Consider the following 115343-nt stretch of genomic DNA (forward strand, 5'->3'; position numbering starts at 1 on the left):
GCTGAATCTGATTGAAATCGTCTGGAAACAAGCCAAATACCACTGGCGACGTTTTATCACCTGGACTCAAGATACAATGGAGTATGAGCTAAATACGCTATTGGAAGGTTATGGTGAGCAATTTGCAATTAATTTTTCTTGATAACTTAACATCACTTATGAGCATCGTCAGGCGAACTTTATGGACTCAGAAGCTAGGCAAGGTATTTAACCTGATAACCACACAGTTTAAAGAGGCGTTCAAGTTCATTCTTAGCTTGTTTGGGCTGAATGAGAAGAGTATAAGCAAGTTTGTTGGTGACATCGGCAAGTGATTCTCTAAGATGAAGGAACGAATTAAACAACCATTTCAAGCAGCATTTAATTGGGTGATGGAGTATTACAATAAAACTATCGGGCAAGTAGTTAAGTGGATAAATAATTTGCGAGACGTCAAAGATGAAGCTGTTCAGTTAGAACAGATTACTGCTACTGTTAATGCTGGGAATGGTTCCATGATTGGTTAGTTTATTGCAAATTCTACTAAAAATAGCAGTAATAGATGATGATTAGATAAGGAGATATAAAAATTAAACAACATATTACAGCTCCTTCACCAGAAAATGCGGGGTAATATTCTGCTGATGGCATTGCTCAAGAACTTGAATGCACAAATTATGCATTAGTGAATAACTAATCCCATTAGTGATTAATTGCATGTTTTTTTTGACAAAAATCAAATAAGAAAATATCATTCTTGTTGGTGTCAGAACCGCTACCACAAATAAATCGCTTAAATAAAGCGAATGCAAGTAAAAATTAAATTTAACAATGCCGAGATGGTGGTGAATATAATACCCTTATGGGGAATTAACCCAGCCTTTCATGTGGTAGGCTTCTGAACATCTTGGCGCCTTAATTAGGGATGTTTAAGAATGAAAGCATTAGCTATTATTGCTCTTATATTTTCTGCTCTGTCTATTTTTATTCCTGTTGGTGGCATATTCATCGCTATGTTCTGTAGTGTTTTTGCGCTTATCGCATTTTACAAGAGTCCAACATTATCCAGTGTGACATTTGGTATTAATGTCATTTCTACGGCCTTTTTATCGCCAAGTATTATGGCTACCGCTGCCACAATGCACAGTAATGGTGAAGATGGCGTAGGGCTTTATTGGTTCTATGTTGGCTTCCATATCGTTCTTTTTGTATTGGCACTTATCATTTCAATGATTTTAAAGAAAAGAGCAAGTAAAAAACAAACCGCAATAGCGAGTTAATTGTAAGATAAGCCCCTTATGGGGCTTTATAATCGCACGATAACTGTATAGAAAAACACCAACAAAACTTGACGTTAGGTGCTTAAATATGCAATTAAAATAATTATCTAACTTAATAAAAATAGGTATCTAAATGAAAAAAGTATTGAAATGGGTAGGGATAGTGTTTGTTGCCCTGTTCGTAATTGGACTTATTGTTGGTAAGGATAAAGATAAACCAGAGGGGGATGCTTCTCCTGCAATAACATCATCCAATAATGCAATTAAGTTTACTGAAAATGAATCAAAAGCCATTAATAACATGATTCACGATGAAGTGGAGACTGCTTTTAATGGAGGAGATACACAGCTGGATACGGAATACTTAGTTGTATCAGCTAGAGAAATGGAAAAAGTTTATGCTGCTAATGAAGCTAAAGGTGATAAGACCTACAAAAGTAAGAAAATTATTATCTCTGGTATTGTTGATTCTATAGATTCTAGCTTTGGCGATATTCCAGTTGTTACCTTAAAAACAGGTGATATATTTAATAAGGTTCATGTCAATTTCGACAGAAAATATAGAGATCTTGCTGCTGAATTAAGTAAAAATCAGAAGGTTAAATATGCTTGCGTTGGTGGGAGTGTCATTATAGGTTCTCCGTCAGTCAGAGATTGCACTCCAATTTCAGTTGCGATCGATGAGCTGATTGATAAACTTGCTTCATCTGTGAGTAAAGCTTTAAAAAATCCAAGCAAAGCAAACGAATATGATAAAAAAATAATTCTTTTCGTTAAGCTTGCTTCTGTGGTGACGAATGATTTTAAAACGTGCAGCATCACCGACCAAAAATGTTTTTCTTCAAATCTCTCTAAGTACGGCAAAGATAACTTGAAAAACAATGAAGAACTTAAAGCGGTAATAGAAAAATTAGGGGTAAGCCCTGAACAACTGAAATAATATAAAAAGCCCCATCACGGGGCTATTTTTTATCCATTAAAGTTGAATTTAGAGCTTACATAGATCTCACCAAGAGTATTACTTCAAGCGAAAAAGTTTATTTTGTTCACCAAGGATAACACCTCTTTCTGATGACAAAATTCACTCATTGATTTTAAAATACTTAGCTTCGATAATCTTTACCATTTAGTTTATTAAATTGATAATACCCCGTATTATAATCGCAAAAATATCGTACCTCTGCTTTTTTTAAGGTTAGTTTATTGCATATTCTTCTATTTAGGTCTACTTTAAATTATGTGTATTAAAAATTACACTTGCTTAGTACGCCCTCATTTGCTTCTTATTTTTATTTCGCTCTTTCCCTCCCTGAACTCAGGGAGGGATTTTTATTATTAAAAATCTATAAAATAGGATTTTTCCTATCATCCATAATCATGCCAAAGCCAGTGACAACCATATTTCTCACTATTGTCTTTCTGGCATACCCCTATCATAAATTAAGTATTTATAATTAACTAATTTTGTTATAAATATTTCTGTGCATTACCGTAAGAAATAAATTAAATTTCACAAACTAATTAACATATCAATAAAAATTCAATTCCCTTATTTTACAGTCAAGTATGGAAAAAATAGGAAATTCACCATGAACATTAAAAAGTCATTACTTTTGGTGGGATTGACGGCTTTTAGTGCGATCCCACTTTCTAGTATTGCCAAACCAAATTCGAATCATGGATATATTGATACACCACCAAGCAGAGCACTTTTATGTCAAAAAGACATCAATAAAAACTGTGGGCCTATCATGTATGAACCACAGTCAGTTGAAGGCCCCAAAGGCTTCCCTCAAGGAGGACCACCAGATGGACAAATTGCCAGCGGTGGTGTTGGTCAATTTAAACAACTCAATGAACAAAGTGCAGACCGCTGGCATCATGTTATTATCAATAAAGGAAGCAACGCCTTTAAATGGACAATAACAGCCCGTCATAGTACTACCTCGTGGCAATTCTTTATTACTAAACCCGACTGGGATCCAAATAAACCCCTAACACGCGCTCAATTTGATTTAAAACCCTTCTGCGAGCGTTTTGATCATGGGAAAAGCCCAGCCCAAAATGTTACGTTAAACTGTGATGTTCCTGACCGCTCAGGATATAATGTTATTCTCGGCGTATGGACAATTTCTGATACTGGTAATGCCTTCTATCAAGTTATTGATGTTGACATTAAATAATATTTTTTAATGAGGATAACATTTTATTTATAAGTATCATGTAAATATAAAAAGTGCTGACTATTTATCAGCACTTTTCCCTAAAAAAACAAATTATTTTCAGATAAGATATATTCCTCCATCCAATTCTACATATAGAAAAAATATGAAAAAATCAACTATTCTTAGAATTGCCAGACCAACAGATAACCTTACTAAAATTGCAGAAATGTATTGTCGTGGTTTGAATTTCACCATACTAGGCGAATTCAAAGATCACGATAGTTTTGATGGTATTATGTTAGGACATCCCAACCACTCCTGGCATCTTGAATTCACTCATCATCACAATACACTTGTTGGTAAAGCTCCAACCGAAGATAATTTATTAGTATTTTATATAGAAAATGAACTTGAATGGCAGGAACAGATAAAATTAATGTTAGGTGCCGGATTTATCCCGGTTCCTTCTTATAATCCTTATTGGGATAAGAGTGGAAAAACTTTCGAAGATATTGATGGTTATCGTGTTGTATTGCAACATGGAGCCTTAGAAATTTAGTTATTTATTTTATGATTGATGGGCTACTCAAAAAATTACTCTTTATCATATTGAGCATTTATTCAATTAATCTATTAGTGACAGCTTGGTCATGTATAGCGCCATCAAATCCAAGCTTTATATCCATCATCTTTCAAGTTGCAGTGTTACAGGCGGCACTGCACCTTGAAATCTAATGAATATTTTATAATAAAAATGTTTGCTGCTCAGATTCTCTTCGCACACGTAAATCTGCTAACTCATGCCCATCGGCGTGATCCCATTTCAAAAACTCCCCTGCTGCACCTTGGTAATCACCTACATTCAATTTTTTCAACAATGTTGAATGAGTAAAATTACCAATTCCCAAATTGAAAATAAACGAACACAAAGCATCAAATTGCCCTTGTGTTAGAGGTACTTTAACCAACCGCTGAATAGCTCCATAAATAGGAACAAGATCTTGATACAGAAACGCGTCAGCTTGCTGCGCAGTAATCACTTGTTCAGGCTTTACTCCCCTTGTATGACCATATCCGATTGTCCATGGCTCCGCTCCAGTAGCAGGATCTGAATATGCTCTCAATCTCAATCCTTCGTAATTCTTGAGCTTATTAATGCCGCTTTCACTGATTTCCATTCATTTTCTCCACAATTAGATCGAGTATCAGGGTTGCTTTTTGTCTAGAAAACAATCCATATATCAAGTATAGATGAAGAAAAAATCACTGGAGTTACAATTGCAACGGGCTAACAGAAAAACAAAATAAAAATAAATCATTAAATTTCAGTCGATTAGCCAGTATTGCAAATTTTTTTAATTTTTAAAAAAATATTTTAATAAATATCTTGACTCTTTTTGTTTTGAGCATAAAATTCTCCTCAGAATTTAGGTTTTCGTGAAGTAAATCACAATTTATAACCCTCAAAGGAAATCATCATGAAATCTGTAAAATCTTTCCTCTCAAACGTACACAGCGTTGTTATCCGGTTGTCAGCAACTCGCTTTATGTAAGCTCTGTCACAGTACAGAGATAAGCCAGTTCAAAAAAGAACTGGTTTTTTATCGTTGATACAGCTCTTCCTTCCTATTTCGTTATTTACGCACTACTCATTGAACTACCATTCTGAAAAATCTGGCTTATATATCCAATAAATTTTAAATCACATGAATATATATTATATCAATAATAAAAAGCCCAAATCTTATCACTAAGAATTCGGGCAAAAATGAGCATCTAAAAATTTCTCATTAAAAGTCAAGTAAATTTCAAAATGAAGTTTATAACTAAAGAAAAAATAACAGTATAAGTAAAGATAACTTAGAAACGATAACCAACACCCAATACCCAAGTACCAAGCTTAGCGTATTTTAAGTTGGTATATGAATATGAAGCATCTATAGCCCAATTTGAGGCAGGATTAAATTGTAATCCTGCGCCATAAGATAGTGATGTTTTCGTCTGAATATGCTTATCTTTTACTTCAGAAAACCCTGTTTTATTATGGGTCGCACCAATCAACCCATATGCACTAATATAATCATTAAAGCGATATGTTGGACCAGCCATCAAAGAAGTATTTTTCCATTCGAATTTTGAGGATGACCCAAAATAGTCATACTTATGTATATATTGAGTATAAGTTAATGAGCCGATAACACCAAAATGTTCATTAAATTCATAGCGATATTTCAAGTTTAACCCATGCTGCTTTGTATCCATCTTCTTATCATTATGATAGATTTCAAGATTATTTTTTAACGATCCATTGCTCTGAGCATAACCCAAAGAAATAGTATTTTTATTACTATGGCTGGCGTTGGCATTAAAAGCAAGTATAGATATTCCCGCAGTAATAGCGGCTGTCAATAGTATTTTTTTTATAAGTAAAGATTCTCTTTCATTTATGCGATGTATTCGCTCTATCAGAATAAAGCTTGCATAATATACAAGCCCTATATTCATAATTCAACTTTCTATAATAAAAACCAATCATATACACAAAGACTACATTTGTTATAAATTTAATTAAAATTCAATTTGTTACAAAAAAATCAGTTTTTATCAAAAAGTGAATAAATTATCTTTACATCTCATGTAAAACAAGAGGCTTAACTTAAAAAATATATAATTATAAAATAATTGAGTTAATTTTAAATTTTAAGATATATCTTAATAGTCACATAAATTTAATTAGATTATATTTAGACATTAAATAAGTAATCTATATACATAGACACTTCTTCATATTAAATTAAAATAAATCAATGTACTTTAATCGAATCAGAGTTTACATAATCCTTTATTAATGAAACTAGCTCAGTCGCATTTTTTTGCAAAATTTGATCTGAGAAATTCGCAGTTGGAATCTGATAATCAAACCGATCTGTCACGAAGAACGCATGATATAATCCTTATCTTATATTTTTAAAAATCACCATACCCAAACTTGTAATAATAGCTTTAAAACTCCAGCTTTGTGATCAGAAAATAAATTTCATTTCAATCTAAACATTTCGATAATTAGATTAAACAAGAACTGATAAATAGTAAATTAAAAGATAGATGGTAAATTACCAAATTCAATAACATCTTATCGGATAATATCAGATGCCTAATAAAAAATCATGCTTTCAATTATTTCATTAAGAAACAAAAAACCATTTTATATCACATTGTTATATAGATATATAATTTCAACCATGCCAAACTTAGTGATATAAAATAATTTAATTTAACTTCGTGTTTTATTCCTAATAAATTTTAATTTTTCATCAAGGGTAAAAATCACAAGGCTTCATAAACATCTTAAAAAACCAGAGTGTTACTTTGACTTCTGGTTACCTGATAGTGGAATAAATAACAGTAATAAAACGATCATCTGGATGATAATATGTATATTCAGGTTACTCTTAACTTTTCATAAGAAACCATAACATGCTCTCTGAATACAGGATTTTCAATTAATAGATTATAATAACTGATAAAGGAAGGATACATTGGACAATTAATTTTTATATCAAAATACCGATGAAAACAGTGACAAATAAAACAATTTCTCTATCCCTCTTCTTTCAAGTTGCAGTTCAATTAGTGAACTGCAACTTGCAATCTATAAAGCCTATTTCATCAGAACTTATGATTTATTATCAAAGTATTTTTCAACCAAGGCATATAAAATGGCAATGGTTTCTATATCTATTACACCATCATAAAGTGACGGACGAAAGTGCATTTGAAACACTTTGATTAGAGATTGAAAATTTTCTTCTTCTTCTGTTCCGGTAATATCATAACCATAGCGTTTGAATTTTTCTAAAACCTCAATAACATCAGGTAAACCAAGCTCAAATTGCTCAATATATTTTTGCTTTTTTTCTTCATCATACCATGCTCCGACTCCCGCATCATATAACTCTTTCCACGGGAAAGATGGGCCTGGATCCGTTTTTCTTTGCCATGAAATATCTGAATGTCCGACAACATGAGTCGGCTTAATATCCGGATAACGTTGTAAGATATTTATGGCCAACTCTTTAATCGCAACGATTTGATCAGGATGATAAGGTGGGAAAGTGAAAACACCAGAACTATTTCTAGCTTCATTCACAATCTCAATACCAATGGATGTATCATTCAACCCTTCTCGTCCTGCCCAAGAACTTATTCCAGCATGCCAAGCTCTTTCAAGTTCATCGACCAAATTGAATATGTGAATTTTATCAAACCCGGCCGCTTGATAAGTCGGATCACCTGGATTTGGAATTAAGTAATGGGCGCTGACTAGCTTCCCTGTCAATGCCTGGACAGATTTTTCAAAGTTCAAGGCTGTATAGTGCATAACTAAAAAACGGGAACGTCTGTTAAAACTTTTGGTTGAACGATATGAATTACAATCAATTTTATACATCATTGTTCTCCTTGATTATTGTAGTTCTTCATTAAGGTTCTCCTTCATTGTTTTGCTGTATAATACGGTAAATATTAAATCATTTCCTACAATACTGCGACTGCGATGAGATTCGCTGACTCACGGTCTTACCTGATCATTTTCATCACAACGGTTGCCCTCACAACCTTGTAGCATTCACTCTTTGTTAAACGATACTGACGGTTTTGGCGTGGCCTTTTTTATTTTCTGGTGGAACCAACAGAGAGGGGGGGGAGCAGTGAAATACATGGGGAGTAAATCACGTATTGCGAAACAGAGAACGCATTGCCACCGCAGAGCAAATGATGCTGGGGTTGCAGGAGAATGTCAGGACGCAGTGTGGGTGAGTGATGAGAGGACGGCAAAAATGAACCGTCCTACTCGATTTTATTAGTATGTTTAATTTGGTTAATTTGTCGGTGGAATATAGGGGGAATTGGAATTATGGGTTGTGGAGGAAAGGGTATTACGCAATGTTCCCCTGTGGGTGTTAGAACGCATACAGGGCCAATCGATGGTGCGCTGGGAGAATGAGCATAAGTCTGCATTGAAGCTAAAAGAGCAGCACCTGTCAATAGACAAGGAAGAAGATATTTTTTCATTTTACTCTCCACGTGTAACGTTATTATCGAAGATTAATAAGCCTAATAATATTAGCTCCACCTAACAATAAACCAATAATACTTAACAATTAGTCAACGTATAAAATGAAAGTCAATATTTCTTTGCCCATTCTCAGAGTGATTAAAGGAATGTTGATAACCCATGCTACCACCCCGTTCCTATTGCGTACCCAACGCACATGGGCCGGTGGCATTTTTATTTCAACTGTAGAGATACCTCCACTCACTGTTCTGCTCAAGAAAAATCGGACACTTTTTTGAAGGCCATTTCATATTCCACGGGCGTTAAATAATTATTGGCTGTGTGCAATCGGGTTAAATCGTAATCATGCCGATAATCCAGGACATCTTTTTTCATTTCCGTCTGGTTTTCGTGGTGGGTTTTGAATAACCAATCCCGTTTCAACTGCCAAAGAAACGTTCAACAACAGCATTATCCCAACACGCCCCAACATCCTCCTGACCCGCTCTCATAACATCGCTGCGGAGTAAGTCCCGGTATTGCTGACTCGTGTATTGGCTCCCGCTGATGCCCTTCTAAGTATCAAGTCATTATTTGTATGCTATTGATCTGACGGTTACGATTACGCAATAAAGTAAAGACCTCCCTCGATATATAGCGTTTTAAGCAACGTATTGCCTCAAGTTTTGAATGGCCTTCCCCGACCCGCTTTGCATTTGAGCAGTTCCGGTGCAAGATCATCAACGATGGCGGCTATCATGACGTCCAGCTCACTAATCTCATCCTGTCATTCCAGGTAGCGTAGGGCCAGTGTGCAGATAAACTGCATCGCTTTTCCCCCGTTTCCGGCGTTCCATTCTATCGGGAGCGGTGACCGTCAGGACTTCAATCCCCGCGGCTTGGAGATATCGCAGTAAACCCGCGCCATAAGATCCTGTACATTCAATTCCCAGCCTGATTAATGGCCCAAAGGATTTCATCCCGGATAACATTTGGCGGCATCCTTGCCGGGTTGCCGGGAAAAATTCATACCCTAAAAGTAATACTGCCAGCTTTGGATGCTTTCGCACTCAAGCCTGCCCCATCGGCGAAATCGGGAGTCATGATTGCTCAAAATAATACTCAAGGTACTAAATATATAAATACTTTTAGTATTTATCATTTCAATAGCATTGGTATTAAAATGAACTCATGAAAAAGAAACTCACAACAGAACAACTTGCAGATGCAGCACGCTTAAAAGAGCTATTTGAGGCCAAGAAAAAGCAGCTCGGCATCTCTCAGGAAATACTTGCAGAAGAAATTGACAAGACACAAAGTGCAATTTCACACTATCTCAACGGGATAAACGCCCTCAACTTGGAGATGGCAACCTATTTTGCCCAAAAATTGGAAGTTCAGATTGCAGATTTCAGCCCATCGCTGGATAAACAAGCAAGGAAACTCGTCACTGTTCTCTATGGTGATAATGCTGCATTTGCTAGTCAGATACCCTATCGCAAGCAATACCCGCTACTCGACTGGATAAATGCAGGTAATTGGTGCGAAGATCTCACACCAAAATACCAGACAAACCGCATCGCAAAGGTATATGAAACTTCTATTGAATGCTCACAACGTGCTTTTTGGCTGGAAGTAAAAGGTGATTCAATGGTGTCGCCAAATGGGCTAAGCATACCGCAGGGTATGATCATTTTAGTTGATCCAGAAGTTAAACCAGTCCCCAACAACTTAGTCGTAGCAAAACTCGATAGAGAGAAAGAACTGACTTTCAAGCAACTGATTACAGAAGGATATGATACGTTTTTAAAACCATTAAATCCTCAATACAACATGATTTCCCTTAGTAATCATCATGTGAATATTGTCGGGGTGGTTGTGGAAGCTAGGATTAGAAAATTACCTTAAACTAGGCCATGAAATGACTTAACTACCTATAATTTTATCATTAAGATTGCCATTTCTTAGCTGTTTTTATTGCCCCAGTCACTATAGTAAACTATATTTCTGGGGACTTGTTTATCTACCACCACTATATTGCTTGAAATCTATGGTCAAGATCACAAAAAGTATTCGGTTATATTCACATAATATTATATGAATATAATTACATAATAACGTAATAAAAAGGGGTTTCACCTATCTGCTTTAATTGAATATGTTTATTTCTACTTTTAGTTTGATAAACATCATCATATAAATATTGTTCTACAAGGCTATCTAATTTAGTAGAACTTATCCCTTTAGTCACACCAACAGCCCAAATACTTCTTAGTTTAACCTCAGATTTTCTAATTTTGCTTATCTTATCCAAATCAGAAACCATATTTTTGACACATACAGTTGGATTCGTATTTTGTTTAAACTCAACGGCCATATATGTATCCAAAGTCCATCCCTTTTTTCTTAAAATGAAGTCAGGTTTTAGGTGATTTTGATCCTTTATTTTTCTATTATCGCATTTAAATGCGTATTCCCTCCACCATTCATGCTCTGTTTGAGAAAGCATATAAGAAAATTCAACTTGAAGCCATACTTCCCAACCTGTGATATTTCCTTGTTCAAGGAGGCGAAACTTATTGCAAATCTCATCATCAGAAAAAAAATCATCAAGCAATGAACTCAAATGTTTAAAATCCCGATCTATCATAATAAACTCCCTTATTTCAACCAAATATTTATAATTTTTCTTTATCACTACTGATGATAGGTAAAATATAATACATAATATTAATGTTTTGTTTTACTTTTTTATTCCAATTTATTTTTCTGAAAAGAAAGATGGGTTACGTATTCAATCCGTTGATTAGTATTAAATATAGCATTCACGCTCAATGAACGTGCCAATGACCTTATCGTGTATTTCGGGTGATTTAGAATAATACTGATATGTAATGCACGGGCAGTATCACGGATACCTGCATTGTTCATAGCAAGATCAACGACTTGTTCTTTTATACCCGCTTGCCACGCTCGATAGGCGTAACCAAGTTGAAAGGTTCGTTTGCAGGAGAAACCGCGATAGCGTTGGTGCCCTGCATCGCCTTTGCCATGCTTTTTAACACATTCAATTTGCTGACAAAATCGACATTTTACCTCAACCGTCGCCATTTAATTTCTCCGAAAAATGGCGATTATACATAACCATCAACGAATTGAATACGTGACCGATTTTTTTGCTTCAATAGGATAAACAATATAGTCACCTACACCAGGGTATCCTTTTAACCTTTGCAATTGTCTCAGCTCATGTTGCCATACACTTTCAAGAATATCATCGTCACTTTCTATTACTCTAAGCCAATATTTTATTAAAAAACACTCTCCATCTTTTTGTGCAAGCATCAAATATGGCATACCATGTGATGCATTGGATTTTAATAGATTTCCATTAAGTATTTCATATTTATTAAATATCACTTCATCATCCATATATAAAATCCCAATAATTATTTCCATAAAATATAAAACAATAACAACATATAAATTTAAAAAACAAAAAATCAACCAATCAGTTTTTCCTTCAAAAGTTGCCAATCTTTTTTAAGATACTTCCGTAAAAAACGTTGCCTAATCTTTTCTTTTATTTTTCCCATCTTACCTCCTGTTATTTGTTTTTTCCGCACATCCTGAATATCTTCCCAAAGTTGCTCGCAGTCAAAGGACATGGGAAAGGAAACGGAGGCCATCCCCGTTATCGCTGCTATGCCTGCTGCAAGGTCTTTCAGCTGGAATACACCTACCGAGCTTGCAAACCCGGTGTTAAAGAACAAACTGTCGATATGGCAATGAATAACACCGGTGTCCGCGATACTGCCCGTGTGCTGAAAGTCGCGACGGCAACGGTCATGAAAACCCTTAAAAACTCAACCCCCGAAACGTGACAACGCTTCCTCTTGATGGACGTGATATTCAGCTCATTTGTGAAATCGATGAGCAAGGGTCCTTTGTCGGTAGCAAGGAAAACCCGCGCTGGCTCTGGTATGCTTGGGATCCCGGCTAAAGCGGGTAGTCGCCCATGTTTTTGGTGACCGTATCAGAAGCCCATTAGACAAACTTCTCGCACTTTTAACCCCTTTTAATATCCAGTGTTACTGTACAGATAATTATTCCACTTATGGTTCCCTTCCTGAAGAAAAACATCTTACTGGGAAGACGTTCACCCAACGTTTAGAAAAAAACAATTTAACTCATCGTACCCGGTTAAAGAGACTGAATAGAAAAACGATAGGGTATTCTAAATCGGAGGAAATAATGGGATGGACGCCCCATTCAAGCGGCATCAGTGTGCCAAAATGGCAGTGTATTAAACACAGCCATTTAATAACGGGAGCGTCCACCATGAAGATTACAACGGTTGGTATCGATCTGGCAAAAAATGTCTTTCAGGTCCATGACGTTGATGCACAGGATGAAACGGGGCTTAAAAAACAGCTACCACGCGCGAAAATGCTGACGTTTTTCATCAACCTTCCACCTTGCCTTATTAGTATGGAAGCCTGTAGTGGGGCGCATTATTGGGCACGCAAGCTGCGAAGTTTTGGCCATAAGATAAAATTAATGGCTCTACAGTTTGTTAAATCCTATGTCAAAACCAATAAAAACGATGCAGCAGATGCGGAAGCGATTTGTGAAGCGGTGACACGACCGAATATGCGTTTTGTATCGGTAAAAACAGAAGAGCAGCAAAGCATCTTATCGGCGCATCGCGCACGAGAGGGGAACACCCGTTAATATCAGCATACGCAAAGCTGTTCTGACAATTTGACTACCTATATTTATCAATAGTTACCCCTATATATCCCCCTGACTGGGGTACATTGCAATAGATGCCAGTAGACGTTAATGGAGCGTTATTTTGGAGTTTTCGTTGGGAGGAGAGCGCAATACTGGCATGTTAACATATTAATATTTAATAAATTAATTTTATTAAAAAACTTACATACCCCCAGTTGTACCCCCACATTATTTTGTTACATCAAATTTGGTCGATTGTACGTGGAAATAGGTTTATAACTGTTTAATCATCACTTTAAAGCAAAAAAGCCATGAGATTTGGAAATGGTCAAATTTGGCTACTATTTCACGCTCAAGGCTTCATATAAACATTTATCATTTTTATGAACTAGATCACAAATTAAAACGGGTTACTCCTGAGATTTATCGCGAACCTTACGCTCAATTAACTGACCATACATATCAAAGTAACGGCTAGGCCAGATTTCAGAGGGATGTATACCGAGATAATCCGCGATTATCCATTCACCTTTAGGCCAGGGACGACTGAGAGTATTTGCCAGTGTAGATGAACTGAGTCCCGACTCACGAGAAACAGCCGCTAAAGTTGTACCACGTTTACGCAATGCAGCAATAATATCGGCCTGATGCCAATCATTTTTAATATTGTTATTCATTCCTGCTACCCCTTCCATTAATTAATATTGATGGTGGCGATTCAGACAGGGTTCGCAGTACCGGGAACTATCAACCGGCGAGGCCGAAGCCTCCCCCACCTGAACCGCCATTGAAAAGGCGATAGCAGACACACTGGTAGAAACTTCCTACCAGTGGATAGTTCATTACAAGGCTGCGAAACCTTACCACTGGATTGTGCCAATGGCGGGGAAACTTTAACTGATTGTTTTATCTGAATCAATAACCGAACGGCTAAGTTTAACGACTATAAACCCACTCAACATAACGGACAGCGATCCAAATGCTTAATTTCCCAATCAACCAGTTCATTAATTTTCTTACTTATACCTGACAACATGCAATCTCTGGCGCGCGACAGTTCGGACAAAACAAAAAATACCTGCTTTGCCCTTGATCGATATCTGTGCGCCAAAGTGAACGCAAGTTGAGGTATTGCGGGGTATCGGTTGAGTACACGGTACTTCCGCCTGTATAAACAGGTCATCCCCACCGACTAAAGGCCAGCCTCGATATCGTCAATTTCTCCTTTTGATACTTTTTCAATCTATAAAATACAGTGTCAGATTCACTGTGTGGTTAACTAAGCCAGAGCTTATCAGGGGTGTGTTGTCCTTTTGCTGCGGCGTCACTTTCAGCGATAAACCAGCCAAAAGTGACGCCTTGAGTTCTGTAAACAGTCAGCAAAAATCGTGCGAACGTTGAAGTGCCATCAGGCATAGCAAAACGCCGTAAGGTTAAGTGCCACATGGTAGTCATGTTAATGGATTAGCTGTAGAAAAATTGTCGGTTGAATAATTCAAATAGGGATAGATAAAAGTATGAACGGATGCGCAAAAGCTATACTGCTGTTCATAGAAGATAAAGGAAAATAGGGTTTATGTTGATTTGAAAAGCCAGTGTATGAACTTACGTTCAATACACTTCGGTAACAAGATAAAGATATCCTTTTGGGTTATCTATTAGTTTAAGAGACCTTCATTACCAGACAAGGGGTTTATGTCTGACAATACCTGCTTCCAAAGGTGCGCAAATGTACCGCAATTCTTGCTCTCTCTTTCAGGCTACGAGAGTTTTGTTTCGCCACCCGAAGGCGATCCTGGCAGGCGATGGATCATTAGTGTAAGTGGAATATTAGCGGCGGTGGTCAGTAGGGTCAACAGCTTATGTTATGAGTTAATTGGAATTTAATTTATCAAATATAATTTCATTATGTGACTAATTTTGGCGGTTTGTGTAGTTGCCCCACTAAAACGGACAATTCATCTTTAATTCCTTATGTTACTTATGTAATATAGATAACCAATATTACATAAGTTAAGTGACTTACTCATGGCAAAAGGTGAATCAGGTCGTATCGTTCTTGAAGTCGATCCTGAGCTAAAGAAATCGCTTTATTCGATACTTGCACTTGATCAACAAACACTTAAAGACTGGTTTGTAGATAAAGCTCAACAACATATCGAAGAAAAAAAGACTGAATTGATTAAAATTTTTTCAAAGGCAGACAATGAAATTTAAAGCAGATCAAACAACACAAAAACTTCGAGGGGGATACTACACCCCTCAACACTTGGCTGATTACGTAGCTAAATGGGCATTAGGAAAGCAGCCAGAAGCAGTTTTAGAACCAAGTTGCGGTGATGGTGTGTTTGTTCAAGCGTTACATAATAATGACTGTGATAAAGCCTTAACCCTTTCATGTTTCGAACTTTTTGATATCGAAGCGCAAAAAGCTTTAGAACGTTGTGAATCGCTTAAATTTCAGAATGCAACTGTTGCCGAAGGGGATTTTCTTGTTTGGGCTAATAAGCAAATCAAAGAAGGGAAAGTTCAATTTGATGCTGTAATTGGTAACCCTCCGTTTATCAGATATCAATTTTTAGAAAAATCTTTTCAAGAACAAGCAGAACTTGTTTTTAAACAGTTGGAGCAGAAATTTACTAAGCACACTAACGCATGGGTTCCGTTCCTACTTTCATCACTTGCCATGCTCAAAGCAGGTGGACGGATGGCTATGGTCATTCCGTCAGAAATAATTCATGTGATGCACGCTCAGTCTTTGCGTGGCTACATGGGAAGAATTTGTTCAAAAATTGTCATTATCGATCCCAAAGAAATTTGGTTCGAAGATACACTTCAAGGTGCGGTAATTATATTAGCTGAAAAAAAAGAAGATCCGTCAACACCATCAGAAGGTGTAGGAATCGTAGGTGTAAATGGTCTCGATTTTCTTGAAGATAGTCCAGAAGAGCTATTTATAAATACATTAGGCATTAATGGCGAAACTGTAAAAGGCAAGTGGACACGAGCGGCTTTACAAAAAAGCGAGTTAGCACTTATCCAAAAGCTGATTAGCCATGATGCTGTTCACAAGTTCAAAGACATTGCAGAGGTCGATGTTGGTATAGTAACGGGAGCCAACAAGTTCTTCTTAGTTGATAATGAAACGGTTAATCATTTCAAGTTAGAGAAATACTCTCACCCTATGTTTGGGCGTAGCCAGCACTGCCCTGGTATTTTGTATGACATTCAGCAACACCAAACGAATCAAGAACAAGGTTTGCCAACAAACTTCTTGTACATAGCAGATGAATTTGAACAGCTATCAACAACGGTAAAAGACTATATCCAATTGGGAGAAGCTGAAAAGTATCATGAGCGTTATAAGTGCCGTATTCGTAAGCCATGGTATAAAGTTCCTTCTGTTTATAGCACTGAAATAGGTATGCTAAAACGCTGCCATGAAGCTCCACGCCTGATTTTAAATGAAATTGAAGCTTATACTACTGACACAGCTTACCGTGTCAGATCGGCCTTTACGAGCGCAGAAAACCTTGTTTGTAGTTTCTTGAATCCACTGACTGCAATAACTGCTGAGTTAGAAGGACGCTATTATGGTGGTGGGGTATTAGAACTTGTCCCATCTGAAATCGAAAAAATCTACATCCCTGTGATTGAAGGATATGAGCACGATCTAGCAACCCTTAACCAACTTGTAAAAGATGGAAAAGTTGAAGAAGCTATGAAATTGCAAGGCGTTTCAATTTTTTCAAAATTGGGACTAACTGAACAAGATACAGATGATCTAATGAGTATTTGGCGTAAATTAAGAGATAGGCGTTTACGTAAGTAACCCGAATTCTGGATAAGAAATTGACGAGAAGCCTGTTCCGGGAGCAAAGTTTTGGTGTACGCCGAAAACAGCTCCGGGGAGGAACAGGCTATGAATAACTTAGTTGAAATTTTCTGCGATGTAGACGATTTTTGCCGTTTTTTCATCCCTCAGTGGACGCAGTTTTGCCTTGATAACGGATACCGTCTACGTCGCCGACAAGGTCGCATGTATCCCAGTGAAATCATGACCATTTTGATCCTCTTTCATCTGTCACATTACCGTGATTTTAAACATTTTTATCTGGCGCAGATTTGGAAATATCATCACAACGATTTTCCCGCTTTGCTCAGTTATCCCCGTTTTATCCGTGTTGCCCCTTTGGTTTTGATGCCACTATGCAGTTATCTGACTCAATTAAAAGGAACACCCACAGGCATTGCTTTTATTGATTCCACGCGTTTGCGCGTTTGTCATAACCTCCGTATTCCCCGCCATAAAGTCTTTGAAGGGATAGCGCAACGAGGAAAAACCTCAATGGGTTGGTTTTACGGGTTCAAATTGCACCTGGTTATAAACCATCAGGGGGAAATTCTGGCACTTAAAGTGACGGCGGGTAATGTGGGTGCTCGAGAACCTGTTCGCAAATTAACAAAAGAATTAACGGGTTCTCTTTATGGTGATAAAGGTTATCTCAGCCAGGAGCTGGCTGACGATTTAGCTAAAACGGGGATCACTTTCATCACCCAAAAGCGCAGAAATATGAAAGCGCGTGTGCTGGCTGAGTGGGATAAAATAATGTTATCAAGGCGTTTTATCATTGAGACAATTAATGGACAATTAAAAATCATTTCTCAAATAGAACACTCGCGCCACCGAAGTATAAAAGGATTTCTGTTAACTGTTTTAGGGGGTGTGATTGCTTACTGCCTTAAATTGAAAAAGCCATCACTTAAAAATTTCTACTCAGAAGACGATTTTCCAGTGATGGCTTAAGCGGAATTCGGGTTAAGTAGTTATCTGAATGTATCGAACTATTTTGTGGGTCGAAAGTAGGTGGAGGGTTAAAATCTCCACCTTTTTATCATAGAGATTTATATAAATCTTCAACCGAAGGGATCTTACAGTCCAAGTCACCAAGCCCGAACAAGTCTTTAATCAGTCCATCCATTTTCTTAAAATCATTACCAAATTTTCGCTCCAAAATTATTTTTGAACGTGCATCAGCTTTTGAAATATCAGCATAGAGCTTGTTCAAGTTCTTCTGAAGATCAGTAATCGCTTTGTGCTTTTTAACCTCTTCTGATTTAGAGAAATCGATAGTAGGAATTGGCATTCGTTTCTGGATCTTAGTCCCGCGAGCAATAAAACCACCTCTAAACACTTCACCATATACAGAGGCGAACCATTCCAAATGTCTTGAAGTTAGAATTGCTTGTATGTAATAAATGGAATACATACATTTATCAGGCACGTTTATGATGCTATAACCGGCCGTTCCTCCAGATGAAACAAAAGTCCTATGATTATCTATTGAATACTTAAAGCCATTAGATAAAACACCAACAATTATTTTCTGTGCCACATCGCAATTTTCCAGTGCTTGCGCTCGACCGTATCTATACCATTCATTAGGTGTAGTAGGAACAGGCATGATAGAACGCTTTTCGTTGTTTAAGTGCTCTTTTACAATCTGTAAGAACTCAAACATTTTAGGGAAATCTTGCTGCAACTCCTCATATTCAATGAAAAAAACTTTTTCCCCTACCTTCTTGTATGGATAGATAACAAAAGCGTTTGGTTCAACGTCTTTGTATGTGTAGAAGTGATCTTCACCGTTGCGAACAGTTTCAAAGTAAGGACGTGTAAGCTCTTTCTCCACCTGATACTGATTGCCATCATATTCAAAGAATATATAACCGTTCTCAGTCTTTATCTCATTATGAATGTAATGAGCGTTTGCACTTGTCTGAATACCATTCTCAATGGTCTTTTTACCTAAAATCTCTTCTAATGTCTTAGATCTACTATACATTTTAGTCAAAATGTCATTTGTTTCTTTTTCAAGAATCCAAGTGTCCGAATCAAGCTTATCAACTTCATAGGTGTTTGAAAGTAATGACTTGTCTTCACGAGTTAACCACTTTTTGAAATCCTTAACTTCGTAAAATGAAAATTCATCTTGCTGTGATTTAGTTAAAAATAACAGGCAGGTATAGGTTGTCTTGTCTTTGAAAACTTGATTTGAACCGAATGAGATCAGCTTACAAAGATACTTATTATCTGCTAGAAATTTTCTAAGGTTCTGACCAGCTCCAACCTTGATGAATTTTGAAGGTAGTATGTAGCCAAGATGACCACCTTCTTTCAGTAGCTGCATAGAACGTTCAACAAACAAGAAATATTTATCAAATTGCTTATATGCTGATTTGAATTTCTTCTTGTAGATTATCAGTTCTACTGGGGTGAGCTGTTTCATATGCTCAGTAGCCATATAAGGTGGATTTCCAACAATCACATCAAATCTATGGTCTATATCAAACGGATTCACTTTTAACAAATCGGTTTGCTTAATGTTGTCAGATAGATCAATCAGACTATTACCAAAAAGAATATTTCTATCCGTTCTTGGTAAGATAGGTTTCTTGATTCCGATTGTGCCTTTTGATTCACCTTCAAGAAGCTTAAGGAGAAGCCCGAAAGAACACGCATTAACCGCATTAAAATCCTTATCTACACCATAGATACAACGGGTTAATATTTCCTTTTTAGTTTCTAAAGTTAGCTTATAGCTATGCGGCGCAAGCTGCTGCAACTTAGACTGATCATTTTCAATATAGTAATCTATTAGAATATCTTGAATCGTTTGAAATACTTCTAGAAGAAATGCTCCAGAGCCACAAGCTATATCAGCAAATTTGGAATTTAAGATCTGTTCATCAGTCTTGCCTTTGCAATACTCAACAACAGTATTTCGAACAATTTCTTTTACAATGTGGTTCGGTGTGGTAACTACATCTCTATTGAGATGCTCTTCTTTTGGTTGAATATCTACTTCACCATCAGAGTTTATTTTGATTCGTTCACTCAGAAATATCTCATAGATGTTGCCTAAGATATCAGATGAAAAAACAGAGAATGAATAGGTGCTCTGTGGGAAGTATAGCTGTTCAATAATCGCCCAAATACAAGATTCTTCATTATGAATCAGTTCATCAATATGGCTCAAATAGAATAAGCCAGAGTTATACTTTTTGTCTGATTGTTTCAGCTTTGTGATTAATGATTGAAAGTCTTTTTCTTCTGCATAATGGTAAAGAGTTTCATACTCTTCTAAATCACGGTCTTCACAAACTCTTAGAAACACAATACTGTTTATGTAGCTCTGAGTAAGGTCGTTAAGCTCTTCCTCATTTAACTTTGGCTTTATCTTCAAAAATTCATCAGCCAGCACCAAACGCCACTGGTTAATTTGTCCCAAGAACAGATCATCAATACTAAATCGTGAAATTTTGCTTTCAATCTCAGACCACTCATCATCAAATTGCCCCGTATATACACTTTCCCGACCGATAAGGAAAAGAATCTCTTCTAAGTTGTCTACAAGCTCAGTGTAGTGATAAAGCTTAATCCGTGAATTTGTGGCAGTGTCAGCCTCTTTCACTTGATTTGAACAGTCATAGATAGCGGTATATTCAAAGTTAGATAATACGGAAATTTTCAACTTAGCGGTAAAGCCATAACGCCTTACTTGCTTCGCTGGTTCTGGATCTGCTTCTACATGAACACTTGGTTTTTTAGCTTCTACAAAGAATTTTCGCTCAGAGAAAAGACGGAAAGTGTAATCAGGTTTTTTAGTGTTTTCACCTGCTTTTATTTTTAGTCCTTCTTCTACCAAAACTTCCCGTTCATTCGTAGGTTTGCCACTGGAGTTTGTAATGTCCCAACCAAGAATGATGAATAACTGATCGAGAAAATCAGTTCTAAGTTGAGTTTCATTGTAAGTTGGAGAGCGATATAGAGCTAGGTCTCCTTCGTAACGGTCAACCAACCGCTGTAACTGTTCAATTTTTGTCATTTTTTCATCTCATAGCCAGCCTGATTAGACATTAGTAAATCTAAAGATGAAAAGTGTCGCACAACAACAGATACTTATCTACGAATAACTAATTGACTCAACAACCACCTACTAAAGTAGGTGGGTTAGTGATTAACGGACTGAAAGTCCGGATACGCATCGGCTGAACGATGCGTCAATTGGTCAGCCTAAAGTTATCATCTGGGTTTGGTTTAAAATGACGAACTAATTCATACCCTATATAATTACTCCAGCTATCAGTTTCTTTTTATTACCCATACCAATCTGAAAAACCGTGTGACTGCCATTTCTGTTCCATATTTCACTCTCGTGTCACACAATATTGCAGCTAAAGCTGACCGACTAAAGTCGGTGGTTTAAACCTTTCATATGGAAAAATTAAAAGGTCAGCGCTCAAAGAGGTAAGCCCTGTTTCCCATTGATTAACTCTAGGATGTGAATGACTATATTTGGCACAAAGCCGCCTATCTGGTTAGGTTTCATTTAGATCATAAATAGTGTCAGCTTGAGTCTTATTTGGTAATCACATTGGTACAACTAACTCTTCTTGTCCAGAATCAGGCAAAGGTAATTTCCAATGATTTAGATGTAGTAGTTCAACCCCACACTGACGCGCTGCGCTTGTCTTCTCCAAGTTACCGAGCTAATAAATTACCCCAGTAACTTCGGAGAGCTGAAAGATCACCTGCCAGAGAAAACATTTTACCTCCCCCTTATTAAAGAATTAGTAATAAAACTGTTCACCTTTGAATAATATTATTTAAATTCATATTGTTAAATGGTGATGACTTGAAATCAAACTCATCACCACTCTTCACCCAACCGTTCACCTCCAACCAGAAAAAAGGTGAACAGTGATGAATAGTTGTGAACAGTTTTAAAATAACTATTCACCCTATAATACATTGATATATCTGGTTTAAATTATAGGGTGAACAGTGGTGAACACTTTTTTATATTTCTTTGAAAAATACCTGAAATCAGAAAGAAATTATTCTTCTGGCTGGCTATTCCTTGTCAGTTTTGGCATCCATTCGATAGCAGTATCAAGGTTCAAGCTCAGATTGCTACGAATGCCCTGTTTGCTTTTCTTGCGTAAATATTGCTGGCTGTACTCTGCCAGTGCGCCCGGCATATCCATGCCAAAACGAGTCACGGAAACAGGTTTATTCAGGTTATTGCCTTTCATATAAGCAAGATAGGAGTGATAAAGGTATTTGCGGGGATTGAACGGCATAATTTCCGCATTACCGATTAATAGGCCATCAACTTCATGGGAAACAATGAGATAACCGCAAAAATCGACCAGTGGATCTGTACCACGTTTGATATCCAGTGCTTCTTCTGATTTCTGTTGCTCTGCCAGTAAACACCTTGCAGTTTGCGGATTAAGGAATCTGTGAAGCAAATGTCGGATAATCACGGGCAACTCTGCCGCTATTTTATCCCGCAGGAGTGGATCACGTTCATTTTCCGGTACAACTTCGGAAAAGTTGAAAATCACCCGACGCCGCGATACTCCGCCACTGCGATCACTGAAACTCATGGCATTATTATTTACTGCCAACACCACCGCAGGAATGCGGGTTGAATAAGGTTGTTTATGCTTCGGATCGATGGCAACTTCATCGCCGCCTGTAATTGCCTTGATGCCTGAGCCATCGCCCGCATAGCGAGTTTGGTCTGGCAAGATGATCAGCGAATAGCCGACAATCAACGCCCGTTCCCGTGGATTTTCCAGTGCTGCCATACTTGCGGAAACGGTATTACCTTTACCTGCCAGCATGGAACAAATTTCAGCAAAGATACTTTTACCACTGCCTCCGGCTCCGGTGATTTCCAGAAAAAATTGCCAGTCATAACGGTTCGCCAACACCATAAACAGCGCCGCTAGCACTCTATATGCTTTGTTTTCACAGTTGGCAGTTGCCTGATTGAGCCAGCGCCAGAATTGTGGCGCATGATCTTGCAGGGTTTCCTCCGAAAAAGGAGAAGTGAATTCAACGTCATTGGCAAGTAATAGCCAGTCATTTTTGCGGTGAGGCCGGAACTGGCAGGCTTTCAGGTCAAATACACCATTACTAAACCCAATTAAGTGGCGTTCTGGTGGTTGCATCATGGGAAGTTGTAATTTCAGGGCATCTACGGCTGAACTAATACCATGTGGCGAGTATGGTAGTTTCTCTTCCATAAAAGCAGCCACCATTTCCCGTCTTAAATCGCGGTCACTGACTGGACGCCAGATAATACCGTCATAGTGATGAACGGTTTCCGAAGCACCATCCAGTGCCAGTTCACCGTTATAACATGCCAACAATACTTCCCCGCGTTGGCTGGCTCCCATCTGGCATAATGTCAGTTTTGAAGATTCGGTATCATTATTAAGCTGAATGGCTGCTTTTTTCTTTATTGATGTCGGTTGATAAAGCCCCTGAGCAAAGGCTTGTTTTGCCGTGTCCACACCATATTGTTGTCGATAATCATCCCAATCAGCTTTTAATTCCGTAGGCGGTAGCGTTACCCATCCATTAATCGCTATGGCGGTTTTCTCTGCTGCAACCTTGCCGATATTCTTTTTCAGTCTGCCGTTTTTGTCTTGTTCTTCCGGTTCGTGCCAGTCGTTATCCGCAGCAATGATGATTCTGGAGCTTGGATACTGCGCTCTAACCTGCTCGGCAACAATCAATAAGTTACTTTCATCAATCGCTGCCAGTACCACGCTTTTATATAGTTGACTGACAGTTAAAGCTGTAGCGTAACCTTCGGTAATGATGATTGTGTCCGGCGTTCCGGTAATCTCAGTGATCGGAATAAAACTGCCTTTTTTCTGTGAACCGGAAACAAGACGTTTTTCGCCGTTCGGCTTGATGGTCTGTGCGCCCGTGATTGTGCCATCCAGCATTTGAGTGACCAGCAATAAAGAACCGTCTTTTAACAACCGCTGATTGGAGCATTGCAGCCCCTTTTTCACCAGATATTGAGATTTACCCGTAACAGCAGTGGCAACCAGTGCCGCGATACGTTCAGCAATTGGCTTAGCGTTCCTAGTCAGCGCTTTGGCTGATTTGGGTTCTGGCAAAGGCAATGCCAACGCATCTGCAACAATTTTTGCAGCCTCAAAAATCGAGATCCGGTTGGTTTTCGCCATTTAGGGTGAGTTTGGGTATGCTGTATATCAGCCATCATCGTTACCTCATTTAACGGTTATTGGTCAGACGCCTCAGATGTGTTACAGCACACTGGGGCGTTGCTTTTTATGTTATTTTTCTTAAAAAATCTCTATCTTTATGCCCTTTTGCCAAATTTCCCGATCAGCACATTTTCGCCTTGTTCCAGCATCTCCATATAGTCAGCGTACCATTGCAGCATTTCTCGGCGACCATCCAGATATTGAGCGTGGTTGTACGTGCCTCGAATGCTGTTTTTATCGACGTGCGCAAGCTGTTTTTCAACCCATGCAGTGTTGAAGTCTTGATCATGCAGAATGGTACTCATGGTGTGTCGGAAGCCGTGGCCTGTTGCTCGTCCTGAATATCCCATACGGCGGATCATGGTATTGATTGCCATATCAGATATATGCTTTCTGTAATCTGTTCGGCTTGGGAAAACGTACTGATAACTGCCGCTGATAGGCTGAATCTGCTTCAATAAATCGATAACTTGATAACTTGCTCTGATAATGGCACTACATGAGTACGGCGCATTTTCATTTTTTCGGCTGGGATTGTCCAAACAGCTTTATCTAAATCAATTTCTGACCATTCAGCTTTGCGAAGTTCTCCCGGACGAACGCCCATTAATATCAACATACGCAAAGCCGTCCTGACTATCTGGCTTCCCATATATTTATCGATAGAACGGAGAAATTCAGGTAATTCATCTACTGAAAGGTGAGCATAGTGTTCGCGTTGATGAGGGATAAAAGCACTCGCTAAATCTGGTGCTGGATTGTATTCTGCCCTGCCAGTAATAATTGCATATGTCCAAACTTCACCACAGCGTTGGCGGACTTTCTTTAATTTATCGGTGACACCTCTCTTTTCCATAATAGAAAGGAGGTCTAATAATTCGAGGGGTTTTATTTCAGCAATCGGGCGATGACCAATATAAGGAAAAACGTCTTTTTCGAAAGCGTCCATCATATCTTCACGATAACCAACAGACCACCGGTCTTTTCTTCCCTCGTACCATTCACGCGCAATGCTTTCAAAGGTGTTACTGATTTCTCCCTGAGCCACCAGTTTCTTTTGTTTTTTATCTTGGTTGGGATCAATACCTTCGGCTATCAGTTTTTTGGCTTCATCACGTTTTCTTCTGGCCTCTGCCAACGTAATAAGCGGAAAAGTACCAATAGCGAGTAACTTTTCTTTTCCTGCAATGCGGTATTTCAGTCTCCAGTATTTAGAACCGGTTGTCTTTACCAGCAGATATAAACCGCCGCCATCCGATAGCTTAAAATCTTTATCTTGGGGTTTTACTGTTTCAACTTGTCGGGCTGTTAGTTTCATATTTCCAGCATCCTTGCCCCCTCACAGTAATGGGGGTATTTTTTTAGGGGGTACAGAAAGTTACCCCTATATATACCCCCTGACTGGGGTACATTGCAATAGATGCCAGTAGACGTTAATGGAGCGTTATTTTGGAGTTTTCGTTGATTTTACAGGGGAAAGTAGACTTTAAGAGATGCTGCTAGAAGTGTAAGTGGCGGAGGAGGAGAGATTCGAACTCTCGGATGGTTTCCCATCGGCGGTTTTCAAGACCGCTGCCTTCAGCCGCTCGGCCACCCCTCCGCGATGTCGAGCACTATAAACATCACGATTCCCAATGTAAAGCATTTATCTGTTCAACTGCCGTTAATTTATTCATGACTCTGTCTGTTGGTCTATTTATTCAGCATTTTTGGTAATCTTTCTTGGGAATAGAGGTGATTTTTGCTAAATTGCAGCCATCGTTATTGGATGGTAAAAAAGTTATGTTGGTATTTGAAGGTCGTGAGATCGAAACCGATGCACAGGGTTATCTAAAAAATTACAGTGATTGGCAAGAAGCCATAGCTCCTATCATTGCTAAGCAGGAAGCGATTACTTTAACCGAACAGCATTGGGAAGTTATACGTTTTGTACGTGAATTCTATGAAGAATTTAATACTTCACCCGCTATTCGTATGTTAGTCAAAGCGATCTCTCAAAAATATGGTGAGGAGAAAGGAAATAGCCGTTACCTCTATCGCCTATTTCCTAAAGGGCCTGCAAAGCAGGCAACAAAAATTGCAGGCCTTCCTAAGCCCGTCAAATGTATTTGATTTATTTCATCCGTCGCTAATGGCGGATGCTAAAATCACTCATCTCTTCTGCTTCACAAAACTGAGATTGGAAATGTTCTATTTTGGCACTCGGTGGCCCTCCCTGCTCCAGCCAAAGTATTAACATTTTGATTTGTGCATCATTGCCGCAAGCAACAATTTTGACGCTTCCATCATTCATATTGCGGACATATCCCACCAGCTGGTTCTTCTTTGCCCAACGGTAAGTATGATAACGGAATCCAACGCCCTGCACCCTTCCGTAAACATAAATAGTAATGCTATATTCAGTCATTGTTGCATTCCTCCCAGTAAATGGTAAGAACTTTGAAATGTTAAACCCACTTTTGGTATTGTATTTTATATACGCAACAGCTAACCTAAAAATATGAGGTGGCGATCACACGCCATCTTAGTTTCAAAAATCATGCAGAAATTCCGGTTGCCGGGTGTGCGCTTGAAATTTACCTTACTGTCCTTATATAAGAGTCATTACAAGGTTTCTTTGGAGGTGACTATGATGATCGCCAGCAAATTCGGGATCGGCCAGCAAGTACGACATAGGTTGCTGGGTTATTTGGGTGTTATTGTAGATATTGATGCTGAATATTCTTCAGAACAGCCGCAGGAAAATGATATTGCATCTAATGCTACTTTACGTTCAGCACCGTGGTACCATGTTGTGATGGAAGGTGACGATGGGCAACCCGTTCAGACCTATTTAGCAGAAGCTCAATTGACTTACGAAACATCAGATGACCATCCAGAACAATCTTCTCTGGACGAGTTGGCTGAAGCGATCCGCAGTCAATTTCAAGCTCCGCGGCGGCGAAATTAAATGCTTTTATTCTAATCATAACCGTGAGGTGGTGAATAAAAAATCGCCGCCTTGTTTACTTTTCCATTCCCAAACGCGGGATTTCAATTTTGGGACAACAATCCATCACAACATCTAGCCCTGCTTTTTCTGCCAGTAATTTGGCTTCTTCATTGATAATGCCTTTTTGTAACCAAAGTACTTTAGCGCCAATGGCAATAGCTTCCTCTGCAACACCATAAGCAGCTTCTACATTGCGAAATACATCAACCATATCAACTGGCTGTTTAATATCAGATAATTGGCCTACAACGGACTGGTTCAATAAAGTTTGCCCTGACAGTTTAGGGCTGACAGGAATAACTTTGTATCCCTGATTCAGTAAGTATTCCATTACCTTATAACTTGGACGATCTGTTTTCTCACTCGCTCCGACTAACGCTATGGTTTTAACCTTTTCCAGTATATCCGCTATATATTGATCACTCATTTAACCTCCTTATATCACCCTGTGCCATTTGTCTTTTAACTTGTGTTTTTCACGGCCTGCACTGCAATCTGCGGTCTATTGGGAATAATCCATTACTCAATAAGAGATTAGGGTGATTCCATCGACAATCATCAAGGAGAAATTAACTCTCCCTATTTTAGCAGGCGTTACGCTTAAGGTTTACGCTGAACCGATACTCCCAATTGCACCAATTGATGAATGAAAATCGATGGTTTTTTCGGCTCCTGCATTAACCAAACCTGCTTTTTCGCTCGCGTCAATGCGACATATAGAAGACGACGTTCTTCCGCATCAGGGAAATCTTCAGGTTGTGGCAACAAAACCTGCTCCATCACGGATTCCCTCTCTGGTGCTGGAAAACCGTCTTTCCCCTGCTGCAACCCCAAAATAATGACATAATCCGCTTGTTGCCCTTTAGATGCATGAATTGTCATAAATTCAATTTTCAAATTCGGCCAGCGCGTAGACGCTTTTTTCAATAATTCTGGTTTGAGATGATGATAGCGTGCCAATAATAAGATGGTTTCCTGTTTGGTAACATAGCCACTCATTTTATTCAGCAATGCTTCCAACTGTTCTTCCGATAAAATCACAACCGATTTTTTATTGCCTTTTGTCAGGCTATTGAGTGGCTTGGTTAATTGATGAGGATTTTGCTGTACAAATCGGTTAGCGATTTCCCCAATACGTTCATTGAAACGATAAGTCGTATCCAACGCACATTCAGCGCCTTTCCCAAAATAGGTTGCAAATGCTGTCGTTAATGTTAATTCAGCGCCACTAAAACAATAAATCGCCTGCCAATCATCTCCCACAGCAAATAAATGGCTTCGCTTATTTTGTATTTTCAATGTTGTTAATAACTTCGCTCTCAATGGTGAAATATCTTGAAATTCATCCACCAAAATATGTTTCCACGGACTGATAAATCGACCTTTCTGTAAAATATTCACTGCCTGATGGATTAAACCAGAAAAATCAATTGCGCCTTCAGACTTCAATGCGGATTTCCAGGCTTTCAACAAAGGTGCCATAAGCCGTAGACGTTTCTGAAATACATCGATATAGATAGCAGGAGCCTGTTCAATCATCTCTTTTTGGCTACCGCCATGCATACGAATTAACTCTAGCCAACGCTCCAAACGAACTGATAAACGAGTCGTCAATGACTTATCATGCCAATATTCACCTTCCGGCAGTTGCCAATCCAATTCTTCATTCAACCATTCCCGCCAACCTTTAGCCTGTGCTTTTTTCTCTCCACACTGTTTTTGCCATTCTTGAATGAGAAAATCCCGGCGTTTTTGAGCATCAGTTTCCAACTCGCTAATTTTCGGTGACTTATTGCTGCCTTGTTGAATAATATGCAATGCCAAAGCATGAAATGTTTTTGCTTTTATTTCTTTTGTTCCCAAACGTGCCTGAATACGTTCATTCATTTCATCAGCAGCCTGACGACCAAAAGCCAGCAGCAAAATTTGCTCAGGAAGGGCTTGTTGACGTAACAATAACCATCCAGCACGAGCAACCAAAACAGAGGTTTTTCCGCTACCCGCACCAGCCAATACCAGAATATTCTGTTCACCATTAATAACCGTCTGACACTGAGAACGATTAAGTGGTGATGTTTCTATTGTCTGGAAAAATTGCCCATATTGCACCAATATGTGATCAATCCATTGCTGGTTCAGCGTTTGAATTGTTTTTTCACCATTATCCAACCAATCCAGACAGGTCTTATAATTGTCACGACAATTTTCAAATTGTGCAATTCGTTGTAATGGTAAAGGTAAAGCCTGAAATGTTTCTTGGATTTGCTGCTGCACAGAAGCTAAATCGGTGGTTTTCAGCCAGCGATTTTGTTGTTTGATTTTAACTATTTCATTCACTTGAGCCGCCAAGGCATCAGCACTGACATCACTCATGTCAAGGCTCCACGTTTGCCATTCCTTTAATAAGTAATGATAAAAACGTTGTGTTTGCTGCCATTCAGTACCATGCAGACGAACCACTTTTCCTTCTGGTAATTCAAATTCCAGTTCCCCCCAGACAATCCCTCGCTTACACTGAATACCAATTAATTGATTAAATGGAATAAGGTACTGGTGTCTGTCACCACTGACTTCAATGCCAGCATTAAGTAGACGTACCCGATTATAAGGGTGCTGAGCGAGGCGTTGGCCGATTTGCGTTGATTTTAGTTCCATTGTCGTGGCACCGTACCTGAAAATTGTTGAACTACTTCATCACGTAAATGTTGTTAGGGGTATTTTGTGCTAACGGTTTTATCCAGCTCCCGCCATTTCCTGTATAACAGTCACACCCTCTATTATATCCGTATATTCATTGCACTAACAGGAACCACACTTATCCCTTGGTTATTAGGGGAAGAACTTAAAATAACAATTCCACTGCTATTAGGTGTCGTTGCCGCAGCATTAACAGATTTAGATGACCGTTTGGTCGGGCGTCTGCGCAATCTCACCATTACCTTAATCTCTTTCTTTATCGCTTCCGCTTCTATTACCCTATTGTTTCCTTATCCATGGCTTTTTATGCTTGGTTTGGCGGTATCTACTTGTGGCTTTATCTTGCTTGGTGCATTGGGACAACGTTACGCTACCATCGCCTTTGGTGCTTTGTTGATTGCTATTTATACCATGCTCGGTTCGTCAATATTTCCTATCTGGTACCAACAGCCTTTATTACTGCTCACCGGGGCAATCTGGTACAACTTGCTGACATTAACAGGCCATTTACTATTTCCTATTCGCCCCTTGCAAGAAAATTTAGCACGCTGTTATCAGCAGCTTTCAGCGTATCTCTATGCCAAAACAAGCCTGTTTGATCCCGACTCTGAGGCCGAGGAATATAAACAATCTGTGTTTGATGTTGCCATGGCAAACAGTGCGTTAGTCGCAACGCTCAATCAGGCCAAGAGTTCTTTACTAAGTCGTTTGAAAGGAGATAGAGGGCAGCGAGGTACTCGCCATACATTGCATTATTATTTTGTCGCTCAAGATATCCATGAACGTGCCAGTTCATCCCATGTTCGGTATCAAAAACTAAGAGAAGTATTTCGCCACAGTGATATTATGTTCCGCGTTCAGCGGCTGCTTTCCATGCAAGCCAGAGCATGTGAACAGGTTTCACAATCTATTATCCTGCGTAAGCAATATCAACATAACCCACGTTTTGAAAACGCATTCAGCTACCTTGAAAGCTCTATTGAGCGTTTGAAAAATCAGCAAGGCACTGATGCTAAGATTATGGCATTTGACAATTTATTGAAAAATTTACGGGCCATTGATGCCCAATTAGCAGGGCTAGGTTCAGATCAATATCTTCTTCCCCAAAACGCCTCTTCAAAAGATAAACAAGAAGAAACACAGTTATCCGAGGAAGCTTTAACTGGCTGGCGTGATATAGGGTTTAGGATTCGAAGTAACTTGACACCAAAATCTGCCCTCTTCCGCCATGCTATTCGCATGTCTGCCTTGTTATGTACTGGTTATGCCATTATTCAGCTATTTGATTTGCAACGCGGGTATTGGATCTTGCTAACCAGTCTATTTGTCTGCCAGCCAAATTATAGTGCCACACGTCGCCGTCTGGCTTTGCGTGTTATTGGTACACTGGCGGGGATTCTAATTGGCCTGCCAATTCTCTATTTTGTCCCTTCCATTGAAGGTCAATTAGTGTTGATTGTTATTTCTGGCATGCTGTTCTTCGTCTTTCGCAATAGCCAATATGCACATGCAACGCTATTTATCACTTTGCTGGTATTACTGAGTTTTAATTTATTAGGCGAAGGATTTGAAGTGGCGCTACCAAGAATCATTGATACGTTAATAGGCTGTGGTATTGCTTTACTTGCTGTTAGTTTCATCTGGCCTGATTGGAAATTCCGTCAATTACCTCAGGTGATTACCCGAACAATGGGAGCCAATTGCCGCTATCTCAGTGCGATTGTAACGCAATACCATCAGGGCAAGAGCAATAGCCTGAATTATCGGATCGCCCGTCGTCAAGCCCATAATTGTGATGCTGAATTGGCATCAGTAATTTCAAATATGGCATCGGAGCCAAAAAACTATCGCATTTCTCAAGAAGCCGCTTTTCGCTTACTGTGCCTCAATCACACCATGTTAAGCTACATTTCCGCATTGGGTGCCCATCGCGATAAACTCAATGATCCAGCAATATTGGATATTCTTAATGATGCAATCTGTTACGTTGAATCCACCTTAAAACAGTCCACCTTAAAACAAGGCGAAATGAATAGTGATGCACTGCAATTTGCAGTGAACCATTTGGTGGAAAAAATCAATCTGGCACCTTCTGAAAGTAACAGTAAAATTCAACTTGTGTTACAGCAAATAGGATTGCTCATCGAATTACTACCTGAATTTGTTAGTTTAACTAAGCAAATTAGTGAACAAGAACCTCGCTAAAAAGTCATTTCGCAGGGGCAATGATGCCCCTAATGACATGACGAAATCACTTTCCCAATTAATGTAATAAATACTGTTATAAAACCACTACAAAATAAACAACACGAATAAATATTCTCTTATTTTTCAAGATAAAGTGATATTTACAAATATTAACACTACAAGTGTTTATTTTTGATATTGATTACATGCAAAACTCCTGTAGAGTCGCAAATCTAAAAAATAAAAAATCACTACATTAATTTGTTCTATTTTTTATTAATAACAAGACCTATCACATTCAGGTTTATCAATACATGGAAAACAATATGGAAGAAACAATCGCCATTGCGAAATACCCTATCGGTCTTGATCCGGAAAATCTTTTTGTTGCGCCTAAACTTAATTATGCCTTTATACGTATGAATAATATTTGTAATGCAAGTTGCGAATTTTGCGATGTATGGCAAACCGCCCAAGTTGATGCACACAAAAAAATAGATATGATTAAACTTTGGCAAGAATTAGAAACACTTTCACCGCAGGAAGTCAACATTCATGGTGGAGAAGCTTTCTTATCAAAAGATTTTCTGGCAATTTTAGATTGTAATAAAAACACCCCGATTTCCATCACAACAAATGGAACTGCTTTATCAAAAAAGATCTTCAATCGTGTACAAAGCAAGAGCCATCTCGTCAGAAAGTTTTACATTTCAATCGATCATGTGGAGCCTGAAAAAAATGGTGATTCACGTGGTATTCGTTGGTTAACCAATAATCTTTATGATGCAATGCAATATATTAAGCAGGAGATACCAGGTTCTGTTATTGTTGTCAATCATGTCGTTACTTCATTGAATTACGATACCATTGATAAATTTCTACTTAAAATGGCCGAACTGAATGTTGATGGCGTTAATCTTATTCCGATCAAAGATTATCCTCTATTGTTCTTGAATACTGTTCAAATTAATTTATTTATGCAGAAGATTAACTCCCTACTGGAAAGCAAACAAATTCCACGCCATTTATTCATGGATGCCAATTACGAAATTTTCGGTCGTAATGAGGAGGACTATCAGCGCGCGGAAATGGGCCATTATAATGCTTCCAGCAAAAAAGCATGTGCCATTCCGCTGACAACGTTATTTATTGATGCTGTAACGGGCAATGTTTATCCTTGCGATACTACAATGTATCGACCAAACCCCGAACAATATATTATGGGCAATGTTTTGGAAAATTCACTGCACGATATTTGGCATGGCGAAAAATTCTCTCTGTTCCGTAAAAAAATGTATCCTGTAATTACCTGCGATTGTATTAAAGGCTGTGATCCTGCCAATAGATTAAGGTAAAACTATGTCTCTAGAAATACATATCAATAATCAGGTTAGTTTTCATCGCGGGAAGCCGACTATTTTTTGTATGCCGGATATCAAAGACAGTGAACGTTTTATTCGTCTCTGTTATCAACATAATTTAAATATTATTTTGCTGATCAAGAAAAAATGGCTGGATTCAACGGATTGCTCTTTAGCATTGGCATATTTGGTGATTGATGATCCGCTGGCTGACAATGGCTGTAAAAGAATCATATCAGCACTGAAACAGGTCAAAGACACACTGGCAATTATCACAGATCCTATTCAAATTAACTATTTTATGGCGTTTTCTGAGCTTCATGTTGAATTGATGGCGACTATCGCAGCTTATATTAACCAAGATCCTCACATAATTGATGTAGCGCAATCATTTAGAGATAAATGGATAATGCGTAAGGTTGCCAATGAACATGGGCTTGCTTGCCCTCAATTTACTCTGGCTTCAGAAATGCTCACTTCTAGCGAACATTTTCAAACTTTTACCGCATCAGTCGAGCAATCTGCCAGATATAAAGGCAATAAAGTCGGTTTTATTGTAAAACCACGCTCATTCTGGGGTTCTATGGGAGTGACAGAATATTCTGACTGTACCTCTTTGCTCTGCGCATTACAGAAACTTGATACACCTGAAGAGTATCTGGTTGAAGAGAAAATCCAAGGTAAGCTACTGCATGTTGATACGGCTGTATTACAGCATAAAATTATCTATCAAAGTATTGGAGCTTACGCCTGTTCACTACTCTCTTCCAATCAAACAGAACCCGGTCATTTTATGTGGCATACTATGCTGCCAGACTCTCCAGACAGCCATAGACTGTTTGAGTTTAACCAGCAAGTATTACAGGCATTCAACCTTGAATACGGTTTCACTCATACTGAAATTTTTATTGAAGAAAATACCAATAATCTCATACTTTGCGAGACAGCATCACGTCCACCAGGGCTGAGATTATTCGACCTTCATGCACTCGCTTATAATAAACATGCCTTTGATACCTTTATCGATGCCTTGATCTCACCCTCATCTGCTTGTGCATCTTCTATTGGCAAAGAATCTTCTTTTTCCATAGAACACTCAGATGCCAATTGCATTGGCATGATCATTTTTAACCCACCAATTGGCAAAGTAGAATCTCTGACTCCCATAGAAGAAATTATTGATGAACATGTCATTGAATGGGAACAGTATGCAAAAACGGGTAGTTATTTTACCAACACTCATTACACTGAAAAAATGGGATATATTATTTGCTCAGCTAAAAATGAACATGAATGTATGAAGCATTTAAAAAATTACAATACTAAATTTCATTATATAACCATAAAGCAAGATTAAAATGATGATAAGATATTTGTTTCTTATTTCTTTATTTATTAATGGTGTTGGTTCAAGTATTCTTGCGGTTGGATACCCCTATATATTATTATCTGAAAACACACCAATGACATACTATTATGCCAACATGGGTGTCATATTTCTATTTACATCCATTGGTGCTTTGTTGTGGGGATATAAGATAGATTATTCAGCAGACATTTGGAAGTTTCGTATCGTTATATTACTGATTGAAATTTTCAGCACTTTGTCACTGTTGATATTGTTACTGATTAAAATAGAGTTTTCTCCTATTATGCTGCTTTTATTTATTTCATTATTGGAGTTTCTTTTTGCCTATGAGATTCCTTGGTCACGTGTTGCCTGGCATGAACTTAATGACTGGACAGAGCAACAGGGTGGTAAACACTTGAATGTATCTCTCTATATTGTTATTGCCACTTCGCTTATTTCAGCCCTTGGCCCTGGATTTGGTGCTTTACTGGGAATTACTCAAGGGATCGATACGATTGTAACTATCAAATTAATTTCTCTGCTTCCTTATTTTTATGTCTGCTATCTTATGATGAAAATGAAGGTAAAACGTACAGCGGAGCAAAAATCTCAGTTAACTGTTGGGATACGTTCTGTATTTCAGCAGAGCTATTATAAAACATTTGCCATGGCTGTCGTCTTCACTATTTTTTCCAATGCGTTTTTGATGGTTGCACTCCCCGTTATTGTTATGGGAAGTTTGGCAGATAAAAGCTATGGGTTGGTTACTCTGTTCTATTTATTCAGTGCCTTGATACCTATTTTCTGCACAACATTACTCAGTAAAACAAGCGTTGATAATCGTATCCAACGTTATCCCATATCAATATTTATTGGTATGTTTATATTTGGCATTTTGTTTTTTCAACTACAACCTTTTTATGCAAAATCCTTTTTTTATTTGCTCTATAACGTTGCAATAATTTATTTCAATGTATTAATTACTAATATTATTTATCAAAAAGGATTAGAGATGCAACAAGGCCGTCTGTTTTCTTTATTTCAGGTAACAATGAATTTTTCATTCCCAATAGCTGCAATCACGGTATCCATTGCTCCTGATTCCACACAATATTTTTTACCCGTGATTGGTTTCTCGATACTTTTACTCATTGCAATAGCTGTTTTTTTAATAATTCAAATGAATAAAGTGCCTGCTCCGGTACATGATTGGCACAAGTGATTTTAATAAAAAACATTCATTATTAGGATAATAATATGTCATATCTTAGACCTTATCTCGGTAACACCAAGATTGCTGATAATGTAGGGCTTCGCTTGCAAACTGCCCTTGAGAATAAAGCAGTATTCAGATATGCCACAGAGAGCCAATATTGTTGTCAGGCAGAAAAGCTATTACAAAATATCCTGCATACCCGGCATGCTATTCTACTCACAAATGGTACAGTTGCTCTCAAAGCTGCTTTACTTGGACTCAGGCCACAAATAGGGCAATGGGTTCTCATTCCTTCTATCTCATTTATCGCTACTGCCAATGCTGTACTCAGTTGCGGGTTAATTCCTGTTCTCGTTGATGTTGATGACAATGGCATGATGTGCCCAGAAGCATTAAACAAAATTTTAAATCAAATGGATACCAAACCTCTGGCGGTAATTATCGTTCACTTGGAAGGTACTCCGGCTTCAATTACTGAAATCTCCCAGATTTGCCAACAAAATAATATGCATCTGATTGAAGATTGTGCACAAGCTATGGGCGTGAAATATCAAAATCAGCCTGTAGGCACGTTTGGCGAGTATGGCTGTTTCAGTTTTCAGGCCAATAAATTAATCAGCAGTGGTGAGGGAGGCTTGCTTATTGCCAAAAATAGTTCACTGTTCATAAATGCCTGTATGATGACCGACCACGGTGCTGAACGTACAGAAGAGGGCTATCCGGATTGGAGCAACAGTATTGGTTTTGGTGACAACAGTAAATTCAATGAAATACAAGCTGCATTGCTGATTTATCAATTGGAAAATATCGAACAGTTTCGCACTTTATTAATAGAACGTTACCAAGAAATACTGAAACATCTTCCCACTGATTGGGTCACTCCACGCCCAGAAGGTACGATACCGGTATCTGTCTGGTTAAAACGCAACAAATTGCCCAAAGATCGTGTTAACTCAATACTGTTATATGATTGGAAAGCATGGGATTTGGCTAATCATCCGATTATAAAAAATCAGCTTTCTCCCTATTCTGATCGCTTCCCTTGGAGTCTGCAAAAAAATCCATTCCCTGTATCTGAATTGGAGAAACACAATGCAATTGTGAGTGACCGAATTTGTCTGCCAGTGCCGATTGATAATGCGATTTATGGAGATGTTTTACAGTGGGTTATGGAAGGAAATCGGTCATGAGATTAGACAATCCTTTTTTCACCCAATTCAACTATAACAACCTACCTGTCCAATATGTTCTGGGAGGTTCTTGTATCTGTTACGCAAAAGGTGTTCCTGCCCGACTTTCACTACAAGATTTGATTGATTCTGTAATACCAACAATCATCGCTTCACAACACAATGCGCCTGTTTATCTCTATTTTCAGTCCCATGAAGCGATCATGATGGCGGATTTATTGCATTTTGATCCTCAACACGCGAACCACAAGACAATGAGGGAATGGTTGGAAGCCGGCATTATTTATACTTTGGAACAGCTTAACATTCCTTTACCGCCAATTTATTGGGTGGATACATCCGAAGATAAGTTTCGCCAACATATTGATCGGTTGGTTCCCCATTTCAAGGCTGTTTTACCGACATCAATGCTATATGGTCTCTATGCCAAAACACCGGATGCAATTTATCCGCAGGGAACAGATGAAGAATCAATGATATTGGATGTGTATTACCGCAATATTACCCTTTATACCCCTGAATTTCTCAGCGCGGCACTTGAAATTCCGCCAGAACAAGTGCTGTTTGTGGAAAATACTACGCAACAAAAAGCAATCCAGATTTACTATCGTGCGATTGGGCAGAATTGCAATATATTGCTTTACGCTCCAACACCAAATACACAAGGTAAGGAAATGTGTTTGGGCAATAGCAATCATAAAATTGAGTTACGTCATACCGCAAAACAGATCATGCACCGTGCCGCTAAAATTGGTCATGACGATTATTATAAGGCTGTCTTTGCCCTGCATTCTATTGTAGATATCATGCAAGGCTGGCAATCAAGGGTACTGGGTAATGAAGCATAAGACCATTGTTGTTGTTAGAGGAACACCAGCAAGTGGCAAGTCCACAGCGTGTAACCAATTAAAAGATGCCATGCTGGCGCAAGGGTTAACTGTTTCCTATTTACCGTGGGATACCTTTCATCATTTTGTCGAACCAAGATCACATCTTACGCAAAAAATTATCATGGAAGATACTTTGCGATTATTAAAGGTTGCTGATGATTGCCTTGATGCAGGTAGTGATTTGATCATTCTGGATGGCGTATTTATTTATCCTGAAGAAATTGATGCTATCCATTCCCTATTTACACAAAAAAATATCCGAATTTTGCATTATCGGCTCGTCGCGCAGGAGCCAACGCTTATTACTCGTAATCAGGAACGAGCTATAGAAGATCGTTTGCCTGTATCTCGTATCAGAGAAGTCGCTCAAGATAATTTGTGGAATGACAATTTACCCCATGAAACTTTGCTGGATAGCTCGAAATATTCACCAGACAGTATTGCGGCACTGATAAGCCAAGCAATTATGCAACAACCTTTATCCGTGAACTCTTTTGCCAATCCAACCACTTCACATTTATGGCGTCTGGGAACAGTACTACGTTACCCAGAGTTCAAACATTTTGAACATGTTGATCTGGTCTGGCAAAAAAACCACCAACAATGGCAAAGCAATACTTTCTTCGATTTCACTTTTACAGCTAGAGAAGAAAAAGTGCTATTGTCTTTTTTAAAGCAGCAACCTGTTTCCTTTAAGTATCTGAATACTGAATCCCATGCCTATTTCTATCTACATAATTTAGCGCAACAGCACGGTTTACAATGTCATGAAGAAAGTAAATGGCAAGCACCCATTATTAATATGCCTTCCAAGACAAATGTGGTTGATTTTTTGAACCAACATTCCACACGATTAAAACGCAGCCTTAAGAAGGCTCGCACCTACCATACCACCACCCGTTATAGCACTTCAGGTCAAACGGAACAGCTATGGCAAGATGCGCTATATATCGATGCCCAAGGCTGGAAAGTCACTCAACAGAGCGATATGCGTAGCCTGAGCCGTGAAGATCTCCAGTATCTTCCTGGTTTGTTATCCAAAAGTAGCCAATATCATCTGGCGGTCACTTATGACGACAAGGGCACTCCTGGTGCTTGGTCCTTGATGATAAATAATGGTTCAGATCAATGGTATGCTGCTAAATGGGGTTGCAGTAATCAAGGCAGAGAAATGTCAATGGGGATTAATTGCCTGATTAGTCATCTGGAAAGGCTTTATTGCCCTTACACTGGTCTTCAGGTTGATCTATGGGGCAGAGAAAATGAATTCTATGACCAATTAGCCAATGAGTATATTGAGCGACTTCATCTCAGGATCACGCCATGATATCCCATCGCAATATACTGCATTCGGACAATATAATAAGCTATGACTGTTCTGTGCGGTTTTTTTTCCGTGAAGATCTAAAAGCCGTGGCTCCTCAGGGTTACTGCCTGTTGCCAGAATGGATATGCCAAAGTATGGTTGAATCCATTTACGCCGCCAATTGGCAGCCACTTTTCTACCCTGTTCTGCCACCTGCGCAGGCCAGCATGATTTTACAAGCAGATATTCAAGCCATGGTTGAAATGCTAAACCGCCTTCCACAACCATGTGCTGTACTTCTCGCTCATCCTTTAGGTTATATTGACCCAGGATGTATGGAATTTCTGCAAAAAACGCAAAATACCCACAATGTCCATGTATTTTTGGATCTTTCTCAAGGCTATGGAAGGCAGGATTGCTTACCAGAAATCCAGCATGTTCATGCCGCTTATTATTCTTTCAATGGCAACAAACTTATCCGTACAGGTGGGGCATTACGCCTTTGCCTAACTGGTAGGGAGAATATTCCCCTTTCTGTCAGAAATATTTTCACTGATTTTTATGTCACTGCTGAAGAAAAATTTACAGCATTGAGGGACTATCTAAAATCCCATCTCATTGAAGATGAGATACGCGATATTTCACTATATGCTTCCCACCAATCAAGCCCCTATCGCACTGTATTAAATTGGGAAAAATGTTCTTCTTCTCTGCAAACATTACTTAAACGTCAGGGATTAGTGCAACCATTACTCGCTGAACCCAGACAAGAAAAAGGGCGCTCAAGCTCAAGTAGTTATCATCAGTGGTGTGAGAAAGTTATGTTGATGTTCAGTTCACCAAGAGTTGAATGGAGTTTGTAAAATGTTAGAACTCAAACAAGTTACCCCTCAATCCCCCTTGTGGAATTCATTTCTTCATCTTTATGGCGAATATTTTCAACGCCATTGGCCGGAAGTCTTTAGGGATCAATCAGAAGAGGCTATAGCAAAAGAAAATCACGCAGTCCTTGAACAACGTATTCAGCAAGGTGACAGAGGATTGTTTTTGTTGCTGAATGCCGGGCAATTGGCAGGTTTAGCCAATGTATACCTTGAGCGGGAAGAAAAAGTAACCCTGAATATTGCTGAATTTTATATCAGGGATGAATACCAACGACAGAAACTAGGTTATGGATTATGGCATGCCATGCTGCAATGGGGACGTCACCATGGTGCAACACACGTTCATCTGGAGACAGATGTAGGCAAAAATGCTAACTGTTTTTGGCAATTTCATGGACTTTCAAGCCATCAAATAGACGGGCGCATACACTACAATGGCTCCATCCCTCCCCTGAAAATACTTTGGATCAGGCATGGAAAAGTTATCCCACTTGATCACCTAGATTATTGCCCTGAAGATAACCTGATCGCCCTTGATGCCACTGCAATCAAACAGGCTGAAGAAATCGGTACACGAATACTGGGGAATCTTCCGTGGCAAAATATTTATACCTCACCTCAACGCCGGGCACTTGAAACCGCCAAAGCACTCAGTTCGGCACATAAATATTGTTCAATACAAGAAACTGATGCGCTGTGTGAATTCTTTCCAGAAGAGCTTATTGGCATGAAGTTAGAGGATATTCCGCATCGTTATGGTGAAGATTATGCTTATCGGTTACTGCATACCCCCCTTGATTCACCATTTAAAAATTCAGAACAGGTGATGGAAGCGGCCGATAGAATCCATCGTTTTGTCATGCAAATGGGCGACGAACTCTTAATGTCCTCTATGCGGATCATTATCTCCCATCAAAATCTGCACAATATTTTCTTGGCTAATTTGATGACAAACAATCTCAATCTTTCTGGACGATTGCACCTCCATAACCTTCATGGCAGTACTTTTTTATACTGTCCTTATACTAAACAATTCGATATAGAAAATGTAAATATCCCTTTATGAGATAATAATATGTTGAAAAATATTCCATATATTATTTTTGACGCAGATCCATTCTGTTTTGGTCCAATATCCACCACATTAAATGTGGCGGAACAGTTAAAGCGTCGAAATAAGTTAATATCGGGCACTAAGTTTATTTTGTTAGGTACACTCACCTCGTCTCAATTAGGTCAAAAATCCAGTTTATTTGACGCTATTTATGAATGTGATACTACCTCGGTTACCGAGCTTTCACGCTATTCTGAACTTATTTCAGGAGCAAACCTTTACATTAGCAACACGAACCCTAACTCGATCAATTTTGTTGCAGAACTGGGTACACCCATTATCTATATCGATACTCTATTTTGGATGTGGGATAACCTCCATGTTGATCTGCACCAAACCGAAAAAACCTTCATTCAGAACTTTCATGGAATAGAACGAAATATTGAAAAATTCCGTGACAAGCTAGGTGATTATCAAGTTGTACCCCCGATTCTTCCTGACTCTCTGCAACAATGCATGATGGATGAGCATCCACCAGAAGGTGTATTAATCACTCTTGGTGGCATTGATACGGTCTACGCTGATACAACAGACTTTTACTACCATTTCCTTCAGGAATTGTTGTCTATTCCCAATCTGAAAAATGAAACCAACATTACTATTGCAGGTGGCGGCAAAACAATCGTAAATCTGGCAAATATGCTTGCCAAAACACATCCTCATATTCATGTTGGCTGTTTTGCAAGACATGATTTTCTGCAAAAATTACTTCGTGCCCGTAAGGTTCTATCTAATCCGGGACTTACAACATTTTATGAATGTGCCGCACTCAATAAAGATGTTTTTTTCTTACCACCACAAAATTATAGTCAGCAATTACAGCTAGAAGTTTATCTTCAACATTATTATACCTCCGAATACGGTTTTTTATGGCAATCTGAATATGGCTATCCTGAGATTCTCTCATACTTGCCAGAGAAAAAGGGTTTAGAGTTAATTAAAAAATGCAACGAGTTATTCATGAATAATCCTATAGAAAGAAAGCGTGCTATGGAGATGATTAACAAATTCCTCTCAAAAGAGAAAAATAATTCTAATTTTTTCCATGATATTTTTAATCATAATTCAAATGACATTATTGTTAATTATATTGAAAATAGAATATCCAATCAAAAATTGACATAATAAAACAACCATATGAATATAGTTAACTATTAACATAGCTAACTTATGAATATAGATAATTAAAATGATGATCCTATGATATTCGCATAACAAAATACATTATTATCATCTATTAATAAAAATCATATCTTATTTCTATAAGAGGCAATCCTATGTCCATAATATTTTCTGATCTTAAAGTATTTATCGGTGGCCCTATTCAACACGCCTTAAAACTCAAGACATTAGATAATAATTTACAAACTCACCTAAAATCTGCCATTCATCAATTAGAATCACTCGGTGCAGAAGTTTTTTCAGCCCATCGTACAGAGCAATTTGGAGGAACAACACATCTATTTACACCAGAGGAAGTTTCTCAACGAGATCGCCAATGGATGGAACAGTGTGATATTTTCGTTGCTATTTTGCCAGTTTGTCCACAACAGAAAAAACTAATACGAACCGATGGTACTCATATCGAATTGGGCTGGGCTTCCGCCTTAAAACGTCCAATTATACTGGTAACCGAAAAACCTTTTGATGACTCTGCCAGCCATTTACTAAAAGGTCTGTCAGCTATTGCTCAGGTTTATCATATCCCTTTGAATGATTTTGAATACGACCCAGCCATATTAAGCCATACGATCCAATCCATAGTAGTAAAACAAGTTGTTCAAAAATCTTCAGCTGTTGCATAAAATGCGGCAATAGGGGCCCACGCCCCTATTCACCAAACTTCACTCATTATGAATGAGTATCTGAATTTTGGTGAACCAGCTCGCTGTGCCAGCTAATTAATTCGTTACGTATCTTTTCTGGTAATACCGCCACATGACACCCTTCTATTGCACCTGCCAATGCAAGCAACAAACTGACATTTGTTTTTTTCCTATGCTGCTGGAGTTTGAGGTAAGTTGCTTTTGCTCCTAACATTCGTAATTCTTCTACTTTAGAGATACCCACTTTCCATAATTGCCTTTCTAAAGCGATCCCTAAATTAGGAAGATCTTTAAGCCTAAGAGGCATTTTCTGTCTATCAATTATTTCTTTCATTGTGTATTGATAGGCTAAATTTACATATTCAAATAACTGTTTTTGATCCTGCCAAAGTGATTCATTAACACGGTAATACCGCAAAGTCACAGGTATTCCTCTTTTTGAATAAATAAATTTCTCCATTCCCCTAGCCTTAAATAATACTTCAGCGTGACTATTTCCTCGCAAATAAAGTTCCCCATCAGAACTAATGGCGAATAAAATACCATCAATTAACAACCCAATGCCCCCAAATTGAGATTTTTTCTTAAGCTTTCCCAGTGAAGATACACCTTGTTGCAATTGGGCCAAACGAGCTCCGGATAAAAACATTTTTTATCACTCCATGAATCACATTCCAACGTAATGCTTGATTATGTCTGCTATCTATAAAATAGATAACAAGAACAATTAATTAAAACCATACGCAATCTATTTCCAACTGCCAATCGTTAAGTCAGAAAAATTCTAATTTCTGTAAATTTTTGCGAAGCGCTTTGAAAAAAAGAGACTTGCTTTTAATCAAATAGCGTTATACTGTATAAATATACAGCTTATTATGGCGAGGAACATTATGAGCATCCGATCAGCGTGGGAATATCTCACTGAGAAAAAAACAACAGCTGCTGGCACAACAGTAAACGAACATAAAACAGACAAAACAATGGTTGGGATGACCGTGAAAAAGCTGTCTTTTGTGGAACCACCTCAATATATTTCACACACAATAAAAGGTACGATCAGTGAGCTGATCTACAGTGAACACCAACCTGCCATTCATCAGATTCTTCTTCCTTTATTACGTCAGTCTGGAAAAGAAGATCGATGGTTGCTTTGGGTAAACCCCAATAAGAAGTTGAGCCGTCAGTGGCTAATAAATGCAGGGCTTCCTCTAAATAAAATCATTCAATTAAATCAAGTCTGTCCTACAGATTCGATTAGTGCCATGGAAAAAGCTTTGGCAAGTGGAAATTACAGCATTGTATTAGGTTGGTTACCCGAATTATCGGAATATCAATTAAATACGCTACAACTGGCCGCACAAAAAGGAACTACTCTTGGTTTTATTATGCGTCCACAAAATTTATCACATCAATTTATTTCGCAATCTAATGGATTACAAATTCACTCTAATTACTATCATTGATTTAAATTAGGATTAATCTTAATAATTTTTATAAAAAACAAGCTACCAATTGATATTTATTATTGTTTGCAATAAAAATCAATGTATTAATACCGTAAATATTGTAAACATTCGTCAATAATGCTTAGGGTTTGTCTGTCGGTAATTAAATATTTTGTGTCATGAGTCACAGTGTACTTGTAACTTTTTAACTTCGTTGTAGACTTTACACAGTTTAGGGAGTTGTGCTTACTGCTCTTATATTTCAGAACACATCTTCTGATTAAAGCACAATTACCTAACAGAACATTTTAACCAATGGCTAACAATAAGGCTTTTAAGGCCAATTGCCTATTTGGATGATAACGAGGCGTAAAATGAAGAAAACAGCTATCGCAGTAGCAGTGGCAGTGGCAGCTTTCGCAACTGCTGCTCAAGCAGCTCCAAAGGACAACACTTGGTATACCGGTGCTAAGCTGGGTTGGTCTCAATACCATGATGTAAATTTCTATGGAAATGGTTACGATAACCTGATTGGTAACGGCCCTACCCGCAAAAACCAACCTGGCGCAGGTGCCTATGTCGGTTATCAGGCAAACCCATATTTAGGCTTTGAATTGGGTTATGACTGGTTGGGACGCATGGCCTATAAGGGTAGTATTAATAACGGCTCTTTCCGCGCTCAAGGTGTTCAGCTAACGACCAAACTGAGCTACCCGGTTCTGAATAATCTGGATGTTTATACTCGTCTTGGCGGTATGATATGGCGTGCAGACTCGTCTGCAACCCACAATGCCAATACAGCAGATCAGAGCAGACTGAAAAACCACGATACAGGTGTTTCTCCTCTGGCTGCGGTTGGTGTTGAATACGCACTGACCAAAAATCTAGCAACCCGTCTGGATTACCAGTGGGTTAACAACATCGGTGACGCTAACAGTGTTGGTGCCCGTCCAGATAACGGTCTGCTGAGTGTTGGTGTTTCTTACCGTTTTGGTCAAGGTGAAGCTGCACCAATCGTTGTCCCAGTTGCTCCTCCAGTTGTAGCAGCGCCAACCCCTATTGTTGAAAACAAAAGCTTTACTCTGCGCTCTGACGTTCTGTTCAATTTCAACAAATCAACGTTGAAAGCAGAAGGTAAACAGGAACTGGATAACCTGTACAACCAACTGACCAGAATCGACCCAGATCAAGGCAAGGTTCTGGTACTCGGTTATACTGACCGCATCGGCAGCCAAAATTACAACCTGCCACTGTCTCATAAACGTGCTCAATCCGTTGTAGATTACTTGATTGCTAAAGGCATTCCAGCAGATTCAATCCAAGCAGAAGGCCGTGGTAAGGAAAATCCTGTCACTGGCTCTACCTGTGACAAAATTAAAGTCCGCTCTAAGCTTATCAACTGCTTGGCTCCGGATCGCCGTGTAATTATCAACATTCAGGGCGTTACTAAAGTGGTTACTCAGCCACAAGCAGCTAAGTAATATAGCCTCTCTCTATTCATTAAAAACCCCATTTTAAATGGGGTTTTATGTTTTGATACATTTTCCTATTGATTACTGGTTATTACCGGGGTTATTTCCCCAATATTGCTTCCAAATCCTGCTTCAAACTCGATATTTGATGAGTATACTTTTCCCGATATTCAGCATCTTCCAATAATTGAATGATCGTTTCTGACAAAGTATTACCGCGACGTCGGGAAAGCGCTGAAAGCCGCTGCCAAACACGAAAATCCAGATCAATTGATTTCTTACGTGAGTGTTGGTGTTCAGCATTAAAATGACGTTTACGCCGTGCCCGAATCGTTTGCTTCATTCGGTTGGATAAATCCGGATTCATGTGCAGAGAAATCCATTTCAATACTTTGACTGGTTCTCGTTCTAAACTCATTAGTTCATTGACCGCATCCTGTGCAGCGCTTTTTTCAATGTATTTAGTAATCGGCTCACCTTCACGATGCTTTTTTGCCAAATATGCCCATTTCCAGCCACATTCCAGATTTTCCAATTGTTGATATTTCATTTCATCTCTCAGTGACAGCGTAACTTAAATTAAGCATAGCAACTATTTCTTTGAATTGCTCATAACAACACAGAACACTGGCATATTTTACAAGCAACGAAAGCACAGGCTCAAATGTCATTTCTTTCAAAATTCAGGCATGTTGGTTCATTGCTTAATCTTGTATAATAAATGTTTCTTTTTTACTATATGTAGCTAACACTTTGACGAATATAAAATTAGACTGGCAGGCATTACAGCCAAACAATGCGCCTTATCAAGCACTCTTTAATTCTGTCGCTGAATTGCCCCCCATCACAATAGATGAGGTTCAACCCAGGCTGCACAGTGGGTTATCCCTTTTTTGTCAGGCCTCTCTGCGCCAACCTTTTATGCTGCTGAAGGCGGAAGAGAGTAATGCTTATCTGTCTCTTTTATCCGATACTATTTCCTCTTTGTTGCCGGAAAACCGTCCAAGTATCGGCGGCTATTATCAGATAGAGCACCAAACCATTACTTGGCACTCTACAGGGGAAGGCTTTTTTGCACCAACTGAACAAGTGGCTTACCGTGAGTGGATTGAACCAGAGCAATTATTTGGCAATATCTATACACATCAAGGGGTACTACAACTGCAACCCGGCCTTATCCATCAGGTAAACGGTGGTATCTTGATTCTGTCTCTGCGCACCCTGCTTTCTCAACCATTGATGTGGGTTCGTCTCAAGCAGATGATTATTCAACGCCGTTTTGATTGGCTATCACATGATGAAAAGCACCCTCTCCCACTGCCGATACCGTCAATGGAACTGGATCTGCGTCTGCTTTTAGTCGGAGACAGACTCAGCCTTGAAGAGCTACAATCCATCGAGCCTGAGCTGACGAACAATGCATTGTATGGTGAATTTGAACTGGATATGCCCTTTCATGAAGAAGATGATCTGACAGTATGGTGTCGATACGTTAATGGGATCATCCAGCAACAAAACTTGCCTCCATTAAGTGCTGATGCCTGGCCAGAATTGATTAAACTCGCTACTCGTTACACAGAAGATCAATTCCAGTTACCTCTGGATATTCAATGGGTGCAACAAAAACTAGAAACCGCAACTATTTATCATCAGGAAAATCAGATCACCAAAGATTCTCTACAACAAGCGGAAGATAATCGTATTTGGCGTCATGGCTATTTGTCCGAACGCAGTATGGACGAAATTCTGAAAGGTCAGGTATTGATTCGTACACAAGGCTCAGTTATCGGCCAAATCAATGGGCTATCCGTGCTCGAATATCCTGGGCATCCTGATCCAATGGGGGAACCCTCTCGTATCAGTTGTGTTGCACACTTAGGAGATGGCGAATTTATTGATGTGGAACGCAAGGTTGAGTTAGGTGGCAATATTCATGCTAAGGGTATGATGATCATGCAGGCTTATTTAATTTCTGAATTGAAATTAGATCAACCACAGCCTTTCTCTGCTTCTATTGTTTTCGAACAATCCTATGGTGAAGTGGACGGGGATAGCGCTTCACTCGCCGAACTGTGTGCCCTTATCAGCGCTCTGTCACAACAGCCTATTGACCAGCAAATTGCTGTTACTGGTGCCGTGGACCAATTTGGTTATGTACAACCCATTGGTGGAGTTAATGAAAAAATTGAAGGCTTTTTCCGTCTATGTCACTACTGCGGGCTAACCGGCCATCAAGGTGTCATTATTCCAACCACAAATGTTCAACATTTATGCTTGAATCAAGATGTTGTTAATGCGGTAAAAAATGGGCAATTTCATATTTGGGCAGTCGGGCATGTCTCTGAAGCTGCATCATTGTTACTCGGCATTCCCTATTATGACCCACAAAAAGAACATCTGTTAGCTATCATACACGAACGCATAACACAGGCTAATATTCAAGAAAGACCTCGATTTCCTTGGTTTCTCCGCTGGTTGGGTTAATTCCATTATTATCTGATCGGAGTTGTTGAGCGTACAAGTGTACGCTATTCTCTAGCCTTACACGATGATAAGGCAATCTGAGAATATGTTTAAAAAACAAGAGTCCTACACGAAAGAAGAACTTCAAGCCTCTGGACAAGGTAAATTGTTTGGTGAAAATGGACCACCGCTGCCTTCTGGCAATATGCTGATGATGGATCGCATCACGAAAATGACAGAAATCGGTGGTACTTACAATAAAGGGTATGTCGAGGCTGAATTCGACATCAATCCTGAGTTGTGGTTTTTCGATTGCCATTTTGTCAATGATCCTGTTATGCCCGGCTGCCTCGGTCTTGATGCCATGTGGCAGCTCGTCGGTTTCTTCTTAGGCTGGATCGGTGGAGAAGGTAAAGGCCGCGCACTCGGTGTTGGGGAAGTCAAATTTACTGGACAGATATTACCAACGGCAAAAAAAGTGACCTATCGTATTAATTTCAAGCGTGTCATTAATCGCAAATTAATTATGGGACTGGCCGATGGCGAAGTTCTGGTGGATGGCAAACTGATTTATACTGCGGCTGATTTGAAAGTAGGCTTATTCAAAGATACCAGTGCTTTTTGATGAACGAACAAATGAACTGACATTGGCGACTAACAAATTGATTAACCTCTGTCTCCGATGCTGAAAACCTCCGCAAATGGCGGAGGTATTTCTCTTACTTGTTACCATGAAGATGAATAAACGATCGTTTTTTGCCTGATTTTTCCTAGTCATATCCTTGTATAAAATGAATATCAAGCAAAGGTAGACATAAAATAGTTATGATAAACATTTACTCGGTTAAGGTTGCAAAGAAAGTTGTTTGGCAATTGATTTAGCTAACTGATTGTAACCCTTTGATAAAGTAAGCACTAATTCAGCATAGCCATTTTTTTCCTGTTTCAACTTAAAGTTGAAAGGCCGCTTAACCACCTTATCTGAGTTAGACAGTATCCAATAGCCTCCAATCAACACTTGACCATCATATCGCCCGTGAAAAGCAGTTATTGTGACATCCAACGTATCTGCATCTTTTTCTAATTCCTGATCAGAAACCAAACGATTTGGAAATGCTGCGCTCAGTTCAGAACTCAATGCTTGTTGTAATTGCTGCTGCAACGGGCTAGCCCATAAATGGTTTGATGCATTGACATAGCTTACATCTCCTGTTTGATACACTATTCCAGGAGCCGCAAGGTAGTCAGAAAGGTGAACGCTTTTTATCCACAACTGCGGTTCATGTTTCGCCCCCAGTTTGATCTCCTGTGATGCAGACTTTTCCGCTACCACATTAGCCAAAACAGGCAATTGATAATACGTTTTTTGTAGCTGACCACTGCTGCATCCTGAAGTAAATAGACTCCCAACCACAACAACACTAACGGGAATAAAAAATGCCAATCTTGAAATCAACTTTTTCATTATTTAAGTGCCTTTTTAGGTTCTGGATCTTTTGTTGCTTCAGCTTCGAATACTAATGCATTACTTTTATTATTAAGCGTTTTTAAAACAGGTTGTAATTCACGTAATACTTGATCCAACCGCTGCATATTATCCATCAGTTTACGATAAGCGGGTGAGCCTGGTTGAATTCCCTGCATACTGCGGTTCAACTCACGCAATGTATTTTGTATATCTTTAGGAAGTGCCTGCGCTTCTTGACTCGCGAGAATACGATTTAATTCACCTATTGTTTTATGTGCTTCTTTCATCGTCTTCTGGCTTTCTTCGAGTGTCCGTTTTGCCTGATTGAATACTGGTTCAATCGGCATGTTATTGATTTTATCCAATGCCGTTATAATCTTCTGCTGGATTTGCGCCAAACCACCACTGATTGTGGGTAGAGTTTCATAACCTGCAATTTCATATGGATCTTTCCAGACTTTCTCATTAGGGTAAAAATCCAGATCAATAAACAATGCGCCAGTCAGTAAATTTCCCGATTTCAAGGAGGCTCTTAGCCCTCGCGCAATAATCAACTTTAATTCTTTATCTGTATCGAACCCATTTCCCAATTCTTTCTTAAAACGCTCAGGCTCTATATGAATCAATACAGGAATGCGAAAATCATTGTCGAGCCGTTGCTTAACCCCTTCAGGATAAAAAGGTACTGCGGCTACAGTACCCAATCGGATACCCCGGAATTCTACGGGCGCTCCTGTCTGCAATCCACGCACTGAATCAGAGAAAAATAATAAAAAGTCTTTATGCTCGGTATAAAGTGAGCTTTGGATGCTTCTTTCACTATCATAAAGTTTAAAAACTTCTTTTTCTTTAACGGGATTACCCAGAATCCAACCTTTCGGTACATCAAAACTCACTCCACTCGCAAACAAGGTTGATAATGAAGCTACATCAACCCGTAAACCTTGCGATGACATATCGAAAGATACGCCACTGTCTTTCCAAAATCTGACATTGGTTGTCAATAAACCATCGTAAGGATCATTAACGAAAATTTGGTATTGGACTTGTCGAGATTTTGGATCAAAGGAAGCAGTTTCAACCGAGCCTACACGATAACCCCGGAATAATACGGGATCACCAGGTGTTAATCGTCCTGCTTCTTCACTGGTCAGGATAATACGAATGCCTTTTGCATCAGGGGAAGCAAGTGGGGGTGAAGCAAGCAATGAAAAGGTTTGTTCTTCCTCTCCTTGTGTGCCGGGCTGTAATTCAATAAATGCACCTGACAGTAATGTACTCAGGCCGGAAACCCCTTCACGCCCAATCTGAGGTTTTACAACCCAAAATGTGGTATCTTTGCGCAAAAGACGCTCCATACCATAGATCAGGCGAGCTGTGATAATAACCTTGTTCAAGTTATCGCTCAGTGATACGGTTTCGACGACACCAACGTCTACACTGCGGCTTTTGATTTTAGTTTTTCCTGCTTCAATCCCCTCAGCACCCGTTGTTGTCAAAGTCACTTCCGGCCCTTGGTGACTGAAATGATAAAACAATATCCACGCCCCAATAAGCACAGTGATAACTGGTACGATCCATATAGGTGACCAACTCTTCAGTTTACTGATTCGGGCTTGAGTCAGATCTTCTTCTTTATCCGTCACCTTATGATTCCTCATTTTTATGTAACACAAATTTACTGTTGGATTTATCCCAAGTTAAACGCGGATCAAATGTCATTGATGCAAACATTGTCAAGATCACTACCAAAGCAAACAGTACCGCCCCCATAGCCGGATAGATACTCATTAACTGCCCCATCTGAACCAACGACGATAATACAGCAATAACAAACACATCAATCATTGACCAACGGCCAACAAACTCCACGACTTCATAAATAAAATGCATCGTTTCTGAGTCATGTTTGCCTTGGCTTTTCGCATCCCAGCACAACCAACTGATAGCCAGCATTTTCAATAAAGGCACCATAATACTGGCAATAAAAATAACCATCGCAACCGGGTAAGAACCAGAACTCCAAAGTAGAATAATGCCCTCTAGAATAGTCGAGTTAATGTGACTTCCTAATGATTGGGTTATCATTATCGGTAAAATATTCGCCGGAATATAAAGTATGACGGATGTTATCAGTAGTGCCATTGTGTATTGGAGACTATGGCGACGACGAGCATATCCCCTTGTGTGACAACGGGGGCATTGAAACTGATGGGCTGGTAAAATGGCTGCACAACATTGACACAACCTGACTCCTTGCACCAATCCGGGAACTCCTGCTTGTAATTTGTGACAAATTTCAGGGGCTGGTTCTATTTCATTCCAAAACCAATGTCTATCAAGGCACTGAAATGCCCTGATCTGAAATAAGCAAAATAGACAATAAGGCAAGAAACTCAAACCAATGCTGATTTCACCGTATGCCATGAGCTTAACAAAGCTCACCAATACTCCCGCAAGGAAGATTTCTGCCATACACCACATTTTCATCTTAAACAGAATGCGCGCCAACTCTATTTTCAAGCGGCGCGCCATTTTGACGTTTTGACATAAAAAGATGATGGCAACCATACAAAATGCTGGCACAAGCTGAACAAAGATCAGGAAAAACACAGCCATGCTGGAATAGTCTTCACTGAACATCATTTCGGGGATCTGAGTCAACGTTATTTGACTCTCAATCCCCGCAACACTCATGCTAACAAAAGGAAACAGGCAAGCGAGAAACAGCATCATTAATGCGCTTAATGCATAGCCTGTTGGTTGGTTACGCGGCTCTTTCCACTTTGCGGTCAGTAAAGTATTACACCGTGGACAAACCGCCTTTTTCCCTTGTTCCAAATCAGGCACAGCCACCAGCATGTCACATTGGGGACAAAGAACCAGCTTATTGTGCTGGTGGTTATTGGAACACAAAGTGTTTCTCCTTTAGCAAAACCCACAAGTTTCTTTTATGCAGCAGCTATCATCCGTTTTTCATCATTTCCAATTCTTGCCAACGATCAAAAGCTTTTTCCAATTCTTGTTCTTTATTCGCTAATTCATTCAGAACATTTTGTGTAATTTCATGTGATTGATTGAAGAAATCTGGGTCACTGACCTGAGATTGTAATTTATCTATCTCTTCTTCTAGCTTTTCTAATAATGATGGTAGTTGCTCTAATTCACGCAGTAAATGGTAACTTATCTTATTGTTTGTCCGTTTAGGTAATTCTTTCGGTTTTACTACCTTGTTCTCAACATTCACCTTTTTCTCTGAAGCTTGACGCAGAGAAATAGTTTGCATCCGTTGCTGCTGAGCATCGTAATATCCCCCTACATAATTGTTGATTTCACCATTGCCTTCAAAAATCCAGCATTCAGTAACTGAATTATCAACAAATTGACGATCGTGGCTCACCAAGATCACGGTTCCGGTATAACCATCAACCAATTCTTCCAGTAGTTCCAATGTTTCAACGTCAAGGTCATTGGTCGGTTCATCAAGAATAAGCAGGTTGCTTGGTTTCAAGAATAGTCTAGCCAATAACAGACGATTGCGCTCACCACCAGAAAGTGCTCGTACAGGCGTCATCGCTCGTTTGGGATGGAAAAGGAAATCCTGCAAGTAACCCAGTACATGGCGGGAGCGTCCATTGACCATGACTTCTTGTTTACCTTCAGCCAGATTATCCATGACGGTTTTATCCGGGTCCAATGCAGTACGGTGCTGATCAAAGTAGGCCACTTCAAGTTTTGTCCCACAATGAATACGCCCATTGTCTGCTGACAACCCACCCAGCATGAGCTTCAATAACGTCGTTTTACCGCAGCCATTTGGCCCCACCAACGCAATTTTGTCGCCACGCTGGACTTGAGCCGAGAAATTTTTGACTAATGTTTTATCACCAATCTGGTAATTTACATTTTCCATTTCAAATACGATCTTACCGGAACGAGTCGCTTCCTCGACCTGCATTTTCGCCGCTCCCATAACATTGCGACGTTCAGAGCGTTCTACACGCAGGGCTTTCAGTGCCCTTACCCGGCCTTCATTACGGGTACGCCGTGCTTTAATACCCTGACGGATCCAAACTTCTTCCTGAGCCAGCTTTTTATCAAATTCGGCATTTTGTAAATCTTCAACCCGCAGGGCTTCTTCTTTTCCTTCAAGATACTTATCGTAATTTCCCGGCCATGAGGTCAGTTTCCCGCGATCCAAATCAACAATGCGTGTCGCCATGTTGCGAATGAATGAGCGGTCATGGGAAATGAACACAAGACTGCCATTAAAGTTTCTCAGGAAATTCTCCAACCATTCGATGGTATCGATATCAAGGTGGTTGGTCGGTTCATCAAGAAACAACACTCTTGGAGAGCAAACCAGCGCCCTGCCTAAAGCCGCCTTACGCAACCAACCACCAGATAGTGAAGATAGTTTCGCTTCTGCTGGCAAGGAGAGTTGTTTCAGCACGTCGCTAATACGGCTATCCAATGACCAGAGGCCGCGGATATCCAGTATTTCCTGTAATTCTGCCAGATGGTTAAGGTTCTTTTCGCTGGGGTCTGTTTCCACCAAACGCGAAGCATTATGGAACGCTTTAATGCACTCCGCCTGCTCTTTTACCCCTTCTGCAACAAAATCAAACACCGTACCTTCTACATCACGGGGAGGATCTTGCTGTAAACGCGCAACAATCAGGTCTTGCTCATAAATAACTAAGCCATCATCCAGTGGTTGCTCTTTTGCCAATACGCGTAATAATGTGGATTTTCCCGCACCATTTCGCCCAACCAAACACACCCTTTCGTTTTCTTCGATATGCAGCTCGGCATTATCCAACAACGGCGCATCACTGAATGATAACCAAGCACCGGATAAACTAATCAATGACATAATGTTATTTTTCCTCGCCAGCGTGATGCAGCAGCCAGCAGTTATGGATCTGACGGTTACGGGCAAAATCCTGAGATAAAGTTTTTTCTGTTATTTCGTTTGCAACCAGTCCCAACTTATTCAATTCAGCAAAATCCATTTTAAAACCCCGTTTATTATTGGAGAACATTAAGGTTCCACCAGAACGTAGCAGGCATTTTAATTGTTTCATTAATGTAATGTGATCACGCTGAATATCAAAAGTGTCTTCCATTCGTTTGGAGTTAGAGAATGTTGGGGGATCAATAAAGATTACATCGAACTGTTCACGGGTCTGAGCCAACCATCCCAAGCAATCAGCCTGAATCAAACGATGCTGGCGTCCAGTTAAGCCATTCACCTGTAAGTTTTTCTCCGCCCACTCAAGATAAGTGCGAGACATATCTACTGTAGTCGTCGAACGCGCACCACCCAATCCTGCATGGACTGTCGCCGAACCGGTATAAGCAAACAAATTGAGGAAATCTTTGCCTCGGCTCATTTCACCCAATTTTTTACGGGCAATACGGTGATCAAGGAATAATCCGGTATCCAAATAATCGGTCAGGTTAACCCAGAATTTCGCACCATATTCGTTTACCAAAAAGAATTCTTTCTTCTCGGCCATTTTTTCATACTGATTTTTGCCTTTCTGACGTTGGCGAGTTTTCAAGATCAGTTGGCTGGATGATAAGCCAAGTACATTCATTGTTGCACTGATGACATCAAACAGACGTTGGCGAGCTTTATTGGCATCCACTGTTTTCGGTGGTGCATATTCTTGCACAATGATTTTATCAGCATAGCGATCAACAGCAACATTGTATTCTGGTAAATCCGCATCATATAAACGATAGCAATCAATACCTTGCTGTTTGGCCCATTTACTGAGTTTTTTCTCGTTTTTACGCAGACGGTTAGCATAATCCTCAGCGATACCTACATCCAATGACTGAGTTTTATCCGATAGTTGCTCGCTCTTTTGGATAAGGTAATTCTTTTGGATGCAATCCAGGGGGCCATTTTTGGCCTTAAACTCACGCTCTGCTCGTAATTGCAGGCAGCTCAATAGTTCTGGGGAAGCACTGAACAAGGATAAACGCCAGCCAGGGAAGCGAGCTTTAATCACACGACCAAATATGCTATGCAGTGCAATCAATGCGGGTTCACTTTCAAGGCGCTCACCATAAGGCGGGTTACTTAATACCGTACCCACAGGCCCTTCCGGCAATGGGTTTTCCAGTTTGCTTGCATCTTCCTGCTGGAACTGGATTAATTGAGCCACCCCTGCCCTGCGCGCATTTGAACGTGCCATGTCCATAACACGGCGATCAATATCCGTTCCGAAAAAGCGAGAAGTGGTTTCCTGTAATCCCTTACGGAAACGTACCTGTGCTTCTGTAGTAATTTCACGCCAGATTGTTTCATTGAATTTCAACCATGATGTGAATCCCCAATGCTTACGATGCAAGCCGGGTGCGCAATCTGCCGCCATCATGGCCGCTTCTATTAGCAGCGTTCCTGAACCACACATTGGATCAACCATTGGTGTTCCTGGATTCCAACCAGAACGAGAAATAATCGCTGCGGCAAGATTCTCTTTCAGTGGTGCTTGTCCGGCCAGATCACGGTAGCCGCGGATATGCAGGCTATCCCCACTCAAATCGAGTGATACTATTGCTTTCTCTTTATGCAGGAAGACATGAACACGAACATCAGGTTGTTGTTTAGCAACATCAGGACGTTGCTTTATTTTGCGCATAAAACTATCAACAATGGCATCTTTTACTTTCAATGCGCCATATTGCGTATTTCTGATCTCCTCATTCGTACCACTGAAATGCACAGAAAACGTGCTATCAACTGAAAAGATCTCACTCCAGTCAATGGACTGGACACCAAGGTACAGATCCAAATCACTATAAACTTTGAATTCATTGAGCGGCATCATGATACGGGATGCCAGTCTGCTCCACAGCAGACTTTTATACATCACCCGATCGTCGGCCTGAAAGTGAACTCCACCTTGGGCAATCTTACAGGATTGCGCTCCCAGTATTTCTAATTCGTTCTTTAACAGTTCTTCCAGTCCACGTGCCGTGCTGGCAAAAAGAGAATTCATATTATTAATCACCACAAAAAGTTTACCACCAAAAAAATTGCTGCACATTATAGCCAATACCAACAACATGTCATAAAGTTGCTGATACGATCAAAAATAAAAATACTCTGGAAATATTGGATGATAACTCTGTCTCGTCTCTACACCTACCCCGTCAAATCCATGCGCGGATTGCAACTCTCTCACTCCCTCGTCAATGAAAGTGGCCTGATATTTGATCGCAGCTTTATGATAACCACAACAGACGGTACTTTTATTACGGCTCGCCAATACCCACAGATGCTACTGTTTACCCCAACTATGCTCCATAACGGTCTGTATTTACAGGCTCCAAACGGGGAGAGCGCAACTATACTTTACAATGATTTTAAAGAGGAGCGTTTCCCGACTGAAGTTTGGGGAAATCATTTTACTGCTTTGGTCGCCCCTGAGCTGGTGAACAGTTGGCTAAGTGGCTTTTTGGATACCCCTGTACAACTGCGTTGGCTCAGTGAGGAACTCACACGACGGGTCAAAAAATTCCCCGATATTTCTTTATCATTCGCAGATGGTTTCCCCTATTTAATTATCAATGAAGCCTCTTTTCATGCTCTGCAACAACGTTGCCCTGCCAGCATTAAAATGGAGCAGTTCCGTGCCAACATCATTGTCACAGGTGCAGCACCTTTTGAAGAGGATAGCTGGCAGGTCATTCAAATCGGAGATATTGTTTTCGATCTACCAAAACCATGCAGCCGCTGTATTTTGACAACAGTCAGCCCGGAAAAAGGCCGTAAAAATCCAAAGGGTGAGCCGCTGGCTACACTACAGTCTTTCAGAACGGCCAAAGAAAATGGCGCGGTTGATTTTGGGCAGAATGCAATTGCCCGTAATAGTGGCATTATCCGAGTTGGTGATCGTGTCACCATTTTGGAAAAGAAAATACCACGCGAATATGGCTGTGGTGAGAAATCGACTGATTTGACTATAGAAGAAGTTACTCAGCAAGCAATTTCTATTGAATTCAATGGACAGCATTTTGTCGGAAATAATCAGCAAATTATTTTAGAACAGCTCGAAAATCAAGGCATTCAGATCCCCTATTCATGTCGTGCCGGAATTTGTGGCTCCTGTAAGATATCCTTGCTTAAAGGGGAGGTATTGCCATTAAAATCAACTTCCATCAAGAATAATGGAAAAATTCTGGCATGTAGCTGTATACCTAAAAATGATTTAGTCATTGAATTAAGCTAAACATTAATAATATGTGATGATGGCATTTGCATCAGGCAGTGTAAGTAAAACCATCTGTCTGATGTTTATATTCACATTTATCTTCTTAATTTTAATTGGATTTTTATTGTTCGGTTTTTAGGCAGGCAAGATATTATGAAAAAAAGTTATTCCGCTAATTGATCTTATAAAGATATCTAATCGTATATGTTCAAACGCAATCAGGCACTAAATTACCCTATCATATATCGATAATTGAGCTGGCTCGATATAAGGCATCATCCGATCATTCATGACTTTGATGGGATCACAAAAATTCAATACTCGATCATTCAACTCTAAATTTTGCTGTGCCAGCAGGCATAAACTGGCATTATCGCCCACTTCTGCAACCATAAACAACGCTTCAGTGCCACTATCCTGTAATTGAAGCTGAACAATTTCACCGGATTCTGGTTTTTTTATTAAAGAAAAATGGGAAAAATACCAGCTTTTAGGCATTTGTGGTTTCGTAAAGCGTAACGCAACCACCCCATTCAAAGCTAATTCAGCTCTAAGCGCCGGTGCGATATTAATAAGACGTGAATGTTCTTCAAAAGCGTAAAAAAGCGCAGCATCATCAACTGAGAATGACATTTCTTTCATTGTAACGGCATAATCAGTCAACATTTTGGCAGGAAAGCGAGAACGAAAAACCATGCCATTAGCGAGATCTAGCATGACACGGCTATGCTCAGTATCAAAATACCAGCGCCACTGGTCATCAGGTCTAATTTTCATTGATTACCCTTTTATGCTTAAAATAGCTTTTTTGGTTAAAAATAAGCATTATCGCCGAAATAAAAAGTCAAAAATAAATAATGAAATTTAATCTATAAAACAAAATATAGACGAATTGAGGGCAGAAATAAACCACCACCCTCAAATTTCAATAAATATTCAGATATGATTAACAATGTCTTTGATGAGTTTTGGCCCTTTATAGATAAAACCGGAATATATCTGTATTAATGAAGAACCTGCTTCCATTTTTTCTCTGGCCGCAACCAATGAATCAATTCCACCGACACCAATAATTGGTATTTCACCTTTTAATTCTTGGGAAAGGCGACGGATAATTTCTGTGCTGCGCAATTGGACAGGACGTCCACTTAATCCTCCGGCTTGCTGGCAGTGATTCAACCCCTCAATAATCTTTCTATCCAATGTGGTATTTGTTGCGATCACACCATCAATATGATGGCGTATTAAACTATCAGCAATTTTTATTAATTCTTCTTCTGAAAGATCAGGAGAGATTTTAACAGCAACAGGAACATACTTTTGGAACTTTTGCTGAAGTTCATTTTGCTTATTTTTAATCGCGGATAAGAGATCATCCAGTGCATCACCATACTGTAATGTTCTCAAACCAGGCGTATTAGGAGAAGAAATATTGATAGTGATATAGCCTGCATGAGGATAAACTTTATCCATGCAAATTAAATAATCATCTTTTCCATTTTCGACCGGAGTATCTTTATTCTTACCAATATTGATTCCGATAATCCCATCGTATTTTGCCCGTTTAACATTCTCAACCAGATTATCTACCCCAAGGTTATTAAACCCCATCCGGTTGATGATTCCCTCCGCTTCAACCACACGGAATAATCTTGGCTTATCATTTCCATCTTGTGGGCGCGGTGTTACCGTTCCTATTTCAACAAACCCAAAGCCCATCGCACCAAACGCATCAATGCAATCACCGTTTTTATCAAGACCAGCGGCTAAGCCGAGTGGATTTTTAAAAGACAGCCCCATGCAAGTAACGGGTTTAGTGGCAACAGACTGGCGGATGAGAAATTCGAAAGGAGTATCGGCGACACGTTTGAGCTGGCGGAAAGTAATCTCATGTGCCTGTTCAGGATCAAGCTGGAACAATGCCTTCCGTACTAGAGAATAATACATTTAAATTAACCTATTGTTTTTTATAACTTTTTACGTTGGAATTGTCAGTTATACTTTTTAAATTATGCACAATCCCATACATATATAATTGCTGCATTGCGTAACTGGAAGAGAGGGCTAATTTACCATTATATGAGTAAACAAAAAAGCCCTTCCACGAGCAGACAAAAAGAATATCATTCAAGTTCTTTTATCTAAATTGGCTATCCTCGTGATTTATTAACAGTCGGCTCTGGTCGGAGGACAAAAGGATAGTGTTCAACACAATAATATCATTGCTATTAATTTCACTCAGTAGACTGGATTGAATATTCATTCCGTATTCCCAACGCATATATATTTTATTTTTTCCAGCCTAAAGTATATCTGCCGGATATGGCGTGTAAACACTGTCTGAACAAGGAAATGATAGGATTATGAAAAAACAAACTCCATTATTTTAAATGGAGTTTGTCAGTAATCTGATATCCTCCGGCAATAACCAAAGGATGTATTACATATTAACTTTCAAGTGCCTTGGTAATTTTTTCGAACAAATCACCAGACAAGTTTTCCAATCCTTTCAACTGTTCCAATGCAGCACGCATTAAGACCTGACGTTTCTCATCGTAACGTTTCAGACGAATCAAGGGATTAATCAAACTTGATGCGACTTGAGGGTTTCGGCTGTTCAGATCCGTTAGCACTTCCACCAAAAATTGATAACCACTGCCATCTTCAGCATGGAAAGCCACAGCATTGCTGGTAAAGAATGTTCTTAATAGCGAATAAACGCGGTTTGGATTACTCAAGCTGAAAGCGCGATGTTTCAGCAAGCCACGTACTTTACCAAGCGCATCGAAGGCCGGATTGGTTGCTTGCAACCTGAACCATTTATCCATGACCAAACCATCCTGGTGCCAGCGCTGATCAAACTCATCCATTAATTGATAACTACAAGGCAATTCAGCAGACACCGCCGCAAATAAAGCAGCGATACTGTCAGTCATGTTATCAGCCTGATAATATTGTGCCGCCACTAATTTATCAGCCAGCGCTTTGTTATCCATAAGGGCCAGATAATAGAGGCAGGTATTACGCAAATCGCGTTTCGCTATATCCTGATGATCCACACGGTATGCACCTGTATGGAGGCTGTGATAAACCGCAGCAAATTCATCAGCCATCTCATTAGCCAGCGCCTTTGCCATTGCACAAATAACATCGTGAATAGCGTTAGGATCTACGACCGTAAACAACTCTGCCATTTCATTTTCAGATGGCAGAGTCAGGATCAATGCAGCCAAGGCCGGATCGATATCTTTATCCAGCAATACAGCACGGAAAGCATCAACAACATGCATTGGCAATTCCAGTGGCTGGGATTTTTGGCTGCGAGCAACATTCAGCTTCACATAATTGGTTAGCAATGTTTGCGCAGCATCCCAACGAGAGAACTCATTGCGAGCATGTTTCATCAAGAATGAAAGTTGCTCATCGCTGTATGGATAATCCAATTTCACTGGTGCAGAAAATTCACGCAATAAAGAAGGAACAGGCCGTGATGAAACATCATCAAATACAAATGATTGTTCTGCATTAATGACATTCAAAACATGGTGTACAGGCTGACCATCACGACGTAGCGGGATTACCTTTCCTTGTTCATCATAAAGCTCAATGTCCAGAGGAATATGTAATGGTTGTTTCTCTTTCTGATCTGCCGTTGGTGGTGTCATTTGACTAACGTGCAAAGTATATTGCTGTTTTTCAGCATCGTATTCGTCACGAACAGTCAGTACAGGCGTCCCAGACTGGCTGTACCAGCGACGGAAGAGTGTCAAATCAACATTTGAAGCATCTTCCATTGCCTGAACAAAATCATCACAAGTTGCAGCGCTACCATCATGGCGGTGGATATAAAGCTGTATACCCGCCTGAAATTGCTCTTCACCCAATAAAGTATAAATCATCCGGATAACTTCCGAGCCTTTTTCATAGACAGTCAATGTATAGAAGTTATTCATTTCCATCACTTGATCGGGACGGATAGGATGAGCCATAGGGCTGGCGTCTTCCGCGAACTGTGCAGCACGCATGACACGCACGTTATTGATGCGGTTAACAGAACGTGAACCTAAATCAGAACTGAACTCTTGATCACGGAATACGGTCAGACCTTCTTTCAGGCTTAATTGGAACCAATCGCGGCAAGTAATGCGATTTCCTGTCCAGTTATGGAAATACTCATGACCAATCACTGCTTCAATAGCGAGATAGTCTTTATCTGTTGCGGTTTCAGTTTTTGCCAATACATATTTGGAATTAAAGACATTCAGCCCCTTGTTCTCCATCGCGCCCATATTGAAGAAATCAACGGCGACGATCATATAGATATCAAGGTCATATTCCAAACCAAAGCGAGTTTCATCCCATTTCATCGAATTTTTCAATGATGTCATGGCCCAATCAGCACGATCCAAGTTGCCTCGGTCAACAAACAGTTCCAGTGCAACCTCACGGCCGCTGCGGGTTACAAACGTATCACGCAGAACATCAAAATCACCCGCAACCAATGCGAATAAGTAAGCAGGTTTCGGGAATGGATCCTGCCATTTCACCCAATGGCGCCCATTTTCCAGCTCTCCTTGCTCAATACGGTTACCATTGGAAAGCAGGAACGGATATTTGGATTTATCCGCAGTAATGCGAGTAGTAAAACAAGCCAGAACATCTGGACGATCCAAATAATAAGTGATGTGACGAAACCCTTCGGCCTCACACTGGGTACACAAGGCATCTCCAGACACATACAGCCCCTCAAGTGCTGTATTTGCTGATGGATTAATTTCATTCACAATTTTCAGGGTGAACTGGGCTGGAAGTTGTTCAATCAGTAGTTTTCCATCCTGTTCCTGATAATACTCCCATGCTTTATCATCTATATAGATACTTTTTAACGTGAGGTTTTCTCCATCCAGAAGCAGTGGAGTAATGTCATTAGCCAGACGTTTTACCTGACTGATTGCCGTCACTGTTGTTTTTTCAGCACCCAGATCAAAATCGAGATCAATATCGGTAATTGTGTAATCTGGTGCTTTATAATCCAGACGGTGTTTAACGAGTCGCTGTTGTGTCATAGGGAACCTTTTCCATTACTTTTAACAGGCATATTTTTAACAGGTATGTTTTAGTAGACATGTTTTTAGCAGACATGCTTTTAGTAGGCATAGTTGTAACATCTATATAACCTTATATATGACCTTAGCTACAAAGCGCCTGACATATTGCGTTTCCATAGAAACAGACCAAGCGCTAACGCTGCCATAGAGAAACCATTCTTTCAATCAATAAGTCTCTTTTTTCATATGTTAATAACTTATTAAATAAAGGTATAAATGATGTGGTCAGCATATTAGTACTTTCGTGCTAATTGTCATCTCATATCTCATTTAACATGATATTATCTATAAATGGATTAACCTTAATCTTTAGATTCGGGAAAATATATGTACCTATATGGCTTCAATAACCGAATAATCACGGTATACTCTCCCGACTTTATCGATTTAGCTGACACGAATACGCTCCGCGAGGATGCCTGACGCGCCATGACTTTAGACGCTACCCCGATTATTAAATCGCTGCTTGATACTGATGCCTATAAGTTTCACATGCAGCAAGCAGTTTACCACCATTACAACAATATTCCTGTTGTTGCAGAATTTCGTTGCCGTGGCGATGAGCTGCTCGGAGAATACGCCGAAACATTACGTCATCAGATTGACATGATGGCAGACTTAGCATTGACAGAACGCGAAATCGATTATCTTTCTCGCCTCCCGTTCTTTAAAGAAGATTACCTGAACTGGTGCAAAACATTCCGCTTTAATCCCAAACAAGTGGAAGTTTCTGTTACCCATAAAGGACAATTAGCCATCCGTATTTCTGGCTTATGGCGCGAAGTGATCTTGTGGGAAGTGCCTCTGCTTGCCCTGATCAGCGAATTGGTTCATCGCCATCGCTCACCTGAAATAACACCAGAAGATGCCGTTATTCAGCTGAAAAAACTGATTGAATTGTTTTATAAAGACGCAGCAGCAGAGAATATCGATCTGTCTGGCTTTAAATTAATGGATTTTGGTACGCGCCGTCGTTTTTCACACGAAGTGCAATATGCCATTATCAATGAGCTGAAAAATAGCTTCCCCTATTTGATCGGAACCAGTAATTATCAACTGGCAGAGCAGCTTGATCTCCCTCCTCTCGGTACACAAGCCCATGAGTGGTTTCAGGCTCATCAACAGATTAGTCCTGAGCTGGCCAACAGTCAGCGAGCCGCTCTACAAACATGGCTGAATGAGTATCCAAACCAGTTAGGCATCGCCCTGACTGATTGCATCACCATGGATGCTTTCCTGCGAGATTTTGACAAATCATTGGCAACCGCTTATCAGGGTCTGCGTCATGATTCTGGCGATCCTATTGAGTGGGGTGAAAAAGCCATAGCACACTATCAATCGCTGGGTATTAATCCAATGACGAAAACATTGGTGTTTTCTGACAGTTTGGATCTGCAAAAAGCACTGGCGTTGTATCGTCATTTCCACAAGAGAATTAACGTTATTTTCGGTATTGGCACACGGCTAACCTGTAATATCCCGGGTATAAAACCACTGAATATCGTTATCAAGCTCGTCGAATGCAATGGCAAACCGGTAGCGAAACTTTCAGATAGTCCCGGAAAAACTATCTGTGAAGATGATGAGTTTGTCGATAGGTTACGTCGAGCGTTTGATATTCCCTATGTAGAGAAAGCGGTATAATCCAACCAATTGTCCTTTGCGTAACCAGCATAAAGTTGGTTACGCAAATAAAAAAACAATTTTTCCCCTGTTTCCTCATTAAGACCCGCAATTTCCTCTTGTTTCCTGAAATATGACAAGTAAGATAGAAGATCTGCTCCCTGATGAGGGGGTATTTATAGTAAATCTATCTAGTTATTAATCCACTGTATAAAAAAGAGAGAAATTTATGAGCGTAGCGCCTGTAGTCGATGTACTGCAAGGCCGTGTTCCGGTTGACAGCGAAGTCACCGTTCGCGGTTGGGTACGTACAAGGAGAGATTCTAAAGCTGGTATCTCATTCCTCGCCGTCTATGACGGTTCCTGCTTTAATCCATTACAGGCCGTCGTTAATAATAATTTACCTAATTATCAGGATGAAGTATTAAATTTAACCACGGGTTGCTCTGTAGAAGTCACGGGGACTGTGGTGGAATCACAGGGTAAAGGCCAGTCTTTTGAACTACAAGCCACTAAAGTCGTTGTCGTTGGTATGGTTGATGATCCTGATACCTACCCAATGGCGGCCAAACGCCACAGTATTGAATACCTGCGTGAAGTGGCCCATCTTCGCCCACGCACCAATTTGATTGGCGCAGTTGCGCGTGTTCGCCATACACTGGCTCAGGCTCTGCATCGTTTCTTCCATGAAAAAGGCTTCTTCTGGGTATCATCACCTCTGATCACCGCATCAGATACAGAAGGCGCTGGCGAAATGTTCCGTGTTTCCACTTTGGATATGCAAAACTTACCGCGCACAGATAAAGGCGAAGTGGATTTCAGCCAAGACTTCTTCGGTCGTGAAGCCTTCCTGACGGTATCTGGTCAGTTGAACGGTGAAGCGTATGCATGTGCATTAAGCAAAGTTTACACCTTCGGGCCAACTTTCCGTGCAGAGAACTCCAATACCAGCCGCCATTTGGCAGAGTTCTGGATGGTTGAACCAGAAGTGGCTTTTGCCGATCTGAATGATATCGCTAAACTCTCCGAAGACATGCTGAAATATGTTTTCAAAGCGGCATTGGAAGAGCGTGCCGATGATTTGGCTTTCTTTGCAGAGCGTGTTGATAGCGAAGTTGTCACTCGTCTGGAAAAATTTGTCGATTCTGATTTCATCCAATTGGATTACACCGATGCGATAGAAATTCTGGAAAATTGCGACCAGAAATTTGAAAACCCAGTTTTCTGGGGTGTTGATTTGGCATCAGAGCATGAGCGCTATCTGGCAGAAAAACATTTCAATGCGCCAGTGATCATGAAGAACTATCCAAAAGACATCAAATCCTTCTATATGCGCATGAACGAAGATGGTAAAACCGTCGCAGCGATGGATGTTCTGGCTCCGGGCATTGGTGAAATCATCGGTGGTTCCCAACGTGAAGAGCGTCTGGATATGCTGGACAAGCGTATGGAAGAAATGGGCCTGAATAAAGAAGATTACTGGTGGTATCGTGATCTGCGTCGTTACGGCACCGTTCCTCATTCCGGTTTCGGTTTAGGCTTCGAACGTTTGGTTGCTTATGTGACCGGCGTATCCAACGTTCGTGACGTTATTCCATTCCCACGGACACCAAGAAATGCAAGTTTCTAATGAATCAGCTCAATAAATGATCTGAAATCAATCCTTCGAAAAGCCAGTGAAAACTGGCTTTTTTCATTTTATGATAAAAAGCACACAAAAAAAGTTCCCTAACATTTACATTTTGAAATATCTATTTTCAATTTGTTACTGATTTTGTGCTTTTGTAGCATTTTGAGGGTAGATAAAATTCATTACCAATGGAACACTGGTCGCCGACTAATAAGACACTCGATACCCACAAATAGTTCCAAAAATTTTTAGTGTTCTATTTCTGGCAGTGGCAGGTGTCTAGATAACACCAATGAGGGTAATAATAATGAAGCGCAATATTCTTGCAGTGGTAATCCCAGCTCTGCTGGCTGCTGGTACAGCAAACGCAGCTGAAATCTTTAACAAAGACGGCAACAAACTGGATCTGTACGGTAAAGTAGACGTTCGTCATCAGATCGCAGACAAAAGAAGCAGCGAAGATGGCGATGCTTCTTACGCTCGTATCGGCATCAAAGGCGAAACTCAGATCTCTGACCAACTGACTGGTTTTGGTCGTTGGGAATACAACATTAAAGCTAGAGGTGCAGAAGCTGAAGGCGCTGATACTGCTACTCGTCTGGCTTTCGCTGGTTTGAAATTCGCTAACTACGGTTCACTGGATTACGGTCGTAACTACGGCGTAAACTACGACGTTAACGCATGGACTGACGTACTGCCAATCTTTGGTGGTGACTCCATGGCTAAAACTGATAACTACATGACTGGTCGTTCTACTGGTCTGTTAACTTACCGTAACACTGACTTCTTCGGTCTGGTTGATGGCCTGAGCTTTGCCCTGCAATACCAAGGTCAAAACAGCGAGCGCACCAAAAATAGTCGTTCTGGAGCTACAGCAAACGGTGATGGCTATGGTTTGTCCACCACTTATATCGTAGGTTACGGTATCACTGTGGGTGGTTCTTACGCTAACTCTACTCGTGCAAACGATGACTGGGATGGTACTGATGCTCACGGTAAGCGTGCTGAAGCATGGAACATCGGTGCTAAATACGACGCGAACAATGTCTACTTGGCAGCTATGTACGGCGAAACCCGTAACATGACTCCAGGTAAAGGTGGTCATGAACACAACCGTGGCTCAGTAGAGAGCTTTGACGGTATCGCTAATAAAACTCAAAACATTGAACTGACTGCACAATATCTTTTCTCTGACTTAGGCCTGAAACCATCTCTGGCTTACGTTCAATCCAAAGGTAAGGATCTGGAACGTAATGACGGTGCCAAAGGTTTCAACGCAGATCTGGTTAAATATGTTTCTGTAGGTACTTACTACTACTTTAACAAAAACCTGTCTACCTATGTTGATTACAAAATCAACCTGTTGGACAAAAACGAAGGCGGCGATACAAACGCTCGCAACGTATTCGGTGTTGGTCTGACTTATCAGTTCTAATCACTGCTGATAAACGGTTTAGCGAAAAGTTAAACACATTTATCTCAGAAAAAGCAGCGCTTCGGCGCTGCTTTTTACGTTTTACCTCCCTGTTTTTTCAGGCTCTTTTTCTTACTCCGTAAACTACTTCACAAGATTTTATTCTTTTTGCTACAAGTGGTTGGCAAATGGATTCCTTAAGGTTACCCTGAGCGGCGTACAACTTATTTTGGGCTTAACTCTCCGAGTCTTGGAATCAAAAAAATGTTTGAGAAAATCACAACAGCGCCTGCCGATCCTATTCTTGGTTTAGCGGATAGCTTTAAAGCCGATCCCCGTGAAAATAAAATCAACTTAGGTATCGGAGTTTACAAAGACGAAACCGGTAAAACCCCAGTCCTGACCACCGTTAAAAAAGCAGAGAAATTTCTGCTGGAAAACGAAACCACCAAAAATTATCTGGCAATTAGCGGATTACCTGAATTTGGCCGTGTCACTCAAGAGCTGCTCTTCGGCGAAACCAATCCTATCGTAACTGATAAACGCGCCCGTACTGTACAAAGCCCAGGTGGAACCGGCGCATTGCGTATTGCCGCTGACTTTATTGCTAAACAAACCAATGCAAAGCGCGTCTGGATCAGCAATCCAACATGGCCAAACCATAAAGGTGTTTTCTCCAGCGCTGGCTTAGAGATCTGCGAATACAACTATTATGATGCAGAAAATCATGCCCTGAATTTCGATGGTATGTTGGCAAGCCTATCTGAAGCACAAGCTGGTGATGTGGTTCTGCTGCACGGTTGCTGCCATAATCCAACCGGTATCGATCCAACCGCTGAACAGTGGCAGAAACTGGCAGATTTATCTGCTGCAAATGGCTGGCTGCCAGTGTTCGACTTTGCTTACCAAGGTTTTGCCAAAGGATTGGATGAAGACGCAGAAGGTCTGCGTATCTTTACCAGAAACCACAATGAACTGATTGTTGCCAGTTCTTATTCCAAAAACTTTGGCCTGTACAATGAACGTGTTGGTGCTTGTACCATCGTTGCAGCAGACAGCGATACCGCAGAAAAAGCATTCAGCCAAGCGAAGTCTATTGTTCGTACCAACTACTCCAATCCGCCAGCACACGGTGCTTCCGTTGTTACGACAATTCTGTCCAACAACGATCTGAAAGCGGAATGGATTCAAGAACTAGCAACAATGCGTGAACGTATTCAACGTATGCGCCAACTGTTTGTGAACACTTTACAAGAAAAAGGTGCGAAACAAGATTTCAGCTTTATTATCGCTCAAAATGGCATGTTCTCATTCAGCGGTTTGACTAAAGAACAAGTTGAGCGTCTGCGTGAAGAGTTTGGTGTTTATGCGGTCAGCTCTGGTCGCATCAACGTAGCGGGCTTAACACTGGAGAACATGGTTCCTCTGTGTGAAGCTATTGTTGCAGTGCTTTAATATCAAGTGCTTTAATATCAAGTACTCTAATCTCATTTGAGTATCTGATATCTTTTCCCAAAAGCCGCTGATCAGGCGGCTTTTACCTTCTTTACATACTATTCTTTGCGCTGCCCTTCACAACAAGAAAAATGTTTCCAATCAATCTTGCAAGAATGGATTGGTTTTTCGTTCGTGTCCCAATGTTGACATGGCTCCATGACCGGGAATGAATTGATATTCATCCCCCAAAGGTAATATTTTTTCCTTAATGGATTGAATCAGCTCATCATAACTCCCGCCAGGAAAATCAGTACGACCAATGCTACCCTTAAACAGCACATCTCCCATTGAGATTAATTTATCGGTGTGATTAGCAAGGACGATATGCCCAGGTGTATGCCCCGGACAATGCAAAACGGATAACTCAATATGACCAATTTGCAATGTATCTCCCTCATCTAACCAACGATCAGGCGTAAAAGAGGGGCATGGTTCAACACCAAACATTTGGCATTGAATTTCCAGACCTTCTATCCAAAAAGCATCTCCCTTATGCGGCCCGTAAACAGGGACATCAAAATGCTTCGCAACGTCAACGGTAGCACCAACATGATCATAGTGACCATGTGTCAGCAAAATTTGGGTTAGTTTCAGCTCACGGCGCTCTATTTCGGCAATAAGTTGTTCGGCGTTACCACCGGGATCTACAATCGCTGCTTCCTGAGTTTCTTCACACCAAATCAATGTACAATTTTGCATTGCCATCGTGACGGGGATAATGTGGTATTTCATTATATTGTTTAACTCCACAGTCAAGACTCACTATTGGTAATAAGATTAGTTGACTAATAAGATTACCACGTCCTGACCGGGCCTGTATCAATATGAATAAAATGACTCTTTGGATAAAAACCTACGCCCCCTGCCTTCATTTTTAGTGCAGCCTTACGAATATGTGTGAGCTGAACACCATCAATATGAAAATCCATCGCTTGCCCACGGGTATGGTAACTGTGTTTTGCCACCCCGCCACTGGCGTGGCGTAACATGTTATTTGTCATCAGTGAACGATAACCTGAAACTAATTGAACAGGCTTATTTATTTCCATCATCATTTGCAATAAATAGATTTGATCAAACAATTTCGGATCAATAGTTTTAACCTTATTTTGACGAAAATCGCGAAATAAGTAATTCAGGCGAGCTAATTCTGATTTATCATACCGATGACCATCAAAGAATTCAGCTTTGAGTGTTTCTCCGGTATGCAGGTTATCAAAACGTAAAATTCTAGGACGTGGCGTTGTCAATGCAGCTAAAGCGGATCGAGGTAATAAACTTAATCCCAATGCAGCCACACTTACGCCGAGCCACTTTCGGCGATCGTGATCAATGTTATTCATGGATAATATGCCCTGCTACTCTCTGATATCTTAATAAATTTAAAAACTCATTAATACGTTAGCTTAACCGACTAATAAGACATCAGCAAATAAAAATTAGTTTAAACTTTTTTGTATATTACTGTAAATTTATCAGTCCATTATTGTGACCAATCTAACATAATGCAAATCATATTAAATATAGATTAAATTTTAGTGATGTTATGTCATTAACCGATATCTTGCATATAAATTAAAAAAGACTATCAAAAGAAAAAATAATTTATTAAGAGATTAATATAGTAAAAAATACTAAAAAAACCAGCAATACACAATAACAGTGAAGAAAATATTATTTTCTTCACTGTTTATAATATAGATATCTATCTCAAATTTACGCCTTTAAACATTGTTGGTAACAGAAAGATTATAAGATATTCTTCGCCACCAAGATCTTAGATAGCAGCTCTGAATGTTGCCTTGCATTTATATCATAATCATAGATATCCGCTCGGTATTGTGGTTTCCCTTCCTCATCAACCCAAGCTGTTTGGTAATAGAGGAATACAGGAATTTTTTTGGGAATATTTACATACTTTGTTGACCATGTTTTCAATGAATTACTAACTTTAGTCTTATCCCAACCCGCATCGCCTAATAACATATTAGCCAATTCAGATGCTTTATTTACACGTACACAACCAGAACTAACAGCTCTCATTTCCCGACTGAAAGAAGCTTGATTAGGTGTATCATGTAAATAAATTGCTTCTGAATTTGGCATATTAAATTTGAAACGCCCCAACGAATTAGTTGGGCCAGGAGCTTGCTTTATACGATAAGGGAAACTGCCCGGTGTTACTACATTCCAGTCAATCAATGCAGGATCGATAACTTTGGCATCATTGCTCCAACTGGAAAAAACCGTATAACCACGCGTACGAAAATAACTTGGATCACGCATCGCTCTTGGTGCAATATCTTTTTGAGTCATGCTAGTCGGCACATTCCAAGGAGGGTTGATTACCACATTATTCAATTTACTATTCATGATGGGTGTTTTTCGGCTGGAGCGTCCAACAACAACTTTAGAACTTAATACTTCTTTACCATCTAAATAATAGAAAAGCGAGTAATCAGGTATATTAACAAAAATGCCGGTAGACATATCTCCGGGGATAATCCGTAGCCGTTGGATATTTAATGCCATAATGCGAGCACGGGTTTGTGGTGACATATTTAACCATGTTTTAGTGGATTTACCGATAACTCCATCGGCTGACAACCCATGTAAGGCTTGGAAGCGTTTTACAGCCGCTATTAATTCTTTACCATAAATCTGACTATCAGATTTAGCAACAGATACATCCAACATATCTGAACGAGCCAATATTTTCCTTAATGCAATAACACTTTCACTGCTTTGCCCTGGTCTTAAAGTTCCTTTAAACGAAAATTCAGTCCATGGATTCTTATCAGCCAGTTGAGCCAGCATTTCCTTATGCATATTTTTATACATAGGATGATTAGGTAATAAGCTTGTAATATAAGATAGGGTATTACTATCATTGATATATTTTTGCCATGTATCGATTAAATAGGAGGGAGGTAATTCAATTTTATAGAGAGATTTACTATATAACCATGAACTTCCCTTCTTATTAACATTATTTATAAAATGGAGATAACCTAACATGGCATCAGATAAAATAATATCACGCCCCATATCACTTAACTCGGGAGAATGGAGTTGTATCAGCCATTTTTCAAATTGAGGCTGAAAACCAGCTAGTGATACTTCAACCAGTTGATCTTCAAACTGTTTTGTGGATTTTTTATCTGACCATAATGGTTTCATCTTATTATCAGCATATAAAGCTGCCAAACGGTCAAGGAATATCGGTTTTACTTGTTGTGGCAACCAAGTTTGCAACTGTTTTCGATTTTCATCAATAGAACTCATTGGAGAAATAGGAATAGTCTTATCTGATGGAACAATAGCATCTTCTTTTTTTTGCTCTATTGGTAATAGTTGCATCCCACTTGATGACAATCCATTTTGTTGATTAGCAAAGGCTCCCTCTGATACGGCCAATGCGCTACAGATAAAAAAAATTTTCAGTAATCTGACTGTATTCTTCGCCATAATAACTCACCTCACCTTATTATGTATGCAGTTATCCAATGACTTATTCTAATTATTAGCAGACCTATTTTATCAGAAAAGAATGGTAGTAATTATATATATAATTGTCCATTAAGATAGAGAACCGCAAAATATACCCATGGTATCGAACAAAAAAAATTTTTCACTATAATGAATTAACTTACTCTTATCTTAAAAAATAAAAAGGCACCTAGAGTGCCCTTATCCAGTGTTAATTCTTTAGATTTTTCAGATTAATACTCAGATTTAATGACTACTTCTTCTCCAAATCGACCCGCTTTAGGTAAAGGCTGGTAAGAAGAATTTGACGCTCTCAAAATACGGATGCCACGAATATTTAGCTCACGTGCCGCAGCAATATCAGCATCTGCATCACCATAGTAGATCTTCAATTTATGATTTTTCATCCAGCTAATTTTATCATTTTTATTGGGTTCATCCCCTGCAAAAATAATATTATGCATTTTATTAGCTGGAATACGTAAACCTTCTTGTACATACTTAGTGACAGTTTCTGTTTTAGTTGCTGTACGCCCTGTAATAAAATAAATATCATCACCCCGTTTCAAATGCATCTGAACTAATTCAATACCGATTTTTTTCGGCATACTGAATTTGTCCCATCCATTATTCATTTTTTCCCAGAATTCAGTTTTCTTCAGATAGCTTTCATCATTGGGTGAATATTCCGATTTTCCCCGATAAAACCCCGGACTGGAAAACATGACGGTATCATCAATATCAAACCCAACAGCCATTGGAGGTTGTCCTTTCAAACTTTTTTCAATCTGCTCCACCGAAACCCAATGAATGGCCTGACGCTGAGCTAAATCTGCTACTGTTACCCCTTGACTAACTTGCTCAGGCATAAACACTTTTGCCTGTGTCACACCGTTTAGGCCAAAAGCGAGCGCAATCGTACTGAATGCCAGAATTACTTTACGCATCGTTATTCCTTTCTCTTATACAGATCATAACTGGACGGGATAATAAACATTATTATCAGATTAAAATGAGATGTACTGCACAATTGCTAAAGGTTATTTTTGGAAAAATGGATATTTATCTTTTTATCATAAGGACAGCTAAGATAGTTAATCATTTCATATTATTAGTTAATATAATGAATTAACTCTAATTCCTTTCTCTTTAAATAATAAATATAACTGGATAATTCAGATGAAAACAATGTATTAGGAATTATTATCAAACCAGTATTCTTTAGATAATTTGAATCCAATATCGCATTGTTAATAACTGAATAACCGATATCAAAGCAAACAAAATCTATAATATGACTAACATCAGGGAATACCAATATTTGAGTGTTAATTCTTTTCTCTTTTCTATATTTCAATAATTCATCAAAAAATGGATGTTTTGTTATTCCAGAATGAAGTATCATTTTCTCATTACAAACCAAATCAACTAATGAATTATTTTTATCCAGTAATTTTTTTGAAACAATAAATACTTCAGATTCACGAACATCTATTTTACAAGAAATCCGTTCCAATTTATCCTCCACTGGAGGATGAGTGGAAATAAAAAGATCGAGTTCTCCTGAAAGCAATTTACTACGATGTTCATCGAAATGGTACATTTCACTAAGAAGATCAACTTGACCATTTTCAATTATTTTACTTATCAATTTGTTAAATGATTTATTGTAACTGTCTGTTCCTACTTTGATCTCTTTTTTTGTTAATGCCGTTGGAAAACTGGATTTAATACTTTCGACATCATCACGTATTGGTAATAAATATTTATATAAACTTATTCCTTCCTCTGTCAGAGTCACTCCAGCATTAGAGCGATTAAATAGTTTAAATCCCAGTGAATCCTCTATATCAGCAATACTTTTACAGAGTGCGGGAGGACTTATGTGAATATTTTTAGATGCATTTTTAAAAGATCCGCATTCCGCAACACTTAAAAAATGATTTATTTTTTTTGATAAAATCATAGCCCCACCAATAAAAAACAAAAATTTAACAAATGAAATATAAGGTTATATAATCCATATTTAGGTGTCAAGAATATGCTTTAATACAAAATCTACATTTTGATAAAATCAGCCCATTTCAATTTACCTAAAACCAATAAAAATTAGTTGTCGGTTTAACTTTTAATTAATCCTGCAAAATAAAATTCGAATTGATTTTAATCATAATAGACCTCATTTTTAATCAAAATAAATTTTTATTTTCACTTGAATGAAAATGTTAACTTACTAAACTATTCGTGTGCATCAGATTAATAATGTTATATTTCTATTTTTATAATAACTATAGCTAATAAATTTCAAGTTAAACGTAGCAGAAAAGTGAATAATACTCAGCCAAATAGATAATAACAAGAAAGATGTAATGACACTCTAAAAAAGCAGAGACTAGAAATATTAAAAGATATATTAAAGGAGAATGTTTTGACTAAAACTATTGATGCCATTAATAACCACAAATCAAACAATATTCCTGTTCATGTAGAATGTCATACAGAATGGGGAAAATTACGGCATGTTATTGTTGGTCGTGCAGATAATGCATGTATTCCCCCTCCCGAACCCGCATTTATGGCCCGTATTCCAGAAAATTCAGATATGCGTGGTCGTTATGGACCAAGAAGTCAGGAATCAATTGATGCGGCAAATGTACAACTAGATGGGTTATCTTCGATACTGACTTCACGTGGAATTCGTGTTGATCGTCCGACTCCATTAAATTTTAACGCTTCTGTACAAACTCCTGATTTCACCCAAGGCACTATGTTCGGTTGTCAACCACCAAGAGATGTACTGATTACTGTTGACCGCGAGATTCTAGAAGCAACAATGAGTTTCAGATCTCGCTTCTTCGAGTATTTATGTTACCGACCTTTGATTTCTGCTTATATGAAAGAAGATACAACTATGCGGCATGAATCAGCCCCTCGCCCTCGGTTATCAGATGCCAGTTACCGACATGGTTATTTATCTGAAGAAATCAGCATGGAAACGCGACAAGAGTGGGTAACGAAAAAAGAGTTTGTCACGACAGAAGAAGAACCGATTTTTGAGGCTGCTGATATTGTTCGATGTGGGAGAGATCTTTTCGTGCAGCATGGTTTTACGACAAACATGAAAGGCATTGACTGGTTACAGCGCCATTTTCCTGATTATCGCATTCGTCCTATCAATTTTCCTGGTGATCCTTTCCCAAGCCATATTGACTGTACACTATTACCTTTACGTCCTGGCTTAGTTTTAAATAATCCTACCAGACCCTTATTGCCTGAATTCAGACAACTATTTATCCGTAATGACTGGCAAATTATTGAAGCGGCATCGCCCGCACATCATCAATCACCGCCATTATGTTATTCAAGTGTATGGCTCTCAATGAATATCCTGTCACTTGATGAAAAAACAGTTTGTGTGGAAGAAAGTGAAATTCATCAAATAGAACAGTTGGATAAATTGGGATTTGAAGTCATTCCTGTGCCTTTCCGGGATGCCTATCCTTTTGGGGGCGGTTTGCACTGTGCTACGACGGATATTTGGCGAGAAGGAAGCCTTGATGATTATTTTCCTAAAGAAAGTTGATCATGATTAACGCGTAACGTTTTTACATACTGCTTTTATATAATCAGCATATATACCCAATGGATTTCAAGATGCATCGCGGCAGCAAAGGAACGAATCCGGGAGCATAGATAACTCTATGTTCATAACAACGGTGACCGGGGTGAGTGAGTGCAGCCAACAAAGAGGCAACTTGAAAGACGAAAGGTATAAAAACAATAAGTCTTATCTAACCATTGAAAAACCATGCCTTAAAAATTGGAAATATTTTAATGAATAATAGCGAACTCGCCACACCTTTTTTAAAATATTCACCCGATACCTTTCCCTACAGGGATACTCAGTATTGTCTCAAAAAAATGCCTACAGATTTTCTCGTTGAGGAAGTTCCTAGATTCTATAAGCCTTCAATAGAAAAACAGATTTGGCATTTTCAATTACGTAAAGAGGGGATGACAACCTCTGAAGCCATTACCAATATTGCCAATATATTGGAAATACCACAAAACCATATTGGGTATGCTGGATTAAAAGATGAAGATGGTGTAACAAGTCAGAGAATATCTATTCAATCTTTATCACAAGAGTTAGATATCAGTGCCATCAATGCCCATTTGGATATGACATCAGGGAAATGGCTCTCATTGCACGAACTTGGCTGTTTTGAAGAAAAAATAAAGATTGGTCAGCTAGTAGGTAATAGTTTTCGCATTGTAATTCGTAATTTAGATAAAGCCATTGCCCATACTTTGGCACAACAGTCATCACATAATCATGCTTTTATTAATTATTATGATACACAAAGGTTCGGCGTACCTGGAGGACCTTCTACAACCCATCTTATTGGGCAGGCTATTTACCATAATGAATGGAAAAAAGCCTTATTATTAATATGCCAATCGGAGTCGCCAGAAGCATTGGCAGCCCAAAAATGGCAAGGAAAACCCATACATTTTTTCCATCAATTAGATCCCAGGAGGCTTTCTTTTTATTATGCCTCTTACGGCTCTTATCAGTGGAACCATCTCGTAGCACAAGAATTCCAGCGACATCATGAAGGATTAAAAGTGGTGCGCTCATCAATACCCTATATTTTACCCAAGACTTATTCTGATGTAATGGAATTTGCCGCAGCAATGCCTTGGCATCCATTTGCTCGCTTCGAAATTACCGATGGAAAAAAAGCAGAAAAACAGAGTTTGCGGCCAACCATTGTACATACCTATATAAAAGTTATTGATCTGAGTGAAGATCACGAATTTCCTGATCGTTCCAGTTTGACAATAGAGTTTTTTCTTCCATCTGGATGCTACGCGACGATGGCAGTCTGTCAATTTATCTATTTATCAAATGCTCATTTCACTACTTAATTCAGGAGATTTGTGCATGCGTATATTATTATTAATTCCTCCCTATATTCCTTCTTATTTTAATGCAGGCCATCACCTGCCTTTATTTCAAGTTGCGACATATATCAGGGAAAGAAATCCATCATGGCAAGTCACTGCACTGGACGGTGGCGCATTAAATCTAACTTGGCATGACTTAGCCAAAGAATTAGCAAAAGGCTATGATTTTGTGGGTTTATTTAACGATTTTGATGCAGTGGATAATTTTAACCGTACTACGCTGTATTGCCGGGAAATATTACCGCAAGTGAAAATGTTTACTTTCGGGCGGCTTTCAAAGCAGATCCCTGATTGGTTTAAACAATTTGATTTTGAAGGTATTGTTTTCAGCGGTGATTACGAAAGCAGTGTTGAATCTTTTCTATTGAATTATCGTTCTGATACGACAAATATTCCTGGTCTCATTGTGAAAACATCCCATGGTTATTTGCAAGGAGATATCGGCCATATGCTAAGTCCAGAGGAGTGGATACTGCCTGATACATTGGAGATTCCTTACGCGGCTTATGACCGAATGTATAAAAATGATTTGAATAAATTTTGTGGTATTCCCGATCGACGTGAACTGGTTATTCCTGTCGCACGTGGATGTCCAGTTGGTTGCGAGTTTTGTGATGTACCACCAATGCAGGGAAAAAGCGAACGGCGACTTTCCGTTGAAAGAGTCATTGAATATATCACAGAGCAACAACGTATCCAGCCATTTGATTATGTCTCTTTTTATGCTCCTACATTTACCCTGAATCGTCGATGGGTAAAAGAATTTTGTCATAAATTCATCGAATTAAAACTCCCCATTCAATGGAAATGCGTGACTACAATTTATCATTTGAATAAGGAATTAATTGAATTGATGGCACAAGCAGGCTGTATCAGAATCAGTCTGGGTGTAGAAACCATTTCTGTCTCTCCAGACCTGAAATTGCCAAAAATAAAGCTAAACACTGAGGCCAAAGTTGAAGAACTACTGGCAATCGCCAAACATAATGAAATAGAGATCAATGCATTTATTATTCTTGGATTGCCAGGAGATACCATGACAGCGTCAATCAAGACGATTGACTGGTTGATTGCTGAAGGAGCCAGAGTCCGGCCAACCGTCTATACCCCTTACAACAAATTGCATGAAAACTCCTCAATAGCAGAAGTTGGCAAATATAATCGCCAGCTTTTTCACGAAACACCTCAATCTCTAGAGGAACGGCAACAAGGTTACTCATTATTATTTGCCAATGAGAAAGATCGCCCAACTGAAGTGATGAAAAAAATCACGCAACAAATGAGACATGAGGAAAAACGCACATCAGGAGACTGCATATGAATATACGATGGCATTCCCCTGATTTCAAAAGAAAAAAAGAACCCTTTGAATGGTTCTGTTCAGATCATTTTCTATCTCCAAACATTTTTAAGCGCTTGCAGGCAGAATTTCCACATACTGGTTACTGCAAATCTCACCGCGAAGAAGGGGATGGAAAATACTACAGTACGTGGGATCTATTAGCTATTGATAATGGCATTCCTGTGCGGGAAACATGGAATAATCTGACCTCAGCTTGGAAAACCATGTTGAAAGTCATTCTAAGTGACGATTATCGCGACTATTTTTCAACCCTGATGGAGCGTGATCTCTCACAAACCCGCTTACATGTGCGTTTTACCATTTACCATGAAAATTGCTGGTTGGCTCCCCACTGCGATCGTCCAGATAAAATCCTGACCCAAACTCTCTATTTTCCAACCGGTGTTATAGAAGGCGGGGAATTACTCATTCTCGGTTCCTCTGATCCTGATGATGTCAAAGAAACGGTTGTGCCTTGCCCAAATCGTTCGGTGCTCCTCCTGCCCTCACCCAATTCTTGGCACAGTGTGCGTGAGGTGGCATCTGGTTCGCAACATGCACGGCGTGCACTTCTCCTGCATTACGTAAGCCCTGATCATGTTTCAGATAATGAGGATAATAAAACTCATGTTTAATTTATTACTGCCCCACGCATTGACAGACATTCCCTATCACTGGGGTAGCGTATCACCCTTTATTCGCGCTGATATTGCCAAAAACCTGATGGAAACATTTCCTACTGACGGTTTTATAGTTGCGGAAAAAACGGTAGAAGAAACCAATGATAAAAAAACCTACAGTTTGGAAACATTGCGAATTGAAAAAGATACTCCCCTCTCTCCTGTATGGCGTGAATTCGTCGAATACTTGAAAAGCGATCAATATCGAAAGAGGATGGAAAAATTGATTGGGCAAGATCTCAGTTCAACTATTTTGAATTTAACATTATGGCGATATCGCTCTGCCCAATGGTTAGGCCCACATACTGATAAAACCGAAAAAATCGTAACTCAAATCTTTAATTTTAACCACAATTGGTCACAAGATTGGGGAGGATGCCTGCGTATTTTACGCTCTGATGATTCTCAAGATGTTTACCGTGAAATTCCGCCAGAACTAAACACCGCTGTGATTCTACAACGCTCAGATCAATCATGGCATATGGTAACGCCAATTACTGATTCTGCACCCGAAGCGACTTATAGACGTGTATTGACTGCTGCTTTTGTTTCGAGATCAGGGCCGGAGAAATAACATGCGAAAAATTGACGTTATAGGTGGCAATGCATTATCAGGCAGCGTAAAAGTCTCAGGGTTTAAACATGCTTTCCCACCTCTGTTTAGCTTGGCATTGTCATCAAGCGGACCTTCCCTGATCAAAAATGTTCCTGATATTGCAGATATCAGAATATTGGGGAAAATAGGCCAATTACTGGGTGCCAATATATTGCATGAACCCGAAAAACGTACCATGTATATTGATCCCCGTGGCTTAAACAACACCAGCATACCGGAGGATTTTAGTACCTTGATTCATGGTGCGTGGTATCTTGCACCTGGCTTACTAGCGCGTTCAGGTCATGTTGTATTAGGTGAAACAGGTGGCTGTAAGATTGGTGTAGGGCAAGGCGGGGAACGACCTATTGAACAATTATGCTCCGTTTTGCAAAAATTCGGTGCCAAAGTAGAAACAACAGGAAATATTATTCAAGCCACTGCGCCAGGTTTTTCCTCTACCAAAATCGACATGGCTCACTTTGCCGACGTTGAAGAAGGAACAGGCAAACTAACTGGCCCACTTTATTCTGGTGCAACAAAAGCCGCCTTATTATGTGCTGCAAGAGCTGAAGGCACCAGTGAAATTATTAATCCTTATTCTAAACCAGATGTTGTGGCATTAGTGGAAGCCATCAAATATCAGCAAGTTGACATAAATTGGGAAAAAGATCGAATCATAGTTGTAGGAAAACCTGACGCCGATGGTTTTCAAACCACTCTTGGACCTGACCTGATCGAAGTTATGACTTACTTGACTCTTTCCGCTTACTGCAACGTTCCAATTTCCATCACGGGTATCTCACGAAATCATATTGAAGCCGGGCTTTCAGCCGAAATCGCTTGCTTGGAGAAATTGGGTTATCAGCTCCAATGGGAAGACAATGATCTCACCATTACCCATTTATTCCCAGCTTCTCGATTAGATATTCAAGTCACCTCTCACGGAATATTTAGTGACAATCAACCCTTTATGGCTCTCTTGCTAATGGCATCTCAATTGGGTGGCAGTATAACAGAGCAAGTTTGGGTCAAACGTTTCCAATATATTGAGGAGTTGGAAAAGATGGGAGCCAAAGTTATACATCGTGCAAGAGCAGTAGAAATTATTCCCCAGGTTCCCAATAAAAATGGAATGGCAGTCAAAGCCACTGATTTACGAGGAGCCGCAGCCTTAATCATTGCTGCATTGAAAATATCGGGAAAAACGCAAATAGACGGTATTGACCACCTTGAACGTGGTTACCCCGACTTATTGGGACAGTTACGTGCATTAGGTGCCCAAATTTAAAATTCTAATCGGAGTATATAAATGGCGGGCGTAACACCAATTAATTATCCACTACCTCTGGCACCAGAATCACCTTCTCGCAAGAGAGAGTTTCTGTCCGATGGCATAAATCTACGCAGTGGTGAGTTACACCACAATGCATTAACAAAAATCATTCAGGATATTGATATTCCCCCACAAAAGCATCAGTTTTATCCTTATCCTCACGTGGAGCATGAACGTGCAGCGAAAACGTTAGGGATTACTTCATCTTCTATTTATTTCACGCCAGGATCAGACATCGCAATTAGTCTGATATTGCGTCTGATTGCCTGTACGACGAAAAGATTAATTATTCCTATACCTAATTATTTTGGCTGGATTGACCACGCCAACCTTAATAAAATCAACATACTACCAATTTATTTTAATGATCAACATTCTGAAAATTTCTGTATTAAAACATTATTGGAAACAATCCAAACAACCCCTCCATCCATTGTCGCAATTTCAAATCCTAATAGCCCAACAGGAATAGAATTTGATGACAATACGTTATTACAAATTTCTAATTTATGTATGGAGAATGGTCATTTACTGGTTATTGATGAATGTTTTATAGCATTTAGTAATATAAATCATTTGGCTCTTTTAGGTCAGCCTGAACATATTATTTACATCCGATCATTTTCTAAAGGCCATGGTTTAGCTGGTGCTCGTATTGCTGCCACAATAGCCTCTCCAAAAATTATCGATATTTTGTCCCAAGAAAGGACGGAATCCGCTATCGCAGGAAGTACATGGACAATACTCCACGGAATTTTAGCCAAAGAGGAGCACATTAATAAAATTTGCCAATCCATTATTCAAACAAGAAAGTATGTTATTAAAACCATCATGGCGTTGCGCCCAAGTTGGCAAATTCTTCCTTCAGGAGCTAATTTCATTAATATCAAAACTAATGGTGATAATCCCATTGAATTAGTAAAAATCGCAGCCTTAGGTGGATTTTATATTCGTGATATGAGCTCACAGGAAAGAATGAATGGATACATCAGAATTGGGATTGGAGAATTAGAATTAATGGTGAAACTCCTTAAACAAATTTTTCCTGCGGAATACGATTACAGTGAACGAATTTATAATGAATAAAATTTATAGTGAACAGTAATGAAAACACAGCTAAATAATATCAGCCAACTGAATATCTGCCCAATACATCATACTGATATCCTGAATGGACGAATGTTGAAAATCAGGCAGGCAACTACAGATATCAAACGGACAACTACAGATAATTGTGGAACACTCATTCGTTGTGGTATGCAACGAGGAAAAGAACAAACGGTGTTCAACATATTGTCAGAAATTTTACCCATAAATAGTTGGGTAGATTTACGCACTCCTGAAGAATATGAACCACAATTTAATGGTTATCATTTTCCTGCATCAACAAAATATTTAAATCGTCCTATACGATTTACACCACCAGAAAATAATCTTACTCATATTGTCACCGAATCTGATTATATCGATCTTTATTTCACCATGAGTCATGCAGCATGGACAATTGCTCAAGAAGTAGCAGAATTATTGCATACAGGAAATGTTGTGCTTCATTGCAGCTTGGGGAAAGATCGCACGGGGCTTGTGACAGCAGCCACTCTTCACCAGTTCCAATTTTCTGATATCAATATCGCCCATGATTTTGGGCTATCTGCCAGATTTCTCCGTCGTCAGTATCAATTGATCCAAGATAAAGCCAAAAGAAATGGTGTTCCCAACCATCTTCAAGCTCGTCGTTATGAACTATCGGAGAAAACAATTATTCCTGTGCTAAATGAATGGACAAACATAATCAAACGCGGCAGGAATAAGCATGATTGATAATATGCACCGTATTTTAGTGATTGGTTCTCCAGGTGCAGGAAAATCAACCTTTGCCAAAAAATTGAGTAAAATTTGCTCGATTCCCTTGTATCATCTTGATCAAGAATATTGGCAAGAAGGATGGACTGCACCTTCGACAGAAGAATGGCAGCAGAAACTATGGTCCTTAACGAATCAATCAGAATGGATTATTGATGGTAACTATGGCTCAAGTTTGTCACAACGTTTGGAAAAGGCAGATACCGTAATTCACCTGTATATGCCAACCTATATTTGTTTATTTCAAGCATTAAAACGCATATTAAAATGGTATAGAAAACAACGACCAGATATGGCCTCTGGTTGCTATGAAAAAATGGATCTAAATTTTTTACGACAAATTATAGAATATCGAAAACATCAATTTAAAAAAGATAAATTATTACTGGATGATTTCAATGGAGTTTATATTAAAATCACCTCACGTAAAGAAATGGAAGCATTATTAGAAAAATTACAAAAATAATTATTGAATCTAAATTTTAAATATTACCACTCATTAATTGAGTGACAGGAAAACAATCATGGCTTTAAACATTAGAGAACGCCTATTTTTACTGGCAATGGCAATTGGCAGTATGGGTGGAGGTATCTGGCGTCCTGTAGCAATTTTTTATTTAGTATTAGTTCAAGGATTAGATATCGTCGACGTTGGGCTATCAATGACGATAGGTGCCATGATTGCGTTACTTATCGCAGGTTTTCCTGCTGGCTTACTGGCTGATAAATTAGGGCCAGCTCATTCGACTTTGCTAGGCAGTCTACTACGATTTATTGCATTTCCTTGGATGTTGGTTGTTTCAACCCCTTGGCAGGTCGCCATCATTGTTATGTTTGTTTCAATCGGTGAGCGTATTTACTGGTGTGCCAATCCCGCCGCAATAAGGACTCTATTTCCTGTTAAAACTAGCCAGTTAAATGTTTTTGCCATTATAAACAGTTGCAGAAATATTGGGCTGGGTTGTGGAGCATTACTGTCCCTATTCTTTATTAATAAAGATGGAATATCCAATGTTATGGCTAACTTGATTGTTTGGGGTAATTCACTCGGTTATTTTATATCAGGAATAATTATTTTCATCATAACTAAAAACACTGCCAAACAATCTGCTAATGTGACGCTAAATCCGGTTCAAACAGATAAGGATAAAACTTCATCTTTCTCTATCCTTACGGATAAAAAATATCTTATTTTTGTTTTTTTGATTGGCATATTATTACTGGCGGGTAAAAGTATCGAACTGGTATTGCCTTACTACTTTCTTATTGAACGCGAATTGCCATCCTGGTTTGCTGCCTTTGTTTTTACAGGTCTCTGTTTTGGCATTCCTTGCTTTCAAAACATTGCGTTAAGATTAGGCAATAAATTTGGATGTCTGAAATCGTTAGCATGGTCTAGCTTTTTACAAACTATGGCTTATGGCATTATTTTCTTTCTTAATGGCGATCTTTTATTGCAATTTATCTTAATTTTTATCGTGACTTTATTGCTTAGTCTTTCTGAAGCTATTCTTGGTTCGCAAATGGGAGTCGCCATTTTAATGTTTTCCCTTTCCGGTTATGAAGGTCGCTATTCTGCTGTTCTTCAATTTGCTTTTGGTGGCTCTACCGTTATTGCCCCTTGGTTGTTTACCCAACTCCTCAGTTTTTCCAGCACCACTTTATGGGGAAGTATCATATTATACGTTACCTTAACTGGTATTGGATTTATTATTCTTAATCGATACCATGACAATAGAAATAATATGTTTTAAAACGATAAAATTGAGCTTGAGCTTGAAGAGAGTCTTCTCTTCAAGCCATACGTATACTCCAGCTTTAATATACCCAATACATTTCATCAATACATTTCATCAATACATTTCAAATTTCAGTTCAGTCCACAAAGCGACAATTTGCAAGATGGAGGAAATAGGTTATTGGTTTATATCACGGCAAACAAAACTCACATAATGGCGGTTAGAGACTTTACTAGCCAGTTCAGCCACAATATTGCCCAGTAATTTTTCCTGATCCAGAGGACGATAAATAAGTGCATCAACACCTTCAGAAGGAACACCTAGAGCAATCATCTGATCATTCGCTTCAATTTCTACTACTTTTTGTTGTTTTTTATCTCGATCTAATACGATGATATTTTGACCTGAATAATTGCGAATCATATCACGCCATATTATTTCAACCTGAGAAGGATCAAGATCCATAATAAGAGGGCAATTTTCCTGAACAGCACGATTAAATAAGTAGCAAGGAAATAGAGGGACAGCACGGTGTAATCCCAATCCAGACGCATGGCGAGGATTAATTTCTGTTGCGAAAAATTCATTGCCTGTCCAGATCCCATCAAGACTGAAAATCCCTCGATAGCCCGCCTCTTCTGCAAGTTTCTCTCCCGCCACTCGAGTGCAATCACGCATATTGTCAGCAAGTTTTCCCGGTTGCCAGCGATTTGATGAACCACAAAACAGAAGCTGATTAGTTGTTTTTTCAAAAACGGTCAATATTTCTATCGGATCAAAAACAGCAACGCCAGTTGGCAAAACCATGGCAAGAATACTACACGGAACTCCTTGTATAAATTCAGCCATACGAAATTTTCTGGTTTGATTACGGAATTTATCCAACACATCAGCAATTTCATCAGGCTCCCTAATCCACACCAAGCCATTTGATCCTGCATTAAATGACTTTGAATTATCAATTGCCAATATCACCCCTTTCCCTTTGTTAAGAAAGTGAAACGCCGCTACTGCATCATTAGGGTCAGGATCAATTATTTTGTAAGGAGGCGTATTAATTCCCCATCGACGAAGGCTATCATCAATATAAATCTTATCTTCAAATTTCGCCCATTCAGGTTTTTGCCAACCATAAGTGATTCTGTCAGCTAATTGAGAAAGTGGTAATCTCACTCCTCCCAAGAAAGTGATATTTTTTTCCGGATCAATTTTGTCCAACCAATGTTTAATACAAATAAACTGGTTTTCCAATATCACTTGTAAGGGTTTTTTATCAATATTAACGATATGCCAGCACAATACCCCTTCAGGGCGCCAAGATTCCTCTGATACGGATATTATCGCCTTTATTTTGGCACCACATATTTGCAATTCAAACATCAAGTTTTTCAACGTATCCAGATTATCTGAATAATCAATTAAAAAACCTATTTCACGATTTTGCCAATATTCTTTCAATCTCTTTGTTATTTCCGTAAACCATTTATCTAGTACCCTTTGTGTAGTCATGTAATCTCCATCCATAAAGCATGTGTTTTCCACCAAGTATTAATTTCAGTAATAACACTGGCTGGATCACAATCAACTGGCAGCAAGGCAAATGCTTTGGCTATGTGATCTGAAATTGAGTGAGGGGCCTGATAATACTGACCAATACGCGCCATAAGTTGATAATCAATAATGCCATAAATAGGACAATTTTCCGGCGCATAGCTAAACATGCCCGCTTTGGGAGGAAACCAAGCAAACCCCGCCATAGCCTGAGGGCAAATACTTTGATAAGTTTCTTGAGAACGCAGCCCTGCCTGACCAAGCAGTGTTTCTTTGTACAAATTCAAACCAAAAGCCATTTCATACACAGGTACATGCCCCGCTCCTCCCGGACGACACGCAATTTCACACAACACAAGACGATGTGTTTTTTCACAAAAGAAGGCTTCGGCATGAAATGCAGTAGTATCAGGTGTAGGAGGAAGGCTCATGATCACTTTTGACATGAGGGCAGATAATTGCATTGTCAGAGGATTATCCGGTAATAACATCCAACTCAGCAGGGCTGAATTTCCACTGACAGCAGAGAAATTAGCGGTTGTATGTGAAGGCCAGCAATGCAACATTTCACCATTTCTCATCAGGCCATCAATAGTAAAGAATTCCCCTTCAATCCACTCTTCAACTATGTAGCCTTGTTTTAATGACGCAAAATTGATGTTCTGTAACTGTGCTGCATCGTGAATGATCTGTACTCCTACTGATCCACCACCATCAACAGGCTTAATGACAATCGGAAACCCCCATTCATTGGCAAATTTCTCCACTGATTGCCTGTCAGTCACTTGCAACATTTTAGCAACTGGAATTCCATTCTTTCGCAGTAAGGATTTCATTACCCATTTGTTGCGATAAGCAAGCGCCGACATTTCATTTTGCCCAACTAAGCCTATCTTTTTTCGCACGTGTGCTGCCCGTAATACATCAATCTCTGTTACCGAAACAATTCGGTCAATATGTTTTTCTTTAACTAATTTAAGAATTAATTTATCAACCAAAGGTGAGTCATAATCATCAACAGCATAAATTTTTTTAAAATATTTCTGCACCCTATGAGGTGAATTTGTCGATGCTGTTAATAATTCTGATAATAATGCTTTAGGTGTTACAAGAAAAACCTCTATTTCAGTTTCAGCAAACCATAATGCAATTTTTTCCACAATAGGGCGACGATTGAGAACCAGTACTCTCATCATATTTTCCTGCCGTAATTTGATGACATGAAAAATGTTATTCCTATGGCTGTTTAGGTAAACAAACCAGACGGATACGGAGAAAAGCAATATCAAAACCAGATACAGCGATAATTCGAATACTATGTAAATCACATCCCTGATTTTCATCCAATTTAAATTCAAACTTTATTACATTGTCATTTTTTAATTCTGTTGTTTTTAGAGCAGAGGCAAAACATTGTCCGGTAGATTTATCATATCCACGAAGTTCCAAATGTACCCTGTGAGTAATAAGATGAACGGAATGAGGGATATATAGCCGTATTTTTGCAGTTACACTTTCCCCCTGCCGAGCAATTAATGTTTCCGTCTGATTTTCCAGGCGGATACCCCCACAACGGTAGGCTGAAAGCGGACCACAAACTCGACACATTCGGGTTTCGCTACATCCCGTGGTTATCCCTGCGTTGCCAAATAAAGAGGTTTCCATCAATGTCCCGCATCGTTGGCATGGTTCAGATGTTTTTAACGTACTAAGCAATTGATCATAATGCAGTAAATCAAAGGCATCAAAACTTGCACGGCTTTCATGCAATAATGACACCATTATTTTTTCCCATTGAGCAATTAGCAGCTGAATAAGCGCATTATCCCGCACAAGTTCTTTGTTATTTTCCAGAGAGTGAGAAGCTTCATATTTTTTTAGCGAAAAAAGAGCCAGCCGCTCAATATCCATAAGCTTTGTACGCAAAGCAGATAATTGCTCAGCCACCGTATCACCTAACCACGCATCAATAGAACGCAACAACCGATGCCCATGAATGCTCTCTTCCAATACCGTCTTAATCCATGCAATGGCCTTGGAAACTGATTCCGATTCGCCATGCTCAGGTTGAACTGTCGGCAAAGATTGTTTTTCATTCTTCAGCGACAATTGCAATGTTGGATCACCAAGCAACGCGAACGTGAAAGGCTGTCCAAGTGCAGTACAAGTGTCATTCAATGCTGCCGCGATTTGCCCAAGAGGCACTTTTTCTTTCGCCATTTTTCTCAATAATGTCAGAAGGTAATCCGGGGCAATCAGTGGGCGGATAGGTGCTAAAACAGCAGCAGGCCACCCTTCCGTCAATGCCAAAGTCATTGATACCGGAGAGGGATAAAGTTCCTCCGCAACATTAAAGCCATTGCAACATATATAATTGATGGCATAAGCACGAATATCCAGCCCATAAAATACGTGAGTCTTCCCATGTGCACGCTTACATCGTCGGGTGATGCTTGAACACCCACATTCAGGCATCAGCGGAAATTCTGTTTCTTCCAACAGCCCGCAAACCGTCAATAAAGGCAATTTAGCATGACTTCCCTCACCATGACTTCTGATCGTTTTCAGCATGGCCGGCTGTGAAAGCAAAACAGCTAATTGCTCTGGATCACTTTCATCACTTGTATATTTATGTTTCGGTGCATCAATCAGAAATTCATTCTGCTCTGAAAGTGAAGGGATTAATAATGATTTAGCGACCAAATAACTGAGGCTGGAAAGAGTTCTTCCACACAAAAAACCGATAGTTTTGCCAGCATGAGCAGCCATTTCCAGCATACTGGCAACAAAGCCTACTTTCAGTTCATGCGCCATTGCTATAATCAGAATGCTTTTTTCTTTCACTTCCTGCATCAACAATTTAATGCTATCAATGTCGTTGATTGGAATAACGCGATAATCCATGACCTTTGCATATAATAAAGCCATTGGCCAAGTATTTTCATCCATGTTGAATATCGCAACATCCTTGTTATAACTTGTACGCAATTTCTCCGTATACATTTCCTCTATTACTTGGCGCCAGCGAATTTCTTGTGTGGAATTTTCTGGCCGAATAATAGGGATTCCTGATCCAGAATCAACCACATCATTATATTCAGCAAGTGTATTCAACCAATTTATCATATGACTATTCCCCGCAGAAAATATGACAGAGACAAATTAGGTTGCAGGTGTATCCCAAAACCATACTTGCAAAACTTTTCTAATTGCCTGCATGTTCTTAGGAATAGGCGTAACCGCATGCCACGCTGAATCAGTTCTACGAATAATCGCTGAAGTATTTTTTTTCGGTGCAATTTCAACTACAACATCCAGTGGATCAGCAGAACGCAGTAATTGCAAACAGCCCCCCATTTCAGATACCCAATCATCAGTCAGATACATTAGGTGTGTCACTATTTTATGGGGTTTATCCACATGGGGCTGAAAGAAAGAACCTGGGCCGAATTCCCAGAAATGTGCCTGGAATTGCAATTTTCTGACATTATATTCGCTGACATCACTGATACATTCGAGATAATCATCTGATAAGAGATCTCTTGCTACCGCCAACCAAATATCAGCAAGCTCATCATGGGCGTAAGGCTCTTTTTCACCTAACTCCAGAAGAGGGCGAGTTTTGACATTATGTTGATACCATTCTGGTGATCCTGTCTTGCCAAGCGCTTCTGCGAGTTTACGTTGAGAATGATAAGTCCAGTGACTTACCGGAAAAGCATCAGCCGCAATTGTTTCCTTAAACGTATTATCACATGTTGCCCACGGTGAAGGATAATGATCGAGTTTCATACTCCTTAGTGCATCTAAATTCAGGACTTCAGCCATTTTATATATCTCCAATAAATGATGGATTAATTTTTTGGTACATATTCAATCCAGCGCCAAACGTTGTCCAAAAACATAATCAATTGTTTTTTGCTGGAGCAATGACGGATTAAGATCAATCAGGGAAAATAATTGGTTAGGATTATTGATGCCAACCAGAACAGAAACCATCCCTTCACTTGCCAATATTACTTCCAGCGCCAATAGAGACGGAGAACGATTTAATTGTTTTGCAGCATACATCAATCGGTTGATTGCATTTTTTGTACGTATATTGCGATAACCAAGCCCCTTATAGCCTGACAAAGGATGCGCTTGAGGAACGTCTAACACTGAACGGTAACGCCCTCCTAAAAGCCCACGAGCCAGAGGAAGAGCCGCCAGTGCGCCGAGCTGAAATGCCTTGAGGGAAGGTTGTATTTCTTTATAGCTCTGGTAATTCAATATATTTACGGGATTCTGTATGCTGGCGGGTGGCTCTCCTGCCATTGCCTGAGCAATACGACAGTAATGTTCTATTTCTGATGATTTAACGTTGCAGATACCATAACAACGGATTTTTCCTGCTTTTACCCATGATTGCAGAGTAGAGATAGTTTCTTCGGCAGGCGTTAATGGATCAGGTGCATGTAACTGATATAAATCGATATAATCCGTTTTCAAACGTTTAAGGCTGTTGTGCAAACACTGAGTCATTGCTTTTCGGCTCGCACCTTTGGCGGCTTCATCATGACCAAACTTTGTCGCTATCACAACATCATGTCGTCGCCCATATAACGCATCACCTAATGCACTTTCACTCTCACCTTTTCCATAAATATCTGCTGTATCGAAAAAATTAACCCCCATATCCAATGCCGTAGAAACAATGCGCATAACATCCTTTCTATGAACACTTACACCAAAATGGCTTCCTCCAACAGCTAAACGAGATACCCGCAAGCCAATGGTTTTCAAGAAATGGGAACTAGAGTCAATCATTACCAACTAACTCTCATCTGCTGGACATGCCTATCCGCCAATCCTTCATTGATTAAAGCGTCTATATTTCCTTCAGAAAGTGCACGGTATTGTGCCTGAGTCAACTGGTATTCTTGCATCACTTGTTCAGGTTCATTTTCCCAACGAACTTGTACTTCAGGTTTGGAAATTAAATCATCCAGAAGATCATTAACATCTTTCATTTTATTTGTCATAGTTAACTGTCTCTATAAATAAAAAATCGCTTTACATTTCCAATTGTTATTTATCACCTATAGATAATAAATAATCGACATTTATTAATAAGGGAAAAATAAAAAAGGAATAACCCAATATGATATTTATGCTCTTTAATAATTTAAATTAGAAATTTTAAAAATATATTTACATTAACAATGACGTCTAATTCTATAAAAATCAATTAGATTTTTTTGATGGTAATTAACCAAGGGTTTAACAAGATAAACATGATCTTAAAAATAACATTCCTGTTTGTTTTTACAATAAGGAAACAAACAGGATATGAACAGAACAACACAATAATCAAAAGTAACAATAAAAAATAACAATCAAAAACAACAGTCAAATATTATTACAATAATCCCTTACTTTGAAATATGCGTTGATAAATCTCATGTACAATTTGCTCTTTTTTCTTATTGTAATCCATTACTTGATTGACATTATTTTTAGCCGTTATCTTCGCAGCCATATATCGTTCACAATCTTCAGGGTGTTCTTTGAGCCAATCACGAAACCAAATATGCCGAATATATTCAGGACAATCAGGGCCAAAGACATGAAGATTGGTACGAGGCTTCGCCAAACGAAGGCATCGGTGCTGATAAAAGCTTGGTTCGCGAACCGTTAAATCATAACCAAGCCGTTCCAATGCAGGAACATATTTTTCTTCTTGAGCTGGATCTTCCACAATTAGATCAATATCAATAATCGGCTTAGCAGCAAGCCCGGGAACCGCCGTTGACCCAACATGCTCAATATTCAGAACAACGTTTCCAAGCGTTTGTTTGATAGATAAAGAAAGTTGTTGCCATATGGTTATCCATTCAGGATTGTATTCCACAACATCAATTACCTCTTCAACAGGTTTACCATGCACCCAAGGATTTTCATTAGGATCTGATTCAGGGAAGAAGATGATATCTTTGGTATTTATCATTAATTCACTCCTTATTCTTATGCCTATATTTGATAGATTAAATCAGGATAGATGAGGACGTATTAAATAACTACCCAGAAGAATTTATCTCAACTGAGGAAGCCATATTATTATATGGCCTCCTGTAATAATAGAGACATCACCCAACGATGAGTTATTCTTGCAATATTGCTTGTGGCTGTTCAGTAACTGGAATATCTTGCCCAAAGCCACGCAACCCAACAACATGTACATGTTCTTGATTATTGAAAATCTTACGTACCAGTTTATAGGTTGTCCCTTTTTCTGGACTGATATTTTCCGGTGCAGCAATAATTAACTGCATTTGTAGACGTTCACATAACTCAAACAGCGTTGCAATTGACTTCGCATCCAATCGGGCGGCTTCATCAAGGAACAGCAGTCGGCATGGTGAAATATCTTTACCACGCAGACGACATGATTCCTCTTCCCAGCTTTGTACAACCATAACCAAGATGGACATCCCTGTACCAATCGCTTCCCCTGTAGACAAAGCGCCACTTTCCGCTTTTAGCCAGCCATCTGAACCTCGATTGACTTCAACATCCAACTCAAGGTAATTGCGATAATCCAGTAATTCCTCACCAATGGTCTGAGGTAAACGCTGTCCCATATCAATTTGCGGGTTCAAGCGCTGATAAAGCTTCGCCATCGCCTCTGAGAAGGTCAAGCGTTGGCTGTTGAACAGATCCTGATGCTGTTCCTGTTGCTCGGAAAGCACATCCAGCAAGAGAGCATGACTTTCGCGTACATTTACATTCAGACGGACACCGCCAACCTGCCCAAAGGAAACCGCTTGCAAGCCTTGGTTCAGCATACGAATGCGGTTCTGTTCACGTTGAATGGTCTTGCGAATGATATTCGCCACGCTTTTGGAACTAATCGCCAATTTCTGCTCACGAGCGGTTAATTCTTCAGTTAAACGTGCCAGCTCAATTTCCATCTGTTCAATAGCATCAACAGGATCATCCGTACGGATAATATCCTGACGAATACGTTCACGCAGATGTTGGTAAACAGCAACGAAAAATTGGATTTTACGTTCAGGACGTTTCGGATCTTCGGACAAACGCAACGCATCACGCAGGTGCTCATTATCGGATACTGCCAGACGCAATGCCCCCAGCGCTTTATCCGACATTGAACGCAGATCATCACCCTCCATATAGGCCAGTTCGCGACGATGCAAGCGGCGCTCAACGCCGTTGTCTTTCACCATGCGCATAACTGCACACCAACCCGCTTTAGAAGAAACCACCTGCTCACGTTTCTGGTAATAATCACGCTCAGATTTACGCAGTTTCTTCTGGAGGTTTTCCATTTCCGCCTCACAGAATGCGATCTGTTTCTCAAGTTGATTGATGCGGGAACGGTTAGTATTCACTGCCGCGTGGAGCTGATCACGACGTTCACGGGCACGACTTTCTGCGTTAGCATCCGCCTGAACACCAATATCTTTCATCTCCTGCTCAAGCTCTTTCAACATATCTTGCTTAGTGTCATAAGAACTTTTCAGTGATGCCAATACTTGGTTGAACTGTGCATATTGTGCTTGTTGCTGACGCAATTGTTCACGCGCACGACTACGATCGGATTCTGCATGTTCAAGACGCTGACGCAGTTTATCGTTCAGGTCAGCATTTTCACTGAGCATACCGGCAGAGTCGCTGTAACTGAAATGCGCACGGCGTTGCACTACTTCCGTCAAGGCAAAGGCTTGTTGCTTGACCTTATTCTGGCTGTGTTTCGCGGTCTCATAATCTTTCTGCAACTGTTCATGCTGCTGTGGATCACTTTGCAAAACAGAAACCAGTGGCTCAAGTTTGATCAGTGCATTACCGTGTTGTTGCAGGAAACGCGCGGCATCCTGAGCCTCACTCATTTCTTCACGGACTGTGTCCACTCGATCAAGCAGGGTTTCATCCAACAAAATCGTAATTTGTGGAATCAAACGGTTCAATACTGACAGGCTCTCTTTCGCCTGAACAAGTTTCTGCTGATGCTGCTGAGCTTGAGCTTCAAATTGAGATAGCTCACGTTCCAACTCGGTGCGGCGCTGACTCAGGCGGCGAATTTCTGCTTCTGGATCATCATCAAATGCAACAGAAAGGTGTTTACCTACAAAACGGCTGAAAGCCTGATGTGCACGTTGAATTTTCTGAACATCAAACGAAAGTGTCGCATAGCGCTCTGCCAGCGTATCACGCTCAAGACTAAGTGCTTCCAGACGGTTTTCTCTTGCTGCCCGCCCAAATAACGGAACTTCAGGATAACGGGAATAACGCCATTGACGGTCTGATGATTTCACCAGAACCGCGTTTTCCTGCTCTTCAAAATGGAATATGCTGTCATCGAAAGATTGTGGGTCCCCCTCGATCAAATAGAGATCTTCCGGGCAATCTTCTAATGCTTCCAGATGTGGGCGAACCAGTGAGAGATCAGGTACGACGATTGCGTGACGCGCTGGGCCATATAGTGCTGAGAAATAAGGTGCATCATCAATGGTAATGTCATCATAAATTTCAGACAATAAAACACCGCCAAAACGCTCCGCCAATGCAAGCAAACGGCTATCTTCGGCACCGCTTGGCTGACTCAGACGCTCAATCTGTTTTTCCAGTTCACGTTTCTGTGCAGCAATATCATCACGTTCGACAGTAATTTCACGCTCTTGCTCAAGCAATTGCTGCATGTATTCAGTAACATCATGACTGTTTTCGAATGTTTCATTGCACTGCTCACCAAGCTGATTCAAAGCTTCCTGTGCTGCTAACCACACTGGCGCTCGTACTGTCAGCCCCTGAATTTTTTGCTTGAGCTGTTCGAAATCCTGACGTATTTGAATGCGACGTTCGCCACTTTCATTGGCACTCAAGCTCAACGCTTCCAGCTGAGCTTCCAATTCACCCTGCAATGCCTCCAGGTCTTCCGCCTGATATTGCTGATTATGGCGCTTACAGAACTCTTCCAGCAAACGTTCTGCATTTTGCTGGCTGTTCAGACGTTGCTCCAATTCAGCCAACTGGATACGTAAAGGTTGAACTCGCTCAGCCAAATGGCGCTGAGATGACCATTCACGCAATGCTTCACGGGCCACTTGCCATGCTTCACTGCGGCTCACTTCACCAACGATATTTTTTACCAGTTGGTAAGCCTGTTCAAACTGACTATGAGCAGCATCGGCAACACTCAATTTCTGTTCCAGCGCCAACAAATTTTCAGTCGCCTGCTGTGCTTTGGCCTGATAGGTTTCCTGCCACTCGTCAGCATTTTCTATCGATAGATCTGGAAGCTGACAAAGTTCACGGGTACGTTCTAGTGCTTGCAGTGCTTGCTGATACTGAATGGCTCGAGTTTGCTGAACATCCAAAGCTTGTTGATAGTCAGCGAGCTGGCTTTTCAGCTCATCAACTTCTTGCTCTGCTGCTTCAGATATGGCTTCATATTCCACCTGAAGATCTTTCGCTTCTTCTACAACTTCGCTCTGTTCTTCCAGACGGTAAGTCAGTTCTTCAATATCAGATTGATAACGATCAATTTTTTCCTGCTGGCGCATCGCCGTTTGAACCAGATTCAGGTGATCACTGGCCGCTTGGTAATCCATTTCTAAATCAGAAGATGAGCCACTCTGTTCTGCCCGTTCCCTCGACATTTCAACATGACGATATTGTTCAGTAACCAATTGACGACGGCTGCCAAATAACTCACTACGCAAAGCCAATGCCTCATCCAGATGAACGCGACGTTCGTTGGCATGACGCATATAGTCAGCAGAAACATAGGCCGTGGCTTCTGTAATAAGGTGTTTGAAAAGATCACGGTCGGATTGAGTGACACGGATGGCTTCCAGCGTAATGCGGTTTTCACGCAAGGCGGCTTCCATATCCTGAAATGCTTTTCTGACACCGCTGTTTTCCGGCAATAAATAATCACGCAGTGAACGGGTAATCGCACTGGAAATTCCGCCATACAATGATGCTTCTATCAGGCGATAAAATTTGCTGCGGTCACTCGCTGAACGTAAACGTTTTGGGAGCACTCCCAAATCAAACAACAGGGAGTGATAATCCGTAATTGAGTTAAATTGTTTGAACTGAACGCCTTCCATCTCGTCAAGACGTTCCTTTAGTTCATTCAATGGCAGAACCCGCGCCTGACGTTCATTGATATTTTCAGTCAGTAGCTGCGTTGGCTGAATCGATGCAGGAACCCCCTGAATCATAAATGGTTTGATATCAACTTTTCGATCACGTCCAGCCACTTGTTGTAAGCGAACACCAGTGATAATCCGCTGATGGCGGGAGTTAACAACATCCAGCGTGGAATAGCAGACACCTGCCCGCAGCTTACCGTGCAGCCCCTTATCGCGCGAACCACTGGTTGCGCCCGCTTCTGTTGTATTCCGAAAATGAAGCAAGGTTAAATCAGGGATCAATGCGGTCACAAACGCCGCCATTGTGGTTGATTTACCTGCACCGTTACCACCGGATAAGGTCGTCACAAGTTCGTCAAGGTCAAACGTTCTGGCAAAAAAACCGTTCCAATTAACTAACGTCAGTGAGCGAAATTTACCACGTTCAATCATGACTGCTCATCCTCCGCACCTTCTGCTGAATGCCCTGATGCTTCTTCATGTTCATTATCTTCCTGCGATATTTCCCTTTCTACCAGCATGGCTTCACCATCACGGATCATCCGTAATTGTGCCTCGCGTGGGTCATCACCGCTGCGTACATCTGCACCGAAGCGAAATACAGCTTCGGCAATCATAAATTTGTTGCTGTCGTTTTGCAGGAAATAAACCATGCCCAGACGGCGCAGACGGTTTAAAGAAGTGCGGGTTTTTTCCTGCAACTTCTGTTTGTCCAGATCTGAACCTGTTGAACGTTGGTTCACTAATTTCATCAGCTTATTTTCATCTGCCAATGACAGTAATTCTTCGTACAGTTCCTGAAAGGTAAATATTCCCTGATTGGACAGACGCTCTGGGCTAAGGTAGAGGTAACATAAAATTTTACCCACCATCATATCCAATTCAGACAGAACAGATCGTGGGATCAGCGTTGTTGAACGGGGACGCAGGTAGAAAAAACCTTCTGGTGCACGGATTAACTCGACGTTATAACGCGCATAAAACATTTCCAACTCTTCCTGAAAATCCATCAAAAAAGCATGATTATCAAGATCATCCAGACTGATATGACGCCCAGCCCGCAGCTGGCTGTCTAATTCAGGGAAAAGTGTATTGGATAATGCCTGAGCCAGTTTCACTGGCATAAATTGTTCAATATGTGTCGATGACATGTGCCTGCACCTTGGCTCCGTAATCATTAATCGCTAACCATTCCGCTGGCAACCCAGAGAAATCCGCTTCTGCAACCCCTAACCTTACTGCTTGATCCACCAAGATACGCGCTACATCAAAATGACGTTTACGTGGATACTGAGCAAGGTAGTCGCGCAGTACAGCCCCCAAATCCAGTGGAAGTTTTGCCTGTTGGTAAACCGCCAGCGCCTGCTCGACCATTTCAGCCAATTGTTCATTGATTTCACTAAACTCTTCGTATTCCATTTCTGGCGGTAATTCTCCCATTACCACTTCATTACGCAGAGTCAGTTCTTCATCCCGCATATACAGAAAACGTTCTGCATTAGCCACGGTCAGTGCCCATGGACTATCAAAATAGTGTTGGACGGATTGACGAAGACGCTGGGCAAAAATACGGTTTTTATCCATATCAATGGCGGTTCGGATAAATTTGTGAACGTGGCGGTCATAACCTATCCACAAATCAATAGCTTGTTGCCCCCAACTGATAATACGATCCAGCTTGCTTTGTAAGTCAAAGACCAGTTTATCCACCAGCTCAAAGCCCACGCTGTCCATATTAGCAGCTTGAATGCGCAATAAATTGGCCTGTAATTTATCACCCGCCGCCTCCAATGTATCCTGAAGCTCCCGCAGTGTGCCGGAGGTTTCAGACAGCAGCTGTTCACAATTGGCGATGGCGGCCTGCCAATCCTGATTGAGTAGTGCGGCGATATCGGTTTTTACGCTGTTTTGCTGTTCATCCATTAAGCGCTGGGACATATCAATACTGTCAAAAATTTCAGCCACGGAATATTTGAGAGGGGAAAAAACATTGCGATGCCAATGGAGTTCATCACCACCTTCTTCGGCCGCCTCAGCCGCCCGATGTAATTCATTGGCAACGATGGATAACTGCATGGAAAGACGCAATGTGGAGAATTCACGCTGGCGAATATAATAATCACTGATACCAATTCCCAACGGGGTTAAGCGATAAATAGCATTACCATCCGCCAATTCACTGGTAAAACGGTTAAGTAATTTCTGACGAACCATATCGTTAATGGCATTGTTCGCTCTGACAGATATTGCTTCAGAAGTCTGCTCAAAACCTTTACACACTTCACGGAAAGCATCCACAAGCTCTCCTTCACTCATTTCACCGTCGAACCGTTCACTATTCAATACGGCTATTGCCAGTAAAAAAGCCAACCGTTCTGGCGGCAACGAAATTGAAAAGTCATTTTTTCTGGCCCAGGACACAAGCTCAGGAACAGTCTGGGAATATTCACTCATAATTTGCTCTTTAAGGTAGGCTTGCGTGCCATCACATGAATGTAGCGCCCCAGGCTGATATAGGGCTCCTGTCTGCAATAACGTTGTTCAAGTTCAAGCAACGCTGGAAAATCTGCGTTTTGTAATTGACGACTTTGCAGGTAATCGTGAAAAACCCTCACGCCTGTTTTACCTGTTATTTCCATCTGGAGTTCAGTTAGCCATTGATATACCTGTTCTGGCACTAATGGGTTCTGAGGTGATAGAGAACGTTTTCGACGACGCTGAATATTGGGTGTTGCTAAATGAAAATTACCCAAGATGGCGTTACGCATGACCAACCCATTTGCATTATAAAACATTAATGAGAGTGCACCACCGGGCGCTATTATATCTCCCAATGTCTCTATTGCGTCTTTTTGGTCAGTGATCCACTCTAATACAGCATGAAATAGAATCAGATCAACAGGCTGTTCAATATGCCGGTGAATTTCCTGTACCGAGCTTTGGATAAATTGCATTTGATGAAGAACATCCCGCTCTTCGGCGTTATGTTTCGCTCTCTGGACCATCTCTTCTGATAGATCACAAAGTATGACCTGATGCCCCAATTCAGCTAATTGGCAAGCCATATTCCCTTCACCGCCTCCCGCATCCAAAATGCGTAAAGGGCGTTGAGGCAAATGATTCAGCAATTCGTTAATATCCTGCCAGACAACGGCCTGCCTGATTTTACCCTTGGTTGTGCCGTAAATATTACGCGAAAATTTGTCTGCAATATCATCGAAATTGCGATCCAGCATGAAAAACTGCCCCACTTATAAGCTAAGTTGAATTTATCTATTGAGTAGTTATGCTATCTACTGCTATTTTTACTACTGTTATTTTGGCACAGTAATCATTTAATTAACTACTTTTAGCCTTAAATTTGCCCCTGTGCGATTATAATTCAACCAGAACAAGGCCAATCAATGTTATTCCTACTAAAAAAATATATCGGCTCGCTATTAATGCCTTTGCCGTTGATTATTATCGTCTCTTTTGCAGCGCTATTGTTACTGTGGTTTACCCGTTGGCAAAAAACAGGGAAAACCATTTTATCACTCAGTTGGCTTATATTGCTTTTATTTAGTTTACAACCTATCGCAGATAAACTCTTACTTCCTGTCGAAGGGAAATATGTTCAGCGCTATGAGCCAGAGACTACAATTCCTGTATTCATAAATCCCGTAAAATATATTGTAGTTCTTGGGGGTGGTTTTACTTATAACCCCCAGTGGGCTCCCAGCGCCAATCTTATCAGCAATAGCTTACCCAGAGTGGCAGAAGGTATTCGGTTATATCACCTTAACCCTGGCGCTAAAATGATTTTCACCGGTGGTAAAGGCGTTAATGCAATTAGCAGTGCCGAAGTTGCCGCTATGGTAGCACAATCTATGGGAATTCCTGTAGAAGACACGATAGCATTAAAAAAACCTTTAGATACAGAAGAAGAAGCTGCTGAGGTTGAAAAAGTAGTCGGGCAACAACCATTTATTCTTGTTACTTCCGCCAATCATATGGAAAGATCACTCAATTTTTTTGAACAACGGGGTCTATATCCCATTGCAGGCCCAGCCAATCAATTAGCTGTAACAACACCTTTGTATCCGTGGGAAAAATATATTCCTTCCCCCTACTATTTATCACACACGGAACGCGCTTGGTATGAAACCTTAGGACGTATCTGGCAGGCCATTAAGCCTGCAAATAAGGGTATGAAAACCGAAAAATCAGAAGATTCTCAATAAAAAAGTGATGAGAAATAACACCTGATTGAAAAGAAAAAAGCGGAAGAAGAGAGGGGAAAAAGAGAATGCGGTATTACATTACGGCATTCTCTTTTAAATCACACCCGATTGATATTCATATAAAATTGGTATTCATATAAAACAAGAAGATCAACACGCTACAAAAGCGTTTCTGGCAGCTTCCAGATCTTCTGGTGTATCAACACCTGCACCGGGTGCTTGCAGCGCTTTTGCTACATGAATTTTTTCACCGTACCAAAGCACTCTTAATTGTTCGAGCATTTCAATACTTTCCAATGGACTTGGAGCCCACTGAACATAGCGCCGAATAAACCCTGCCCGGTAGGCATAAATTCCTATATGACGCAGGAAATTGTCTCCAATAGTCTCTTTTGATTGCATAAAGAGATCACGTTCCCACGGGATCGTAGCGCGAGAAAAATAGAGCGCATAACCTTTCGAATCCATAACGACCTTGACCGCATTAGGATTGAATGCCTCTTCCGCATCTTGGATCTGTACGGCAAGAGTTGCCATTCCAGCATCACTACCAGCTAAATTATCGGCCACTTGCTTAATGATCTGTTCTGGAATAAGGGGTTCATCACCCTGCACATTCACAATAATTTCATCATCAGCAAATTGGTATTTATCGATAACCTCAGCCAAACGCTCTGTACCTGAATGGTGATTTTCGCTTGTCATGCAAGCCTCACCCCCTGCGGCAGTCACTGCATCAAAAACGTCTCGATTGTCTGTCGCCACAATAACCCGCTCAGCACCAGAACGGACAGCCCGTTCCATCACACGCACAATCATTGGTTTGCCATGAATATCGGCCAATGGTTTTCCAGGTAAACGCGTTGAAGCAAAACGTGCTGGAATGATAACGGTAAACATGGGTTATTTGTTTTCCTCTGTAGGCAAGACACGTGCTTCATTCTCTAGCAACACAGGAATGCCATCACGGAAAGGAAAAGCGAGGCGATCAAGTTTGCAAATCAGTTCAAAGTTTTCTTTATCATAACTGAGCTTGCCATGGCATACCGGACAAGCAATGATTTCGAGTAAACGGTGATCCATATATCCCCCAAGTAACGGGCTTTAAATTCAATGCGGCTCAGAATACCACAAGCCATGTATCACCGTTAACTTTGTTGCTTTGTTTAATTTCCCTTATTTTGTTTAATATGGCGAGAATTGCCCAATATTATTGGCGAGGGTTTAATTCTGGAAGCAAGGCACGAATATCGTTCAATACTTTTTGCCCTTTTTCCTTTGGTAAGTCCGCGTGTACAGGCAAATACCACCAGTTAGATTGCGCAAATTGGAAACATTTAACCGCATCTTTTTCTGTCATCAATAAATTTTGATCACTATTTGCCAAAGCCAATAACTGGGATTTTTCGTAAGACTGATGATCAGCAAAAGCGTGGGTTTTCTGTAAGCTAGCCCCTAATTGCTGCAATGTCGCGAAAAAACGCGGTGGATGACCAATCCCCGCCATCGCGATGCCATTATGAATATCAGTGACTTTTCGCGTTTCCCCAGTCAATAAGTTAACCGCCAAATCTCCCTTTAGAGTCATTGGCAATTCACCTGCCTCCGCTGTTCCACCATTGACAATGATCGTGTTAACGCTATTCAAGCGCCCTGCCAATTCTCGCATGGGCCCGGCAGGCAACCAACAGCCATTGCCAAAACGACGAACGCCATCAATTACCACAATTTCATAATCACGCTGCAAGGCATAATGTTGAAGGCCATCATCTGTAATTACGATATCAACCGGAGAGTGTGCCAATAATGCTTTAATAGCTTCAACCCGTTTTGGTGCCACCGCAACAGGTGCACCAGTACGGCGACGAATTAAAACAGGCTCATCTCCTGCTTGTGCCGTTGTGACTTCCTCTGTAACTAGTAGCGGGTAATGTTCCGATTTTCCACCATAACCACGCGAAACAACGCCAACCCGATAGCCTTTTTGCTGCAACTGCTCAACCAGCCAAATAACAACAGGGGTTTTACCATTCCCCCCTGCCGTCAAATTGCCGACCACAACAACAGGCACGGGTGCTTTCCAAGAACGACTCAATCCTAGCTTATAGCTTAAACGACGTAAGCCAATTACCAGCCCATAAAGGGCTGATAATGGTAATAATACGATGTAAAGCCATGAGCGGCCTGACCATATGCGTTCAATCATTGGCCAAACTGCATCCTATGTAACTGTGCATATGCTCCTTCGTTCCCCAACAGGGCAGCATGATTACCCCTTTCTATGATATTTCCATCTTCAATGACGATAATTTCATCGGCCTTTTCAATAGTAGAAAGACGGTGGGCAATGACCAATGAAGTTCTGTTTTTCTGCAATTCATCTAGAGCGGCCTGAATTGCACGTTCAGACTCTGTATCCAATGCAGAGGTTGCTTCATCCAAAATTAAAATCGGAGAATCACGCAATAAAGCACGGGCAATAGCAATACGCTGACGCTGTCCCCCGGAAAGCAAAACGCCATTCTCACCAACCATGGTATCAAGGCCGTTATCCAGCTTTTTGATAAAATCCATTGCATAAGCCATTTCTGCCGCTCGCTCTATCTCTTCACGGCTAAATTGTCCTTCACTGGCGTAAGCAATGTTATTGGCAACCGTATCATTGAATAGATGCACATTTTGTGACACCAACGCAATTTGGTTACGCAGTGAAGCCAGCGTATATTCTCGCAGGTCATGATCGTCCAATATTATCCCACCTTTATTCACGTCATAAAAACGAGTGAGGAGATTAGCAATTGTCGATTTACCTGATCCTGAGCGTCCAACCAATGCAATAGTTTTTCCCGCTGGGATCGTCATTGAAATATTTTTCAGTGCAGGGTGATCTTTGGTTGGATAACAGAAAGTGACATCACGAAATTCAATATTACCTTTTGCTTTTTTGACTTCCAATTTACCGTCATCTTTTTCCTGCTCCATATCCAAAATAGCAAATAAAGTCTGGCACGCAGCCATACCGCGTTGGAATTGAGCGTTCACGTTAGTCAGAGATTTCAATGGACGCATCAGGGCAATCATGGATGAAAATACGACGGTGATTTTCCCTGCGGTTAAAGCACCCATAATTTCAGGAAAACTGGCCGCATACAGGATAAATGCCAGTGCAAAAGAAGCAATAAGCTGAATAATCGGATCTGAAATGGAATCAGCGGAAACCATCTTCATGCCCTGTTGGCGCATATGGTTGCTGACTTTGTTGAAGCGTTTGGTTTCAACTTTTTGACCACCGAAAATTAAAACTTCTTTATGCCCTTTCAGCATTTGTTCGGCACTGGTTGTCACCATCCCCATGCTATTCTGCATATTCTTACTGATGTTACGAAAGCGCACAGAAACAAGACGAATAACACCCGCAACTATCGGTGCAATTACAATCAAAATGAGGGAAAGTTCCCAACTGTAATAGAACATCAGTATAAACAGGCCAATAATTGATGCCCCTTCCCTAACAACCGTCACTAATGCACTGGAAGAGGAGGAAGCAACCTGTTCTGAATCATATGTAATACGAGAAAGCAAAGTTCCCGTGGATTGCTGGTCGAAAAAGGAAACAGGCATCCCCATCATATGGTTGAACAGACGACGACGCATCTGCATAACTACTTTGCCTGATACCCAAGAGATACAATAACTCGATATAAAACCAGATATGCCACGCAACAACATCAAACCGATAACAACCAGTGGCATCCACTTCAATACGCTAATATCTGCCTTGCCAAAACCTTCATCAAGCAAAGGCTTCAACAAGGAAATCATCAAGGTATCACCGGCAGCATTAATAATTAGCGCAACCGCCGCAACTAACAGGCCGACTTTAAAAGGGGTGATGCTCGGCCACAATCGACGGAAGGTCTGCCAAGTAGAAAGGTCTTTATCATTCATTATTGAGTTACCAAAACCAAAAGAAATAGCGAATCATTCTACTCATGATCGCCACGAATACCAAACCACTGATGATACCACCGTGACATTATTTGTTGTCGATAACCTTTTAATTTAATGTGATCATGATAAAAATAGCCTGTTATCTGACCAGATACTGCTGTACTATGCCATTCAACTCCAACATTTTCATAACGTTGCTTCACTTTCATTGAAGGCAGTCTCCACGGGCTATAGCGTGCTACTGAAGTCAAAGCATATTGAGGCATAACTCTACGTATAAATACCGAAGTTGAAGAGGTGTTACTCCCATGATGAGGTACTTGCAGTATTGTTGCATTCAGATGACTCTTCTCAAGCTCCGATAAGCGATATTCGCCCTGTTTCTCCAAATCCCCCGTTAATAATAGACTATGCTTACCATCATCAATGCGGATTACGCAAGATTGATCATTTCCAACAATAGCTACCTTTTCTGGTGGCCAGAGGACTTTAAAATTCAACCCTTGCCACATCCATTGCTCACCACGAACACAAGGTAAGTGGGCATGATTCAATGAAGGACTTCTAATTTGGATATCAGGGTATTTTTCATTTATGTACGCAGCTCCTCCCGTATGATCCAAATGATCATGACTAAGGATTATCTGTTCTGGCAATAATCGATGCCAACGCAAATAAGGTACAATGATTTTTTCTGCCATACTGCCCGTTTCCCAGCGATTACCTGTATCAAAAACGATCGCCTTTCCTCCTTTATCAATCACCACAGCCAATCCATGCCCTACATCCAGCATTGAAAAACGCCATTGATAATCATTGGAACGCTTTGAATAACAGGCAATAATTCCAATACAAATTCCCAACAACCATTTATAAGATTTCCACCAACCTAAACGCCAAATCACAACTAAAAACCATCCGGCTAACGTAATAATGATTGGATAATTTCCTGTTTCAACCCATGAATACGTTAAAACAGATAGAGGAGTTACAGCGAGTGAAATACTATAATCAACAAGTTGCCATAGAAATGGCTGGATAACTGGAAGAAAAATACAAACTATTCCCAACATAACTAATGGCACAGATAAGAAAGAGATAATCGGAACAGCCCATAGATTAGCTACCAATGATGCAATATTAATACCCTGAAATAATAAAAGCTGTAACGGCAACAGCATTAACATCATGCCCAATTGCATATGCAATCCACGCAGCCATATCCATTGCCAACCATAGCGTATTTGTTCTGGCAAAGGCATCCAATAAAACCAAAATAACAGAGCCATAACTGCAATAAATGAAAGCCAGAAGCTATCAGAAAGTATTGCTAAAGGGTCGAAAAGTAAAATAATCGCAGCACTCCATAAAGCCCATTGCCATGAAAAACAAAGCCTGCTTTTACATCGTAAATAAATCCATAAGGTGAGTCCCAATATTGCCCTAACAGCCGGAATTCCCCAACCAGATAACCATCCATACAGCATTGCGGTTAACCAACCCATAATTAATGGGAAACGAAATCCAATCCATTTTGTAGGAAAAAAGAATTGCATCATTCTCGCCAAACTCCAGCCAAATAAGCTGGCCATAGTGATATGTAGCCCTGAAATCGCCATCAGATGAGCAATACCAGTTTGCTGTAATAGCAAACGAGTCGATTTATCCAGCCACGCCCTTTCACCAAATGCAAGAGCTAAAGCAACACCAGCCTGTTTTAGTGGCTGAATTTCTGGCAACAACTTATTAATGATATCTTGTCGGAGGTTACAATTTTTATTGAGCAGTTTTGCCTGAATAATTTTTCCATTCAACGGCTGATGTATAGAAAGTGAATATCGTTGATTATCATAACTACCATGATTTAATTGAGCATGGACAGCTCTCAGTTTCATGGTCACCTGCCATTTCTGACCAGCGCATAGCAATTCTTGCGAGTTCCACAATACTGATGCATATAAGGCGGGAAAAATATGTTTCCCATTACTTTCGATCAGTCTGATACGATAACGCGCCTTTTTATCATTCTCCTTCGCTTTATTTTCCAAAGATACGCTATCAATCATAACAATTGCGGTGCGGGAAGTTTCGCTGAAATAGGTTATCTGCGCCAATATCTGATGACTATGCCAACATCCGAAAATAAAAACCCATAGCCCCAATGATATTAGTCGTATGATTTTATAAGGAAAAAGCAATAAGGAAAATGCAAGTAGAATCAGGTGATTAATGGTTTTTTGTTGAGGGAGATCGGCAAGGAATAATAAGGGAAAAATTCCCAATACAATGGCTAATGCAGCCAAATTTATATTGAGAATAGGCCTCATTTTTCGCCAAATAATGAATAAATAAGTAAAGGGAAAAAATATTATGGGCTGCATCCATTATGCCTCTATGCTGACATTCCATTCACGCAAGAAAGCCTATTGCATAATAAGCCTGACGACCAGTCAGAGAAATTATATTGTGGAATCACTTCACAAATTAATTTTCAAACAGAAGAATCGATTATCAAGATAATACAGTCATCATCACAAAAATCGGATATGCAAAAGTTGAATATGCAAAAGTTAGGTATACAAAAAAAAACGGCACCCGGAGGCGCCGTTAGTTTAATTAAGTAATAACTGATATCTTAGCTATTGCTATAGATATTTACGCGATCACGTAACTCTTTGCCAGGTTTAAAGTGGGGAACATATTTACCGTCCAATTCCACTTTATCACCCGTTTTTGGGTTACGACCCACACGCGGAGCCCGGTAGTGAAGAGAAAAGCTGCCGAATCCGCGAACTTCAATACGTTCACCTGCGGCTAGTGTTTCTGCCATATGATCAAGCATTTCTTTCACTGCATCTTCAACGACTTTAGCCGACATGTGAGATTGTTGCTCTGTAAGTCTTTCGATTAATTCAGACTTGGTCATGGTACCTCCCTAAACTACCGCATTCGGGTAATATTATCATTATAGAGAATATTACCCGAGTTACGACTTAAATTACTCGCCTTTAGCTGCTTTGAAAGCTTCAGCCATTGCGTTGTTAGCGAAATTTGAGTCTTCTTGTTTGTTCACAGAAGCGATAGCGTCTTTTTCATCAGCTTCGTCTTTTGCACGAACAGACAGGTTGATTACGCGGTTTTTGCGATCAACGCCAACATATTTAGCTTCAACTTCATCGCCAACGTTCAGAACTTGAGTTGCATCTTCAATGCGGTCACGAGAAGCTTCTGATGCACGCATGTAACCTTCAACGCCGGCAGCTAATTCAACTGTAGCACCTTTTGCGTCAACTGCGGTAACTTTACCAGTAACAATAGTACCTTTCTTGTTTACAGACAGGTAATTGTTGAATGGATCTTCTGCCAGTTGTTTTACGCCCAGAGAGATGCGCTCACGTTCTGCATCTACTTGCAGAACTACAGCAGCGATTTCGTCGCCTTTCTTGTATTCACGAACTGCTTCTTCACCTGCAACGTTCCAGGAGATGTCAGACAGGTGAACCAGACCATCGATGCCGCCGTCCAGACCGATGAAGATACCGAAGTCAGTGATAGACTTGATTTTACCTTCAACACGGTCGTTTTTGTTGTGAGTCTCAGCAAATTGCTGCCAAGGGTTAGATTTACACTGCTTCAGACCCAGGGAGATACGACGACGTTCTTCGTCGATATCCAGAACCATAACTTCCACAACATCACCAACGTTGACAACTTTGGATGGGTGGATGTTTTTGTTGGTCCAATCCATTTCTGAAACGTGTACCAGACCTTCAACGCCTTCTTCGATTTCAACGAAGCAACCGTAGTCAGTCAGATTAGTTACGCGACCAGTCAGTTTAGTACTTTCTGGATAACGCTTAGCGATTGCTACCCATGGATCTTCACCCAGTTGTTTCAGGCCCAGAGATACGCGGGTACGCTCACGGTCGAATTTCAGTACTTTAACTGTGATTTCATCGCCCACATTGACGATTTCGCTTGGATGTTTAACACGTTTCCAAGCCATATCAGTAATGTGCAGCAGGCCATCAACGCCGCCCAGATCAACGAATGCACCGTAGTCAGTCAGGTTCTTAACGATACCTTTAACTTCCATACCTTCTTGCAGGTTTTCCAGCAGCTGATCGCGCTCTGCGCTGTTTTCAGATTCGATAACAGCACGACGGGAAACAACTACGTTGTTGCGCTTCTGATCCAGCTTGATGACTTTGAACTCAAGCTCTTTGCCTTCAAGGTGAGCAGTATCACGAACTGGACGAACGTCAACCAATGAACCAGGCAGGAACGCACGGATACCGTTCAGTTCTACAGTGAAGCCGCCTTTTACTTTGCCATTGATAACGCCAGTGACAGTTTCAGCTTCTTCGTATGCTTTTTCCAGCATCAGCCATGCTTCGTGACGTTTCGCTTTCTCACGGGACAGGATAGTTTCACCGAAACCATCTTCTACCGCATCCAGAGCTACGTCGATTTCATCGCCAACTTGGATTTCCAGCTCGCCTTGAGCATTTTTGAATTGTTCTACAGGAATTGCAGATTCTGATTTCAGACCTGCGTCAACCAATACAACGTCTTTATCGATAGCAACTACGACACCACGAACGATGGCACCTGGACGAGTTTCGATAACCTGTAGGGATTCTTCAAAGAGTTGAGCAAAAGATTCTGTCATGTTAATGATCTTCAAGGTTTTTAATTAACGTCCATTTAGCATCCAGCCGAATGGGGTTGTTTTACATACCTCACAACTTTTCCTTGTTATAAGGTGTTTTGGTGTACCAGCATATTTCACTACCAATACACCAGAATTCTATATACATCTTCTTGATACGCTACTGCAATAGCGTATTTGCGAAAATTAACGATTATGCAGGTATTTCCAGCGCGTTTTTCGCATAAGCCAGTGCTTTATTAATCACTTCTTCGATAGACATGCTGGTCGAATCCAAGATCAATGCATCTTGTGCAGGCACTAAAGGCGCAACTGCCCGATTGCGGTCTCGAAAGTCCCGCTCCTGTATTTCGGACAAAAGGCGGTCAAAGTTAACACTAAAACCATTCTCCTGCAACTGTAACATGCGTCTGTGGGCACGTTCTTCCGCACTTGCATCAAGAAATATTTTTACTGGCGCATCAGGAAATACAACAGTTCCCATATCACGACCGTCCGCTATCAGCCCTGGAGCAACGCGGAAAGCTCTCTGCCGACGCAAAAGCGCTTCACGGACGCGTGGGAATGTCGCTGTCTGTGAAGCCGTGTTTCCAACGGTTTCGGTACGAATTTCATTGCTGACATCTTCGCCTTCCAGAATGACCCGAAGTTTACCATTTGCAGGCACAAAACGAACATCCAGGTTTGCAGCCAGAGGAACCAGAGCGTCTTCAGACTGGATATCCACCTGATGGTGAATGGCAGCCAGTGCCAATACTCGATAAATGGCACCTGAATCAAGTAATTGCCAATTTAACGCTTCAGCCAATGCCTGACATAATGTTCCTTTGCCAGCACCACTTGGCCCATCAACGGTTATTACTGGAGCTATCGCCGCCATCATTATCCTCCTCTTCGCGTGACATTCGTATAACAGACAGGTCATTTACCGAATGCAGAAAATTGCTTAATTAGCAAGCAATAAAAAACCTGTCTTATTATACGCGCTCAGCAGATGAGAAAAACAGGCTTAGCACAATTATCCCCAAATTTCATATTCCAAAATTTCATAGCAAATCATTTTTCACCACGAATTTCTCTTTAAAAGCCATTTAGTTATATCTATTTTGTATATTGACTAAGCATTTCAAGCTGATTGAAATAATCTGGGAATGTTTTTGCTGTACAACCCGGATCAAGGATGGTGACTGGTGTATCAGACAAAGCCACCAATGAGAAACACATTGCAATCCGGTGATCATTATAGGTTTCAATTTCAGCATGATTGAGCTTTTCTGGTGGATAAACTCGAATATAATCATGCCCTTCTTCCACTTCCGCACCTATTTTTCGTAATTCAGTTGCCATTGCATTGAGCCGGTCTGTTTCTTTTACCCGCCAATTGTAAATATTGCGGATAACTGTTTCTCCCTGCGCAAACAGCGCCGTTGTCGCAATAGTCATTGCAGCATCAGGAATCTCATTCATATCCATATCAACGCCTGTCAATGTACCACGTTCACACTCGACAAAATCATCCCCCCAGCGAACAGTCGCCCCCATTTGTTCCAGCACATTGGCAAATTTGGTATCCCCTTGCAGGCTATTTCTGCCAATGCCGGTGACACGAACTGTTCCACCTTTAATTGCTGCGGCAGCCAGAAAATAAGATGCCGATGAAGCATCACCTTCCACCAGATACTGCCCCGGAGACAAATATTGCTGCTGCCCTTTAATGTGAAAAACCTGATATTGTTCATTGTCTATCGTTACACCAAAACTTTTCATCAGTGCCAATGTAATATCAATATAAGGTTTAGAAACCAAATCACCTTGTATGTGAATTTCCGTGTCGTTTGCTGCCAATGGCGCAGCCATCAATAAAGCTGTCAGGAATTGGCTGGAAACACTGCCGTCAACGGTAACTTTTCCGCCTGAAAATCCCCCCTTGATACGTAAAGGCGGATAATTTTCCTGTTCAAGATAATCAATTTCGGCTCCCCCTTGACGCAGTGCATCGACCAAATGACCAATTGGACGCTCTTTCATACGAGGTTCACCGGTCAACACCAGACTCATACTGCTATCTCCCAAGCATAGCGCCGCTGCCAATGGGCGCATTGCTGTACCTGCATTGCCCAAGAACAGTTCAATTCCACTTTTTCCGGTAATGTGGCCTCCAATACCATTTACTTCACAAATAGTACGATCAGCGGATAAACGATAGGAAATGCCCAATGCAGTCAGCGCATTAAGCATGTGACGAATATCATCACTGTCCAATAAATTGGTTAGCCGGGTTGTCCCTTTAGCAAAAGCCGCAAGTAATAAAGCGCGGTTGGAAACGCTTTTAGAGCCGGGCAAATTAATCGTTCCATTAATACGGGAAATAGGTTGTAACGTCAGGGATTGCATAAAGAGAGAAATCTCCGGTTTTTTAATATGTTATACCCTTGTCTTTCAAACCGTTATTTTTCAAACTACCATTTGAAATCTATTGGGATATATTTTTAGGGTAAATTGAGGGGTTTTAGATCGGGAAGTGTCATCCCTCCCGACGATAAAAAATTAAGCGTTGCGGTGTTCAAAATCCGCCATAAATTCAACCAATGTTTTTACTCCCTCATAAGGCATGGCGTTATAAATGGAAGCACGGGCGCCTCCTGCCACTTTATGCCCTTTCAACGCATGCAGCCCGTGTGTATAGGCTTCTTCCAAGAACTGACCATCTAATATTGGGTTAGCCAGTTGGAATGGCACATTCATGATAGAACGATTTTGAGGAGCAACACGGTTGATATATAACTTGCTGTTATCAATGGCACGATAAAGATGTTCGGCTTTTGCAAGATTGCGTTTGCTGATTTCTTGTAACCCTCCCTGCTCTTTCAACCACTTGAATACCATGCCAGATAGATACCATGCAAATGTCGGTGGCGTGTTGTACATAGAGTCGTATTGAACCTGCACAGTATAATCCAGGATCGACGGCGTATGCTGGTGTGCTTTACCCAGAAGATCATCACGAATAATAACGACGGTAATCCCTGCTGGCCCAATATTTTTTTGTGCTCCAGCATAAATAACACCATAACGACTAACATCAATAGGTGCGGAGAGAATAGTTGAAGAGTAATCGGCAATCACAATCTTATCATCACCAAAATCAGGCTCTTCAAAAATAGCAATACCTTCAATAGTTTCATTAGGACAATAATGGACATAAGCAGCATCACTGCTCAAACCCCATTCACTCATCGGTTTCACACTAGTGATACCCTCTGTTTCTACTCTGATATCAATGATGTTTGGTGTGCAATATTTTTTGGCTTCTTTCGCTGCACATTCAGACCAGTAACCACTAACGATATAATCTGCTGTTGATTTATCACCCAATAAGTTCTGTGGCAATGCCGAGAATTGTGCACGAGCCCCACCATGACAAAACAGCACCTTATAATTCTCAGGTATTGATAATAAATCTCGGAGATCTTTTTCTGCTTCTGCCGCAACAGCCACGAATTCTTTGCTACGGTGGCTGATTTCCATCACCGATGTCCCCAAGCCATGCCAGTTGCAAAGTTCCTGCTCTGCACGTCGTAATACTTCTGCTGGCAACATGGCTGGACCAGCGCTGAAATTATATACCTGACTCATTAACCTCAACCTCACCCTATCAATGGATACAATAAAATCGGATGCATTGGTTTTATCACTCCCGCCCTGCCGCTGCAATGGTTATTAAAATATTGTTGCAAACTATTGCTACAACCTATTGTTACAACCTATTACATCACTGGCAGATAGAATTATATTATCGGGAACTTAATTATCAAAAATACCTATAAGAAAGTTAGGGTGATATTTTTAGCTTATACAGAAGATTTAAAATACATCTCAAAAATAATCTACATCCATAAATATAAACATATGGATATTTCGCTCCAATAAGAGCATGGGGAAAACAACATTCTAAAAAAATGTATGTTAATGAATATAAAAAATGGTCATGTATTTAAAATTTTGATCAAAAAATAGGAAGGCACTTTATGCACCTTCCTATTTTTCTATATCAGGAATTAAATCAGAAATTAATACTTACTGAACATTTCCTGAATTTTTGCCACATCAGAAGTCTGCGTCAGAGCCAGTTGCAGAAGAACGCGAGCTTTCTGTGGGTTCAGGCGCTCTGATGCCACAAATCCATATTTGCTGTCGTTAACTTCAGCATTCTGAGTTGTATAGCCGAAAGGAATGCGGCTGGAGCGAACAACAACAACGCCATCTTTAGCTGCTTGAACCAGAGTATCAAAAATGGACGTATAGATGTTACCGTTACCTACACCTGCGCTAATAATGCCTTTATAATCATTTTCAACAAACGCTTTTGCTGGCAGATCAGATGCGTTGGAGTAGTTATAAACGATGCCAACTTTTGGCAATTTATCCAATTTGCTAACATCAAAAGCGGCTTTGTTGGCTTTTACTGGTGCTGCAGAATAGTAATTCACTTTGCCGTTGTGAACGAAGCCCTGTGTACCAGCATTCACAGCCTGAAATGCCTGAACTTCAGTTGTGCTCAGCTTACCAATATCACGACCATGAATAACGGTATCATTCATTGCAAGCAGAACACCACGGTTTGCAGAATTTTTATCAGCAGCAACAACAACCGCGTTGTATAGGTTCAGTGGGCCATCAGCACCCAGCGCAGTAGATGGACGCATTGCGCCAACCATTACGATAGGTTTTTGGCACTGAGTGGTCAGATCGAGGAAATAAGCAGTTTCTTCCATGGTATCAGTACCGTGGGTGATAACGAAACCGTCGGTTTTGTCACAATCTGCATTGATTTTTTTCGCCAGAGTCAGCCACACCTGATCGTTCATGTCCTGAGAACCGATGCTGACAACCTGCTCGCCTTTTAAATCAGCAATATTCTTAATTGCTGGTACAGCATTCAGCAGTGCATCAATTCCCACTTTGCCAGCGGTATAATTAGACTGAGTTGCAGATTCACCACCACCAGCAATTGTGCCACCAGTTGCCAAAACAGTAACATTTGGCAGAGCGAAAGCAGAGCCACTGACTAAAGCCAGAAAACCGG

At 40.2% G+C, this 115343-nt stretch carries 93 protein-coding genes, 1 tRNA gene and 5 pseudogenes (1 of these 99 running past the window's edge); 45 read left to right on the top strand and 54 right to left on the bottom strand.

The genetic code is table 11. From position 1 onward, the window contains the following. The first annotated feature begins 323 nt into the window (after positions 1-323). The 5 genes from PSI14_RS10875 to PSI14_RS10895 all read left to right on the top strand — a co-directional run bounded on the left by PSI14_RS10875 (position 324) and on the right by PSI14_RS10895 (position 3983). Positions 324-506 (top strand): hypothetical protein, encoded by a 183-nt coding sequence (locus PSI14_RS10875; RefSeq protein ID WP_273575906.1) that lies wholly within the window; start codon positions 324-326, stop codon positions 504-506. A gap of 408 nt (positions 507-914) precedes the next feature. Continuing rightward, positions 915-1259, top strand: coding sequence for a hypothetical protein (locus PSI14_RS10880; protein ID WP_273575907.1), 345 nt, complete (start codon positions 915-917; stop codon positions 1257-1259). Between the two features lie 133 nt (positions 1260-1392). Beyond that, positions 1393-2199 (top strand): OB-fold protein, encoded by an 807-nt coding sequence (locus PSI14_RS10885; RefSeq protein WP_273575908.1) that lies wholly within the window; start codon positions 1393-1395, stop codon positions 2197-2199. Positions 2200-2848: 649 nt separating this feature from the next. After that, the gene (locus PSI14_RS10890) at positions 2849-3442 is read left to right on the top strand and encodes a lytic polysaccharide monooxygenase (RefSeq protein ID WP_273575909.1); all 594 of its coding nucleotides are present in this window, start codon (positions 2849-2851) and stop codon (positions 3440-3442) included. 145 nt (positions 3443-3587) lie between these two features. Then, complete coding sequence (locus PSI14_RS10895; protein ID WP_273575910.1) at positions 3588-3983, top strand: VOC family protein; 396 nt, start codon at positions 3588-3590, stop codon at positions 3981-3983. Between the two features lie 184 nt (positions 3984-4167). Here the strand turns inward: PSI14_RS10895 and PSI14_RS10900 are convergent, their stop codons facing one another. From PSI14_RS10900 to PSI14_RS10910, 3 genes are all read right to left on the bottom strand, one after another. After that, the gene (locus PSI14_RS10900) at positions 4168-4602 is read right to left on the bottom strand and encodes a lysozyme (protein ID WP_273575911.1); all 435 of its coding nucleotides are present in this window, start codon (positions 4600-4602) and stop codon (positions 4168-4170) included. Between the two features lie 682 nt (positions 4603-5284). Continuing rightward, positions 5285-5929 (bottom strand): Ail/Lom family outer membrane beta-barrel protein, encoded by a 645-nt coding sequence (locus PSI14_RS10905; protein WP_306309270.1) that lies wholly within the window; start codon positions 5927-5929, stop codon positions 5285-5287. A 1171-nt stretch (positions 5930-7100) separates the two neighbouring features. Further along, positions 7101-7874 carry an N-acetylmuramoyl-L-alanine amidase gene (locus PSI14_RS10910; RefSeq protein WP_273575912.1) on the bottom strand — a complete coding sequence of 258 codons (774 nt, stop codon included), beginning with the start codon at positions 7872-7874 and terminating at the stop codon, positions 7101-7103. 184 nt (positions 7875-8058) lie between these two features. Here PSI14_RS10910 and PSI14_RS10915 point away from each other — a divergent pair, with 184 nt between their 5' ends. Beyond that, positions 8059-8289 carry a hypothetical protein gene (locus PSI14_RS10915; protein ID WP_273575913.1) on the top strand — a complete coding sequence of 77 codons (231 nt, stop codon included), beginning with the start codon at positions 8059-8061 and terminating at the stop codon, positions 8287-8289. Between the two features lie 464 nt (positions 8290-8753). Here the strand turns inward: PSI14_RS10915 and PSI14_RS20195 are convergent, their stop codons facing one another. Together PSI14_RS20195 and PSI14_RS10920 are read right to left on the bottom strand one after the other, a co-directional pair. Then, a complete protein-coding gene (locus tag PSI14_RS20195; RefSeq protein ID WP_370688846.1) occupies positions 8754-8924 on the bottom strand; it encodes an IS3 family transposase in 171 nt (56 codons plus the stop codon). A 138-nt stretch (positions 8925-9062) separates the two neighbouring features. Continuing rightward, positions 9063-9520 (bottom strand): annotated as a pseudogene (locus tag PSI14_RS10920) (hypothetical protein); the annotation flags it as partial. Between the two features lie 151 nt (positions 9521-9671). Here PSI14_RS10920 and PSI14_RS10925 point away from each other — a divergent pair. Then, positions 9672-10388, top strand: coding sequence for a LexA family protein (locus PSI14_RS10925; protein WP_273575914.1), 717 nt, complete (start codon positions 9672-9674; stop codon positions 10386-10388). A 199-nt stretch (positions 10389-10587) separates the two neighbouring features. On the opposite strand, the gene PSI14_RS10930 is transcribed toward PSI14_RS10925, so the two are convergent. From PSI14_RS10930 to PSI14_RS10940, 3 genes and pseudogenes are all read right to left on the bottom strand, one after another. Then, positions 10588-11130 carry a hypothetical protein gene (locus PSI14_RS10930; protein WP_273575915.1) on the bottom strand — a complete coding sequence of 181 codons (543 nt, stop codon included), beginning with the start codon at positions 11128-11130 and terminating at the stop codon, positions 10588-10590. Between the two features lie 230 nt (positions 11131-11360). Beyond that, a pseudogene (locus PSI14_RS10935) lies at positions 11361-11591 on the bottom strand (IS1-like element transposase); the annotation flags it as partial. Positions 11592-11627: 36 nt separating this feature from the next. Further along, the gene (locus tag PSI14_RS10940) at positions 11628-12017 is read right to left on the bottom strand and encodes a hypothetical protein (RefSeq protein ID WP_273575916.1); all 390 of its coding nucleotides are present in this window, start codon (positions 12015-12017) and stop codon (positions 11628-11630) included. 74 nt (positions 12018-12091) lie between these two features. On the opposite strand from PSI14_RS10940, the pseudogene PSI14_RS10945 reads away from it, so the two are divergent. Together PSI14_RS10945 and PSI14_RS10950 are read left to right on the top strand one after the other, a co-directional pair. Further along, positions 12092-12734: pseudogene (locus PSI14_RS10945) on the top strand (IS1 family transposase); the annotation flags it as partial. Positions 12735-12821: 87 nt separating this feature from the next. Beyond that, positions 12822-13199, top strand: a pseudogene (locus PSI14_RS10950) (transposase); the annotation flags it as partial. Positions 13200-13627: 428 nt separating this feature from the next. Here the strand turns inward: PSI14_RS10950 and PSI14_RS10955 are convergent. After that, positions 13628-13894, bottom strand: a complete 267-nt coding sequence (locus tag PSI14_RS10955; RefSeq protein ID WP_273575917.1) for a helix-turn-helix domain-containing protein — start codon at positions 13892-13894, stop codon at positions 13628-13630. A gap of 598 nt (positions 13895-14492) precedes the next feature. After that, on the bottom strand, positions 14493-14672 hold the full coding sequence (locus PSI14_RS10960) for a hypothetical protein (protein WP_273575918.1): 180 nt from the start codon (positions 14670-14672) through the stop codon (positions 14493-14495). A gap of 573 nt (positions 14673-15245) precedes the next feature. On the opposite strand from PSI14_RS10960, the gene PSI14_RS10965 reads away from it, so the two are divergent. The 3 genes from PSI14_RS10965 to PSI14_RS10975 all read left to right on the top strand — a co-directional run bounded on the left by PSI14_RS10965 (position 15246) and on the right by PSI14_RS10975 (position 18024). Then, positions 15246-15434, top strand: a complete 189-nt coding sequence (locus PSI14_RS10965) for a hypothetical protein (RefSeq protein ID WP_099111933.1) — start codon at positions 15246-15248, stop codon at positions 15432-15434. After that, entirely contained in the window at positions 15424-17049 is a 1626-nt protein-coding gene (locus PSI14_RS10970; protein ID WP_273575919.1) for an Eco57I restriction-modification methylase domain-containing protein, read from the top strand. The genes PSI14_RS10965 and PSI14_RS10970 overlap by 11 nt, the downstream gene beginning before the upstream one ends. 90 nt (positions 17050-17139) lie before the next feature. Next, positions 17140-18024, top strand: coding sequence for an IS982 family transposase (locus PSI14_RS10975; RefSeq protein ID WP_273575920.1), 885 nt, complete (start codon positions 17140-17142; stop codon positions 18022-18024). An 88-nt stretch (positions 18025-18112) separates the two neighbouring features. Here the strand turns inward: PSI14_RS10975 and PSI14_RS10980 are convergent, their stop codons facing one another. The 4 genes and pseudogenes from PSI14_RS10980 to PSI14_RS10995 all read right to left on the bottom strand — a co-directional run bounded on the left by PSI14_RS10980 (position 18113) and on the right by PSI14_RS10995 (position 25917). Further along, positions 18113-21106: an Eco57I restriction-modification methylase domain-containing protein gene (locus tag PSI14_RS10980; protein WP_273575921.1), complete on the bottom strand. Its 2994-nt coding sequence runs from the start codon at positions 21104-21106 to the stop codon at positions 18113-18115. Between the two features lie 1012 nt (positions 21107-22118). Further along, on the bottom strand, positions 22119-24275 hold the full coding sequence (locus PSI14_RS10985; RefSeq protein WP_273575922.1) for a toprim domain-containing protein: 2157 nt from the start codon (positions 24273-24275) through the stop codon (positions 22119-22121). Between the two features lie 137 nt (positions 24276-24412). Then, positions 24413-25635: pseudogene (locus PSI14_RS10990) on the bottom strand (tyrosine-type recombinase/integrase). 194 nt (positions 25636-25829) lie between these two features. After that, positions 25830-25917 (bottom strand) — tRNA-Ser (locus tag PSI14_RS10995). Between the two features lie 182 nt (positions 25918-26099). Between PSI14_RS10995 and tusE the strand changes: the two genes are divergently transcribed. Continuing rightward, the gene (gene tusE / locus PSI14_RS11000) at positions 26100-26429 is read left to right on the top strand and encodes a sulfurtransferase TusE (RefSeq protein WP_273576001.1); all 330 of its coding nucleotides are present in this window, start codon (positions 26100-26102) and stop codon (positions 26427-26429) included. A 16-nt stretch (positions 26430-26445) separates the two neighbouring features. Here the strand turns inward: tusE and yccX are convergent, their stop codons facing one another. Next, entirely contained in the window at positions 26446-26724 is a 279-nt protein-coding gene (gene yccX, locus PSI14_RS11005; protein ID WP_273575923.1) for an acylphosphatase, read from the bottom strand. 222 nt (positions 26725-26946) lie between these two features. Between yccX and hspQ the strand changes: the two genes are divergently transcribed. Further along, entirely contained in the window at positions 26947-27267 is a 321-nt protein-coding gene (gene hspQ / locus PSI14_RS11010; protein WP_273553749.1) for a heat shock protein HspQ, read from the top strand. A 55-nt stretch (positions 27268-27322) separates the two neighbouring features. Here hspQ and PSI14_RS11015 read toward each other — a convergent pair whose 3' ends face one another. Together PSI14_RS11015 and helD are read right to left on the bottom strand one after the other, a co-directional pair. Continuing rightward, complete coding sequence (locus PSI14_RS11015; RefSeq protein WP_273575924.1) at positions 27323-27736, bottom strand: CoA-binding protein; 414 nt, start codon at positions 27734-27736, stop codon at positions 27323-27325. A 173-nt stretch (positions 27737-27909) separates the two neighbouring features. Continuing rightward, entirely contained in the window at positions 27910-29964 is a 2055-nt protein-coding gene (helD, locus tag PSI14_RS11020; protein ID WP_273575925.1) for a DNA helicase IV, read from the bottom strand. A gap of 66 nt (positions 29965-30030) precedes the next feature. On the opposite strand from helD, the gene yccS reads away from it, so the two are divergent. The 11 genes from yccS (at position 30031) to PSI14_RS11075 (ending at position 43310) form a co-directional block, all read left to right on the top strand. Beyond that, positions 30031-32211 carry a YccS family putative transporter gene (gene yccS / locus PSI14_RS11025; RefSeq protein WP_273575926.1) on the top strand — a complete coding sequence of 727 codons (2181 nt, stop codon included), beginning with the start codon at positions 30031-30033 and terminating at the stop codon, positions 32209-32211. Positions 32212-32519: 308 nt separating this feature from the next. Continuing rightward, positions 32520-33548: a radical SAM protein gene (locus PSI14_RS11030; RefSeq protein ID WP_273575927.1), complete on the top strand. Its 1029-nt coding sequence runs from the start codon at positions 32520-32522 to the stop codon at positions 33546-33548. A 4-nt stretch (positions 33549-33552) separates the two neighbouring features. Further along, positions 33553-34911 carry an ATP-grasp domain-containing protein gene (locus PSI14_RS11035; protein ID WP_273575928.1) on the top strand — a complete coding sequence of 453 codons (1359 nt, stop codon included), beginning with the start codon at positions 33553-33555 and terminating at the stop codon, positions 34909-34911. Between the two features lies 1 nt (position 34912). After that, complete coding sequence (locus PSI14_RS11040) at positions 34913-36127, top strand: MFS transporter (RefSeq protein WP_273575929.1); 1215 nt, start codon at positions 34913-34915, stop codon at positions 36125-36127. Positions 36128-36162: 35 nt separating this feature from the next. Beyond that, positions 36163-37311 (top strand): DegT/DnrJ/EryC1/StrS family aminotransferase, encoded by a 1149-nt coding sequence (locus PSI14_RS11045; protein WP_273575930.1) that lies wholly within the window; start codon positions 36163-36165, stop codon positions 37309-37311. Continuing rightward, on the top strand, positions 37308-38159 hold the full coding sequence (locus tag PSI14_RS11050) for a hypothetical protein (protein WP_273575931.1): 852 nt from the start codon (positions 37308-37310) through the stop codon (positions 38157-38159). Before PSI14_RS11045 ends, PSI14_RS11050 begins: the two co-directional genes overlap by 4 nt. After that, complete coding sequence (locus tag PSI14_RS11055; protein WP_273575932.1) at positions 38149-39528, top strand: P-loop nucleotide/nucleoside kinase family protein; 1380 nt, start codon at positions 38149-38151, stop codon at positions 39526-39528. Before PSI14_RS11050 ends, PSI14_RS11055 begins: the two co-directional genes overlap by 11 nt. Then, positions 39525-40370 (top strand): hypothetical protein, encoded by an 846-nt coding sequence (locus tag PSI14_RS11060; RefSeq protein WP_273575933.1) that lies wholly within the window; start codon positions 39525-39527, stop codon positions 40368-40370. Before PSI14_RS11055 ends, PSI14_RS11060 begins: the two co-directional genes overlap by 4 nt. Position 40371: 1 nt before the next feature. After that, positions 40372-41457 (top strand): GNAT family N-acetyltransferase, encoded by a 1086-nt coding sequence (locus PSI14_RS11065; RefSeq protein WP_273575934.1) that lies wholly within the window; start codon positions 40372-40374, stop codon positions 41455-41457. 9 nt (positions 41458-41466) lie between these two features. After that, positions 41467-42630 carry a hypothetical protein gene (locus PSI14_RS11070; RefSeq protein ID WP_273575935.1) on the top strand — a complete coding sequence of 388 codons (1164 nt, stop codon included), beginning with the start codon at positions 41467-41469 and terminating at the stop codon, positions 42628-42630. A 152-nt stretch (positions 42631-42782) separates the two neighbouring features. Then, positions 42783-43310 (top strand): nucleoside 2-deoxyribosyltransferase, encoded by a 528-nt coding sequence (locus PSI14_RS11075; RefSeq protein ID WP_273575936.1) that lies wholly within the window; start codon positions 42783-42785, stop codon positions 43308-43310. A 46-nt stretch (positions 43311-43356) separates the two neighbouring features. On the opposite strand, the gene PSI14_RS11080 is transcribed toward PSI14_RS11075, so the two are convergent. After that, a complete protein-coding gene (locus PSI14_RS11080) occupies positions 43357-43980 on the bottom strand; it encodes a TfoX/Sxy family DNA transformation protein (RefSeq protein ID WP_273575937.1) in 624 nt (207 codons plus the stop codon). Positions 43981-44221: 241 nt separating this feature from the next. On the opposite strand from PSI14_RS11080, the gene sulA reads away from it, so the two are divergent. Both sulA and ompA read left to right on the top strand, forming a co-directional pair. Next, positions 44222-44794 carry an SOS-induced cell division inhibitor SulA gene (gene sulA, locus PSI14_RS11085; RefSeq protein WP_273575938.1) on the top strand — a complete coding sequence of 191 codons (573 nt, stop codon included), beginning with the start codon at positions 44222-44224 and terminating at the stop codon, positions 44792-44794. 356 nt (positions 44795-45150) lie between these two features. Then, complete coding sequence (gene ompA / locus PSI14_RS11090; protein WP_273575939.1) at positions 45151-46257, top strand: porin OmpA; 1107 nt, start codon at positions 45151-45153, stop codon at positions 46255-46257. Positions 46258-46348: 91 nt separating this feature from the next. On the opposite strand, the gene matP is transcribed toward ompA, so the two are convergent. Beyond that, positions 46349-46798, bottom strand: coding sequence for a macrodomain Ter protein MatP (gene matP / locus PSI14_RS11095; RefSeq protein WP_273575940.1), 450 nt, complete (start codon positions 46796-46798; stop codon positions 46349-46351). A 203-nt stretch (positions 46799-47001) separates the two neighbouring features. Between matP and PSI14_RS11100 the strand changes: the two genes are divergently transcribed. Beyond that, a complete protein-coding gene (locus PSI14_RS11100; protein WP_273575941.1) occupies positions 47002-48732 on the top strand; it encodes an AAA family ATPase in 1731 nt (576 codons plus the stop codon). 85 nt (positions 48733-48817) lie between these two features. Then, positions 48818-49336, top strand: coding sequence for a bifunctional 3-hydroxydecanoyl-ACP dehydratase/trans-2-decenoyl-ACP isomerase (gene fabA, locus PSI14_RS11105; RefSeq protein WP_273575942.1), 519 nt, complete (start codon positions 48818-48820; stop codon positions 49334-49336). Between the two features lie 219 nt (positions 49337-49555). On the opposite strand, the gene pqiC is transcribed toward fabA, so the two are convergent. The 5 genes from pqiC to rlmKL form a co-directional block, all read right to left on the bottom strand. Next, the gene (pqiC, locus tag PSI14_RS11110) at positions 49556-50176 is read right to left on the bottom strand and encodes a membrane integrity-associated transporter subunit PqiC (RefSeq protein ID WP_306309271.1); all 621 of its coding nucleotides are present in this window, start codon (positions 50174-50176) and stop codon (positions 49556-49558) included. Beyond that, positions 50176-51825 carry an intermembrane transport protein PqiB gene (gene pqiB / locus PSI14_RS11115; RefSeq protein ID WP_273575943.1) on the bottom strand — a complete coding sequence of 550 codons (1650 nt, stop codon included), beginning with the start codon at positions 51823-51825 and terminating at the stop codon, positions 50176-50178. Before pqiB ends, pqiC begins: the two co-directional genes overlap by 1 nt. A 1-nt stretch (position 51826) precedes the next feature. Further along, complete coding sequence (pqiA, locus tag PSI14_RS11120) at positions 51827-53041, bottom strand: membrane integrity-associated transporter subunit PqiA (protein ID WP_370688847.1); 1215 nt, start codon at positions 53039-53041, stop codon at positions 51827-51829. Positions 53042-53144: 103 nt separating this feature from the next. Then, entirely contained in the window at positions 53145-55055 is a 1911-nt protein-coding gene (locus tag PSI14_RS11125; protein WP_273575945.1) for an ABC transporter ATP-binding protein, read from the bottom strand. A 4-nt stretch (positions 55056-55059) separates the two neighbouring features. Then, positions 55060-57195, bottom strand: a complete 2136-nt coding sequence (gene rlmKL / locus PSI14_RS11130) for a bifunctional 23S rRNA (guanine(2069)-N(7))-methyltransferase RlmK/23S rRNA (guanine(2445)-N(2))-methyltransferase RlmL (protein ID WP_273575946.1) — start codon at positions 57193-57195, stop codon at positions 55060-55062. Between the two features lie 120 nt (positions 57196-57315). On the opposite strand from rlmKL, the gene PSI14_RS11135 reads away from it, so the two are divergent. Continuing rightward, positions 57316-58428, top strand: coding sequence for a YcbX family protein (locus tag PSI14_RS11135; RefSeq protein WP_273575947.1), 1113 nt, complete (start codon positions 57316-57318; stop codon positions 58426-58428). 207 nt (positions 58429-58635) lie between these two features. Here PSI14_RS11135 and PSI14_RS11140 read toward each other — a convergent pair whose 3' ends face one another. The 3 genes from PSI14_RS11140 to pepN all read right to left on the bottom strand — a co-directional run bounded on the left by PSI14_RS11140 (position 58636) and on the right by pepN (position 63476). Then, a complete protein-coding gene (locus PSI14_RS11140) occupies positions 58636-59187 on the bottom strand; it encodes a cell division protein ZapC (protein ID WP_273575948.1) in 552 nt (183 codons plus the stop codon). Positions 59188-59346: 159 nt separating this feature from the next. Further along, the gene (gene pyrD / locus PSI14_RS11145) at positions 59347-60357 is read right to left on the bottom strand and encodes a quinone-dependent dihydroorotate dehydrogenase (protein WP_273575949.1); all 1011 of its coding nucleotides are present in this window, start codon (positions 60355-60357) and stop codon (positions 59347-59349) included. 500 nt (positions 60358-60857) lie between these two features. Continuing rightward, a complete protein-coding gene (pepN, locus tag PSI14_RS11150; RefSeq protein ID WP_273575950.1) occupies positions 60858-63476 on the bottom strand; it encodes an aminopeptidase N in 2619 nt (872 codons plus the stop codon). 471 nt (positions 63477-63947) lie between these two features. Here pepN and pncB point away from each other — a divergent pair, with 471 nt between their 5' ends. The 4 genes from pncB (at position 63948) to PSI14_RS11170 (ending at position 69640) form a co-directional block, all read left to right on the top strand. After that, a complete protein-coding gene (gene pncB / locus PSI14_RS11155; RefSeq protein ID WP_273575951.1) occupies positions 63948-65162 on the top strand; it encodes a nicotinate phosphoribosyltransferase in 1215 nt (404 codons plus the stop codon). A 208-nt stretch (positions 65163-65370) separates the two neighbouring features. Then, on the top strand, positions 65371-66771 hold the full coding sequence (gene asnS, locus PSI14_RS11160; protein ID WP_273575952.1) for an asparagine--tRNA ligase: 1401 nt from the start codon (positions 65371-65373) through the stop codon (positions 66769-66771). A gap of 307 nt (positions 66772-67078) precedes the next feature. Then, the gene (locus tag PSI14_RS11165; RefSeq protein ID WP_273575953.1) at positions 67079-68206 is read left to right on the top strand and encodes a porin; all 1128 of its coding nucleotides are present in this window, start codon (positions 67079-67081) and stop codon (positions 68204-68206) included. A gap of 243 nt (positions 68207-68449) precedes the next feature. Then, positions 68450-69640, top strand: coding sequence for an amino acid aminotransferase (locus tag PSI14_RS11170; RefSeq protein ID WP_273575954.1), 1191 nt, complete (start codon positions 68450-68452; stop codon positions 69638-69640). Positions 69641-69781: 141 nt separating this feature from the next. On the opposite strand, the gene PSI14_RS11175 is transcribed toward PSI14_RS11170, so the two are convergent. From PSI14_RS11175 to PSI14_RS11195, 5 genes are all read right to left on the bottom strand, one after another. Beyond that, positions 69782-70414 carry an MBL fold metallo-hydrolase gene (locus PSI14_RS11175; RefSeq protein ID WP_273575955.1) on the bottom strand — a complete coding sequence of 211 codons (633 nt, stop codon included), beginning with the start codon at positions 70412-70414 and terminating at the stop codon, positions 69782-69784. Positions 70415-70476: 62 nt separating this feature from the next. Beyond that, positions 70477-71025, bottom strand: a complete 549-nt coding sequence (mepK, locus tag PSI14_RS11180; RefSeq protein WP_273575956.1) for a peptidoglycan L,D-endopeptidase MepK — start codon at positions 71023-71025, stop codon at positions 70477-70479. A gap of 406 nt (positions 71026-71431) precedes the next feature. Next, the gene (gene ldtD, locus PSI14_RS11185) at positions 71432-73150 is read right to left on the bottom strand and encodes a L,D-transpeptidase (RefSeq protein WP_273575957.1); all 1719 of its coding nucleotides are present in this window, start codon (positions 73148-73150) and stop codon (positions 71432-71434) included. 254 nt (positions 73151-73404) lie between these two features. Next, positions 73405-74118 (bottom strand): acid phosphatase AphA, encoded by a 714-nt coding sequence (gene aphA, locus PSI14_RS11190; protein ID WP_273575958.1) that lies wholly within the window; start codon positions 74116-74118, stop codon positions 73405-73407. 164 nt (positions 74119-74282) lie between these two features. Further along, a complete protein-coding gene (locus PSI14_RS11195; protein WP_273575959.1) occupies positions 74283-75137 on the bottom strand; it encodes a LysR family transcriptional regulator in 855 nt (284 codons plus the stop codon). A gap of 462 nt (positions 75138-75599) precedes the next feature. Here PSI14_RS11195 and PSI14_RS11200 point away from each other — a divergent pair, with 462 nt between their 5' ends. From PSI14_RS11200 to PSI14_RS11245, 10 genes are all read left to right on the top strand, one after another. Then, positions 75600-76754, top strand: a complete 1155-nt coding sequence (locus PSI14_RS11200) for a serine/threonine protein kinase (RefSeq protein WP_273575960.1) — start codon at positions 75600-75602, stop codon at positions 76752-76754. 251 nt (positions 76755-77005) lie between these two features. Further along, positions 77006-78103 carry a tRNA pseudouridine(13) synthase TruD gene (truD, locus tag PSI14_RS11205; protein WP_273575961.1) on the top strand — a complete coding sequence of 366 codons (1098 nt, stop codon included), beginning with the start codon at positions 77006-77008 and terminating at the stop codon, positions 78101-78103. Positions 78104-78119: 16 nt separating this feature from the next. Beyond that, on the top strand, positions 78120-79463 hold the full coding sequence (locus PSI14_RS11210; protein ID WP_273575962.1) for a B12-binding domain-containing radical SAM protein: 1344 nt from the start codon (positions 78120-78122) through the stop codon (positions 79461-79463). Further along, a complete protein-coding gene (locus PSI14_RS11215; RefSeq protein WP_273575963.1) occupies positions 79460-80119 on the top strand; it encodes a 2OG-Fe(II) oxygenase in 660 nt (219 codons plus the stop codon). Before PSI14_RS11210 ends, PSI14_RS11215 begins: the two co-directional genes overlap by 4 nt. Continuing rightward, entirely contained in the window at positions 80112-80738 is a 627-nt protein-coding gene (locus tag PSI14_RS11220; RefSeq protein WP_273575964.1) for a 2OG-Fe(II) oxygenase family protein, read from the top strand. Before PSI14_RS11215 ends, PSI14_RS11220 begins: the two co-directional genes overlap by 8 nt. A 1-nt stretch (position 80739) precedes the next feature. Continuing rightward, entirely contained in the window at positions 80740-82050 is a 1311-nt protein-coding gene (locus PSI14_RS11225) for a carboxyvinyltransferase (protein WP_273575965.1), read from the top strand. A gap of 21 nt (positions 82051-82071) precedes the next feature. Continuing rightward, on the top strand, positions 82072-83181 hold the full coding sequence (locus PSI14_RS11230; protein WP_273575966.1) for an aminotransferase class I/II-fold pyridoxal phosphate-dependent enzyme: 1110 nt from the start codon (positions 82072-82074) through the stop codon (positions 83179-83181). A gap of 18 nt (positions 83182-83199) precedes the next feature. Beyond that, a complete protein-coding gene (locus PSI14_RS11235; RefSeq protein WP_273575967.1) occupies positions 83200-83916 on the top strand; it encodes a tyrosine-protein phosphatase in 717 nt (238 codons plus the stop codon). Further along, positions 83909-84424 carry a P-loop NTPase family protein gene (locus PSI14_RS11240; protein WP_273575968.1) on the top strand — a complete coding sequence of 172 codons (516 nt, stop codon included), beginning with the start codon at positions 83909-83911 and terminating at the stop codon, positions 84422-84424. The genes PSI14_RS11235 and PSI14_RS11240 overlap by 8 nt, the downstream gene beginning before the upstream one ends. Positions 84425-84482: 58 nt before the next feature. Beyond that, on the top strand, positions 84483-85712 hold the full coding sequence (locus PSI14_RS11245) for an MFS transporter (RefSeq protein WP_273575969.1): 1230 nt from the start codon (positions 84483-84485) through the stop codon (positions 85710-85712). Positions 85713-85874: 162 nt separating this feature from the next. Here PSI14_RS11245 and PSI14_RS11250 read toward each other — a convergent pair whose 3' ends face one another. From PSI14_RS11250 to cmoM, 11 genes are all read right to left on the bottom strand, one after another. Beyond that, positions 85875-87206 carry a hypothetical protein gene (locus PSI14_RS11250; RefSeq protein WP_273575970.1) on the bottom strand — a complete coding sequence of 444 codons (1332 nt, stop codon included), beginning with the start codon at positions 87204-87206 and terminating at the stop codon, positions 85875-85877. Next, positions 87203-88441: an ATP-grasp domain-containing protein gene (locus PSI14_RS11255; protein ID WP_273575971.1), complete on the bottom strand. Its 1239-nt coding sequence runs from the start codon at positions 88439-88441 to the stop codon at positions 87203-87205. The genes PSI14_RS11250 and PSI14_RS11255 overlap by 4 nt, the downstream gene beginning before the upstream one ends. Before the next feature lie 43 nt (positions 88442-88484). Beyond that, the gene (locus PSI14_RS11260) at positions 88485-90374 is read right to left on the bottom strand and encodes a hypothetical protein (RefSeq protein WP_273575972.1); all 1890 of its coding nucleotides are present in this window, start codon (positions 90372-90374) and stop codon (positions 88485-88487) included. Positions 90375-90410: 36 nt separating this feature from the next. Continuing rightward, positions 90411-91076: a 2OG-Fe(II) oxygenase gene (locus tag PSI14_RS11265; protein ID WP_273575973.1), complete on the bottom strand. Its 666-nt coding sequence runs from the start codon at positions 91074-91076 to the stop codon at positions 90411-90413. 45 nt (positions 91077-91121) lie between these two features. After that, positions 91122-92057: an aldo/keto reductase gene (locus tag PSI14_RS11270; protein ID WP_273575974.1), complete on the bottom strand. Its 936-nt coding sequence runs from the start codon at positions 92055-92057 to the stop codon at positions 91122-91124. Further along, complete coding sequence (locus PSI14_RS11275; RefSeq protein ID WP_273575975.1) at positions 92057-92272, bottom strand: hypothetical protein; 216 nt, start codon at positions 92270-92272, stop codon at positions 92057-92059. The genes PSI14_RS11270 and PSI14_RS11275 overlap by 1 nt, the downstream gene beginning before the upstream one ends. 377 nt (positions 92273-92649) lie before the next feature. Then, complete coding sequence (locus tag PSI14_RS11280) at positions 92650-93237, bottom strand: GrpB family protein (RefSeq protein WP_273575976.1); 588 nt, start codon at positions 93235-93237, stop codon at positions 92650-92652. Between the two features lie 154 nt (positions 93238-93391). Further along, a complete protein-coding gene (gene mukB, locus PSI14_RS11285; protein ID WP_273575977.1) occupies positions 93392-97843 on the bottom strand; it encodes a chromosome partition protein MukB in 4452 nt (1483 codons plus the stop codon). Beyond that, positions 97840-98562 carry a chromosome partition protein MukE gene (gene mukE / locus PSI14_RS11290; RefSeq protein ID WP_273575978.1) on the bottom strand — a complete coding sequence of 241 codons (723 nt, stop codon included), beginning with the start codon at positions 98560-98562 and terminating at the stop codon, positions 97840-97842. The genes mukB and mukE overlap by 4 nt, the downstream gene beginning before the upstream one ends. Continuing rightward, positions 98543-99865 (bottom strand): chromosome partition protein MukF, encoded by a 1323-nt coding sequence (mukF, locus tag PSI14_RS11295; protein ID WP_273575979.1) that lies wholly within the window; start codon positions 99863-99865, stop codon positions 98543-98545. Before mukF ends, mukE begins: the two co-directional genes overlap by 20 nt. Then, complete coding sequence (gene cmoM / locus PSI14_RS11300; RefSeq protein ID WP_273575980.1) at positions 99862-100647, bottom strand: tRNA uridine 5-oxyacetic acid(34) methyltransferase CmoM; 786 nt, start codon at positions 100645-100647, stop codon at positions 99862-99864. Before cmoM ends, mukF begins: the two co-directional genes overlap by 4 nt. A gap of 168 nt (positions 100648-100815) precedes the next feature. Between cmoM and elyC the strand changes: the two genes are divergently transcribed. After that, positions 100816-101634: an envelope biogenesis factor ElyC gene (gene elyC, locus PSI14_RS11305; protein ID WP_273575981.1), complete on the top strand. Its 819-nt coding sequence runs from the start codon at positions 100816-100818 to the stop codon at positions 101632-101634. Positions 101635-101784: 150 nt separating this feature from the next. Here elyC and kdsB read toward each other — a convergent pair whose 3' ends face one another. The 11 genes from kdsB to ansB all read right to left on the bottom strand — a co-directional run. After that, the gene (kdsB, locus tag PSI14_RS11310) at positions 101785-102534 is read right to left on the bottom strand and encodes a 3-deoxy-manno-octulosonate cytidylyltransferase (protein WP_273575982.1); all 750 of its coding nucleotides are present in this window, start codon (positions 102532-102534) and stop codon (positions 101785-101787) included. A gap of 3 nt (positions 102535-102537) precedes the next feature. Beyond that, the gene (locus PSI14_RS11315; protein WP_086110168.1) at positions 102538-102717 is read right to left on the bottom strand and encodes a Trm112 family protein; all 180 of its coding nucleotides are present in this window, start codon (positions 102715-102717) and stop codon (positions 102538-102540) included. 127 nt (positions 102718-102844) lie between these two features. After that, positions 102845-103840, bottom strand: a complete 996-nt coding sequence (gene lpxK / locus PSI14_RS11320; RefSeq protein ID WP_273575983.1) for a tetraacyldisaccharide 4'-kinase — start codon at positions 103838-103840, stop codon at positions 102845-102847. Further along, a complete protein-coding gene (gene msbA, locus PSI14_RS11325) occupies positions 103837-105585 on the bottom strand; it encodes a lipid A ABC transporter ATP-binding protein/permease MsbA (protein ID WP_273576003.1) in 1749 nt (582 codons plus the stop codon). Before msbA ends, lpxK begins: the two co-directional genes overlap by 4 nt. A 35-nt stretch (positions 105586-105620) precedes the next feature. Beyond that, positions 105621-107912: a ComEC family protein gene (locus PSI14_RS11330; RefSeq protein ID WP_273575984.1), complete on the bottom strand. Its 2292-nt coding sequence runs from the start codon at positions 107910-107912 to the stop codon at positions 105621-105623. A gap of 308 nt (positions 107913-108220) precedes the next feature. Next, positions 108221-108511 (bottom strand): integration host factor subunit beta, encoded by a 291-nt coding sequence (ihfB, locus tag PSI14_RS11335; protein WP_273553812.1) that lies wholly within the window; start codon positions 108509-108511, stop codon positions 108221-108223. A gap of 72 nt (positions 108512-108583) precedes the next feature. Beyond that, positions 108584-110257 carry a 30S ribosomal protein S1 gene (gene rpsA, locus PSI14_RS11340; RefSeq protein WP_273575985.1) on the bottom strand — a complete coding sequence of 558 codons (1674 nt, stop codon included), beginning with the start codon at positions 110255-110257 and terminating at the stop codon, positions 108584-108586. A 193-nt stretch (positions 110258-110450) separates the two neighbouring features. Further along, a complete protein-coding gene (gene cmk / locus PSI14_RS11345; RefSeq protein WP_273575986.1) occupies positions 110451-111137 on the bottom strand; it encodes a (d)CMP kinase in 687 nt (228 codons plus the stop codon). 221 nt (positions 111138-111358) lie between these two features. Next, positions 111359-112651, bottom strand: coding sequence for a 3-phosphoshikimate 1-carboxyvinyltransferase (gene aroA, locus PSI14_RS11350; RefSeq protein WP_273575987.1), 1293 nt, complete (start codon positions 112649-112651; stop codon positions 111359-111361). A gap of 153 nt (positions 112652-112804) precedes the next feature. Further along, positions 112805-113893, bottom strand: a complete 1089-nt coding sequence (gene serC, locus PSI14_RS11355; protein WP_273575988.1) for a 3-phosphoserine/phosphohydroxythreonine transaminase — start codon at positions 113891-113893, stop codon at positions 112805-112807. 434 nt (positions 113894-114327) lie between these two features. After that, positions 114328-115343, bottom strand: partial view of an L-asparaginase 2 gene (gene ansB, locus PSI14_RS11360; protein WP_273575989.1) — the 3' portion only. 28 nt of this gene lie beyond the right edge of the window; the window shows 1016 of its 1044 coding nt (coding positions 29-1044); its start codon lies off the right edge, out of view — the gene reads right to left on this strand; the stop codon is at positions 114328-114330.

It is taken from the genome of Xenorhabdus anantnagensis (genome assembly GCF_028598555.1).
In the GTDB taxonomy this organism is placed as follows: Bacteria; Pseudomonadota; Gammaproteobacteria; order Enterobacterales; family Enterobacteriaceae; genus Xenorhabdus; species Xenorhabdus anantnagensis.

Coding starts and splice junctions, on each gene's coding strand:
- PSI14_RS11040 (WP_273575929.1), top strand. CDS start 34,913: ATGATGATAAGATATTTGTTTCTTATTTCTTTATTTATTAATGGTGTT.
- PSI14_RS11060 (WP_273575933.1), top strand. CDS start 39,525: ATGATATCCCATCGCAATATACTGCATTCGGACAATATAATAAGCTAT.
- PSI14_RS11240 (WP_273575968.1), top strand. CDS start 83,909: ATGATTGATAATATGCACCGTATTTTAGTGATTGGTTCTCCAGGTGCA.
- rlmKL (WP_273575946.1), bottom strand. CDS start 57,195: ATGAATTCTCTTTTTGCCAGCACGGCACGTGGACTGGAAGAACTGTTA.
- pyrD (WP_273575949.1), bottom strand. CDS start 60,357: ATGTATTATTCTCTAGTACGGAAGGCATTGTTCCAGCTTGATCCTGAA.
- serC (WP_273575988.1), bottom strand. CDS start 113,893: ATGAGTCAGGTATATAATTTCAGCGCTGGTCCAGCCATGTTGCCAGCA.
- PSI14_RS10885 (WP_273575908.1), top strand. CDS start 1,393: ATGAAAAAAGTATTGAAATGGGTAGGGATAGTGTTTGTTGCCCTGTTC.
- PSI14_RS11270 (WP_273575974.1), bottom strand. CDS start 92,057: ATGATTGACTCTAGTTCCCATTTCTTGAAAACCATTGGCTTGCGGGTA.
- fabA (WP_273575942.1), top strand. CDS start 48,818: ATGTTTAAAAAACAAGAGTCCTACACGAAAGAAGAACTTCAAGCCTCT.
- helD (WP_273575925.1), bottom strand. CDS start 29,964: ATGGAACTAAAATCAACGCAAATCGGCCAACGCCTCGCTCAGCACCCT.
- hspQ (WP_273553749.1), top strand. CDS start 26,947: ATGATGATCGCCAGCAAATTCGGGATCGGCCAGCAAGTACGACATAGG.
- aphA (WP_273575958.1), bottom strand. CDS start 74,118: ATGCGTAAAGTAATTCTGGCATTCAGTACGATTGCGCTCGCTTTTGGC.
- PSI14_RS11165 (WP_273575953.1), top strand. CDS start 67,079: ATGAAGCGCAATATTCTTGCAGTGGTAATCCCAGCTCTGCTGGCTGCT.
- PSI14_RS11175 (WP_273575955.1), bottom strand. CDS start 70,414: ATGAAATACCACATTATCCCCGTCACGATGGCAATGCAAAATTGTACA.
- PSI14_RS11260 (WP_273575972.1), bottom strand. CDS start 90,374: ATGATAAATTGGTTGAATACACTTGCTGAATATAATGATGTGGTTGAT.
- PSI14_RS11210 (WP_273575962.1), top strand. CDS start 78,120: ATGCGTATATTATTATTAATTCCTCCCTATATTCCTTCTTATTTTAAT.
- PSI14_RS11030 (WP_273575927.1), top strand. CDS start 32,520: ATGGAAGAAACAATCGCCATTGCGAAATACCCTATCGGTCTTGATCCG.
- rpsA (WP_273575985.1), bottom strand. CDS start 110,257: ATGACAGAATCTTTTGCTCAACTCTTTGAAGAATCCCTACAGGTTATC.
- PSI14_RS11065 (WP_273575934.1), top strand. CDS start 40,372: ATGTTAGAACTCAAACAAGTTACCCCTCAATCCCCCTTGTGGAATTCA.
- aroA (WP_273575987.1), bottom strand. CDS start 112,651: ATGCAATCCCTGACGTTACAACCTATTTCCCGTATTAATGGAACGATT.
- yccX (WP_273575923.1), bottom strand. CDS start 26,724: ATGACTGAATATAGCATTACTATTTATGTTTACGGAAGGGTGCAGGGC.
- sulA (WP_273575938.1), top strand. CDS start 44,222: ATGAGCATCCGATCAGCGTGGGAATATCTCACTGAGAAAAAAACAACA.
- PSI14_RS11195 (WP_273575959.1), bottom strand. CDS start 75,137: ATGATTTTATCAAAAAAAATAAATCATTTTTTAAGTGTTGCGGAATGC.
- PSI14_RS11170 (WP_273575954.1), top strand. CDS start 68,450: ATGTTTGAGAAAATCACAACAGCGCCTGCCGATCCTATTCTTGGTTTA.
- elyC (WP_273575981.1), top strand. CDS start 100,816: ATGTTATTCCTACTAAAAAAATATATCGGCTCGCTATTAATGCCTTTG.
- pncB (WP_273575951.1), top strand. CDS start 63,948: ATGACTTTAGACGCTACCCCGATTATTAAATCGCTGCTTGATACTGAT.
- PSI14_RS10975 (WP_273575920.1), top strand. CDS start 17,140: ATGAATAACTTAGTTGAAATTTTCTGCGATGTAGACGATTTTTGCCGT.
- PSI14_RS11080 (WP_273575937.1), bottom strand. CDS start 43,980: ATGTTTTTATCCGGAGCTCGTTTGGCCCAATTGCAACAAGGTGTATCT.
- pqiA (WP_370688847.1), bottom strand. CDS start 53,041: ATGCTGGTGGCTGTGCCTGATTTGGAACAAGGGAAAAAGGCGGTTTGT.
- mukB (WP_273575977.1), bottom strand. CDS start 97,843: ATGATTGAACGTGGTAAATTTCGCTCACTGACGTTAGTTAATTGGAAC.
- PSI14_RS11315 (WP_086110168.1), bottom strand. CDS start 102,717: ATGGATCACCGTTTACTCGAAATCATTGCTTGTCCGGTATGCCATGGC.
- pqiC (WP_306309271.1), bottom strand. CDS start 50,176: ATGAAAAAGTTGATTTCAAGATTGGCATTTTTTATTCCCGTTAGTGTT.
- PSI14_RS11075 (WP_273575936.1), top strand. CDS start 42,783: ATGTCCATAATATTTTCTGATCTTAAAGTATTTATCGGTGGCCCTATT.
- PSI14_RS11245 (WP_273575969.1), top strand. CDS start 84,483: ATGGCTTTAAACATTAGAGAACGCCTATTTTTACTGGCAATGGCAATT.
- PSI14_RS11035 (WP_273575928.1), top strand. CDS start 33,553: ATGTCTCTAGAAATACATATCAATAATCAGGTTAGTTTTCATCGCGGG.
- PSI14_RS10890 (WP_273575909.1), top strand. CDS start 2,849: ATGAACATTAAAAAGTCATTACTTTTGGTGGGATTGACGGCTTTTAGT.
- cmk (WP_273575986.1), bottom strand. CDS start 111,137: ATGGCGGCGATAGCTCCAGTAATAACCGTTGATGGGCCAAGTGGTGCT.
- PSI14_RS11330 (WP_273575984.1), bottom strand. CDS start 107,912: ATGAGGCCTATTCTCAATATAAATTTGGCTGCATTAGCCATTGTATTG.
- matP (WP_273575940.1), bottom strand. CDS start 46,798: ATGAAATATCAACAATTGGAAAATCTGGAATGTGGCTGGAAATGGGCA.
- mepK (WP_273575956.1), bottom strand. CDS start 71,025: ATGAATAACATTGATCACGATCGCCGAAAGTGGCTCGGCGTAAGTGTG.
- PSI14_RS10930 (WP_273575915.1), bottom strand. CDS start 11,130: ATGATAGATCGGGATTTTAAACATTTGAGTTCATTGCTTGATGATTTT.
- mukE (WP_273575978.1), bottom strand. CDS start 98,562: ATGTCATCGACACATATTGAACAATTTATGCCAGTGAAACTGGCTCAG.
- PSI14_RS10910 (WP_273575912.1), bottom strand. CDS start 7,874: ATGTATAAAATTGATTGTAATTCATATCGTTCAACCAAAAGTTTTAAC.
- PSI14_RS11280 (WP_273575976.1), bottom strand. CDS start 93,237: ATGATAAATACCAAAGATATCATCTTCTTCCCTGAATCAGATCCTAAT.
- asnS (WP_273575952.1), top strand. CDS start 65,371: ATGAGCGTAGCGCCTGTAGTCGATGTACTGCAAGGCCGTGTTCCGGTT.
- PSI14_RS10955 (WP_273575917.1), bottom strand. CDS start 13,894: ATGAATAACAATATTAAAAATGATTGGCATCAGGCCGATATTATTGCT.
- mukF (WP_273575979.1), bottom strand. CDS start 99,865: ATGAGTGAATATTCCCAGACTGTTCCTGAGCTTGTGTCCTGGGCCAGA.
- ldtD (WP_273575957.1), bottom strand. CDS start 73,150: ATGGCGAAGAATACAGTCAGATTACTGAAAATTTTTTTTATCTGTAGC.
- truD (WP_273575961.1), top strand. CDS start 77,006: ATGAATAATAGCGAACTCGCCACACCTTTTTTAAAATATTCACCCGAT.
- PSI14_RS11265 (WP_273575973.1), bottom strand. CDS start 91,076: ATGGCTGAAGTCCTGAATTTAGATGCACTAAGGAGTATGAAACTCGAT.
- PSI14_RS10895 (WP_273575910.1), top strand. CDS start 3,588: ATGAAAAAATCAACTATTCTTAGAATTGCCAGACCAACAGATAACCTT.
- PSI14_RS11225 (WP_273575965.1), top strand. CDS start 80,740: ATGCGAAAAATTGACGTTATAGGTGGCAATGCATTATCAGGCAGCGTA.
- ihfB (WP_273553812.1), bottom strand. CDS start 108,511: ATGACCAAGTCTGAATTAATCGAAAGACTTACAGAGCAACAATCTCAC.
- PSI14_RS10970 (WP_273575919.1), top strand. CDS start 15,424: ATGAAATTTAAAGCAGATCAAACAACACAAAAACTTCGAGGGGGATAC.
- PSI14_RS10980 (WP_273575921.1), bottom strand. CDS start 21,106: ATGACAAAAATTGAACAGTTACAGCGGTTGGTTGACCGTTACGAAGGA.
- PSI14_RS11140 (WP_273575948.1), bottom strand. CDS start 59,187: ATGAAAATTAGACCTGATGACCAGTGGCGCTGGTATTTTGATACTGAG.
- PSI14_RS10875 (WP_273575906.1), top strand. CDS start 324: ATGAAGGAACGAATTAAACAACCATTTCAAGCAGCATTTAATTGGGTG.
- PSI14_RS11070 (WP_273575935.1), top strand. CDS start 41,467: ATGTTGAAAAATATTCCATATATTATTTTTGACGCAGATCCATTCTGT.
- PSI14_RS10960 (WP_273575918.1), bottom strand. CDS start 14,672: ATGACTACCATGTGGCACTTAACCTTACGGCGTTTTGCTATGCCTGAT.
- PSI14_RS11050 (WP_273575931.1), top strand. CDS start 37,308: ATGAGATTAGACAATCCTTTTTTCACCCAATTCAACTATAACAACCTA.
- PSI14_RS11250 (WP_273575970.1), bottom strand. CDS start 87,206: ATGACTACACAAAGGGTACTAGATAAATGGTTTACGGAAATAACAAAG.
- PSI14_RS11045 (WP_273575930.1), top strand. CDS start 36,163: ATGTCATATCTTAGACCTTATCTCGGTAACACCAAGATTGCTGATAAT.
- kdsB (WP_273575982.1), bottom strand. CDS start 102,534: ATGTTTACCGTTATCATTCCAGCACGTTTTGCTTCAACGCGTTTACCT.
- PSI14_RS11135 (WP_273575947.1), top strand. CDS start 57,316: ATGATAACTCTGTCTCGTCTCTACACCTACCCCGTCAAATCCATGCGC.
- PSI14_RS11215 (WP_273575963.1), top strand. CDS start 79,460: ATGAATATACGATGGCATTCCCCTGATTTCAAAAGAAAAAAAGAACCC.
- PSI14_RS11015 (WP_273575924.1), bottom strand. CDS start 27,736: ATGAGTGATCAATATATAGCGGATATACTGGAAAAGGTTAAAACCATA.
- PSI14_RS10880 (WP_273575907.1), top strand. CDS start 915: ATGAAAGCATTAGCTATTATTGCTCTTATATTTTCTGCTCTGTCTATT.
- PSI14_RS10985 (WP_273575922.1), bottom strand. CDS start 24,275: ATGGCGAAAACCAACCGGATCTCGATTTTTGAGGCTGCAAAAATTGTT.
- PSI14_RS11125 (WP_273575945.1), bottom strand. CDS start 55,055: ATGTCATTGATTAGTTTATCCGGTGCTTGGTTATCATTCAGTGATGCG.
- PSI14_RS10925 (WP_273575914.1), top strand. CDS start 9,672: ATGAAAAAGAAACTCACAACAGAACAACTTGCAGATGCAGCACGCTTA.
- pepN (WP_273575950.1), bottom strand. CDS start 63,476: ATGACACAACAGCGACTCGTTAAACACCGTCTGGATTATAAAGCACCA.
- PSI14_RS11255 (WP_273575971.1), bottom strand. CDS start 88,441: ATGAGAGTACTGGTTCTCAATCGTCGCCCTATTGTGGAAAAAATTGCA.
- PSI14_RS11275 (WP_273575975.1), bottom strand. CDS start 92,272: ATGACAAATAAAATGAAAGATGTTAATGATCTTCTGGATGATTTAATT.
- PSI14_RS11220 (WP_273575964.1), top strand. CDS start 80,112: ATGTTTAATTTATTACTGCCCCACGCATTGACAGACATTCCCTATCAC.
- lpxK (WP_273575983.1), bottom strand. CDS start 103,840: ATGATTGAACGCATATGGTCAGGCCGCTCATGGCTTTACATCGTATTA.
- ompA (WP_273575939.1), top strand. CDS start 45,151: ATGAAGAAAACAGCTATCGCAGTAGCAGTGGCAGTGGCAGCTTTCGCA.
- tusE (WP_273576001.1), top strand. CDS start 26,100: ATGTTGGTATTTGAAGGTCGTGAGATCGAAACCGATGCACAGGGTTAT.
- PSI14_RS11230 (WP_273575966.1), top strand. CDS start 82,072: ATGGCGGGCGTAACACCAATTAATTATCCACTACCTCTGGCACCAGAA.
- PSI14_RS10900 (WP_273575911.1), bottom strand. CDS start 4,602: ATGGAAATCAGTGAAAGCGGCATTAATAAGCTCAAGAATTACGAAGGA.
- PSI14_RS11055 (WP_273575932.1), top strand. CDS start 38,149: ATGAAGCATAAGACCATTGTTGTTGTTAGAGGAACACCAGCAAGTGGC.
- PSI14_RS10905 (WP_306309270.1), bottom strand. CDS start 5,929: ATGAATATAGGGCTTGTATATTATGCAAGCTTTATTCTGATAGAGCGA.
- cmoM (WP_273575980.1), bottom strand. CDS start 100,647: ATGCTGGATCGCAATTTCGATGATATTGCAGACAAATTTTCGCGTAAT.
- PSI14_RS10965 (WP_099111933.1), top strand. CDS start 15,246: ATGGCAAAAGGTGAATCAGGTCGTATCGTTCTTGAAGTCGATCCTGAG.
- PSI14_RS11235 (WP_273575967.1), top strand. CDS start 83,200: ATGAAAACACAGCTAAATAATATCAGCCAACTGAATATCTGCCCAATA.